This is a genomic window from Streptomyces sp. NPDC037290, assembly GCF_055603245.1.
Window position 1 is genome coordinate 438826 of the sequence record NZ_JBVJVZ010000004.1, and the last position, 115343, is coordinate 554168.

Sequence of the window (115343 nt, forward strand, 5' to 3'; positions counted from 1 at the left end):
ACCCTCCCCCCCCCCCCCCCCCCCCCCCCCCCCCCCCCCCCCCCCCACACCCCCCCCCCCCCCCCCCCCCCCGCCCCCCCCCCCCACCATGTGTCTTCTGGGGTCAGGGCCGGACCGGCAGCGGCCTGGTGAGATGCGGTGAGGGGACGGTTGCCGCGCCGTGGGTCGTGGAGCGTGCGCTGCCGCCGGTGACGGTGAGCGGGCCGGCGGTGTAGAGGGCCTCGTCGAAGGCTTGCCCGCCCGACGGGGCCTTGCCGACGGCGAAGACGGAGACCGCCTTACCGCCGACGACGGAGGTGGAGAGGTAGTCGCCGACCATGCTGCCCTGCGTGCTGTCGGCGATCTGGGACAGGGACATGGGGCCGGCGACGGTGGCCGGGGTGCTCCAGGTGCTACCGCCGTTTGCGGAGGAGATGTAGCCGACCTCCAGCTGGCAGGCGGATGTGGTGCAGTTGGCGTTCGGGTAGAAGTAGTAGTAGAGGCCGATCTTCGCCGTCGTGCCGGAGGTGGCGGGGTCGATGCCTATGCCGGGGATGAAGTGGTCGACGCCGCTGGTCGTGGCGTCGATGGGGACCCGGGTCACGGCCGACCAGGTGGTGCCGTTGGTGGAGGTGGCGTAGACGATGTCGTTGGCCGGGCAGCCGGAGCGGAAGCGGCAGTCCTGCCAGGCGACGTAGATCTTTCCGGAGCCGTCGATCTCGGCGGACGGCAGCCCCTCACCGTCACGCAGATTGCCGGCCACGCCGTGGCTGGAGGCGTTGGCGATCAGCGTGCTGGAAGACCAGCTGGAGCCGCCGTTGGTCGAGTTGAAGGCGCGTACCGCGCTGCCGTTGGCGGAGTAGGGGACCACGACCGTGCCGTTCGGCTGGACGAGGGGCTGTCCGCCCAGGCCGCTCGGGCTGCCGGAAGGTGCGACCGGCGCCGACCAGGTGGCGCCGCCGTCGGTGGAGCGGCTCATCACCACCGCGTTGCCGGATGACGTGACGTCGACCTCGACGTAGCAGGTGCCGAAGTAGGCGCTGGTGGCGGTGTTGTCGCAGACGATCCATTCCTTGTCGTAGCCCTGGCCGTCATTTCCGACCGCGATCACCGGGTTCTGCCAGCTCGTGCCGTTCGTGGAGCGGCTGACGCTGACACCGGCGCCGTTGACGTTGGAGTCGATGACCAGTCCGGCGACCATCCAGGTGCCGTGCTTGGCGTCGTAGGCGACGGCAGGGTCGGAGACGCGCGCCCAGGTGCCGCCCTGGTAGGTGGTGATGCCGGGCAGCATGCCGTGCTGCCAGGTGGTGCCGCCGTCGGTGGAGAGGTTCCAGCCGATGTCGGAGGCGCCGCCGTCGGTGAACCGGCCGACCTGCGAGGAGGCGACGATCGTGTTGCCGTACGCGAAGGTGTCCGGTTCGAGCTCGGTGGCGTGCTGGCTGGAGGAGTTGGTGAACGGGTCCGTGCTGACCTGGGTCAGGCCGGGCGGCGGGGTGGCGGTGGTGAAGGCCACGTCGTCGTAGAGGGTGTAGGTGGCGTCGCCCGCGTAGTTGTCGTCGTGGCTGACGAGTTTGAGGGTGTAGTTGTGCCCGGCGGTCACGGACGACGTGACCTGCTTCCATCCCTGGCCGTTGGTGCAGGTCTTGGCCAGTGCGGTTGTCGTGGTGCCGGTCGTGGTGTCGGTCAGGGTGGCAGTGGCCCAGTCGTAGGTGATCGTGTCCGGGCAGGTGACGCTGTACCAGAACGACAGCTGGGTGGCGCCGGCCGGCGCGGTGAAGGTCTGGGCGATGGAGGAGTCGCCGTTGGTGGGTGAGGTGCCGCCGACGCGGGCGGCGTAGGTACCCGTGTGGGCACCGGAGCCGACCACGGACGTGGTTCCGGTGGAGGTCCAGCCGGTCAGGCTGCCGGACTCGAATCCGCCGTTGGAGACGTCGGCCAGGGCCGGGTGAGATGCGAGAAGGAGGCCGCCTAACGACAGCAGGGCGGTGGTGGCGGTCGCCACGGATCTGCGGACAGCAGTGTGCGACATGAGGAGACCCCTCGTCGTCGATGGGGGTGTGCCCTCAAGCGAGGGCGTTCGAGGTGGGGCGGACCACCGGCGCGGGCCCGCTGGTCCACCACGGGCGCGACGTTTCAGGAACCGATCTCTGGCCCGACGCCGGTCAGGACGGGGTCACGTCGTCGTAGCGGGTGTAGGTGGCGTCGCCCGTGTAGTTGTCGTCGTGGCTGATGAGCGTGAGCGTGTAGCTGTGCCCGGCTGTGACCGAGGCGGTCTTCTGGATCCAGCCGGAGGAGGACACACAGGTCTTGGCCAGCACGGTGGTCGTGGTGCCGGTGGTGTTGTCCTTGAGTGTGGCCGTTGCCCAGTCGTAGGTGAGCGTGTCCGGGCAGGTCACGTTGTAGTAGAAGCCGAGCGTGCTGGTCCCGGACGGGGCCGTGAACGTCTGGGCGATGGAGGAGTCGCCGTTGGTCGGCGACGTGCTGCCGACCCGGGCGGCGTACGTGCCGCTGTGCGCCCCGGAGCTGACCACGGACGTGGTCCCGGCCGAGGTCCAGCCGGACAGGCTGCCCGTCTCGAAGCCTCCGTTGGTGATCCCGCCGCCTCCGCTGCCAGAGGTGACGGTCAGCGTGTAGGTCGCCGTGTGGGTGGCGGAGGCGCCCGTGCCGGTGACCGTGATGTTGTACGTCCCCGCCGGCGTTGACGAAGACGTGGCCACCGTCAGCGTCGACGAACCGCCCGCGGTCACCGAGGTCGGGTTGAAGCTGGCCGTCGCCCCGCTCGGCAGCCCGGATGCCGACAGGCTCACCGACTGCGCCGAACCGGAGGTGACGGCGGTCGAGACGGTGGTGTTCGCCGTTGAGCCGGCGGCGACAGTGGACGAGGCCGGGCTGACGCCGATGGAGAAGTCGTTGGTCGCGGTGGAGCCGCAGTTGGGCAGGGTGAACGAGGCCAGTCTGGTGTGCCAGTTGAAGTTGCCGTTGGCGGGGATGTACTCGTTCGTGTACCAGAACGTGCAGTCGTCCGTCGGGTCCACGGACATCGAGGTGTAGTCGCCCCAGCGGCTGTACGTGGTCTGGGACCCGCCACCAGTTATTGCGGTGACCTCGCCCTGCGTCATCGTGCCGAGTGTGTCGCCGGCCAGTCGGCCGGTGTAGCGGATCGACGGGTGTACCGAGGAGGAGGACTGGGAGTAGCCGAGGGCGATGTTGCCGGCCTTGTCCTCGGCGATCGAGCCCATCCAGCGGTAGGTGGAGTCGGGGGCGTACGTCCCCTGCTGGTACACGGTGGGGTTGCCGCCGGACAGGCGCAGTTCGTACCAGCGCGCGCCCACGGAACTTCCCGCCGTCACCGCGTGATTGACCACGAGCGACTCGTGATCGCCGAAGTTGCGGTAGGCCAGCCGGAACATCAGCCGGTCGGAGAGCGAGTCGAGCTGCTGGCTGGTCCCGGTCTGCGGAATGCAGGTGCCCGAACTGCCACAGGCGGTGGTGTACGACGCCACGGTCAGCGTCGACGGGCCGCTGAACGTCGAGTTGGAGGCCGTCGCCCAGTCGACGTGGAACTTCCAGTACGCCAGCGTCGTACTCGTCGTGCCCAGGCCCACCATCAGCTCCGGCTCACCGGACGGCGGCGCTGTCGAGCCGTCCAGGTCCGCGCCGAGGAGGCCGCCGTAGGAGGACGAGGTGGTGAAGCACTGCTGGGCGGCGCTCGCGCCGGTGAGCATGGCCGACCGGTTCATGGCGCACGCCTCGGCGTTCAGGAAGCTCCCGGAGGCGGTGAACATGTTGTACGTGACGTAGTACGCGTCCGGCCACACCGAAAGCTTCGGGTAGTCCGGGAAGTTCGAGTACTGGAACGAGTAGCGGTAGTAGCTGCCCGTCGCGTCCGAACTGCTGGAGACGGCCACGCACTCGTAGTACGGGCCCGAGGACGAGGACACGTTCGCGAACTGCGTCACCACCCAGCGACTGGCCAGGGTGTCCCAGCGGACCACCGCGTCACCGTCGTTGGTGGACTGACAGGATCCGCCGAAGCCGGACCAAAGGGTGCTGGTGTCGGTCGGGGCGAGGACGGTGGCACCGCTCTTGGAGTACACCGCGTAGGCGGTGTTCACGGTCTCGACGATCTGGCTGGAGCCGACGGCGGCGTTCGGGTCCGGCGGGACACCGGTGATCGAGTAGTTGCCGGCGCCGATGCCCTCGAAGTTCGTGCCCGTCGAAGGGGCGGACGGCCCGCCGGGGCTGGATTGCACGACCGGATCCGGGATGTGGGAGGCGGGCGGGTGCGGGAGGCGCGCCTCGCCGGGGTCGTCGTCCTGCTGCTTCTTGCCGTGGTGGCCGTGGTGGCCGTGGTGGGCGTGGGCGGCCATGGAGCGCAGGGTGGGGGAGGTGTCGTGCCGGACGGCGGGGCCGGTGTCGGCCGAATGGTGGGCCGCCGGAGTGTGGGGTGCGGGGTCGGCCTGGGCCGCGGGGGCGGCGAGCCAGAGAGCGGGGACTGCGGTCAGGATCGCGGTGAGCGCGGCTATCCGGCCGCGCCTGCGTCTGGATCGGGACACGGAACATCCTTTCGAACAGCCGGAGATCGCCCGGCATGTGGGGAGAAGAAGGACGTTCACGCCGATGGAGCGCGTGTTCGCAATCCGGGATGGTTGCACCGGACATGTCACGCAACAAGAGGGATGGAGCCTGCGTGGCGCAAAGCAACCGAGAATTTACAGACGTCAGTCAACTCACAGTAAAACCACAGGGTTTCCTCTGTATCGGCACAAGGGATTTCCCTGTATTGCCCGTAAGTGGGAGCGTGAGTCCGTGCCGGATCACGGAACGGATCCAGCCTCAGCCGCGTCCCACCGTCGGACTGTCCCGACTCCACCTGGGGGCATCGTGAGACACCGCCGCACCGGCGCCCGTTCACTCGCCGTGCTCGCCCTCATTGTTTCAGCCGCCGCCTGCGCATCCGGCACCGGGGCCACCGCGCCCGCCGAGAGCAGCCCGTCGGCCCCCGCCTCGACCCGGTCGTCCCACGGGACCTCGGCCCTTGCAGGCTCGTCGGCCTCCAGCTCCACCCGACCGTGCCTCAGCGGCACCGTGACAGTCCTGTACCCGCCGGCCGACAACCCCTTGCGCAGCGCCTGCCTGCAGGTCGGCACGACGATCCACCTCACCCTCAAGTCGCCGGCCAACTACGGCTGGGCACCGGTCAAGAGCTCCAACCCGAACACCGTCACGTTGCTCGACGACCACACCGCATCCGACGGCACTCGGTCCGCCATCGCGCGCGCCGCCTCTGCGGGGACCGCGACGCTCAGCTCGGCCGACACCTACACGCCCGACCCGCACGGTCCGCCCTCAAGAGCCTGGCAACTGACCCTCACCGTGGTCCCATGACAGTCGTGCGCTACGACGGTTCAACGTGCACCAGCAGCCGCCACAGCCGCGTCTGCGGCCCGAACCGATCTCCGCGAAACGACGACGTCGATCGCAGCTCCGCCTCACCGACACCCACAGCCCTGACCGTGGCCCGTACGGTTCCGTCTGTTGTTTCCGCCGCGATCACCGCCAAGGGCCCTGTGACCACGTCGACCGGCGTCCACCCATAGGTGGCTGATCCGTACAGGGTGATCGCGACCTCGTCGCCCACTTGTATATGCAGCGGCGGTGCCGGCGGATCCCCGGGACGGTGGACGACCTCCAGCTGCCTTGCCTCGTCGTGCGCCACGTCCGAAAGCTAGCGCATGCCACCCGAGAGGTCTTCAACCTGGTCAGGACGGTATCCAGCGCCCCCTGTTATAGGGGCGTCCTGTGAGAGCGCCGGTGATAGTGGAACAGCAGGCATGGCGCGGGCTGATCAACCTGACCGTGCAGCTCCAGGACGAGCACGGCATCTCCCTCGCCGACCACGAAGTGCTCGGCCGCCTCCATGGCGCCCCCGACCACAGCTGTGCGTCCGCGACCTTGGCGCCTCCCTCGCCTGGGAACAGAGCCGCCTGTCCCACCAGCTCTCCCGGATGCAGCGGCGGGGCCTGGTCGAACGGGAGGGGTGCGAAACCGACCGGCGCGGCTCCACGTTCCGTCTCACCCCCGTCGGCCGAACCGCCATCGTGCAGGCCGCTCCCAGCCTCGTAGAGGCAGTGCGCAGACTCGTCGTCGACGCCCTCTCGCCGGGCCATGTGACCCAGTGGGCCACGCTCGGCGCGTATGGTCCTCGTCCGCGCGGCAGGTGCGGGAGGCGACGAAACCGGACCCGAAGGACCTCGCGGCAAGGTGGCCAGGCCGGTTGGGGCCGGACGGCCAGTGGTCGGCGCGCGCCTATACCTCGATGTGTGAGCCCATGATGACCGTGCGGTCGCGGGGGAGGCCGAAGTACTCGGCGGCGTCGGCCGTGATGTAGGAGGTGGCGATGAACAGCCGCTTGCGCCAGGGCGCCATCGTCGGTGATTTGCCACGCCGGAGATCGATCTTCGACAGGAAGTAGGACGCCTGGTCGAGGTCCAATGGCCCTTCGGTCTGGGCCGGGGTGAGCAGGGCCAGGGTGCTGGGCACGTCCGGTGTTTCCATGTAGCCGAACCGGGCGGTGACGTGGATGATCCCGTCGTCGGCGTAGCCGAGGTCGTCGACGACGATTCGCTGGCCGGCCGGGACGCGGGGCACGGGCTCGGTCTCCAGCGAGAGGATCACTACCTGGTCGTGGCGTACGTGGTTGTGCTCGACGTTGGCCCGCATGGCCAGGGGCGCGGTCTGCTTGCCCCGGTTGAGGAACACGGCCGTGCCCGGGATCCGGAGCGTCGACACCTTCTCCGATCGGAGGTCTTCGATGAACTCCGGGAGCGGTCCCTCGAGTTGTCCCCGTTCGGCGGTGACGATCTCGCGGCCGCGTTGCCAGGTCGTCATGACGGTGAACGCGGTGATGCCGATCAGCAGCGGTAGCCACGCGCCGTGCACGAGCTTGGTCATGTTGGCCGCCACGAACAGCAGGTCCACGAAGAGCAGTACGGCGGCGCCGGTGGCGACCAGCCACCTGGGCATGCCCCATTTCGCGCGGGCGACGTAGAAGAACAGCAGGGTGGTGATGGTGATGGTCCCGGTGACCGCCATGCCGAACGCGAAGGCCAGCGCCGCGGAGCTGCGGAAGGCGAAGACCAGCGTGAGGACCGAGACCATCAGCAGCCAGTTGATCCAGGGGACGTAGATCTGGCCGATGGTGGACTCTGACGTGTGGGCGATCCGCAGCCGCGGCAGGTAACCGAGCTGGGCTGCCTGCGAGGTCACCGAGTACGCGCCGGTGATCACCGCCTGTGAGGCGATCACCGTCGCCGCCGTGGCCAGCACGACCATCGGCAGCCGTCCCCAGCCGGGCGTGAGCAGGAAGAACGGGCTGCTGATGTTTCGCGGGTCGGCGAGGATCAGGGCGCCCTGCCCGAGGTAGCTCAGGACGCAGGCGGGGAAGACGAGGAACAGCCAGGCGCGGGTGATCGCCCGACGGCCGAAGTGCCCCATGTCGGCATAGAGCGCCTCGGCGCCGGTGACCGCCAGCACGACCGCGGCCAGGGCGAAGAAGGCGGTGCCGAAGTGGCCGAAGAGGAAGCCCAGGGCGTAGGTCGGCGACAGCGCCCTGAGGATGTCCGGATGGTCGGCGATGCCGGCGACCCCGCAGGCGCCGATGGCCGTGAACCAGGCGATCATGACCGGTCCGAACACCCGGCCCACCGCCGCGGTTCCCCTGCGCTGCACCAGGAAGAGCAGCACGATGATCACCGCGGTGATGGGTACGACCGCGCTTTCCAGCGACGGCTGGACGACCTTGAGCCCTTCGATCGCGGACAGGACCGAGATCGCCGGGGTGATCATGCTGTCGCCGAAGAACAGCGACGCGCCGAAGATGCCCAGCGCGGCCAGTACGGCGGTGGTCCTTCCGGCCGGCCGCGAGGTCCATCGCCGTACGAGGGTGATCAGCGCCATGATGCCGCCCTCGCCGTCGTTGTCGGCGCGCATCGCCAGCAGCACATAGGTGACCAGGACGATGACCACCACCGACCAGAACACCAGCGACACCACGCCGTAGACGTTCTGTGTGGTGACGGGGACGGGGTGTGGGTCGCTCGGGTTGAACACGGTCTGGAGGGTGTAGATCGGGCTGGTGCCGATATCACCGAAGACCACACCGAGAGCACCGATGACCAGCGCCAGACGTGCCGTGTCGTGAGCGCTCGCATGATGAGCCTTGGGCGTCCGCGATGGGAATCCGTCATCCGGCGCGGTTCCCTGCCGACGATCGGCCATGGTGATCCTCCTCGTTGCGGACCCCTGCCTGCGGGCCCGGTGTATCGGGGCGGACAATACCGATCACCAGCGCGAATACCGGTAGGTGGGGCAGCTTCGTCTCAACGGCGTCTCTGCGCCGCCGGCCTGGACGGCTCGTGCGCCGGCATGTCCGCGGGGTGGGGGACGGCGGCGCTTCTCCGAGTCCGCCGATCCACTCCCGTCGTGGGCCACGCCGAAGGCACCCCGCCAAGCTCCATGCCGACACAGGCTACGACTACGACCACCTGCGACGATGGCTCCGCGCCCGCCACATCACCCCGCGTATCGCCCGCAAGATCGTCGGACCCTCTCACCGACCGGGACCCACCACTGGACCATCGAGCCCACCGTCTCCTGGCTCGCCGGATGCCGCCGGCTCCACCGCCGCTACGAGCGCAAGGCCGAGCACTTCCTTGCCTTCGCCGACCTCGCCGCGACGCTCATCTGCTCACGGCGCCTCTCGCGTCAGCTGTGAGGCAGCGGGCTTGCGCTACGGGACGTTCCAGGCGGAAATGAACGGCTGCCCGTCCTCGGTGGCCAGGAAGCTGAGGGTGCCCGGATGCGGGTGCCCGAGCATTCGACTCGCGGACGCGTCGAGGCCGAGCCAGCGCACGGTGAGCACGCGGGCGAGATGGCCGTGCGCGACGACGGCGACATCGCCATCGCTCAGCAGAGGACGGATGCGGTCCAGCACCGCGTCCGTGCGCGCAGCCACCTGCTGGAGCTGCTCGCCGGGATGATCGGCGTCGCCGGGAATGACGCCGTCCCGCCAAAGGTCCCAGCCCGGCCGCGACTCGCGGATCTGCTCGGCGGTCAGGCCCTCGTAGCCGCCGTAGTCCCATTCCAACAGGTCGGGATCGGGCTTGGCGCTGGTCAGGCCGGCCAGCTCGGCTGTTCGCATGGCGCGGCTCAACGGGCTGCTGAACACAGCGACCAGATGGCGGCGTGCCAGCCTCGGTGCCAGCGCCCTTGCCGCCGCCTCCCCCGCATTGGTCAGTCCCACGTCGGTCCGGCCGGCATGTTGGCCCGACAGGCTCCACTCGGTCTGGCCGTGCCTGATCACTACCAGTTCACCCATGGCTGCGCACGCTATCTGATCTTGTTGCACCCCAAGGCACATTGAGGAATTTGCATCGTGATTCGCGCATGTCACGGAACCTGACGTGACGTGTGTTCGGGTGTTCGCGCAGGTCGCGGAGAGCGGGTCCGCCGACGCGCTGGCAAGCTACTCGGCTCGCCAGGCGTCGTGCGGGCTTACGCCCGCTGGCTTGATGACCACAGGTGTTACTTCTCGTCCGTGCCGGGTTTCCCGCTGATGGACTCCTGATAGACATCCGCGTAGGTGCGCGAGTCCTTGACCAGGTCGTCGCAGAAGGCGGCGACGTCGTTGCCAATGAGTTCCAGGACTCCCTTGCCGGCCGCGACGCCCTCCTCGAAGCCGCGCTGCTGGTCTTCTCCGGCGGGGACACCAACACGCTGGTGCCGATGTTCGCGATCGGGGTCTTCGTCGGCTTCACGATCGCCCAGGTGGGGATGGTGCGGCACTGGCGCCTGGAGCGGGGCCGTGGCTGGCGCGGGAAGGCACTGCTGAATGGGCTGGATCCCCGAGCCCCCGCACCGCGACCGCTCCCTTGTGATCGTGCCGGTGTCCTCGCTGTCCTGGGCTGACCTCCGAGGCACTGACGGCCGCCGCCTCCCTCGGCGACGAGGTCCGCGCGGTGACCGTCGGCTACCCGGACCCGGAGGACCGCGCACAGCTGCACGCCCTGGAGCGAGCCTGGACCGCGTGGGACCCGGGCGTGCCCCTGGTGCGGCTGTCCTCCGAGCGGCGCAGCCTGGGCCGCCCGATCGCCGCGTACGTCCGTCAGGTGGCCGCCGCCGAGCCGGCCACGCGGTTCACGGTGCTGATCCCGGGGGCCGAGCCGGAGCGGCTGTGGCAGCGGCTGCTGCATAACCAGCGGGGCGCGGTCGTCGCACACGCCGTGCGTCGGGAGACGGACGCGGTGATCTGCCGGCTGCGGTTCCGGCTGCTCTGAAGAGAAACGCTCTGTGACTGGTCGGTAGGAATCGGCGGCCGTAAGAGTCCCGTCAAAGCCGTGGGCGAGGCCGTAAGAGGGCCGTCAACGAGTGTCCGGATCAGGCCAGGGAGGCGGTCTCCTCTAACAGTCCTGTTCCACCCCCGAACCTCTTCAGGAGTTCACGATGGCCGATCTGGCCTTCGTCGTCACCGTGCTCGCGGGCTTCGCGCTGGTGGCTCTCGTCGCCCGGGGGGTGACGAAGCTGTGACCGCCGAGAACGTCGTCGGCCTGGTCGTGGCCGTCGCCCTGCTGGGCTATCTCGTCCTCGCCCTGATCTTCCCGGAGAGGTTCTGAGCACAGACATGAGTCCAGAAGTCGCAGGCTTCCTCCAGCTGCTCGCCCTCACAGGCGCACTGGCGCTCGCCCACATCCCGCTTGGCAACCACATGGCCAGGGTCTACTCCTCGAAGAAGCACCTGCGGGTGGAGAAGTGGATCTACAAGGGCATCGGTGCCAACCCCGACACCGAGATGACCTGGCCCGCCTACCTGCGCGGTGTGCTGGCCTTCTCGGCCGCCGGCGTCCTCTTCCTCTACCTGCTGCAGCGGCTCCAGGGCGTCCTGCCCGGCTCGATGGGCTTCTCCTCGGTGAATCCGGCGCAGTCGTTCAACACGGCCGTGTCGTTCGTGACCAACACCAACTGGCAGTCGTACTACGGCGAGCAGACCATGGGTCACGTCGTGCAGACCGCCGGGCTGGCCGTGCAGAACTTCGTCTCGGCGGCCGTCGGCATCGCCGTCGCCGTGGCGCTGGTGCGCGGCTTCGCGCGCTCGCGCACCGGTGAACTGGGCAACTTCTGGTCGGACTTGGTGCGCGGCACGCTGCGCATCCTGGTGCCGGGCGCCGCAATCGCGGCGATCATCCTCGTGGCATGTGGGGCGATCCAGAACTTCTCCGGCATCCACGAGGTCGGTCAGTTCATGGGCGGCTCGCAGCAGTGGAACGGCGGTGCGGTCGCCTCTCAGGAGGCGATCAAGGAGATCGGGACGAACGGCGGCGGTTACTTCAACGCCAACTCGGCCCACCCCTTCGAGAACCCGACCCCGTTCACCAACCTCTTCGAGATCTTCCTGATCCTGGTGATCCCGTTCTCGCTGACCCGCACCTTCGGCGTGATGGCCGGCAACGTGAAGCAGGGGTACGCGATCCTCGCCACGATGGTCACCATCTGGCTGGGTTTCACCGTCCTGATGATGTGGACCGAGTTCGCCCACCACGGTCCGGCGCTCCAGGCGGCGGGCGGTGCGATGGAGGGCAAGGAGACGCGCTTCGGCGTCGGCTCGTCGTCGATCTTCGCGACCTCGACGACGCTCACCTCGACCGGTGCGGTGGACTCCTTCCACTCCTCCTTCACCGGCCTCGGCGGCGGCATCGCCATGCTCGGCATGATGCTGGGCGAGATCGCGCCCGGCGGCACCGGCTCCGGTCTCTACGGCATGCTGATCATGGCCGTGATCGCGGTGTTCATCGCCGGTCTGATGGTGGGCCGTACGCCGGAGTACCTGGGCAAGAAGATCGGTGGGCGGGAGATGAAACTCGCCGCCTGCTACATCCTGATCACCCCCGCCCTGGTGCTGGTCTTCACGGCGGCCTCCATGGCGCTGCCGACCCCGCCGCACTCGATGCTCAACTCCGGCGCGCACGGGTTCTCCGAGGTGCTGTACGCGTTCACCTCCGCGTCGAACAACAACGGCTCGGCCTTCGCCGGTCTGAACGCGAACACGGACTGGTTCAACACCATGACCGGGCTCGCGATGCTGCTGGGCCGCTTCCTGCCGATGGTGTTCGTGCTGGCCCTGGCGGGCTCGCTCGCCGAGCAGACGCCGGTCCCGGTGACCGCGGGCACCCTGCGCACCGAGAAGCCGCTGTTCACCGGCCTGCTGGTGGGCGCGATCCTGATCATCACCGGTCTCACGTACTTCCCGGCCCTCGCGCTGGGCCCACTCGCCGAAGGGCTGGCGTGATGACCACCCCTGTAGAGAAAACAGAGAAGTCAGAGGACTCGATGTCCACAGCCACACCCACCCGGGCGCCGCACAGCGACGTCCCCACCGGACACAAGCCTGCCGAGGGCCGTGTCGGAGCGGGCCTGTTCGACCCCAAGGCGCTGGTCAAGTCCCTGCCGGACGCCCTCCGCAAGCTCGACCCGCGGGTGATGGTCAAGTCGCCCGTGATGTTCGTGGTGTGGATCGGCTCGGTCCTGACCACCGTATTCTCCGCCAAGGACCCGGGCGACTGGTTCGGCTGGACGATCAGCGTCTGGCTGTGGCTGACGGTGATCTTCGCCAACCTGGCGGAGGCCGTCGCCGAGGGCCGTGGCAAGGCGCAGGCCGACACCCTGCGCAAGGCCAAGACCGACACAGTGGCCCGCCGGCTGCTGAAGGACGGCTCCGAGGAGCAGGTTCCCGGCACCGCGCTGACCATCGGTGACCTGGTGGTCTGCGAGGCCGGTGACGTCATCCCGGGTGACGGTGACGTCGTAGAGGGAGTTGCCAGCGTCGACGAGTCGGCCATCACGGGTGAGTCCGCCCCGGTGATCCGTGAGTCCGGTGGCGACCGCAGCGCCGTGACGGGCGGTACGAAGGTCCTGTCCGACCGCATCGTCATCAAGATCACGACGAAGCCGGGCGAGACCTTCATCGACCGGATGATCAACCTGGTCGAGGGCGCGGCCCGGCAGAAGACGCCGAACGAGATCGCGCTGAACATCCTGCTGGCGTCGCTGACCATCGTGTTCCTGCTGGCGGTGGCCACCCTGCCGCCGTTCGCCGACTACGCGGGCACGCACCTGACCATGGTCGTGCTGGTCGCCCTGCTGGTCTGTCTGATCCCGACCACCATCGGCGCCCTGCTGTCCGCGATCGGCATCGCGGGCATGGACCGACTCGTGCAGCGCAATGTGCTCGCCATGTCGGGGCGTGCGGTCGAGGCCGCCGGTGACGTCTCCACCCTGCTGCTGGACAAGACCGGCACCATCACCCTCGGCAACCGACATGCCGCCGAGTTCGTGCCGGTGAAGGGCACCACCGAGGCGGAGGTCGCCGACGCGGCCCAGCTGTCGTCGCTGGCCGACGAGACGCCCGAGGGCCGTTCCATCGTCGTCCTGGCGAAGGAGGAGTACGGGCTGCGCGAGCGCCACCAGGGCGAGCTGGCCGGCGCCGAGTGGATCGAGTTCACCGCCCAGACCCGCATGTCGGGTGTGGACGTCGACGGGCGGAAGATCCGCAAGGGCGCCACCGCCTCGGTCATCGCCTGGGTCGAGGAGCAGGGCGGCACCGTCGCCAAGGATGCGGACGCGACGGCCAACCGCATCTCCGAGGCCGGCGGCACCCCGCTGCTCGTCGCCGTGAACGACGACAAGGGCGCCCGGGTGCTGGGTGTTATCTACCTGAAGGACGTCGTCAAGGAGGGCATGCGGGAGCGGTTCGAGGAACTGCGCCGCATGGGCATCAAAACGGTCATGATCACGGGTGACAACCCGCTGACCGCGAAGGCGATCGCCGAGGAGGCCGGCGTCGACGACTTCCTCGCGGAGGCCACCCCCGAGGACAAGATGGCCCTCATCAAGCGGGAGCAGGCGGGCGGCAAGCTGGTCGCGATGACCGGTGACGGCACCAACGACGCGCCCGCGCTCGCGCAGGCGGACGTCGGCGTGGCGATGAACACCGGTACGTCGGCCGCCAAGGAGGCCGGCAACATGGTCGACCTCGACTCCAACCCGACCAAGCTCATCGAGATCGTCGAGATCGGCAAGCAACTCCTCATCACCCGGGGCGCGTTGACGACGTTCTCCATCGCCAACGACGTCGCGAAGTACTTCGCGATCATCCCGGCGCTGTTCGCGGCGGTCTACCCGGGCCTGGACAAGCTGAACATCATGCACCTGTCCTCGCCCAATTCCGCGATCCTGTCCGCGGTCATTTTCAACGCGCTGATCATCATCGCGCTGGTGCCGCTGTCCCTGAAGGGCGTGCGCTACCGGCCCATGAGCGCCGACAAGATGCTCCGGCGCAACCTCGGGATCTACGGCATCGGCGGCCTGATCGCGCCGTTCATCGGCATCAAGATCATCGACCTGCTCATCTCCCTCATCCCCGGGCTGTAATTTTTGAAAGGCGTGCTGATCGCCATGAACAACTCCGTTACGAACACCGCCCGGTTGCTCGGTGCGGGCTTGCGCGCCCTCCTCGTGCTGACCCTGGTGACGGGCGTCATCTACCCGCTGGTCGTGACCGGCATCGCCCAGGGGCTGTTCTCCAACAAGGCGAACGGTTCCGAGGTCGAGGCGGACGGCAAGGTCGTCGGCTCGTCCCTGATCGGGCAGTCGTACAACCTGCCGCTGAAGAAGGGCCAGGACACGCCGGACGCCGACCTGACGTGGTTCCAGGGCCGCCCGGCGAACGGCCTCGGCACGAACAGCGTCAACACGCGGTACAAGCTGATCCTGTCCGGTGCCACCAACCTGTCCGCCGACAGCAAGATGCTGATCAAGCAGGTGCAGGACGCCAAGGCCGCCGTCGTCAAGGACAACTCCGTTGCCGGCTACACGGTCAAGTCGTCGGAGGTGCCCGCGGACGCGGTGACCTCCTCCGGCTCGGGCCTGGACCCGGACATCTCCCCGGCCTACGCCGAACTCCAGGTCCACCGCGTAGCCGCGAAGAACAACCTGCCGCTCGCACAGGTGGAGAAGCTGGTCAAGGACCACACCGAGGGCCGCACCCTGGGCTTCATGGGCGAGCCCCGGGTGAACGTCCTGGAGCTCAACATCGCGCTCAAGGACCTTGTGGCGAAGCACTGATGGGATGACGCGACACACGCGGGAGTCGGCGGCCGGGAGGCATCCTGGTTCCGCCAACTCCCGTGGTCATGACGTCGGTTGCCTCGCGTCCGGCGCCCTTCGGCCCGGCGTACGAGAGGAAGGGCACACACCCATGACCCGGGTGCTCGTGGTGGAGGACGACCCGCAGCTCGTACGGGCCCTCGTCATCAACTTGCAGGCACGGCACTACGGCGTGGACGCCGCCCCCGACGGCGCCACGGCGCTCCGGCTCGCCGCGGCCCGTCAGCCCGATGTGGTGCTGCTGGACCTCGGCCTGCCCGACATGGACGGCGTCGACATCATCAAGGGCCTGAGGGGCTGGAGCCGCGTGCCGATCCTGGTCCTGTCCGCCCGCCAGGCGTCCGACGAGAAGGTGGCCGCACTCGACGCCGGCGCAGACGACTACGTCACCAAGCCGTTCAGCATGGACGAGCTGCTCGCCCGGCTGCGGGCCGCCGTCCGCCGCACCGAGGACACACCGCTGGTCCCCTCGGCGGAGCTGGTCGAGACGGAGCACTTCACCCTGGACCTGCTGGCCAAGAAGGCCGTACGGGACGGGCGGGACGTACGACTGACCCCGACCGAGTGGCATCTGCTGGAGATACTGGTGACCAGTCCCGGTCGGCTGATCACACAGAGGCAGCTGCTTCAGGAGGTGTGGGGCGTCTCGCAGAGCAACAAGTCCAACTACCTGCGGGTCTACATGGCGCAATTGCGCAGGAAGCTGGAGACGGACCCCTCCCACCCCCGCTATCTGATCACCGAGCCCGGCATGGGCTATCGCTTCGAAGGATGACATGGCACGCGGCAAGCTCCGGATCTACCTCGGCGCGGCACCCGGCGTCGGCAAGACCTACGCGATGCTGTCGGAGGCACACCGACGTGTCGAGCGGGGCATCGACTGCGTGGTCGCCTTCGTCGAACACCATCATCGGCCGCGTACCGAGGTGATGCTGCACGGCCTGGAGCAGGTGCCGCGCAGACAGCTGGAGTACTGAGGCGCCACGTTCGGCGAGATGGACGTCGACGCCGTCCTGCGGCGTGCTCCGGCCGTCGCACTGGTGGACGAACCGGCCCACTCGAACGTCCCCGGCTCGCGCAACACCAAGCGGTGGCAGGACGTCGAGGAACTGCTCGTTGCGGGGATCGACGTCGTCTCCACCGTCAACATCCAGCACCTGGAGTCGTTGGGCGACGTGGTCGAGTCGATCACCGGGGTGCGGCAGCGCGAGACCGTCCCCGACGAGGTCGTACGACGGGCCGACCAGATCGAGCTGGTCGACATGCCCCCCGAGGCCCTTCGCCGCCGTGTGGCACACGGGAACGTCTACAAACCGGACAAGGTCGACGCGGCCCTGTCCAACTACTTCCGGCCCGGAAACCTCACCGCCCTGCGCGAGCTGGCACTGCTGTGGGTGGCGGACCGGGTCGACGAGTATCTGAACGAGTACCGGTGCCGGAGGAGGCGGACGTCGACGTACCGGTCGGCGACCACATGGCCCTCTCCCCGCGCGGCCGCGTCCTGCCCGCTGCCGACCGCCGCGTGCTGGCCGCGTTCGCCGCGCAGGCCGCCGTCGTCCTGGACCGCCAGCGGCTGCAGCGCGAAGCCGATCGTGCCAAGGAACTGGCCGAGGGCAACCGCATCCGCACCGCTCTGCTGGCCGCCGTCAGCCACGACCTGCGCACCCCGCTCGCCGGCATCAAGGCCGCGGTGACCTCGCTCAGGTCGGACGACGTCGAGTGGTCCGAACAGGACCGGGGGGAGCTGCTGCAGGCCATCGAGGAGGGCGCCGACCGCCTCGACCACCTCGTCGGCAACCTGCTGGACATGTCCCGCCTGCAGACCGGCACCGTCACCCCCATCATCCGCGAGAGCGACCTCGACGAGGTCGTGCCCATGGCGCTCGGCGGGGTGCCCGGGGACAGCGTGGAACTGGACATCCCCGAGACCCTGCCCATGGTGTGGGTCGACCGGGGCCTGCTGGAGCGGGCCGTCGCCAACGTCGTCGAGAACGCCGTCAAATACAGTCCGCCGGGGGAGCGGGTGCTGGTGTCCGCGAGCGCCCTGGCCGACCAGGCCGAACTGCGGGTCGTGGACCGCGGGCCCGGCGTTCCGGACGAGGCCAAGGACCGCATCTTCGAGCCCTTCCAGCGGTGCGGCGACTCGCCGCGCGGTGTCGGCGTCGGCCTCGGACTCGCGGTCGCCCGCGGCTTCGCCGAGGCCGTAGGCGGCACCCTGCACGCCGAGGACACGCCCGGCGGCGGCCTCACCATGGTGCTCGCCGTACCGACGGCCCCGGCACGGCGTCCGGAGCAGCCGGACCTGCCGGCCACCGCTGCCCATTGAGGAGATCAGGCGCCGGGTGGCACGGTCTCGGACTCCCGCTGCAGGCGCCCCGTGTCCAGCGGCAGCCGCAAGGCGTTCCGCCGGTGCACGGCTGCCAGCGCTGCCTGCAGCGGTGACGGCGGAACCGCGAGAACGGAGCACGTGGCGCGGGCGAGACAGTAGCGGCTGACCGACGGCCACAGCGCACGGCGCAGTCGGCCACGACCGCCTGCGCCGACCACGAGGATGTCGCCCTCGCGGCCGGCTGTCCGTACCAGCGCCGGTCCGGGGGCGCCTCGTACGACGAGCGCCTGCCCGGGCACCCCGGTGTCCGTGCTGCCGAACACGTCGCACAGCGCCTTGAGCAACCGCTCCCGCGCGAGCCGGTCCCACTCCTCGACCATGACGGCCGCGGCCGGGAACCTCCGGGCGGCAGGATCTCCGCCGGGCGGCTCCCAGGCCAGCACCGGCCAGAGCTCCGCCCCTCGGCGCCGGGCCTCGTCGGCCGCCCGGCTCAAGGCGGTGAGACTGCCCGGCGAACCGCTCACTCCCACCACGACACGAGCTGCTGAGGACGGACGGGCTTCGGACATCGCTTTCACCGTTCTGCACGCGCCGGCAGCGGCTTCCGGGCCGGCGATTCTTCTCGGAACCGCTTCCATCTCACCTCTGCCCGAGGCTTTCGAACAGTCCGTACGCCAGTTCTTGGCACCCTTCTGACGTCCCTTTCCACGCCCTCTCGCCGGGGCGCCAGCGTCCCGTCAAGGTCGTCACAGCCGGAGGGGCCCGGCCAGACCGGGACGAAGCCTGGGTGCACGGCCGTCATCTCGTCGGCCGTCTGGTCGGCCAGGCCGTTGCATCTGGCGCCGAACTCCGGTCCGGCACCGCGGTCTGTGGCATCGGCACCGGCGCCGACGGGAGCATCCGGACAGTTGCTCTGTCCGATGGGAGCTGTCTCGACGTCGACGTCGTCGTGAACGCCGCGGGCCCCAGCGCCTCCCACGTCGCCGAGTTCGTCGAACGGCACTTGCCGATGCGCCGGGAACCCGGCGTCGTCACCCGGATCGGCTGTGCTCAGGTCCCGGTTCACCGGGCTATGCACGCGCCTCACATCGAGATCCGTCCTGACGGGGACGCCTCCTTGGTCCTCCACAGCCGCGAGATCGACGCACTCGCCGCGGAGATCCACAGCGGCGCGGCGATCCACGGACTGGACCCGTCGCGGCCGTACCGGGCCATCAGGGCCGTACCGAACGGCACCCTCGGTCCGGACGCGCTGGAACGCTCCCTGGAGTCCCACGGCCGCAGGAACGGCCGAGGCGCACTGCTCACCGTGCTCGACGAGGCTGTCGCCGGAGTCGTGGGGGCGAAGCCGGAGACCGGTGACCTGGCGGTGACGGCGGGGCTCGGCCCGGCGACGGACCTGGCCGCGGTCCACCGCTCCTTCCGCACCGCCGGCAGGATGCTTCAGGCCGCCCGCGCGTACGGTCTGCGCGGGGTGTACGCCCTGAGTGACCTGTCCGTCTGAAGCGGGGACGGCACATCCGCGAAGTCGCCCGCAGCGCGCCCGCTCCGGACACCGCGGTGGAACTCGACCGGGCCCTGGCGGCATGTGAGCCGGGGACACCCCCATAAGGCTGCTTACATGGCATCAGCAGGCCAGAGTGCACGGGGAGCGCCGAGCGACCGAGTACAAGGTGGTGTCCAGCGGTGGAGAAGCGGATGAAGGAGTTCAGCGAAAGCCACGACGATCCGTTCGCCCCGCACCTCGCCGCCCTGGCGGTGCTCGACGACCGGGGAGCCGTGGTCGGATGGAACCGGCGGGCCCAGGAACTGCTCGGCCATCCGGCGGAAGCCGTGATCGGTCGTCCGGCATCCGAGGTCCTGGTCGATCCTTGCGATCTGCCGGCTGCCAGGGAGGCCGTGGCGAGCTGCAGGAGAGCCGGCGGCTGGTTCGGGGTGCTGAACGTGCGGCACCGCGACGGGCGGCTCGTGGAGATGGGGCTCAGGGCCCATCCGCTCGCACGCGACGACCGGATCCGTGAGTGGCTCCTCGTCGGGGCACCCTCGGCTGACGTCCTGGAGTGGCAACGGGACCGCGCGGTGCTCGACGGGTTGTACCGCCGGTGTCCCATCGGCCTGGTTGTCCACGGCCCCGACCTGAGGCTTCTCAGGGTCAACCGGGCCATCGAGCGCTTCACCGGAGTCCCGGCAGCGGAGTTCCGGGGGCTGCCCACCGGCTGTTTCCTCCTCCCCGACGACGCACGCAGGGCCGTGGACCGTGTGCGTCAGGTGATGGAGACCAGACGGCCGACGGTCTACTCCGAGCAGTTCGTTCGCCTGAAGTGGGATCCGGCACGCGAGCGGGTCGCGATGGTCTCGTCCTTCCCGATGGAGGATCCCTCCGGCCGCGTCCTGGGGGTGGCCGAGATGATCGAGGACATCACCGAACGTCATCGGGCCCAGCGTCGGCTCGCGCTCCTCGACCAGGCCGGCAGCCGCATCGGAACCACCCTCGACGTTGCGGAGACCGCCCGGGAACTCGCCGAGGTGATGGTGCCGCACCTCGCCGACCACGCGTCGGTGGACCTGCTGCGGCCGGTGACGCTCGGCGAGGAACCGGCGCAGGCCGTGGCAGGTCCCGTGGTACGTGTGGGGGCCTGCAGCGTCGGTGTCCAGCAAGCCGGCCCGCCCCACCCCGAGGGCGAGCCGGTCCAGTTCGCGCATGACACACCCCAGGCCAGATGCCTCGCCGAAGGGCGGCCCGTCCTGGAACCGGTTCTCCCGCCCGACTGGTTCTCGACGGACGGCCGCCAGGGGACCCACGCTCCGGACCTGGGCGTCCACTCGCTGATCGTCGTACCCGTTGCCGCGCGTGGCCTCGTGCTGGGCGTGATGACCTTGTGGCGTTCGCGCCGCCCGGATCCGTTCGAGGCGGACGATCTCACTCTCGCCCAGGAACTCGCCTCGCGCGCCGCCGTGTCCATCGACAACGCCAGGCGCTTCACCCAGCAGCAACAGACCGCGTTCACCTTGCAGAGCAGCCTCCTGCCCCGGGCGGTTCCGGACCAGTCGGCCGTCGAGGTGGCCCTGCGGTACCTGCCGGCCAGCGCGGCCCCGGGACTGGGCGGCGACTGGTTCGACGTCATTCCGCTGTCCGGGGCGCGGGTCGCCCTCGTCGTCGGTGACGTGGTGGGACGCGGCATCCACGCAGCCGCCACCATGGGCCGGCTGCGTACCGCCGTACACACGCTCGCCAGCCTCGACCTGGAACCGGACGAAGTGCTCTCCCGTCTCGACGACCTGGTCAACCTCCTGGCGGCCGAACAGGAAGCGCTCCGCGAACGGCCCGTGGGCGAGCAGGTCGTCGGCGCCACCTGCCTGTACGCCGTGTACGACCCGGTCTCCGGGCGGTGTTCAGCGGCCCGGGCCGGCCACCCGCCGCCGGTGGTGACCGCTCCGGACGGACAGGTGGCTCCGCTCGACCTGCCTGCCGGCCCACCACTCGGCCTGGGCGGCCTGCCCTTCGAGGCCCGGGACGTCGAACTGGCCGAGGGCAGCCTGCTGTGCCTGTACACCAACGGACTCATCGGCGAACGGCACATCGATACCGACCTCGGCCTGGCCAGGCTGTGCGCAGCGCTCGCCCGCCCCGCGGACGCGCTGGAACGGACGTGCCAAGCGGTGGTCGACTCACTTGTGCCCGCCCGCCCCACCGACGACGTCGCGTTGCTGATCGCCCGCACCCGCATGCTGCCACCGGACGATGTCGCCTCCTGGAGTCTTCCCCTGGAGCCTGCCAGCGCCGCCCGGGCCCGGGCACTGACCTCCGCCAAGCTGAGCGAATGGGGTCTGGAACACCTGGCCTTCACGACCGAGTTGATCGCCAGCGAATTGGTCACCAACGTCTGCCGCTACGCCAGTGGCCCCGCGACCCTGCGGCTGGTCCGTGAACGGTGTCTGGTGTGCGAGGTCAGCGACTCCAGCCACACCGCGCCTCACCTGCGCCGCGCCCGTACCACCGACGAGGGCGGGCGCGGCCTGTTCCTGGTGGCCCAGATGACCACCCGCTGGGGCACCCGCTACACCCGCGAGGGCAAGACCGTGTGGACGGAACAGTCACTGACCGGCCCACTCGCCTGACCCAGGCCGTCCTGGGGACCCCGCCGCCGTGGTCATTCGGCCGCCGCGAGCAGCCGTGCCTCGCTCTCTTCGTACAGCCGCCGGTTCTCGAGGCCGGCGGCGGTGCGGCGCCGGTGGTCCAGCCGGCTGCCCAGCCAGCCCGCCAGATAGCCGAACGGGACGGACACCAGGCCGGTGGACTGCATGGGGAACAGGTCGAAGTGGGCGTTCGGGAAGACGGCGGACGGTGTGCCCGAAACGGCCCTGGAGAAGACCATCAGCAGCAGCGCGCAGGCCGCTCCGCCGTAGAGGGTGGCCAGCAGGCCGGTGCGCGTGAAGCCTCGCCAGAACAGGGAGTAGGTGAGCGCGGGTGCCACCGCCGATGCCCCGATGCAGATGGCCAGCGTGGTCAGCACGGCGACGTTCCAGTTCTGGACCTGGACGGAGAGCCCGATGGCTACGGTTCCCACGGCGACGCTCGTCCACGCCGCCACCGTCATCTCCGTACGCGGCTCGGCCTGTCCCCGCCGCGCCGCATGGGCGAACAGGTCGTGAGCGAGCGACGAGGCCGCGGCCAGGGTCATCCCCGCGACCGACGACAGCAGGGTGATGAAGACCATGCCCGCCACGGCCGAGTAGAGAATCGTCGTGCCCACGGAGCCGGGTGCCCCGCCGAGCACCTGCGACAGCATGAGCACCGACGTCCTGCCCTGTGGGTCGGCCGCGGTGATGTACCGCGATCCCACCAGCGCCGCCGCGCCGGTTCCCATGACGATCACGAGCAGACAGAACGTGGTGACCGTGCCCACCGCCCACGACATGGAGCGACGCACCGCCGGCACGTCCCGCGCGGAGTACAGGCGCATCGTGATGTGGGGCAGGCAGGCCACACCGAGGACCACGGTGATCTGGAGACCGATGAAGTCCAGCCGCTCAGCGGCCGAAGTGCCCAGCTGAAGGCCCTGCTGGAGGAAGGCGGGGCCCGCGCCGCTGCCGTGCTGGGCGGCCCTGAGCACGTCGCCGGGGTTCCAGCCGAAGCGGTTCAGGACCAGGGCGGCGACGACGGCGCTGGTGCCGATCAGCAGCACGATCTTGATCATCTGGATGAGCGCGGTGCCTCGCATGCCGCCGAGCGCCGCGTAGATGATCATCAGGCTGCCTACGATGACGATGCACACCGTCCTGGCACCGGCCACGTGCGGCAGGTTCAGGATGAAGGTGAGCAGGGACCCGGCCCCGGAGAGCTGGACGACGAGGAAGGGCAGGGTCGCCGCAAGCGTCACCACAGAGGCGGCGACACGCACCGCCCGCCCGGGCATGTTGCGGGCCAGGACGTCGCCCATGGTGAACTGGCCGGCGTTGCGCAGGGGTTCGGCCAGCAGGAACATCAGCAGCACCAGGGACAGGGCCGTGCTGACCGCGAGGACGTAGCCGTCGTATCCGGCGAGCGCGACGATGCCGGTGGTGCTCAGCACCGTGGCCGCCGAGATGTAGTCACCCGCGATGGCAAGCCCGTTCTTGAGCGGGGTGAGGGAGCGGTAGCCGGTGTAGAAGTTCGTCAGGTCGTCGCGCTCCGGTCCCGCCATCACACACATCAGCAGCGTGAGGGTGACCAGGGCGGTGAACAGGATGAGGACGGTGGCCTGCGTCCCGGAACCGAAGTTGTTCATCTCGCCACTCCCGCGTTCCGGCCGGTGGGGACCGCCCGTTCCCTGACGGCGCGGGCCAGCGGATCCACCGAGCGGCGTGCGCTGCGTCCGTACCAGAAGACCGCCGCGAAGGTGACCACGAGCTGGAGGACCCCCAGGGCCATTCCCAGGCTCAGTTCTCCGGCGATCTTGGACCCCATCAGGCCCGGCGCCCAGCAGGACAGCACGACGTACACCACGAAGGAGCCGAGCGCGGTCAGTGTGGAGATCCGGCGGAGCAGCCGGTAGGCCGAGCGGAGGGCGGTCAGGTCGTCGTGCTGAGGACGAGCCTGGTGCGCGTACGGCTCGTCCCAGCTGGCTTGCCCGTACCAGTCGTGTCCGGGGGCGTCGTGTCCGTACCACTGGGGCTCGGTGCGGGACCACGGCGATCCGGCCGGCCCTGATGGGGGGTACGGGTTCTCGTCGGCGTATGTCATGGCCTTGCCTTCCACCACGGCTCGGATCCGTGGAGGTGAACGGGGAGGAATGCCGCGCACCATACCGACTGGTCGGCATGAGTGTCAGTCTGCTGTGGGTCACGTTTCAGGGACGATGCGGTTCCGTCGAGCGGAGACCGGCCGACGGCGGAGGATCAGCGGGCGGGGTCGAGGAGGATCTTGCGGACACCGGCGGAGCGGCTGTTGAACAGTTCGTACGCCGCGGGGCCGTCCGAGAGGGCGAAGTGGTGGGAGACCACGGCCTCCGGCGTGATCCGGCCGGCCTGGGCGAGGGGGATCAGGGCAGGGAGTTCGTAATGGATCGAGCAGAGCCCGATGGCGAACTCCAGCTCCTTGATCTGGGCCAGTCCCATGTGAAAGGGAAAGGCCTTGCTCTGGCTGACGCCGATGACGCTGACCCGTCCTGCCTGCCGGACGGCTTTGAGGGCCAGCCCGATGGTGGCGTCCGAGCCCACGGCCTCCACCACGGCGTCCGGGCCGCGCCCGGCCGTCATCTCCCGTACGGCCGTTCGCGCGTCCTCACCCTCGACGGGCTCGACGCCCAGGGTCTCGGCGAAGGCCCGGCGCTCCGCGACCAGGTCCACGCCCAGCACGCGGGCCGCACCCATCATGAAGGCGGACTGCGCGGCCATGAGGCCGACCGGACCCAGGCCGATGACAAGAACCGTTTCGCCGGGCTGAATGCGGGCTCGGCGGCAGCCGTACCAGGCCGTGGGGGCGTTGTCCGTCAGGACGATCGCCGCCTCGTCCGAGATGCCTTCGGGCAGGTGCACCAGGTTGACATCGGCATGGGGCACCGCCAGGAACTGGGCCTGGCTTCCCGGAAGGCCCGGGCTCACTCCGTAACAGAGGTCCGTCGGCGCATGTGCTCGCTCGCACCTGGCGGTGAGTCCCTTCGCGCAGGTTCCGCACAGCGTGCAGCCGACCGAGGCGGGAACCAGGACGCGGTCGCCCGGCTTGAATCGGGTGACCCGGTCGCCGGTGTCGGCGACCACGCCGACGCACTCGTGTCCCGGGGTGTAACCGGTCTCCGGGGTGAACCCGTGTCCGCCGTAGATGTGCAGGTCGCTGCCGCAGATGCCGGCTGTGGTGACCTGGATGACCGCGTCGGTGGGGCTGGTGACGGCCGGGTCGGGGACATCCTCGAAGCGGATGTCGTGGGGGCCGTGGTAGGTCAGTGCCTTCACTGGATTGACTCCCGCAGCGCGCCAAGGCGCGTTTCTCAGTTATTAATGCACACGTATTACTTCGGCGGGGCGACGCTAGCATGGGCATTCGTGACAGCACATGAGACGCAGGCCACGTCGCCTCGGAGCCGGAGGGCGGGTGAGACGCGCGCCATCCTCATCCGGGCCGCGGAGCAGTTGTTCGCGGCGAAGGGTGTCGACGGTGCGTCGCTCAACGAGATCAAGCGGGCCGCGGGCCAGCGCAACGCCATGGCCCTGCAGTACCACTTCGGCGACCGGGCGGGTCTGCTGCGCGCCGTGCTCGACAAGCACCTCCCCGCGGTGGACGCCCGCCGGGAGGTACTGCTGCAGCAGTACGAGGACAGCGGCGCCGCGGATCTCCGGTCCCTGGCCGCCGCACTGGTGCTGCCGGCCGCCGCGAAACTCGCCGACCCCGACGGCGGCCGCGAGTTCCTGCAGATCGTGGCCGAACTGCTCAACCGCCCCGAACCCCTGGTCGAGGCCGTCGTGACGGAGGGGTCGAGCATCTATCCCTGGCGGCGCCTGGTGGAGCCGCTGCTGACTCCCGAGTCCACCGCGGTGTTCCACACCCGCTTCACCGCCATGCGGTTCTGCCACGCCGAACTCGCCGCCCGGGCCGCCGGACGTCCTCGCAGGGACGACCGGTTGTTCACCAGCCGACTGGTCGACCTGGTCACCGCGCTGCTGGCCGCGCCGGTGTCCGCGCAGACGGGGCGACTGTTGCAGGAGCGGGACCGCAAGGGCAGGGTCGAGCGGAAGGCCTCGACGCGCTGACCGGTCCGGCCCCGCGGCTGGGCTGGACAACGCCGGGGTGCGGCGCGCGGTGGACATCACACACCTCGGCATACTTACCGGCCTGCTTGCCGGTAAGTGCCCAATTCCGGGTGCCCTTGCGCGGGCGGCAGGTCTCGAAGGTGGCAGGTCTCGAACGTGGGAGCAGGCTCGGCGGGCCTGCCCGAGACGACCGGTTGTGGCGGTGCGGTTGCTGCCGCCCGTGGGACTCTCCTGGCCGAGCCTGCCACGCCGTCCCGGTCATCAACGTGGCTTCCAGCAGCGTTACATACCCCACTTTCCTGCCTGCGTGTGAGCACTCATCCGATGCGCCCCGTTGACCCCGGTAACCGGTGACCCGCCTGCAGACCGGTAAGTGAGGTTCGCGCATGTCAAAGATCGGTCCGAAACAAACCAAGTGGCGCCCTTCCAGCGCTGACTGCTGCCCGGGTTGGGTGCACCTTTGCTCCCGTCAACTCAAGGACTGAGACGGCCGCTTCATGGACTACTGCATCCCGTGCAGCCGCACGCTCAACGGCGCCGTAACCTGCCCGGAGTGTGGGGCATACGACCCCGGCGTGGCACAGCTGAGCGATCGGAGTGACGGCGCTCGGGCCGTCGACGCCGCGATGCCGGAGGTGTCGAGCGGGGGGCCGAGTTCCTCCGGGTCGCCCCTCCCCGGGGCACCGACTGCCTCGCAAGATCTGTCGGCTGCCCGGTACGACCGTCCGGCGCGGCTGAAGAAGTACGCCGTCCGGTCTCTCGCCGCAGCCGCCTTCACCCTCCTCGGAGGCCTGGCCACAGCATCGGTGTTTCCCCAGTCGACGGCTCCACGAGCAGCCTCGGTCCCGGATCAGCCATCCCCCCACGAGTCCGGGGTCCGCGTTCCTGATTCACAGGATTCACCGGAGCGTGTGACCACGCACCCGGCCCGAGAGGGCGTCCGGGACCGAAACGGTGAGGGGATCCGGCGTCCGCCGCCAACGGCGATTCGCAGCACGTCACCGGTCTCACGGTCTCCCACCACCAGTACGCCGCCCCCAGTGAAGGCGAAGCCGGCACCCCGAGCCTCCAGTGGCCGCCGCCCCGGCTCACCTTCGCCGACGGCAACCCCTCCCGCGAGGCCCTCCGCCAGTCCTTCGGCCAGTCCTTCGGCCAGTCCTTCCGGCAGCACCAGCGCCTCTCCTGCCGGTAAGAGCTCACCAAGCATCACGGAACGTGTGATCGCCCACAATTAGATTGTGCACAATTTAATTGCTGGCTAGCGTCTGGGGCAGTACACCGCGAGAGAGGCGGCGCAATGAATCCTGTCCGCTACGAGGACTACCGGCCCACTGAACGCCCTTCCTGCCAGCAGGAGATGGAAGCGGTCATCGACCAGGTGGCGCGCCGTACTCGCGCCTCGGTCGAGCGCGAGACCGTCGGCCGTGCTGTCCGCACGGCCCACGGCAAGACCTATGGCCTCCTCAAGGCCACGGTCACGGTTGGTGACAATCCTGGCTTCTATCGGCAGGGAGTCTTCGCCCGGCCGACCGCGTACGACGCCGTAGTCCGCTACTCGAACGGCTTGGGCCACGACCGCCCCGACCATCAGCTGGGCGCGGCGTGCGGAATGGGTATCAAGCTGTTCGGAGTTGCCGGCCCCTCGCTGCTGGACGACGAACGAGACAGCGGCACCTTCGATCTCAACCTGATCAACAACGATGTCTTCTTCGCGAACACGGCCTACGACTACATGGTGATCGAGGAGTTGTTCGCCGAATTGCCCGAGGCCCTCGTGGACCCGGCCCGCCGCAAGACCTGGATGGCGGAGTTCCTGACCCGCCGGCAGACGCTCACCGATCCCGGCAGCTGGCTGTGGGACGAACTGCTCGCCATGCTGACGTTCACCAGTGTCCCCCGCATGAACCTGCTGTCGTACAGCTACAACAGCATGGGTACCTTCCGGTACGGCGACCACATCGCCAAGATCCGTACCGTGCCGACCGCCGCGTCGCTGGCCTCCCTCACGCACCAGATAGTGGACGTGCACGCTGACAACGAGGCATTCCGCCGCACCCTGGTGGCGGAAGCCGCGGAGCGGGACCACTCCTTCGAGCTCCAGGTCCAGCTCAACACCGATCTGGCCCGTATGCCGGTGGACAACACGTCCGTCAAGTGGCCCGAGGACCTGTCCCCCTGGGTGACTATCGCCCGGGTGGATCTCCCGCGCCAGGATATCGGCGGCAACGACAACCTGGCGGCCGCCGACGCCACGTCGATCACGCCGTGGCGATCACGCGAGGAACACCGGCCCATCGGTGAGATTCAGCAGGTCCGGCAGGAGGTGTATCGGCGCTCGTCCATCGAACGGCACCGCATGAACGGACAAGAGCGGCGAGAACCGGCCGGCAGCGCTGAGTTGCTGGGCTGAGCCGCCTCGGTCGCGCCCCGCCGCGGTGGTCGAATTTCTCGCACGTCATCAATAAAATGACAGGAAAAAGAGTATGAGCCGTCCGCTCGCCCTCACTCGTGAGATGCTGGAGACAGTGTTTGCTCCGGCTGAATTGATTGTCGCGCCGGAAGAAAACCTACCCGCTATCTGCGAGCCCGACGCCAGGGCAGTCCTGGGAACGCTGGAAATTCCGGTCTGGGACAATCCGTGGTTCGATATGGACGCTGAGCTGGCAGAGCGGTTCGGGCGCGTCGAGGATTGGGATGGCGAACTCACCGACCGTTACTCCGTCGTCCCGACGGGAGCGGACAAGTGGATCAGTTTGGGCATGATCCCCTATGACGGTCTCGCCTTCGATCCTGGCACTGGCGCGGTCTACTGCCTGCCCGACGACTCCGAGATCTACCTGTGGAACAGCTCGCTCCGGTTTTTCGTGCACTTCCTGTACCTCCTTCAACTGGAACGCCCGCACTTCGACGCGCAATGGGAAAGCGCGATCGAGGTGCCTTACGACCCCGAGGCCGCACAGGTCCGAGTCCGGAGGGCCATGATGTCTGTGGATCCGGCAGCCCTGGAGAACCCCGATTCCCGCTGGCACGGGATCCTCACGTACATCGTGGATCCCGAACACCACTTCCTTTGACGACTACTTGTCTGCGACTCCGATTGGGCAGCGGCCGAAATGTCGGCCGAACGGAGCCAAGCCGATGAAGCGGCCGAAACGGCAGGCCGGGGCCAGTACCGGCGAGGGTGAAAGCGTGTGTGAGCCCAAACGCCATGTTGCTGGGGGACCGGCAGATCACACAGGACGGCGAGGTGAGGCGGCCGGGCTGCGAAGACGGCGGGGTGCTGCGGCGCAGGGGAGGGGACGGGTGCACCGGATCCGGCACCTGAAATGGCGGGAGAGCGGCGATGGGCGCCGTGTTCCGCTGCCGAGCGTGATCGCGGCCAAAGGCCGGCGAACACGTCCATATGCACGGCACTGTCCGCGTCGCAGACGGCCCGACGTCGTACCACTCGATGGTGGTGCCGATGTGACTGGCGACGATGCGGGGGAGGCCGGACGGGGCTGGTGGAGCCCGTGATCACCGCCTGGAAGGCTCGCACCCGTGGCCATCAGCATCGACCACGGGCCGACGGCTCCGGCAGGAGAACCGTCGCCGCGCCGGGGCGGCTCATGGTCGTTGACCGAATCACGGTCATCCGAGGTCACCGGCGTAGCCACGCTTCGCCGCGAGCCTTTGGTACAGGACGGTTCGCGACCGGCGGGTGCGTTGTACAAGCCCGGCGCGGTGGAGGATCTGCAGGTGGTAGGAAATGGTCGAGGGGCTCAGATGGAGGAGCCGGGCAAGCTCTCCGGTGGCACGGGGCTGGGCGAGTTCGGCCAGCAGCCTCGAACGCGTCGTGCCGATCAGCTCCTCACCGCCCGAGGGTGGGAGACAGTCGTTGGGCGCAGCTGGATAGACGATCAGCGGTGTGCGGGGAGCCGGTGCGCCTGGGGGTTCGGCGGCGCAGAAGATCGCCCGGCCCGCGAAGACGCTGGGTACGAGGATCGCGCCATCGGCGTCGAGGCTCAGGCGGTGGGAACTGGTGGAGAGAAGGTGGACGTTCAAAGCGCCATCATTCCAATCCAGGTTGGCCGCAAGGTGGTTGATGGTGTCCGCGATCCCCTGCCGGGCGATCGCAGAAGCCCGGGCGACAACATCGCCTTCCAGGCGGGCACGCATACCGGGCCAGTGCGGCGCGAGGACGGCATGCCAGAACCGCTCCAGCTCCACGGCCATACGCTGCGCCAGATACTCCTCGCCCCGGTTCATGGCCTCCAGAAGCATCCGGGGCGGTCGGTGGGCCACTGTCTGGTCCCATGCGTGACCGCCAAGGGCCGCCGTCATCTCGTAGCGGACCCGCTCTGGTGGTGTGGTGGCGACCTGATGCAGCGCGCTGTCCAGAGGAACCTGGAATCCGGCCGGTTCGGGCCGCAGGAAGTCGGGGGCGTAGCCGAGCGGGCCGCCGCCGGCGACTACGGCCAGCAACCCTAACCGATGGTCCGACAGAGCCTGCACGGCTTGGACTCGCCACGCCGCACCCAGCAGGCGTGGGGACCGGACGACGGCGAAGAGCAGATCTTTCGTCACGTCCAGGGGCGACATGGCGAACCTGACCTTGCCCAAACCGTGCGCTCCCAGGTTGATCCGGATCACCAGCAGCCCCCACGGTGCGATCGGCTTCGAAAATGATCGAATCATTCGACGGTCGGCATGTCATCCGATTCCCTGGACTCCGTGCCCGACCACAGCGCCTTCCGCGCCTGGCGGGCTCGGAAGCCGCCGCGTCGGCGCGGCAGTTCAAGCTCCTCCCTCCCGCGATTGGGGAATCCTCGTGCCCAGACCCAGGTTCGCCCGCCTCCTCGCCGTCGCAGGTGCCGTGGCGCTGATGCCACTTGCCGGTGCGTCCAGCGCGCACGCGGCCACCTACGTCGGCATCTACGCGCTCTACAACGACACCACGGGCAAATGCGCCGATCTGCCCGACTACGGCCCGACCCCGCTGAACACCCCCGTCACTCAGTACAAATGCACGCTCGGCACCACCGACAACCAGATGTGGGACCTGGAGTACACCCGCACCACCAACGGCGTCAGTCTGTACCAGTTCGTCAACGACAAGAGCGGCTACTGCCTTGACCTGCCCAACTACGGTTCCGATCCGGCAGGTACGAGGCTCTACACCTACCCCTGCGCCTCCAACCCGGTGAACGACAACCAGGAGTGGTACTTCAACGACGTGACCGGCAACCAGGACTACGAGATCGTCAACTACAAGGACGGCCTCTGCCTCGACGTCTCCGGCTGGGCCGGCGACGGAACGGACCTGGCCAACAACCTGCCCCTGACGGTGTACCCCTGCTACAACAGCTCGTGGACCGGCGGTGCCATCTCCGGCTACGACGACCACCTCTGGCGGCTCGCTTCCTGACCCGTCAGTCCGACGGTCAAACGGGACGCCGCCTGAGCACCCGGCACTGAACTGGTAGCCGGCTCGGTCGGTTCACCTGCTCAGCCTGAGTCTCCACAGACCGCGCCCGTGGGTCGCGGCGACCACCGTGTCACCCGAGGGGAGGAGGGTGACGTCGGCCGTGACCGAGCTGGGCAGGCCGTGGCCGAGCCGGGACCAGCGGGTCGGGGTACTGACGTCGGCGACGTAGACGAGGTGGTCGGTGGCGAGGATCAACAGTCCCTTCGCGATGACCATCGCGTCCGCCGGGACGTCGGGCAGGTTCCCGCTGATGTCCTTCCAGGTGACCCCGCCGTCCAGTGACTCGAAGACGTGGCCGACGCCGCCACCCGGAATCCACTTGCGTGAGTACGCGCCGTAAACGGCGTAGACGTGGGCGGGATGAGCCGGGTCGCTGACGATCCGGGTGACGTAGCGGTTCGGGAGGACAGGCGCGGTGACGGGGTGCCAGGTACCGCCGTGGTTGGTGGCGATGCCGCTCTTGAAGCCGCCTCCCTCCTCGTCCGAGGGCACGCACGGACCGCACCAGCCGACATAGTCGACGCCGTTGTCGGCTTCCACCGCGGTGGTCGAGGCGGTCTCGCCGAGGTCGTGGACGGACTGCCAGTCGCATGTCCCGGCGGTTTTCGCGCAGACTGTGCCGAAACCGTTGCGCGTCTCCCATACGTACCGGCCCGAGATCACCCAGCGGTTACCGTTCGCCCTGTCGGCGGCGAACGGGGCGATGAACTGCATGTTCGGATCACAGGCGGCGATCGGCGCACTGATCCGGCAGCTGGGGCTGATCTCGCGGAATGCCGGGGCCGTGCCGTCGGAGCGGCCCCCGACGGTGGTCACCGCGATGTCGCCGTAGGTGTATTCGACGGCTGCGCGGTCGGCGTTTTCCGGGTCCGCGATGACATCGCCGCCGTCACCGGCGAACGGCTGGATCACGTCGTGGGAGTTGCCCCGCACCAGGGTCGCGCCGTTGTCCTGCAGGCCGCCCCACAGTGCCGTTCCGCCCTGCGGGTCGTGACCTGCGCCGACGTAGAAGTACTGGAGCGTGTGCAGGCCGGCGTTGAGGTCGTGCCAGCCTCCCGTGGCGTGGTCGGTCGTCAGCCGGGTCCACACGCCGCCGTCACTGCCCGCGTACAGCCGGCCCTCGTCGTTGATCGCGATGGCGTGCTGGTCCGTGTGGACGGTGGGCGGGCAGCCCGTGGCGGTGCCGTAGCAGGGCAGTGTGTAGTTCCAGAAGGGTGCGATCGTCGTCCAGCTCGCGCCGCCGTCACGGGATTCGTAGATCTCCTCCAGGCCGACGTAGACGTGCAGCGGGTCGCGTGGGTCGACCTTGACGTACTGGTTGTACCAGGCGCCCACCCCTGGCTCGTAGGTGGACGGGAACGACTGGGCGGATCCGGATCTGCCCAGCGTCCCCGCGTCCGCGACGAGCGTCCACGGCCCGTTCGGATCGCCGTTCGCCGACTTGTACACGCCGTTGAGCGACGTCGACTGCATCGGCGAGGGCCGTTTGCCGGCGGTGTAGGCCGGTGACTGGATCACCGCGTACAGGGCGCTGCCGTCGGGGGCGTAGGCGAGGCTGGTGCGGCCGATGTCGGAGTCGTCGAGCCCGGCCGGCCGTATCCGCTGGAAGGTTCCCGGTGCGCCGCCCTTCGTGGACAGGTAGAACCCGTCGTACGGGGTCCCGTTGCGGAAGCCCAGTGCGGCCAGCACCGTGCCGCCGTGACCGCCCGGCCGGACGGTCACGCTGGAGATGATGGAAGTCCGCGCCGGGTCCTTGTCCGGGTCGGGGTCGGGGCTGAGCACGCGTTGCCACGGGGTGTCCAGCGAACCCGAGGGCCGACGCCGCCACAGACCGTGGCTCGTTGCCGCGAACACGTACGAGCCGTTCGTCGTCAGGGTGACGACCTGGGCGTTGAGGAGCTCCGAACCGCCGACCCGCTGGAAGGTTCGGCCGTGGTCGGCGGAGCGGTAGACGCCCTGGCCGGTGTAGTTGTCGGCGCTGGTGTTGGCCTCACCGGTGCCGGCCCACAGGGAGTGGTCGGCGGGATTCACCCACAGCGAGCCGATCGACTCGGTGGACGCGTGCTGGAACCCGGGTGTCCAGGTCCTGCCCGCGTCCTTGGACCGCCAGACGCCGCCGTCTGCGAACCCTGCGTACACCCACGGGCCGTCCGTGGCGAGCGCGGACGCCCTGCCGGTCACCAGGCCCCAGCCGGAGCCGGAGCCGGAGCCGGAGCCGTAGTCGGAGTAGGACGGGTCGGCATAGCCGGGGGTCTCGCTGTTGGCCGAACCGCTGGTCACCTCGGACCAGGTGCCGCCACGCACCGGAAGCCGGTCGCCGGCGGCCGCTCCCGCAGCGAGGGCGGCGCCGGACACCGTGGCGGACGGGGCCGTTCGTGCCGCGGCGGACTGGAGGGTTCCGGCGACGGGGTCGTCAGGATCACCGCCGTCGTCGTCGGCCGGATCCGTGCCGCCGGTGTTGCCCAGGCGGACCTGCCTGGCGAGCGCGGCAAACTGACGGTCGGCGGACGGATGGTGGGTCCGGGGGACGGCAACGCCGGGTGTGCCGCCGGTGAGAACCGCCGTGGCCACCATGGCGGCCACGAGCAAGCTGGGGCGAGGGAGCACCACATGCCTCCTGGGCATTGGGACGCGTGTTGTGTCGCGCGGTGCTCCCGCCACCACAGGACGCGGGTGAGCGTAAAGGGTCAGACCACGGCTCGCATAGCCTCAATTCGGTTTCATACGGCTGGGGTTGCCGTGGGGGCGTCACCCGGACGGCACTCGGGACGCGGGGTCACCGACCCGGCCCCGGTCGTGCCGGGAAGGCGTCCCGGATTCGCGCTTTCGACGCGCGGCTACCGGCGATGACCTGCGGGAACACGGCTCACGGCGGGGCTGCGTGGAGTCAGTCGACCATGCCGGAAGCTGCCGGACACCTGTCGTCGGTACCCGTCCGCCGCAGCCCTCGACACACCACCCATACCGCCGAGTTATGGATGTGTGACGTCTCCCCGGCGGCACACAAGCAGCCGCATACTTCTCCTCAGGCAGGCCGCCCATCACCAAGTGCGCGCCCTGCCGGCCCACGCTTCCCGTCCGGACGACCAGCTCCCGCCAGGCCGCCCGGACGGGAACGAGAGCCTGCCCGGGCGATCATGTAGACAATGCCGGTACTCGTCGACGGAAATGCGGATGCGGATCGTCGACTCGGGTGCCTACTATCCCGGAAATGCCAACCGGTCAAGGAGAGCAGCTGACTCCGCATTCCCTCGCGTTCTACGTGGACGTGGTCATGTCTGGAACGGTCCTCGGCGCCAAGCCGACGGACAGTCCCGACCAGGTCAGCGCGATCTTGGGTTCCGACTTCGCCGAGAACTCCATCGACGACCACAGCATGTGGCGTGACTACGGATTGGTCGAGTTCTTCTGGGGCCGGGAATCGCCCGATCACCCGTGGGAGGGACACCACTTCACCCTGCAGGTGCATCGGCTTTCCTACGGGGGCAGCAGCATCGTCAACAAGGCGATTCGCGAGCGGTACGGTCGCTTTGACCGTCATCTCCGCTTCGACAAACTGCAGCGGCTGCTGTCGAACCGCGGCGTCTGCCTGGAGGACGTGCCGGACGCCAACGCCCCGGCCGTCACCCTGCACTGGCAGCCCGCTTCCCAGGTGTCCGTCATGGTCTTCCGGGAACGCGACTGGGGGCGGCCTCGGCGGCGCGGCAACGACCTTGTCGGCGACGTGCACAAGATCTCGTCATCACTGACTGCAGAGCAAGTGATATGGAACAGGGCACGTTACGGCCGTCAGGACGCCTAGAGCTGTCCGGGCGGGCTTGCACGGCCTTGGCGATGAGTTCGTGGATGAGGTACTCGCCGGGACCTGTTCGCCCTGCTCGCCGGGTCGTCGTATCGCCGCCGGCCCTGCCCGCGAGCGCCAACAGGACGGTCCGGTACGACAGGCGGGCGCGTCGAGCCAGGACATCTCGGTGAGGCCGCAGGAACGGAGTCCTCCAGCCGCCCGTGACGTTCACCATCGCAGCGCCAGCCTGTCGCGCAGGAAGAGCAACGTCAGCGCGGAGAGGGCACCCATTGACGGCGGCCTGCGACGAACCGCAGGGTCCCGATGTGGAGCCGCCACGACATGGGGGGGGGCAGCTGGGCAGCGCGCGTCACCGAAACTCGCCCACACGTGCGCTCGCGGCGAGAGGGGCAGCAGGCGGGAGTGTCTGATCGGTGATCCCACCTGGTCGCTCGGATCAACTGCTCGTCCGCCCGCCGCCGCGGTGAACGCCAAGGCCCCCACATCCGTAGGCCATTGCGGCGGTACCGGCGTACGACTGCCGGTCGCCAGTTCTTCGATCGCTGCTCAACAAAGGGGTCCCATGAAACACCGCCGCCCGCGCCACCGTCGCAGAGTGATCGCCCGAGCGGTCGGTACGGCGGGTACGCTGGCCATCGCCCTGGGGGCGGGGATGACGCCGGCGATGGCTGCCGGGAAGACGCCCAACAAGCCCACGGCCACCGGGTTTTCACCCGACCAGGACGACACCCCCTGGGCGCCCCAGCACGACGCGGCGCCGCCGCAGCTCAAGGCCGCCCGTCCGCCGGCAGCCACGCCCCGCGCGGGCACGTCCGCTCTCCAGCTCAGTCTGCCCGCACCGACCGGGCGCCACGGCGTGGGTACGTTCAGCCTGCACCTCGTCGACGAGTCCCGCACGGACCCGTACGTGCCCGGCAACAAGCCGCGCGAGCTGATGGTGTCGTTCTGGTACCCGGCCTCCTCCACCCGCGGTCACTACCAGGCGCCGTGGATGCCGTCAGCCTCCGGCGCCCACTTCCTTGCCTCCCAGGGCCTGACACCACAACAAGTGACGTTGCCGCGGACCGCAGGCCATGTCCTCGCCCCGGTCGACACCAAGCTCGGCAAACTGCCGGTCCTGCTGTACTCCAGCGGGCTGCACTCGGACCGCGCGAGGGGCACCGTTCTCGCCGAGGACCTGGCCAGCCGCGGCTACCTCGTCGTCACCGTCGACCACACCCACGACGCCAACGAGGTGCAGTTCCCCGACGGACGGGTCGAGGTCAACACCATGCCGGCCGGCGCGCACTCCTCCGACACGCTCGACGTGCGCGCAGCCGACATCCACTTCGTCATCAACCAGCTCGCCACGATCGCCAAGGGCAGCAACCCGGACGTCGACCACGCCAGGCTCCCCACCGGTCTGTCGCACGCCGTGGACATGTCCCGCATCGGGATGTTCGGCGCTTCGCTGGGCGGCGCGGCGGTCGACACCTCCATGCAGCTCGACCACCGCATCGCCGCCGGCGTCAATCTGGACGGCCAGTTCTTCGGATCGGCGCCACACAAGGACCTGGACCGCCCCTTCATGCTCTTCAGTTCCGGCACCCACAACCGCAACAACGACGGGTCGTGGCGCACGCTGTGGTCACATCTGAAGGGACACCGGGTCGACATCCAGCTCCACGGCGCGGCGCACGTGTCGTTCGTCGACGACGAGGCGATGGCGCCCCAGGAGGCGAGCCTGCTCCGGCTCACCCCGGCCCAGCTCCAGCAGGTGTACGGAACGATCGACCCGAACCGTGCGATCGAGATCCAGCGCGTCTACCTCGCCGCCTTCTTCGACAAGGAACTGCGCCATCAGCACGGCACCCTGCTCGACGGCCCCGACAAGAAATACCCGGAGATCTCCTTCGTCCGCTGACCGGGCCCGTGGAAGGCCGCGCCCGGCCGCCGTGTTCAATGACAAAGGAGGCCGGGCGGCCCTCCCACGGGGGCCGCCCGGCCCGCCGTTCAGCGGATGGGCCAAGAACGTCGGGCTCCTCGGACCGTCTTGCCCCGGGATATTCGCGCTGTGTCCGGCCCCGGGTACCAGCCGTGTCGCGTCCGTGCCGTCGCACAGGATGCCGACAGCCTCGCGCAGCTCGTGCATCGCAGCCATGGACCCGTCCCGTAGCACCCCGACAGTCTCCGCCAGCCCGCGGGTCCGCCTCCGGTGCGCCCGCGTGCACGGCGATCAGCGCCGGCTGACGGCCGAGGCTGTAGTGCATGTTCTGGGTGATCCGCTGCCGCTCCCGGGCGGGTGCGGGTCGCGATGAGCTCGCGTTCCGGCAGCAGCCGGGTGTTGTGCCGTGCAGCGCGGACAGGAGCCTGCGACGCCGGGGGCGACAGCGGAGGCCGGCCCGGACACGACCGCGGCACATGCCTTCCCAGTCGCTGCGCCGATTGGCCGGCGCCGAGGCCGCTGTCGGAGATCGAAGGGACCGGTGCGGAGCACGTGGGACGGATCCCCGCTCACGGCCGAAACGGCCCTGCTCAGGGCGGATTAAGCATCCTGCACCTGCTCTCACCGGGACCGCTCTGCCGCCGCTGTTGCTCTGAGCTGCGGAATGTCCCTGTCCGCCCCCAGGTCCGGTGATGCTGGGCTTGTTCATCACGGAACGCCCAGAGCACGGGCCCTCCTGGCCGCGGGGCGAAGGACGGCCGCGCCCTCCCCGCTCCCAGGAACACCGATGTGACCCGTATGCGCAGCGCTCGCAGCCCGTACGACGCGCCAGAACTCGGCCGTACGGTGGCGGTGCTCGCGGATGACGCCCGCGATGGCGGCATCAGCGTCCCCATCGTCACCGCCGAGGTCGCCATGGACCACCGTGCCCTCGATTTCGACGCTGCCCGCCCCTGGAGCCATGGCTGGGACCCTGCGAAGCACCCGGTCCTTCAGCCGACGGGCCGCCGCACGACCCGCACCGCATACGCGGACCGACACGCTGCAATGCCCCGGCTCAACGGGCCCTCGCGTCGTGTCCACTGCCTACTCCCTGGTAACTTCGGGCCGTGATCATTTCGCTCCGCTTAGACCGTGCGGCGCGCCTTGCGCTGATATCCGCTCTGGCCCTCGCCGTACTGCCTGCCGCTCCGGCCACCGCGGCCCCGTCGACGACCCCCCACCTCGACGCCGTGGAACGCACCCTCCGCGAGGTCTCACCCGGCCTCGAAGGCGATGTATGGGAACGGACGGCCGGCAACCGGCTCGACGCCGCACCCGGCGATCCCACGGGCTGGCTGCTGCAGACCCCCGGGTGCTGGGGCGACGCGCAGTGCCGTGACCGCGCCGGGAGCAGGCATCTGCTGGCGAGGATGACCGAGAACATCGCCCGGGCAACCCGCACCGTGGACATCTCCAGCCTCGCGCCCTTCCCGGACGGCGCCTTCCAGGACGCGATCGTCGCCGGCCTGAAGTCCTCCGTGGATGCCGGGCACCACCTGAAGGTCCGAGTCCTCGTCGGCGCCGCACCCGTGTACCACCTCAATGTGCGCCCCTCGAAGTACCTGGACGACCTGCGCACCAAGCTCGGTCCCGCGGCGGACGCCCTCACCATCGACGTCGCCTCCATGACGACGTCGAAGACCGCCTTCTCGTGGAACCACTCCAAACTCCTGGTCGTCGACGGGGAGACCGCGATCACCGGCGGCATCAACGACTGGAAGGGCGACTACCTCGACACCGCGCACCCCGTGACGGACGTCGACCTGGCCCTGTCCGGCCCCGCGGCCGGCACGGCCGGCCGCTACCTGGACCAGTTGTGGGACTGGACCTGCCGCAACCGGACCAACGCCGCGATCGTCTGGTACGCCACCTCCGGCGGAGCGGACTGCCAAGCCGGCATGGAGCGGGACACCAACCCCCGTGTCGTTCCCGCCACCGGTGACGTCCCGGTCGTCGCCGTCGGCGGGCTCGGCGTGGGCGTCAAGGAGTCCGACCCCGACTCCGCCTGGCGCCCCTCCCTGCCGGACACCGCCGAGACCCGGTGCGTGGTCGGCCTGCATGACAACACCAACGGCGACCGCGACTACGACACGGTCAATCCCGAGGAGAGCGCCCTGCGTTCGCTGATCTCCAGCGCAACCGGGCACATCGAGATCTCCCAGCAGGACCTCAACGCCACCTGTCCGCCGCTGCCCCGCTACGACACCCGCGTCTACGACGCCCTGGCCGCGAAGCTCGCTGCCGGGGTCAAGGTGCGCATCGTCGTCAGCGACCCCGCCAACCGCGGGGCCGTCGGCAGCGGAGGCTACTCGCAGATCAAGTCGCTCTCCGAGATCAGCGACGTGCTGCGCAGCCGGCTCGCCCGGCTCACCGGGGACGAGCAGAGTGCCCGGGCTGCCCTGTGCGGCAACCTCCAGCTCGCCCCGTTCCGCGGCTCCGCGAGCGACAAGTGGTCCGACGGCCACCCCTACGCGCAGCACCACAAGCTGATCGCGGTCGACGGCTCGGCGTTCTACATCGGTTCGAAGAACCTCTACCCGGCGTGGCTCCAGGACTTCGGCTACATCGTGGAGAGCCCGGCCGCCGCCCGGCAGCTCGATGGCGCACTGCTCCAGCCGCAGTGGAACCACTCCCGGTCGTCGGCGACCGTCGACTACGAGCGGGGGATCTGCCGGATCTGACCGGGCCCCTCGTCCGTCACCGCCCGGCGCGTACGGAGCGGTCGAAGTGCTTGATCTCTGACACGAGGACATCCCGGCCGACGGGCGTGGTCCAGAAGGGTGGCGTGGAGATGGAGCCGATCCGCCAGCCCTGGCTCGAGTTCACGATGCGGATCATCCCCGCCTCCGCCTGCATCGAGTCGAGGTCGAAGTCCTCATGGCCGGCATCCGGACTCTGGAGCCAGAGCGCCAGGTGGTACCCAGCTCGGCAACGGGGAACTGCTCCTCGGACTGCACGGCCCGCCCCTGCTCCCAGAGGGACAGCTCAGCCAAGGTCGAAATCCTTCGCGTCGCGCCATGTTGCGGGAGGGGGTGGCGGCATCCCGCCGCGGTGCGGCCGCCCTCCGACTCGGCTCTTGCTGCACCTATCGAGATTCGATAGATTTCAATCGTAGGTCGATGGAGGGATGGGCCGTGGGAAAGCTGACAGTGCGGGCGCTGCGCGCCGTGCTCGTGGTGGTGCTCACCGGCTCCCTGTTCGTACAGGCGTTGATGGTGTGGACGTTGGTCAGCGGGAGCGACCCGGAGGGCGGGTCGCTCCCGCTGACCCCGCTGCGCTTGATCACGATCCTGGGCATCGGGACGGCCCAGGTCGTCCTGGTCTGTGTGTGGCGACTGGTGACGATGGTGCGACGCGGAACGGTGTTCTCCCACGGCGCCTTCCGGTACGTGGACGTCATCATCGGCGCGATCGTTGCGGCTGCTCTCCTGTGGTTCGCGGTCACGGCCCTGAATGCACCCGGCCAGCGGGACGACCCGGGCGTCACCCTCATCATGGGCGGGATTGGCGTGGCCATCCTCGGAGTCGCGCTCATCGTGCTCGTGCTGCGGATGCTGCTCGCCCAGGCCGTCACCCGCGACGCCGAAGCGTCGCAGATGCAGGCCGAGTTGGACCAGGTGATCTGATGCCGATCGCCGTCGACATCGACGTCATGCTGGCCAGGCGGAAGATGTCCGTGGGCGAACTCGCGGACCGCGTAGGGATCACGCCCGCCAACCTGGCGGTACTCAAGAACGGCCGCGCGAAAGCGGTGCGCTTCGCGACGCTCGCCGCGCTCTGCGAAGTGCTCGAGTGTCAGCCGGGCGACCTGCTGCGCTGGGAGGCCGAGGACACCGCGGGCGAATGAACCGTGCCCGCCGCCGCGCCATCGCCGATCCCTCTTGCCTTTGAGTGACTTTGCGTGTGCTCCGGGGCCGTACCCGGGGAGATCGCGGGCTGCTGGAGCGTCCGGCCGAGGTGCCCGACCCTCGCGGTCAGCGCGGCGTACGGCACGGCTCTGGTCGTCATGCTTGCGCTGACCGCATGCGCGGTTCTGGAGACCCGGCCGGGACGACGCGGACCAGCGGCGACGCCGGGTGACACAAAGGCAGAAGTCGACAGCGCCGCCCTGTACCCGTTGCGCGGCGGTCTCGGGGCCCCACACCCAGGTCCGTCGGTCAGGTGCGGTCAGCCCGACGGCGGCGAAGGACAGCGCCCGTCCCAACGCCCCCAGCGACGCCACGTGCTGCAGTCGATCCGTCGGGCGATGTGCCACGCCCACGGCATCGAAGACGTCCTGCCCGTGTGCCCAGGTTTCCATCAGGCGAAGGGGCACCATCGGGGCGCTGCGCCGCCGTCGAGGAAGCACGGTGGCCCCGTGGTGCCACGAGCCCCACCACCGAGTGGGCGGACTCCGGTGACATCGGAGTGCTTTCGCAGAGGCGAAGTCATGGCTGGACGCTGGTTTTGCCCCCGGCGGAGGGCGAGCCGGCACACCTCAGAATCGGTATGGGGGAGGCGTTGGGCCGGTCGAGGTCGCGCCGTAAGCTGCGTCGGGTTTTGATTCACGGGAGGCGTGGGTGGGGCGGGACATGGTCCTCGGTGGCCGGTACGAGTTGGTCGAGAAGCTCGGTCAAGGTGGCATGGGAACGGTCCATCGCGGGGTGGATCAGCGGCTGCGCCGCACTGTCGCGGTGAAGCTGCTCTCCTCGGTGCTGGCCCATGATCCGCAGTCGCGAGCCCGATTCCGGCGCGAGGCGCACGCGGCTGCCGCGCTGAACCATCCAGCGGTGGCCACCATCCACGACGTCGGCGAGGAGCCGCACCCGGATGGCCCACGCCCCTACCTGGTCATGGAGTACGTGCAGGGCACCACCCTCGCCGAGGTCCTGCGCGACGGCCCACTGCCGGTCGCCGAGGCCGTCAACGCGGCATGCGCGGTGCTGGACGCGCTGCGGCACAGCCACGAGTGCGGGATCGTGCACAGGGACATCAAGCCCTCGAACATCATGCTCACCGGACCCGCCACCGTGAAGGTCCTCGACTTCGGCATCGCCAAGGCTTTCACCGAGACCGCCACCCGCATCACGGGGAGCGGTGCGGCGATCGGGACTCCGGCCTACCTTTCCCCTGAGCAGATCAACGGGTCGGAGATCGACCATCGAGCCGATCTGTACGCGATGGGGTGTCTGCTGCACGAACTGCTGACCGGGCAGCCGCCGTTCCGTGGCGCATCGCCCTTCGCCATCATGCATCAGCACCTGTTCGCCGCACCCGAACCGGTCTCCCGGCTGAGGCCGCAGATACCACCGGCGGTGGAGGCGGTGATCCTGCGCGCCCTCGGCAAGGACCCGAAGGAACGGTTCGCCGATGCCGGGCAGATGCGCGCAGCCCTCGCCGACGCCCTGACACAGGCCTCCATGCCGACGGTCCAGGCCACCACGCCCCAGCCCCCGGCGACGCGATCCGGCGGCCGAACCGCTCGCCGGGACACGTTCCGTATCTCACTGCGCCCGTCCGCCGACAGCGCTCTGGCGCTGCTCGGATGCCTGCTTTCGCTGCTGTGCGCACGTGGCCGACTGGTGGACACCGCTCACTTCGGCTGGGTCGCCATCGCGGCCGGCGTGCTGGGACTGGTGGCGCTGCCGTGGTCGGCACGCCTGTCGTGCGTGGTGGGCTGGGGACCGGTGGCCGAGGCCGCGGCGGTCAACTCTGAACTGCGCCGCGCCTACGTCGGATGGGCCCACTCCTACGTCGCCCTCGCTGCTCTGCTCGCAGTGGCCGCCGCCTGCTGCCTCGTCAGCGCGGCACGCAGCCAGGAGCGCGGCGCCGGCTCACTGATCGCTTTCTGGTTCACTGCCACGGCGTCGATCTGGTACTTCCTCGACGACCTGCACAAGCTCTTCGTCTTCTACCTGCTGCTGGCGCTGCTGGCCATGGCCACCGTGTCGTGGGAGACCGTCGAACCAGTGCGTCGCTGGGCCTCGGACAGACGCGCAGCCCCGAAAGCCCCGTAGGAAGAGACCGCTGGCTTGTTCCGCCGTCGGCGGTGGGAGCGCATGGCTGGCCGGGCCGTCTGTGCCGTCCCGCCCGCGTGGGCGTCAGGCCGTGTGCTGGTAGGCCGGATAGGTGAGGTAGCCGGTGTCGCCGCCCTGGTAGTACGTGGCCTCGTCGACGGGGGCGATGGGCAGGCCGGTGCGGAGGCGTTCTACGAGGTCGGGGTTGGCCAGGAAGCCGCGGCCGAAGCTGATCAGCTCGGCGCCCAGGCCCAGCCAGTGGTCGGCTTCCGCGCGGCCGGCCTGCTTGGGGCCCATCGGGAGGACCGGATTGACGATCAGGGTGCCGGGCCAGGCGCGGCGCAGACCGACGAGCACCTCCTCGTCCGCGGTCACCTCCAGGTGGACGTAGGCGAGTTGGAGTCGGGCCAGCTCCGTCAGCAGCTCGGTGTTGAGGGCGAGCGCGTCGGTCTCCTCGACGCCCCAGAAGCCGCCGCCCGGGGAGAGGCGGATGCCCGTCCTGGCCGCGCCGATCGCGTCCACCGTCGCGGCCACGGCCTCCACGGCGAACCGGATCCGGCCCGTGATCGTGCCGCCGTAGCGGTCCGTGCGCCGGTTGGCGTTGGAGGAGAGGAACTGGGAGATCAAGTAGCCGTTGGCGCCGTGGAGTTCGACTCCGTCGAAGCCGGCGTCGATCGCGCGGCGGGCCGCCTCGGCGTACGCGTGGGCGTGCTGGGGCACCTCAGCGGTGTCCAGTGCGCGGGGCACGGGCGCGGGCTGCGGGCCGGTCGGGGTGAAGACGTCGCCCACCGCGGCGATCGCCGAGGGGCCGACGGGCTGGTGGCCGGTCGTGTCGGGGTGCGAGACCCGGCCGCCGTGCATGATCTGGGCGAAGATCCGTCCGCCGTTGATGTGCACGGCGTCGGTCACGGCACGCCATGAGGTGGCCTGCTCATCGGTGTGCAGTCCGGGCGTGCCCGGGTTGGACTGCCCGATGAGGCTGGGCTGGATGCCCTCGGACACGATCAGTCCGGCCGTCGCGCGCTGTGCGTAGTACGCCGCCATGGACGGTGTGGCGAGGCCGCCGGCCGCGGCCCGGACGCGGGTCATCGGGGCCATCACCATCCGGTTGGGCAGGGTCAGGTCGCCGAGTCGGTAGCTGCTGAACAACGTCGTCACGTGGGGCTCCTTCATCCGTAGCGCTGTGCCCGGACGCCGGGCACAGCGCTACGCTAAAATCTGACACGGATGTCAGAGTCAAGCGGTGTGGCGTGGTTCACCATGGGAGGCAGTCGTGCGGATCGGCGAGCTCGCGGCGCGTACCGGCGTCAGCGTCCGGTCGCTGCGCTACTACGAGGAGCAGGGGCTGCTGACCAGCAGTCGTAGCGCCGGTGGGCAGCGGCATTACACGGATGCCGAGGTCGAACGGGTGCGTTTCATCCAGCGCCTGTACGCGGCGGGCTTGTCCAGTCGTACGATCTCCGAGCTGCTGCCCTGCGTCGACACGCCCAGCGAGGGCAACTACGACGCCGCTCTCGAGCGGATGGCGCAGGAGCGCAACCGGCTTTCCGAGCACATCGACGAACTCGTGCGGACCCGGGCCGCGTTGGACGGTCTGATGGCCACGGCCCGGGCCCATCGGGAGAGGGACGCGGGCGCTCGAGGTGTCCGCTGTGGATCAGCTGAAGGGGCGAGCGTCCCACGCGTTCTGGAGGGCTGACTGCACGCTGTCCCCAAGCACCAGGTGTGTCATCCCGGCTGGAAGGGTGGGCAGCTCAGCCCAGTGAGTCACGGTCTCCTCACTGGTGAGGCCGTAAGGCAAACGGACAACCCCGTCGGAGTCGACGAAGCAGTCCCGGTGCTCCGCCCCGTCCTCGCTCCAGTGCAGAGTCGTGAAGACCATCGGCCTCACCAGCCAGAATTCCTCACCCGACGCCGCATCGGCCTCGGACGCATCGGCACTGCCGGCCGGATACCGGCCCGTGATCGCCGCCGCCACCGGTGTACCGCTCCGAGGCAGCCTCTCGCGTACGTCGACCCACGTCACCACGGTGTTCAGATCCGTCATCTCCACCCTCACTCGGGCACTCGGGTGCTCAGCACATCGTCGACCGGCGCGCGCGAGGGTTGCTTGGGCCAAAGCAAGCAGAGCCGACGGCGTCAGGTGTGTTCCGGCTCGTTCGTCTCCTCGGCGGCTGCGGTCCGGGCGCGACGGCGGCTCAGCAGGGCGCCTCCAGCGACCACCAGGCCGATGGTGATGAGCCTCGCGGCCTGGTAGTAGCCGGACGCCGGCTCCTCGGAGGTGCCGGGCAGCCGGAAGAAGACCCACGCTGCCGCGAGACCCCCGAAGACGATCAGTCCGACAGTCCCCCACGTCTCGAGGGCCGCCCACCAGGGCCCGGGGTCGTGACCCCGCTCGTCGGTCTGCTCAACGTCCTTGTCGGCCACGGTCTGTTCTCCTGGGGGTTTGGTGGCGGTCGCGCGGGAAGACGCGGGGCGGGCGCGGAAGGTTCACCGGCACACGCCGCACGGTCCAGTTCATGGGATCCATGTCTTCCGCCCGCCGGCCGGCGCCGTGACCGCGCACGCCGACGGGACGGCTTTTCAGGGCTTCGATGACACCGCGTCAGTGAGCGGAGAGCTCGAACCCGAGGGCGGTCAGGGCCTCTTCGGCGGCCTGGCGGCGGCAGGCGACTTCTAGCGTGTCAGTGGTCCGACACGATCCGGCGAGGCGCCACGGTCGAGCTTCTTTTCGCGGGTGTGCGCGCGGCCACCACGGCGGCGCGCACACGTTCGACCGCTGGATCCTGAGCCGGGTACGCCGAACCCAGCGGTTCGCTCTCCCTCGCCGAGCCCTGCCAGCGGGTTGCCCGGGCGGGCCAGGGCATCGTTCCCACCGTCAGCGGGCGGAAAGTGCCGAGCTTCCGTAGCGCGGACGTGACTCGCTGGTGCCGGTCGCACCGCACGGTCGTGGACCGGCCTCCGTGCCCCACCTGTCACGGCTCTGGTTACGACAGCGGTCCCAGGATGTCCTGGGACTCGATGAGCCCTTGTTCGCAGGGCGCCTTCCCGTCACCGAAGACGCGCTCGGCCTGTCGGGCCCGGAATTCGAGATGTGCTTCGGCCGGCTTCACGTAGCCGTGGCGGGCGCAGGCCTCGGCGGGGGTGAGGACTTCCGCGGTACGCGGAGGAACGCCGAGCTTGATCGGCGCGATCACCGCGACGGTGGAAGGGGAGAGCCTTTCCAGCAGGCGCAGTTCGACCCCGGCGTTGAGGTGGGCGACGGCGAAGGCCGCCTTCATGACGGGCACGATGAGCATGTCGAGCAGGCGTGACTGGCGGATCCCCGCCATCTCGCGCATCCAGCGGGGCAGGGTGGCGATCGTCGCGATCCGCTGCGCCTTCGCCGCCGCCAGGCTCGCCGGCTTCGCCCAGCGTGGTGCCGGCGGCAGGACGAGCTCGCTCCGTAGGAGGTGGTGCATGGCCTGACGGGCGATCGGGCTGGCGGACAGCTGCGGCCGCATGCGTTCGAAGTACGCGCGGACGCCTGCACGGTCGCGTGGGACGTCGTCGGGAGAACATGTCTGCAGTTCCGCGGCGACGGCGCATGCCTGCCAGTACTCCTGCTCCTCCTCGGCGGTGAGCTTCCCGGGGCCGTACTTCTCGTAGGCGTACAGGATCGAGTGCCAGCCGGTGAGCTGGATCCACAGCTGTGAGGCGGGGTCGTTGGCGTCGTAGGTGCCGCCGTCGTAGGGCAGGTGGCCGATGGCCTTGGAATGGACCTTCACCAGGACGTCCGCGGCCTTGCACACCTGTCGTGAACCGGCGAAGGCCACCATGGCGAAGTAGCGCAGTGTCCGGTCGTAGCGCGTGCGGGGGCGCTGGTAGATGCCCTGGGTGGCGTGGACCGCGGCCACCAGCGGCGGGTCCAGCTCCTCCACCACCACGGCCCGCTGGAAGCCCACCGTCGGCGCCGTCGGATAGCCCCAGACCTTCCACACCACCGAGCCCGGCCCGAAGAAGCCGTAGTCCTCGTGGGGTTCGACCTCGCTGCGCCTCAGCCTCGCCATGCAGCCGCTCCCTGTGCACCCGCGGCGAACGCCGCCCTGATTACGACACTGCTGTCGTAAATATAAGACACGTGTGTCGTAAGCTGGCAAGGTGTCAGCGTCCACCTCCTCGCCCGACAGGCCGCGCAAACGGCGCCCGTACGCCCCGCGCCTGCCGATCGCCGAGCGCCGTGAACAACTCCTCGACGCGGCCCTCGCCGTGATCGTGAGCGACGGCTACGACCGGGTCTCCATCGACGCCATCGCCAAAAGGGCCCAGGTCGCCCGGTCGGTGGTCTACGGCGCCTTCGGTGATCTCGAAGCCCTGCTGACCGCACTGCTGGACCGGCAGCAGGCGCGCGCCTTCGACCGGCTGCTCGGCACGATTCCCCACGCCCAGAGCCTGCGCGACCCTGCCGCGTTCGCCTCCGAAACGGTGCGCCGCATGGCCGTGATGCTCCACCAGGATCCGGACACCTGGCGGCTGATCCTGCTGACCCCGCACAACACGCCCAAGGTCGTCCGCGACCGCATCGAGGCGGACCGGGAGCGGTTCCGGCTCCGGGTCGAGAAGTGGATCTCCCTCGCGCTGGCCGACCGGAGCAACCCGCAACTGGATCCCCAGGTCCTCGCCCACGCTCTGGTGGCCTGCGCGGAACACTTCGGCCGCATGGCGCTCACCGATCCCGGCAAGTTCCCCGCGCCACGCCTCATCGGGCAGGTACAGGCGATCCTCAGAGTCATGTGGCCGACGCGCTGACGGTGTCGGCTCGAACTGACGGGGCGAGTGCCGGTGGTCCCACGTGGTGCATCGGCCTCCCGTCACGTTGCTGCCGCCGTCCAACAGGACCGTCTCCACGGTCGCGGTGAGGGAGAACAGCGGCCAGTGCCTGGACGACACCAACCTCAGCACCACCGACGGCACGCGGTACCGGCAGTACTGCTGCGAGGGCGGCCACCAGCAGATGCTTCGTCAACTGCCGTGCCATCGACCTGTATGTCATTGTGGATCTGGCGCAGTTGGGTGCGGGAATCCCAGTTGCCGCCGGACCAGGCGTAGGTCTGCCAGCCCCACCTGATCTTGGAACTGTTGAACAGTTGCTGGATCGCGTAGTACCCGCCGTACGCACCGGTGCAGTCACGGCCGATCACCGAGGCGATTCCGTCGAAGTACGCCTCGATCGCCGGCAGATCTCCGGACCGCACGTCCCAGTCAAGGCTGAAGTAGATCGGCCGGGCTGGCGGCATTCCGGCCGCAGTCGCCGCGCTCTGCGCCTTCTGGGCATCGCTGACGCCCTGGGAATAGCCGTTCAGCGGGGCGTACTGCGCCATTTCCCAGTTGCACACCACGTCGATCCCGGCGTCGATGAAGCCAGCGCGCTGCTGCGGCTCAGTGCGCCAGGGCCGGCGAGGTACTGGCAGACGAAGGTGTAGCCGGTTGCTCTGATCGTCGAGGGTCTCGGATGCGGATAGGTGTTGAAGTCCAGCCCCCGGCCTGGTGGCGGCCGAGGCGGCCGGCGGGTTGCCCAGGTCGAGTCCGAGTTTGACTCCTGTGCCGACGGTCACGGCCGCGATGGCCGCGAGCATGCGCCGGCGCGAGAGCGGCGAGGGAAGGTGCTTCATTTCGGTCAACTTCCACTCCTGGTCAGCGGTGCACGGGACGCGGGCCGGGATCACGACGACCATCAGGCCGATGGGCTGGTCCGGGGCCCGCCTCCGCCTTGGGCCACAGCAGCCGTCGTGGTCGCTGCCTGCTCAGGGCAGGACCGCGAACCGGGCCGGTGCTGGGCCCGGTGGGAAGCTGCCGTCCCACCGACCCATCGGCCCGCCATGGACCCGAGCCACTTACGCCGTGGTGACGGCGGCGACGGCCATCGTCGTGGCTGCCCCTGCTGCCTTGACCGAACGATTCATCGCTGTTCCTTTCGGTGCGCGGGAATGGCTCAGTGGCGCACGGTGACGTTATGGACACGGCTCCGTTGGCCGTCCTAGATTCGTCCTAGTGCCAGGTCGGCCAGGGGATCGGTGCTGTTTCTGAAGTACCGGGGGGAACATGAGATTTGGCGTGCTGGGGCCGTTACACGCCCAGATCACCGGGCGTGAGGTCCGGCTCGACGGACCGCGGCAGGCCAAGATGCTGGCCGCGCTTCTGGTCGACGCCAACAACGTCGTCGCCAAGGAACGGCTCGTCGCCGTGATGTGGGACGGGAAGGCTCCCGCCACCGCGGTCCGTCAGGTCCAGGACGCTCTGTCCGGGCTGCGCCGCAACCTTGCCGCGTGCGGAGCACCCGGCTCCTTGATCAGCACGCGGCGCGGCGGCTACCAGATCCACCTGGCTCCGGACCAGCTCGACCTGCTGGAGTTCGACCACGAGCGGTACCTCGCCGAACGGCACAAGGTCCCGCTCGAGGCAGCTGTCGCACTGCGGCGCGCGCTGGCCTGCTGGCGCGGTAACGCCCTGGTCGACATCTCCAGCCGGGTCCTGGAGTTGGATGCTGCGCGGCTGAACGAGAAGCGCGCGGCCACGCTCAAACTGTGTCTGGGCATCGAACTCGGTCTGGGGCGTCATCGTGAGGTCATCGAGGAGCTGACCGTCCTGCGACGCGAGCACCCCTACGACGAGCAAGTCGCCGAACACTTGATGGTCGCCCTGTACCGGTGCCGACGACAAGGCGAGGCTCTGCAGGTGTACGAGCGGCTGCGCAGGACGCTGGCGGGCGAACTCGGCGTCGACCCCACCCCGCCGATCCAGGCGCTGCATCGGCGCATCCTGGCCGCCGATCCCACCCTGGCGGCCCCTGTCCCGACGAGCGGCCCCCCTCAGATACGACCGGAAGGTCCTGGCGCGGCGGCCATCGAACCGGTCATGGCGATGCCGGTGCGCCAACTGCCGCTCGACGTCCCCGACTTCGTGGGCCGAGCGGACGTGCTGGCCGAGGTCGCCCGATTACTCGACGCCTCGGAGCCGGACCGGCCTGCGGTGGCCGTCATCGTGGGCGGTCCCGGAGTCGGCAAGTCCACTGTGGTGACGCACGCCGCGCGGCTGGCGAGCCCTGCCTTCCCCGACGGCCAGCTCTACCTCAACCTCGCCGCGACATCGACCGAGCCGCGGGACCCGGCGCTGATGCTGGCCGAGGCGCTGAGGGCACTCTCGATCGCCGGCAGCGCGATCCCGAGCGGACTGTCCGAGCGGGCCGCGCTCTACCGGTCGTTGCTGGTGGACCGCCGGATGCTGGTGGTGCTGGACGATGCCGGTCACGCCGATCAGGTGCTGCCGTTGCTGCCCGGGGCCGGCGGCTGTGCCGTGTTGATCACCAGCCGCACCCTGCTGACGCAGCTTCCCGGCGCCCGGCACATCGACCTGGACGTGCTGAGCCCCGCTGAGGCGCGGGAGTTGTTCACCGGCATCGTCGGGCGGCGGCGGGTGGAGCGGGAACCGGCGGAGGGCGACGCAATCCTCGACTGCTGCGGCAACCTGCCGCTGGCGATCCGGATCGCCGGCGCCAAGCTCACCGGCCGCCCGGCCTGGTCGCTGCGAGTGCTGCGGGAACGGATCGAGGACGAGTCCCGGCGGCTGGCCGAGCTGAGGATCGGGGACCTCAGCGTGCGCGCCAGCGTCGAACTGAGCTTACGGCTGCTGCCGGCCGACGCGGTGCGCGCGCTGAGCCTGCTGGGTCTGCTCGGCGCCTACACCCTGCCCGGCTGGGTGGTCGGCCCGCTGCTGGACCGCTCGGACGCCGAGGAGGTGCTGGACACCCTCGTCGACGCCAGCCTGGTGCGGCTCACCGCCACCGACGCCATCGGCCAGCCGCGCTATCGGCTGCACGACCTGATCAGGACCTGTGCAGTGGAGATCGCCGCCCAGCTGCCGGCGGCGGACAAGCGGGACGCTGTTGTCCGCGTGCTGTCCGCCTGGCTCGATCTGGTCCGGCGCGGCACCGATCTGCTGCCGGCCGGGCCGCTGGCCGCCGCGCCCGGTTCGGCGCCGCGCCTGTCGCTGCCCGACGCGGTCGTGGACCGGCTGATGGCCGACCCGGCCGGATGGTTCGACGCGGAACGCGACAACCTGCTCGGCGCGGTGAAACTGGCCGTGGACTGGGGACTGGACGAGCTGGCCTGGGAGTTGGCGGCCGGCCCGGCGACCTACTACGACCACCGGTGCCTGTACCAGGACTGGGAGCACGGGCACCGGCTCGCGCTGGAAGCGGCCGAGACCGCCGGCAACAAGCGCGGCGCGTCGGTGCTGCTGCGCGGCCTTGGCCAACTGCACATCTACCGGGACGAGTTCGGCGGGGCGACCCGGGCCCTGGAGTCCTCGCTCGCGCTGTGCCAGGACGGCCAGGACAAGCGCGGCGAGGCGTTGTCGATGGCGATGCTGAGCACGATCAGCCGGGTGCAGGGCCGTTACGACGAAGCCGCCGAGCGTGTCGAGCAGGCCCTGGCCATCGCGGTCGGTGAGGGCGACCGGCACCTCGAAGCGCAGCTGTCCTGTTCGATGGCCGTGATGCGGCTCATGCAGGGCGAACTCGACGAGGCGCAGTCCTGGTTCGACGAGGCACTGGGCCAGGCCAGGGCGCTCGACGACGGGCATCGGGTGGCGGTCGTGCTGCGGCGGTTCAGCCGGCTGCACGATCGGCGCGGTGATCCGGACGAGGCCCTGCGCTGCCTGCGGCAGGCGTTGGCCACCTTCGAGGAACTGACCGACGAGCGGTGCGCCGCGTACACGCTGCTGGAAGTCGGCCGTGTGTACGCCGGTCAGCACGACCGGGACCGGGCGAGCCCGGCGTTGGAACGCGCGGCGGACCTCTTCCACCGGCACGGCGACCGCCACGACGAGGCCGCGTGCTGGCAACTGATCGGCGACCTGGACGCCGCCGCCGGCGCCCACGTCCTGGCACGCCGCCACCACGAACGGGCGCAGCGGCTGTGGCAGACCATCGGCGACATGCACCAGACGAAAGCCCAGGAGCGACCGTCGTCGCCGTGACCTGGATGACCTTGTGGACTCGAGATCATGCCGACTGCGTCAACAGGACGGTGATCGGCCGCCGAGTGGCCTGGGAGGCGGCGGCGGGCCACGATGGGCGGCAGCCGGAGGTCGCCGTCGGCGTCGCCGGGCGTCCAGGCCCAGAGCGAGAAGGGGTTGCCGTCACAGTGATCGACACGGACGAGCTGGCCGGGCGGAACGCCGGGTTCGCGGACGGCGGATCGTTCGCCGGCCTCAAGCTCATGCCCAGGGGAAGTCTGACGGTCATCGGGTGCGTCGACCCTCGTGTCGACCCGTCCCAGGTGCTCGGGCTCAAGCTCGGCGAGGCAGCGGTGATCCGCAACGTCGGAGGGCGGGTCACGCCCGCGACACTCCGGACGCTGGAGATGCTCTCGAAGGTCCTCCAGGCCCGCACGGGTGGCCCTCGCCCGGGTGGCGTCCACTATGCGGTCCTGCACCACACCGACTGCGGGATCACGGACCTGGCCGCGTTCCCCGATCTGCTGGCCGACTACTTCGAGGTTCCGGCCGCGGACCTGGCCGCCAAGGCGGTCACGGACCCGGTCGCCGCCGTCCGCGTCGACGTCGGAACCCTCAAGCGGAAGCTTCCGGCCGGGGCCTTCGTCTCGGGGCTCGTGTACGAAGTGGCGACCGGGCTCATCGACGTCGTCGTTCCGCAGGACCGAGTGGAAGCATGACACCGCCCGGCGCCTGCGGCCGGTCCGGCCGGCGCGACCGCCGTGGGCCGTGTACCGGGATCTGCTTCCCGGGCCGGTCGTATCGGCGGGGAGGTGCTTTCTGACATGTGCGACGACCACGGGCGCTCGGCGGCCGAGGCGGCGTGGTCAGCGCCTCGCGCCGCGGAGGGAACGGCCGTCGACCCGGTGACGCTGCCCGAGGTCGACGAGGTCAGGGTCACGACGATGGTCGACAACAGCTTCGACGCCCTGCTGACATCCGCCGAAGGCGTCACCCGGGCGCCGGTGGGCGCCGGACGGACCGCCGCGCGGCACTTCGCCGGCGGCGAGGCCCTCGCGGGGCTGCGTGCCGAACACGGCTTCTCCGCCCTGGTCACCGTCCACAGCGGGAACGCGAGCAGCACGCTGCTGTTCGACACCGGCGCGTCGCCGGACGCGCTGGCGGTGAACGCCGAGCGTCTCGGCATCGATGTCGGCGGCTTGCAGGGCGTCGTCCTCAGCCACGGACACTTCGACCACGCGGGCGGTTTCGACGGCCTGGCCCGGCTGCGCGGGCGCTCCGGCCTGCCGCTGACCGTCCACCCCGCGGTCTGGACCCGCCGCCGCCTGGCACTGCCCGCCGGCCAGGGTCTGGAGATGCCCACGCTGTCCCGGGGAGCCCTGGAACGCGAGGGGTTCGAGGTGATCGAGCGGCGGCAGCCGTCGCTGCTGGCCGGCGGCATCCTGATCACCGGCGAGGTGGACCGCGTCACCGGGTTCGAGCACGGCATGCCGCAGGCACACCAGGCCTGGGACGGCAACGGCTGGCGACACGACCCCACCGTCATCGACGACCAGGCACTCGTCATCAACGTGCGCGGCCGGGGACTTGTCATCATCACTGGGTGCGGCCACGCCGGAGTGGTCAACATCATCCGGCACGCCATGAGACTGACCGGCGTCAGTAAACTGCTGGCCCTCATCGGCGGCTTCCACCTCAGCGGCCCCGCCTTCGAGCCGGTCATCGGCCCGACGGTGGCCGCGCTCACCGAACTCGCACCCCAGCTGATCGTCCCCGCTCACTGCACCGGCTGGCGCGCCCAGCACACCCTCGCCGCAGCCCTCCCGGACGCATGGGTGCAGACCAGCGTCGGAACCACCTACACGCTCAGCGCTGCGGTCAGTGCGGGTGGTCGTGGTGGTTGGGGTGGTCACGGTGGTCGTGGCCCGGGGGGCGCTGGGCCAGGGCCTGGGCGCGTGCGGTGATCTCGTCCGTGGACACGGCACACAAGCCGGTGAGCACATCCTCCAGGGCTGCCAGCCAGAGCCGGTAGTAGTTGTACGGTTCGCCCCGCTCCGCCGAGGATTCCCAGGCGGCGATCCGGGCGATCAGTGCGGCCTGGAATTGCGGCCAGGTGAACGCGCCCGCCTCGTACAGGGTGACGGCCATCCCGAAGGCACGGCTCTCCCACGGCTCGGCGAACACCAGCTCGCCGTTGGAGCGGGGCGGCGCGGCGGGGCCCTCGATGTCCAGGGGTGCGCTCATGGTGCCGCCACCTTGGCCACGCCGACCATCGCGTCCCTCGTCACCAGCGGCACGAGTTCTTCCTCGGTCAGGTGCTCGGTGCCGGCGGGACGCTCGGGCAGCACCAGCCAGCGCACCTCGCTGGTGGAGTCGTGGACGGTGATCCGTACATCGTCGGCCAGCTCGAGTCCCATCTCGGACAGCACCGCGCGCGGTTCCTTCACCACCCGGGCGCGGTAGGCGGGATCCTTGTACCAGCTCGGCGGCAGGCCGAGCACCGGCCAGGGGTAGCAGGAGCACAGTGTGCAGACCACCACGTGGTGCGTGGTGGGGGTGTTCTCCACCACGACGATGTGCTCGCCCTGGAACCCCCCGAAGCCCAGTTCCCTGATGGCGGACGTGCCGTCCTCGAGCAGTCGGCGACGGTACTCGGGATCCGTCCAGGCCCTCGCGACGACCTTCGCGCCGTTGAGCGTCCGATGGTGGTCTCGTAGGTGGTGATGAGCCCGTCCATCGCCTTCGGGTCGATCAGGCCCCGTTCCGTGAGCAACTGCTCGAGCGCCTCGGTGCGCAGGGCCGGTGGAAGGTGCTCGGCCGAGCCGGCGGTGGTGGTCATGAGGCGGTCTCCAGGTAGCTCTCGAACAGTTCGATGGAGAGTTCGAACGGCTCGGCGTCGGTGCCCCACAGGTCATGTGAGTCGAAGCGGACGGAGTAGACGTACTGCGGGTTCTCGCCCAGGAAGTGTGCGTTGGTGTCCGGCAGCACCCCGGCGGGCTGAATGATGTCGACGACGCCGGCATGCCCCCGCACATAGCGCGGGAGCCTGGTGTGTCCGGACGGGGACATGTCCTTGGCGCGCACGCGCTCGCCGACGGCGAAGGCGGGCGCGGTGTCGAGGGAGCGCAGCGTGCCCTCGGCGGTCGGCGCGTAGTCGGGCTTGGCCGGCTGCGGGGCCGGGGGCTCCTCCACGTGTTCGCCGCGGAGGTTGCGCGCGCGGGCGTCGATCGCACCCGGTGCCAGGACGGCGCTGTCGAGGAGCCGCAGCTCTCCGGCGTTGAGCCAGCGCCCGTAGTAGCCGTCGTCGATGTAGTGCGCTCGGTCCAGGCGCTCCAGCGCGTGCCGGAAGGAGTCCAGGTTTCCCCCGGACACCCGGTTCGAGAGGATCGCGAGCGCGAATGCCCGGCTCTCCCAGGGCTCTGCGAAAACAGGTTCATCGCGTCTCGGCGGATGCACGGAGCCCCAGCCCGGGGCTCCTCCCATGTCGGCGATACCATCCATGGTCGGACCTCTTTTGCCGGCAATAGCGGGCATGGTCAGACGAATTCTATTTGGGTGACATCTCCGGCGTCACGGTGTGAGCCGCGCTCCCATCCGGAGCAGCGTTCCCTGGGTGTCCGGGGATGGACGTCACCCCGGTTGCGCCCTGGTCGTGCGGACCGCAGGCTGCCCCCATGGACTACAGCCCGGAAACAGGCGTGCGGCCCATTCTGGTGACCGGTGCCGCGGGCAGCGTCGGGGCCGTCGGCAGGACCGTGGTCCAAGGTCTTCGGCGCCGGGGCCTACCGGTCCGTGCTCTGGTGCGCCGGGATGACGACCGTGCCGAGGCGCTGCGCGCGACGGGCGCCGAAGTCGTGGTCGGGGATCTGACGCGTGCCCGTGATGTCGCCGACGCCCTCGACGGCTGCGGACGGGTGTACTTCGGTATGGCCGTGTCGGCACAGTATCTGCTGGCCGCCGTGACCACAGCGGCGGTCGCGCGCGCCTACGGAGAGCTGGAGGCGTTCGTGAACATGTCGCAGCTGACCGTCTCCGAGATGGACGCCACCAGCACCTCCGAGTCGCATCAGCATCGCCAGCAGTGGCTGGCCGAGCAGGTCCTCGACTGGTCAGGCCTGCCCGTGGTCCAGGTCAGGCCCACCGTTTTCATGGAGAACCCGCTCTTCCAGACCGCGTTTTCCTCGATCGCCGAGGACGGCGCCATCAGGTGGCCCCTCGGCGGGGCGAAGACCTCCCCGATCGCGGCCGGTGACGTTGCCGCGGCCGTCGAGGAGATTCTGGCCGATCCGGCCCGGCACATCGGCCGGATCTATGAGCTGACCGGTCCCCGGTCACAGGACATCGCCGCTCTGACCGCGGAGATTTCCGATGCTCTGCACCGCACGGTCGGCTACACCGATGTCCCCTTGCAGGAATGGCTGGACGACGATCTCGGGGCGCTGGGACTGCCGGACCATGTCTTCCAGCACATCTCCACCATGGCTCGCCTGCACGTGGCCGGCCGTTTTGACCGCCAGGCGGACGGCATGGCCGAGGTCACCGGGCGGTCCGCTGCTGGAGTAGGCGATTTCGTCCGCAAGAACCCCGAGCTGTTCACGCGCTGAAGCCGCTTGCCGGACGATCCGCCGAGGCCGGCCGGGCAGGGCTGCGGCCGGGGCGGATCGGCCACTGGTCACTGCGATCCGTCGAGTGCGGCGACGAGTTGGTCCGTGGTGACGATGGCCCGGGCGTAGGTGGGGCCGTTGAGTTCGTGAGCTGCATGCATCATCTCGGGGCTGAGGGCCGCGGTGGCGTCGCTGACCAGTGTGACGTGGTAGCCGAGCTCCATGGCGAAACGAGCGGTGGCCTCCACACAGGTGTTGGCCAGCACCCCGATCAGAACCACGTGGGTGACACCGTGCTGCTTGAGCTGCATGTCCAGGTCCGTGTTGGCGAACCCGCTCGACCCCCAGTGTTCCTGGACGACGACCTCACCCGGCCGCGGCTGGAGGTCGGGGTGGAACTCCCCGCCCCAGGAACCCCGGGCGAAGTGGTGGAACTGCTGGATCATCCGCTGCGAGGGGGTCGGGTGGTCCCACGTCTCGTAGTCACCCGGCTCCCAGCGGCGGTGCGGCACGAACACCACGCGCACGCCGGTCGCACGGGCCGAGGCGATCACAGAGCGCAGATGGTCCAGCAGACCGACGCTGACGGCCACGGGCTCCAGGCGCGGCCAGACCTTACCGCCCTCCGAGAGGAAGTCGTTGTAGGGGTCGACCAGCAGAACGGCCGTGCGGCGAAGATCATAGGTCTCGGCCATGGTTCCTCCCTGCGCCGGCCCTACCGGGGCGGTTCGGCGCCGGTCTGCTCGCTGACCATGTACTGCGCGTGTGCTTCGCCAGCAGCTCACGCGGCGTGAAGCGGACAGAGAGCGCCATCCGACTCACAGCTGCCTCCCTCCTGCCACTTCCAGTCTCACCACACAGTCGGCGGCACGCGCGCCGACGGCGGCCTGGTCCGATTGCGGGGCGCCGGGCCGCGGCCGAGCATGAGGTTCGGCGAACGTGGGACCTGCACGCGTGCGCGTGCGGGGCATGGTGGCTGTCACGATTCGCCACTACGACGCCTGAGATGTTCCGCCGTCACTGCACGTCACTGAAGTGCGCTCGCCGGGATCGGACAGGGAGCCGTCGCCCCGCGCGGCATCGGCCTGACCGACAAGCCCAGGACCGGACAGGACACCCGCGCCCTGGCTCGCGACATGGTCACTCCGATGGACGTACTCGGCTACCGGCGGTTCGCCGTGGTCGGCCACGACACCGGAATGCCCGTCGCCTACGCGCTGGCCGCGGACCACCCGGAGCGAGTCGCCGACGTCAGAGCGCTATGCCCTCATTGCGTAGATATTCTGTGAGATGTGATCGAGTCTGGACGGCCGCGGGTCCGTGGTAGCCACGGCCGGGGGAGTTTCGTGCGGCTGTCGCCGGTCTTCCTGACCGTCGTCATCGCCAGCCTGGCGTACGCCACTCCACCGGAGATGGCCTTCAGTCGCCTCCTCCCCGCGGCGCCGGCCCTCGCCGCCGCCATGTGGCCGGTGCTCCCCACCGTCCTGCTGGGGACGGTCTGCCTCTTCCTGATGATCGGCCTCAGTCTCGTGTTTCCCGGTCTGGGGACGTGGTGGACCGCTGCGGGGATCATCGCGGTCACCGTGGCGGCCGCGTACGGAAGTCATGTCCGGCTCCAGCGGGAGCGGACCCTCTTTCAGGTGCGGCTCGTCGCCGACGCGGCACAGCAGGTGGTGCTGAGTCCTTTGCCGCGCCGGTTCGGGAGCATCGAGATCGAGTCCCTGTATCTCGCGGCAGCGGCGGAGGCCCGTATCGGCGGGGACTTCTACGAGGTGGTCGACACGCGATACGGGGTCAGGCTGCTCATCGGTGACGTGCGGGGCAAGGGCCTGCCGGCGGTGGGAGCGGCCGCGGCGATCGTCAACGCCTTCCGTGAGGCGGCCTACGGCGAGGCCGACATGGTAGGTGTCGCGCGCCGGCTGGACGCCAGCTGCACCCGTTACAACGCCGCGTTTCCCCCCGAGGGGCGGATGGAGCGCTTCGCCACCGCCCTGCTCGTCGAGATCCCGCACGGGGGCGGGCGTATCGAGATCCTCAACTGCGGCCACCCCCCGCCGCTGCTCCTGAACCGCGGGGAACTGCGTGCGCTCGAACCGACAACGCCCTCGCCGCTGCTCAATCTCGCGGAGCTGATCGGCGATCACTACAACATCGACACCTTCGACTTCGTCCCCGGTGACCTGCTGCTTCTCTATACCGACGGGGTTGCCGAGGCCCGCGCACACGACGGCGAGTTCTTCCCGCTGGCGGCCTGGATGCGCCGCCAGCCCCCGACGTCGCCCGACGAGCTCCTCACGGCCCTTCACCGCGACCTTCTCCACTACAGCAGAGGACTGCTCGACGACGACATCGCCGCCCTCGCCGTGCGTCTGCGTGAACCCTCGGAGTGAGCCCGGCCCGGGCCGCGGACGACGGTGCTGATGCCGAAGCGGACCGGGCCGTTCCAGCCATACTGCGCCGATCTCCTCCTCGCCGAGTGTCCGTCGGTGCCGTGGTGTAAGCGGGCGTGGACGTGATGGGCGCTTCGAGCTCGAAGAGGGTGACCCGGCGTCCGAAGGCATGGCACACCGCTACGGACGAGACGTCGGGTCGGCCGCGGCAAAAGGGGGAAGTCGTGTGTGAGCGCGGTTCGGGTCTGTGTCTGTGCGCTGCTGGTGAAGGCGGGGTGGGGGAGTTGTCGTATCTGGTCCACGCGCGTAGCGGATCCTGCCGAGACTGAGGTTGCCTCGTGTGTGTATCTCCAACCCCCCACGTTCTACGGAGACTTCATGCACCCCGCCGCTTTCGGACTGCCCTTCCACTCTCCTCCCGGGCGGAACCGGCGCCGCCGCAGGCCCTGACCGGGCCTCCCGCACCACCCTCCGGCATCCGGTGCCGAGGGACTGCCGAAGTCCAGCCAGGTCTTCCGGTGCGCGTACGCCCGGCGTGACGCGCGCGCCAAGCGAGTCCGGCGGCTGACGGCGCCGACCGGAGAGAGTCGGCCCGCACGCATGCGGCAGCCGTGCGGGCCGCAGTCGGCATGCCCTGAGCCCCGCCCCGGACCCCCTTCGCGGATTGGCGCCATGTCATCAACATCACCTTCCGCTGATGGCATGTTCATGTCATTCATGGCACCCTCTCTCCCACCGCCGCACGAGTACGACCACATCCACAACCGTCCCGGTCGGCCCCACACCGGCCGGACGTTCCCCCCACAAAAGGAGCTTGTGTGACCTCCCGCGACACACACCGCCGGCGCACCGCTTTGGCCGCGGCCACAGCCGTCGCCGCCACCACGGCACTTCTGAGCACCGCGCTCGCCACCACCACTGCCACCGCCCAGCCCACCACCGGTGCCGGGCGCCTCGCCGCAGCTCCGCTCGCGCTGTCGGCGGCCGCCCGAACGGGACTGATGCAGAAGGCGCAGGCCGACGCGGCCGCGACCGCCCGGCAGATCGGTCTCGGGGCCAAGGAGAAGCTGGTCGTCAAGGACGTCGTGAAGGACGCCGACGGCACCGTCCACACCCGCTACGAGCGCACCTACGCGGGCCTGCCGGTGCTCGGCGGCGACCTCGTCGTCCACACCGCCAAGTCGGGCAGGACCGAGGGCGTCACCAGAGCGACCAAGGCGACCATCAAGGTGGCCTCGCTCAAGCCGCAGCTCACCGCGGCCAGGGCCGAGAAGGCCGCGGTGTCCGCCGCCAGGACCCTCGGCTCCGCCAAGACCTCCGCGGACGGCGCCCGCAAGGTCATCTGGGCCGGCTCCGGCAAGCCCGTCCTCGCCTACGAGACGGTCGTCGGCGGTCTGCAGGACGACGGCACCCCGAACCAGCTGCACGTCATCACCGACGCCGCCACCGGCAAGAAGCTCTTCCAGTACCAGGGCATCGAGACCGGCGTCGGCAACACCCACTACAGCGGCAAGGTGGACCTGTCGACGGCGCAGTCAGGCTCGTCCTACACCCTCACCGACGCCTCGCGCGGTGGGCACAAGACCTACAACCTCGACCACGGAACCTCCGGCAACGGCACGCTGTTCTCGCAGTCCGGCGACACCTGGGGCGACGGCGCCAACTCCAACGCCGCCACCGCGGGCGCGGACGCCCACTACGGAGCCCAGGAGACCTGGGACTTCTACAAGAAGACCTTCGGCCGCAGCGGCATCAAGAACGACGGTGTCGGCGCCTACTCGCGCGTCCACTACGGCGACTCGTACGTGAACGCCTTCTGGGACGACGGCTGCTTCTGCATGACCTACGGCGACGGTGAGGGCAACAACGACCCGCTGACCGCGCTCGACGTGGCCGGGCACGAGATGAGCCACGGCGTCACCTCCAACACCGCCGGTCTGGAGTACAGCGGGGAGTCCGGCGGCCTGAACGAGGCGACCAGCGACATCATGGGCACCGGCGTGGAGTTCTACGCCAACAACAGCTCCGACCCCGGTGACTACCTCATCGGCGAGAAGATCAACATCAACGGCGACGGCAAGCCGCTGCGCTACATGGACAAGCCCAGCAAGGACGGCGGCTCCGCCGACTACTGGTCCTCCAGCGTGGGCGGCCTGGACGTGCACAACTCGTCCGGGGTCGCCAACCACTTCTTCTACCTGCTGTCCGAGGGCAGCGGCGCGAAGACGATCAACGGCGTGAACTACGACTCGCCCACCCAGAACGGCTCCACGGTCACCGGCATCGGCCGGGACAAGGCGCTGCAGATCTGGTACAAGGCGCTGACCACGTACTTCACCTCGACGACCGACTACAAGGGCGCCCGCGCCGGCACCTTGAAGGCGGCATCCGACCTCTACGGTGCCTCGAGCACCGAGTACAAGACGGTCGAGGCGGCCTGGTCCGCGGTCAACGTGAGCTGATCCCTCACGCCGGGGGCGGCAGCCGGGACACAACCCCGGGTGCCGCCCCCGGCACTCGACGTGGCTCAGGGGTGCGGGGCCACGCCCTCGTCGACAGGCAGCGCGACGGGCTCCTCCACCGGCTGTGCGACCGCCTCGGCGGAGACCGCGCCGGCACCGTGTGCTCCACGCGCCCCCCGCGCGGCCGACGCCGGACTCACGCGGCGCAGAGCCAGATGCAGCACGGGCATCAGCACGCAGGTGACCGCGGCGGACTGCCACAGAAGCGCGTCGAGCCGGCCCGCCGCCAGATACACACCCGCGGCCACCGCGGCCACCGCACACACACCGCGGTCCACGATGCTCTCCACCGACAGCAGCGTGGCACGCGGGGCCCCCTTCGGGATGGCGTCGTTGATGAGCTTGCGCTGCACCGGATAGCCGAACCCGGTGATCGCAGCGAACGCGCACAGCAGCCCGACCACGGCCCAGGGGCCGCCGGCAGTGGTACCGGCGAGTGCGGCGGCGAGCGCGACGCTCAGCAGGGATACCCAGGCCGCGGGCGACAACCGCCGGCTCAGCCACTGCGGCCGGGCGGAGGCCACCGCCTCGGCGACCGTCATCGCCGCGAGCACACTGCCGTGACCGCTCTCCGCGATGCCGTGTTCGAGCAGCACCGGCTGGAACAGATTGACCTGGCAGATCCGCGACAGCGTGAAGACCGCCACACCCTGCACCATGAGCAGGGCCAGCCACGGCGAGGACCGGAGGGCGCGCAGGGCGGCGCCCGTGTCCCGCAACAGGGTTCCCCTCCGCCTTCCCCGTGTGCTCGCCCCCGCGTCCGTGTCACCGGCGGCGATCCTCGGCAGGGCGAGGGCACAGCCGAGAGAGCCCGCCGCGCTCGCCGCGCTGAGCACATAAGGCGACTGGTGGGCCACGGACATCAGCGGTCCGACGAGTGGCCAGCAGACGACCTTGGCGGCGAGCCCGAGAGCACGCGCCGTGCCCTCCGCCCTGAGGTAGTGGGCGTCCGCTCCCTCGGCGCGCAAGCCGTCGTACAGGCAGGCGCTCGCCGCGCCGGAGGTCAGGGAGCGCCCGGCGGCGATGGCGAGGAAGTGCACGAGGAAGCCCGGGTACGTGGGCGCCAGCACCGGCACCAGGTTCGCCGCCGTCATGACCACCGCGCCCGCGCGCAGGCAGTTGCGGGCACCGAGGCGGTCGGCGACGACTCCCGTGGGTATCTCGAACAGGCAGAAGGCGACGTAGTAGATGCTCTGGATGCCGAAGATCTGCCCGTCCGACAGGCCCGCGGCGCGCTGGTAGGCGTAGAACACGGGCATCCACCACAACAGGTTGAACAACAGCTGGAACCCGTTGTTGAGGCGGATGATGCGGCGGGCGGCCGGGGTCATGGCCGGATCCGTGGAGCGGCGCCACACAGGGGTCATGGAGCGCCTCACCGCGCGTACGGGCGGACCTGGACCAGATGGAACGCCCCCTCAGCGGTCATGAGCCACTCGATGTCCAGCGCGTCGTCGGGGTCGTCCGCGCTGAAGTGGGACTGCAGCAGACGCCCCACCAGGGCGAGTTCGCCCAGTGACGTGCGCGTGTCCGACGGGAGGTCCTCACCCGACGAGCCGACGTCCACGGTGCGCCCGCCGCCCTCGACCGTGTTGTACAGGTACTGGTGGGGCAGGACCGTGCCGTCGACCACCCGCTCCGGGGAACCGGCGGTGCAGTTGACGTACACGTTGCGGAAGTCCTCCCGCCGGGTCGGATTGCAGGTGACCAGCACACCCCCGAGGTCGGCGGGCACATACCGCTGGATGATCACTCCCATGTAGGTGTCGTCCAGCACGATGCCGGCCTCGTGCCGCAGACGTACGCTCCGTGGCGACAGCAGCGACGTCCACACCTGCCGCACCGCGTCCAGCAACTGTTCCTCGCCGCGCACGGTGGTCACCGAGTCGTAGATCCCGGCCGCCGAGAAACCGGGCAGGTCCTCGGCGTTGGAGGACGAGCGCACCACGAGACGGCGTCCGTCGGCCAGCAGACCCGGCACCGCGCCGGTGACGGCGCGTGACACCTCGTCGGGGATCGGTGTGCTGTGCATCAGGCGCTGCAGGTCCAGACAGAGGGAGTCGATCACGTCGAGCGCTTCGAGTTCGAGCGCCATCTTCAGCTTGCCGATGCCCTGCTGCAGAGCGGCCGACGAGGTCAGGAAGAGATGGTGCAGGCGGAACGGGAGCGCCACCCCCTCGGGTGCCCGGATGGTGGCCGCCACGCGTTCGGCCGCCGCGGCCTGCAGCCGTTCCACGGGCGCTTCCGGCTCGCCGAGCCGCAGGGCCAGGTGGCTGAGCAGATCGGGCCGCGGCGGGCGCGGGCGCGCGTAGAACGCGGTCAGGTCCGCCGTGCGGCTGTCCAGGACATGGTGCAGTTCGCCGAGGTTGGCGGCCTTGGTGCCGTAGCTGTCGCGGTCGGCGCGCCGCAGCCGGTGCAGAGCCATGACCGGCGCCTCGTCCAGCAGGGGTGTGTCGATGCGGATGCGCTGCTGGTGCCAGACCGGCCTCTCCAGGTCCGGGGGGTCGGACAGCCGCTCCAGGGTGATGGCGTCCTCGGACACCCGGTAGCGGACCCATGCGCCGTCCAGGCCGTCTCGCCGCACCAGAGCGTCCAGGTCGCGGACGATGGCGTTCGGGATGCCCCAGCCCGACGCCAGGACGTTGGTGTGCGAAAGCGGTGTCGTGGGTTCGGTGTTGACGAACCCCGCCACCCGGGGCACGTCGTCGGGCAGGCAGGCCATCGCGACGATGTCCGCCCAGCCGAGCTGCGGGGCGGCTGCGCGGAACTCCGCCGGATGGCGGAACCAGCGCAGCCGGCCTTCGGCCACGCCTGGGTTGAGGCAGGTCCGGGTCCGGTTGCCGAACAGCTCCTGGCTGAGGATGCGCGGTACGCGTGCCTCGCTGACCGAGGCGAGTTCGTGCTCCTGCCCGTGGTTCGCCGGTTTCAGCAGCAGGGGGAGGCGTCCGTCCACCCTTGCGCGCACATACTCGTAGAGCTCCTCCAGCAGCGCGGCGTGCATGGTGTCCGCCTCGGTCGTCTCCAGGACCAGGAACGGCCGCTCGGAGCCCTCGGCGTCCTCGTCGCTGTGCAGGGACAGCACCCCGAGCAGGAAGCGGCGGTCGGGCGCCATGTACACGGATGCGTTGAACGCGTCCAGACCCGTGTCGAGTTCGTCCATCCTCATGCCGAGGACGCGCGTGGCGACGTAGTCGACGTGGAAGGGGTGCACCCGGGTGTCGAGCAGGTGCCACGTGTCCTCGGACCTGTCCACCACGATCTTCAGGTACGGGTGTCCGGCGAGCACGCCGGACAGCGCGCGGAACAACGGCAGCGTGAGGTTGGCGCCGACGACGGTACGATCGCCCGCCGTGTCGGGGACGTCGGCCTGGTGCGGTGCGTGGGTCATGGCCGGGCCTCCTCGGGGGCGGCCGTGGGCAGGATGCGCGGCAGCGCGTCGACCAGGGCGGTGAAGTCACGGACGACGGACTGCGGCCGGTCCGCCGACAACAGGCACAGGCCCGCCATGGTGTTGGCCCCGGCGGCAGGCTCGTACACCGGCACGGGGGCCCCGTCGGGCAGGGAGCTCTCGCGGACGACGGACAACGTGCTGCCGGCGCCGACCGGCGCCGACCGGACGACCGCCGAGGCGTCCCACCGATGGCGGCGGGGCCAGGGGGTGCCGTCACCCCGCACGGCGAGGACCACCAGCGACCCGGCCGCGCCCCGGGCGTCCTCGGGCGTCAGCGCCCGTGCGGGCCAGGCGGGTGAGCCGCCGAGCAGCTGGTCGGTGAACATACCGACCAGGTCCAGGCCGAAGACCTCCTCGATCTGCGGCACCGTCATCGCCCCGCCGAACCGCGCGGCCGTCTCGATGACCCACATACGGCCGTTTCTGCCCAGCTTGATCTCCGTGTGGGTGCCGCAGTTCTCCAGCCCCAGGGCATCCACGGCGTGCCGGGCGAGGTCCACGATGGTGTGCTGGGCCTCGCTTCCCACGGCGGCCGGGGTGATACCGGCGCGTTCGGTGAAGGGCGCCACCGTCGGCATCCGCCCGCTCAGGCAGACGGGGCGGAACTCTCCGTCGGCGACCACGCCCTCGACGCTGACGTAGTCACCCCAGCCGGGGCCGTCGAACCACTCCTCGGCACATCCGCTGACGATCTCCTCGACGATGAAGTCCTCCGAGGCGCCGGGAACGTGCAGTTCCGCGAATCCGAGCAGCGCGGAATCGGCCATCACCGCGCGCGACCGCTGCCAGGCGGCCGGCGCGTCCGCGGGCCGCTCGATGATCTGGTGTGCGGTCGAGCCGGCGCTCCAGGCCGCCTTTAAAAGAAGTGGGCATGACAACTCGGTGGTCGCGCGCTCCAGTTCGGCCGCGCCGGTGACGGCGCGGAACCGCGGCTGCGGTATGTCGCGGCGCCTCCACGCGGCGCGCATCAGGCGTTTGTCGCGTGCGAGGACGGCGGCGGGCCCGGCGCCCCTCAGCCCGAGTCGCCGGGACGCCTCGGCGACCGCGACCACCGCGTACTCCGAGAAGGTGAGAACGGCGTCCGCCCCCACCTCGCGGGCCCGGGCGGTGATGAGCTCGACCAGGTCGCCACCGTGGAGGTCGAGGGGTGTGACGACCGACGCGCACAGCCTCGCGGCGTCGTGGGCCACGGGTGCGGGCAGTTCACTGAGGGCCAGTAGGTGCACCGCGGACCTCGCGGCCACCCGCGTCAGGGCATGGCCCACCGGAGGGCCGCCCTTGGCATGCACGTACAGCACCTTGCTCACGGAACTCCAACTCCTTTGTGTCATCGACCACTGGTACGCCGTCTCCCTCAAGCGAACCAGCACCCGCCCGCGTGGGAGGCGCCGGGATTCCCGGAGCACTCAGGCAAATGCCTGACTGCTGCCGCCGATCCGCGCCGGATGGAGGTGCGGTCGTGCGCTAGCGCCGCCGGCACCACGGCACGCAGCGTCTGCCCCGCTCGCATGCCCCATCCCTTACGGGATACGCATGAGGTATCACCCAAAGTGATGTGGTGCAGGGTTGAAGGAGTTGGACGTGGACGAAGCTGATTTCAAGGCGTTGCTCGCGCCTCTCGCGGTGTCGTGGTGGGAAGCCGACAGCGGGCTGAGCGTGGTCGACAGCGGGGGCGCCGCGTTCGACGACCGGCGCGCCACCCGCCGGTTCCTCGAGGCCCTCCACGCGGACGGCGTCGGCCCGTCCAGCTGCGGCCCCTACCGCACGTGTTTCGAGGGCAGAACCTTCCACGTCCACTGGCCGGAACCCGGCGGCGGGCCGGGACGGCACGGCAGCAGGGGAGTGGCGATCGAGGTGGCCGACCGGCCGGACGACGACCCGTACGCCACGTTCGCCGACCTCGCCCCGGCCGCGGCGTTCGTGCGCGACGCCACGGGCCGATACCTGTGGGCCAACCACGCCTATGCCCATCTGTACGGCACCACGCGCGACGCCGTGATCGGCCGTCACCTCGCCGACGTCGACGAAGCCGGTGACATCACCCGGTTCCTCGCCCTCGACCAAGAGGTCCTGACGCGCGGCCGGCCGGTACGGCACACCCTCACCTACCGGCGCGTCGACGGTTTACCGGGCCGTGCGGCGGGCTACCGCTTCCCCGTCCGCTGGGGCGCGGCCCGCTGTGTCGCGGGCATCTACGTCGACGTCACCGACTACACCCGGGTGCTGGACCAACGACACCGGGCCGAGGCCGACTTACAGGCCCTGCGCGACCGCAGCGGACTGCTCTGCGTCCGCCTGACCCCGGACGGCCGGGTCAGCGAGGCCGGCACCGCGGTCGCCGATGTCCTGCGCATCCGGCTCTCCGACCTGCTGGGCCTGCCGGCCGACGCCTTGCTCGCCAGGACACCCGAACGAACCGCCCTGCACCGGATCTGGGACGACCTGATCAGCGGCCGGCGCCGAAGCGCCCGCGCCTGTGCCGTACTCGTCGACCGGGACGGCTGGCGGCGCCGGGCCCGAATCCATCTGAGCGCCGTGGGCGGTACGACACCCGGTGTGTCCGGTGTATGGGCCGTCGGCACTCACCTCGGCCTGCGCCATCAGGCCCGGCCGGACCTGACGGCCGCCCAGGTCCGCATACTCGCCCTGCTGGCGGCCGGGCACAGCAACGCGGACATCGCAGGGACACTGCGCCTGTCCCGGCAGACGCTGGACTACCACCTGAGCCGCCTGCGCGCCCTGCTCGACGCCGCCACCCGCCCGGCGCTGGTCGCCCGAGCCTACGTGCTCGGCATCCTCTCCTCACAGACCTGGCCGCCCCGCTCCTCGGCGGCGGCGAACCCCGCAAGCCCGGTCTGAACTCGGTGACCGCCGCGCGGACGAAGCGCTCGCGCCTCCCGCCTGCGCTCAACCGGGACATGGCAGGGGGCCGGTGATCAACGGCCGGCCTTGTCCGGGGCCGGGACTTCGGCCGGCGCGTTCTCCGGGCGCGGCCGACGCGGGATGCCCAGGCCGCACAGCGCGCCGCCCAGGACCACCGCGACGCCGACCCACACCGCGGGGTGCAGCCCGTCGATGAACTGCTGCGGGCCCTGCGTGCTGCCGTGCGCCACGAACACCGTGCTGAGTACGGCGATGCCGAGCGCGCCGCCGATCTCCCGGACCGTGGTGTTGGCGCCGGACGCCTTGCCGGCGTGCTCGCGGCTCACCGAGGCCAGGACGACCGCGGCGGTGGGAGCGAACACGAAACCCATCCCGATGCCGGCCACGATCATCGGGCCGACCAGGGCGGAGTACGGTGTGTCGGTGTCCGCGACCAGGTTGATCCAGCCGAGGCCCACGCCCTGCAGGAAGAGGCCGAGGGCCATGAGGCGGCCGCCGCCCACCTTGTCGGTGAGGACGCCCGCGACGGGGGCCACGAACATCGGCATCAGGGTCCAGGCCAGCGTGCGCACCCCGGCCTCCAGCGGCGTGCGCGGGGGCACGATCTGCAGGTACTGGGCCAGGAGGAACAGGGAGCCGAAGACCCCGAAGTGCATGGCCGCGGAGACGATGTTGGTGAGGGTGAAGGCACGGACGCGGTAGAAGGACAGCGGCAGCATCGGCTCGGAGACCCGGGACTCCCAGAGGACGAACGCGGCGAGGAGTATCGCGCCGCCGACGAACGCGCCCAGCACCTTCGACGACGTCCAGCCGTCCGTGTCGCCGTGCACGATGCCCCGGACGACCGCGCACAGCCCGGCGGCGGCCAGCAGCATGCCGACCAGGTCCAGACGGACGCCGGGCAGTGAACTCTCGCGCAACGTCAGGAGGATGAGCGGCAGCGCCACGACACCCACCGGCACGTTGATCCAGAAGATCCACCGCCAGTCCAGTCCGTCGACCACCGCACCGCCCACCACCGGGCCCATCGCGACGGCCAGTCCGCTGACTCCCGACCACAGGCCCAGGGCGAGCCCGCGCAGCCGGTCCGGCACCGCCTGGGCCAGCAGGGTCAGCGAGAGGGGCATCACGGCCGCGGCACCGAAGCCCTGGACCGTACGGAACATGATCAGCTGGGCGCTCGTGTCGGCCAGCCCGCAGCCCGCGGAGGCCAGCGTGAAGATCGCGATGCCGAGCAGGAACACACGGCGCCGGCCGAACCGGTCACCGAGCGCCGCGCCTGTCATCAGCAGGCAGGCGAAGCTCAGGACATAGGCGTTGACGAACCACTGCAACTGCTGCGTGGTCGCCTTGAGGTCCACGGCCAGGGTGTGCAGGGCCGTCGAGACGACGAGGTTGTCGAGCGCGACCATGAACATGGGCACGCTGCACGCGACGATGGCGAGCCACAGCGGCACCCGCCGGCCCGGCCCTGCCGGGGCGGGGGCGACCGGGTCGTCCAGGACCGGGTTTTCTTCGGACAGCGTCATGGCGGGGGAGTCTCCTCGGCGAAGTGCTGGGGGTGTCCAGGAAGAGCGGGTGCGCAGGTCAGGCGGCGCCCTGGTCGGCGTCCGCGCGCTCCTGCCCGGCGAGGCGGCGGCGGGCGTCCGACCAGTCGATCGGGAGGTGGGAGGCGGGCACCTGCCAGAACGTGAAGACCGAGTGGCTCATGGTGGACCGCAGGCCGTTCATGATCGCGCGGTGCGGTTCGGTGCGCGCGTAGGTGTACAGGGCCTGCCGGTCCTCCCATGCCGACAGGGTCCAGAACGTGCGCCCCAGCGGTTCGGCGACCAGTGAGGCGCCAAACGCGCCGGGCGCGCCGGTGACCTGCCTCCACGCGGTGAGCGAGCGCAGGAAGAAGCGCGGTACGTCGGTGAGGGAGCGGACCTCCAGGCGGGACGCCATGACGAACGCCTCGGCGCCCGGCGCGGGCTTGTTGACGGTGGTCCAACGCAGGGTGGGCATGGCTGCCGCCTTCTCGGGTCGGAGGCAGGGCGAGGGAGAGGGCCCCAAATTGGATACCTCTACTATCTATGTTAGACAGTAGGGGTATCCAGTTTCCAGAGCGGGGGCGAACCGATGCGCATCTCCGAACTGAGCCGCCGCAGTGGCGTCTCCGTCACGACGATCAAGTACTACCTCCGTGAGGGCCTGCTCCCGCCCGGGCGGCAGACGGCGGCGACCCAGGCCGAGTACGACGACCACCATCTGCGCCGGCTCCGCCTGATCCGCGCGCTGACCGGCGTCCGCGGGCTGTCCGTGAGCACCGCCCGGGAGCTGCTGGACGCCCTCGCCGAGCACACTGGCGACACCCACCGCACGCTGGGCCTCGCCCTGGGCGCCATCCGGCTCGCCGAGGAACCCGCCGCGCAGGCTCCGGAGGCCGCCGAAGTCGACTCGCTCGTCGAGGAGCTGGGCTGGGACGTGCACGAGAAGGCCCCCGCGCGCGCCACGCTCGCCGAGACCCTGGCCTCGCTGCGCGCGCTCGGAGTCCCGCTGGACCATCGCGCACTGCTGCCCTACGCACGGCTCGCGGAGCGCACCGCGGTCCTCGACCTCGACCAACTGGACGGTATCGACGACCCGTTGGAGCTGGCCGAGCGCGCGCTGCTGCTGACCGTGCTCCTCGAGCCCGCGCTGATGGCGCTGCGGCGCATGGCCCAGGAGAACGAGTCGGCACGGCGTCACGCGGGCGCCGACGGCTGACGCGCGCCGTCAGCCGTGCAGCTCTCGCAGCAGCTGCGCCGCGGCCTCCCGCCCCGAGGAGAACGCGGCCTCGTGGGAGCCGAATGTGCGGATGACCGAGTCCTCACGGATGTCCAGCGGACAGTCGAGCGTGACGAAGTAGTCGGTCTGCGACTCGAAGCCGTGGAGCTTGTTCATGTAGTACGCCACACACGTGCGCGGCCGCCCGTCCACCATCACCTTGCCGTAGTTCCACGCCTCCCCGCGGACCGCATCGAACCCTCAGCGGCCTCCTGGGCCGCAGGCGGTGAGCAGGGCGTGTACGGCGGTGCGCACCTGGGCGGCGACCGCATCGGGCGTGGACGCGTCGAGCTTCCCGTCGAGGTGCAGGAACGCCAGGCCGTGGACGAGGGCCCAGACGGCGGTCGCCAGGGCGTGGGGGCCGGTGGCGTCGGGGAAGGCGTTCCGGACCAGAGCGGTGACGTACTCGGTGACGGCGGCGGTGGCGTCGGCGCGGTCGTCGCTTTCGGGGTCGCAGGGTTCCGCGAACATCACCCGGAACAGTGCCGGGTGTTCGAGAGCGAACCTGACGTAGGCGAGGGCGACGACGGCGAGGTCGTCGGGCGCGGCGGGTGAGGGGTGCGCAGCGGTCAGGTGCCCGGCGAGTTCGCGGTAGCCCTCCGTGGCGACCGCCGAGACGAGCGCGTCCCGGTCGGCGTAGTGGCGGTAGGGAGCCGTGGGGGAGACACCGGCGCGTCGTGCCACCGCCCGGAGCGAGAGTCCACCACTGCCGCTCTCCTCCAGCAGCTCCCGCGCGGCGCGCAGGCACGCGGCCCGAAGGTCGCCGTGATGGTACGGGCCACTGGACTTGGGCATGGGGCACCTCGAAAGTTGACGCTGCTTACATTGTCGCCCTAATGTGAGCGGTGTACACATTGTATCGGTGGAAGGGAGGTCCCGGGGTGTCGACAGAGCTGTTCTCGCCGCTGTTGCTTCGGTCCGGGTCGGTGTTGGGCAACCGGATCGCGAAGGCGGCCATGGAGGAAGGTATGGCCGGGGCCGGTCAGGCGCCGGACGAGCGGCTGTGGTCCCTGTACCGGCGCTGGGGTTCGGGCGGAGCCGGCCTGCTGATCACCGGCAACGTCATGGTGCACGCCGAGGCGCTCACCGGCCCGGGAGGCATCGTCCTCGACGCCGCCGCACCGCTGGAGCCGTTCGTCGCATGGGCGAAGGCCGGCAAGGCCGGCGGCGCTGCGATGTGGATGCAGATCAACCACCCCGGCCGCCAGGTGCAGGCCGGCATGCCCGGCGTGGTGTGGGGGCCGTCCGCGGTCGGCGTGGATCTGGGCAGGCACAGCAGCCGGTTCGGCCGCCCGACCGCCATGACGCCGGAGCAGATCAAGGCCACCGTGGAGCGGTTCGCGGTGACCGCGGCGCGCGCCGAGGAGGCGGGCTTCGACGGGGTGGAGATCCACGCCGCACACGGCTACCTGCTGTCGCAGTTCCTGTCCCCGCTCGTCAACAGACGCACCGACGAGTGGGGCGGCTCCCTCGCGAACCGGGCCCGGATGCTGCTCGATGTCGTACGGGCGGTGCGCGCCGCGGTGTCCGCGTCGTTCGCGGTCGCGGTGAAGCTCAACTCCGCCGACTTCCAGCGCGGCGGGTTCGACGTCGACGACGCCCGGCAGGTGATCGCGATGCTCGAACCGCTCGGCGTCGACCTGGTCGAGCTGTCCGGCGGCAGCTACGAGAGCCTGGCGATGTCCGGCCGCCCCGCGGACACGCGCACCCAGGCCCGCGAGGCCTACTTCCTCGACATGGCGACGGAGCTGGTCGCCACCAGCCCGGTCCCGCTCATGCTGACCGGTGGCATCACACGGCGGGAGACCGCCGAGCGGGTGTTCGCGGGCGGGGTCGCGCTTGTCGGCATCGGCACGGCGCTGGCCGCCACGCCGGACCTTCCCGATCGCTGGCGGCAGGGCCGGGAGGCCGACGGACGGCTGCGACCGGTGACCTGGCCGGACAAGCTCCTCGCCTCGGCAGCCGGCATGGCGCTGGTCCGCCACCAGATGCGCCGGATGGCCCGCGGAGCGGAACCCGCGCTGGGCACCCGCCCGGTGGTCGCGCTGATCTCCGACCACCTGGTACGGCGGCGTGCGCTGCGCCGCTACCGCTCGTGGCTGCCCGCGTCCGTCCCGAGCTGACCGGTGAGGGCGGCGGATCAGCTGCTGCGCTTGCTCGCCACGGCTGCTCCGTGGTGCCGGCGCGGACCGAGCCCGGGTCAGACGGCCAGGCGGCGGACCGCGACCACGGCCGCGTCGTCGTTCAGATGGCCGTGGACGTGGGCCAGCAGGTCGTCCCGCAGAAGGCGCAGCAGCTCCTCGGGGTCTTCCTTGGCCCACTCGGGCACCCGTTCGGTGAAGGGGTAGAAGACACCCTCGGCATCGCGTGCCTCGATGACGCCGTCCGTGTAGAGGAGCAACAGGTCACCGACCTCGAACGGGAAGGTCTGCACGTCGTACCCGGCAACGCCCAGGAGCCCGCCGAATCCGATCGGAAGGTGGTTCGCCTCGGCCGCGAGCGTCGTGGTGGTGCGATTCCCGTGCAGCACGAGCGGTGGCGGGTGGCCACAGGTGATGAGGTGGACCACCGCGTCGTGGTCGGGGATGTCGAGCAGCGTGGCGGTGGCGAAGTCCTCGTTCGCATCCTGCTCCGCCTCCTCCCGCCACTGGTTCGTGTCCCAGCGGAACGCCGCGTCCAGGTGGACGGCGAGGCGCGGCAGCGTGGCCTGCCGATGGGCGGCCGCACGGAAGGCGCCCAGCAGCAGGGCCGCGTTGTTGATCGCGGCCAGGCCGTTGCCGCGTACGTCGCCGATGAGGAGCCGGGTGCTGTGGTGGGCGGTCCGCGCTGCCGCGTACAGGTCTCCGCCCAGGTCGGCCTCCTCCTCGGCCGGGAGGTACAGGCCGCCGATCCGCAGCGGGCCACTGCGTCCCGGCAGCGGCTGAAGCAGAACGCTCTGCGCGGCTTCGGCCACCGACCGCACCCGGTGCAACTGCCGCTCGCGCCGGCTCCGCACCACGCAGAAGGCGACACAGAGGATGGAGACGAGGACCAGGGCGGCGATCTGGGCCTCGACGTTGGCCGTGGACAGGACTCCCCGGAGCGCTCCGATCAGCACCTGCGCCGTGACCGCGAGAGCCCCCATCAGCGCCGTCGTGCGGGCGCCGGCGAGCGCTACCGTGATCGCCGGAGCCGCCACCAGCAGCGGACCCAGGTGGATGTGCGACGGGGACAGCACATCGGCCACACAGACCGCGACGATCAGCCCGAGCGGGATCACCATCAGCGCGGGCGCATGTCCCGGTCGCCAGGCAGGCCGGAACTCCATCCACGGTCGAAGGGCCATGCCACAAGCCTGCACCTACGCCCTGCTGAGGGCGCGCGAAGCTCCGGCACGCGGGCGTGGCCCGGGACGGCTACGACAGCGTGGCCGCATCGAGACCCCGGGCCGCACTCGGCGCGCTGATGTGGGGTAGCAGTCCGGGATGCCTCGGTCACTTTCGGTCGTCCTGGGCCCCCGGCCCTCGACCGCAGGCTGCGATACGCTGCGCTATGGGCGTCCGTGCCCGTCGGTCCCTCGCGGCCAACGGCGGCCAGGGTCCGTTCTCCCGGAGGCCGGTTTCTCATGGACCTCAACACCATCACCGAAGTGGTCCGCCAACCGTCCGAGCGGCCAGGCGTGGACTGGCACGAGGGCGACGCATGGCTCGCGGGCGGAACATGGCTCTATTCCACGGACCAGCCGGAGCTGCGACGGCTGATCGACCTGACGGCGCTGCGTTGGGAGCCCCTTGTCCCGACGGACGAGGGCCTGGAGATCGGCGCCACGTGCACCATTCGTGACCTGTACGCCTTCCCCTGGCCGGTGGCCTGGACCGCCGGGATCCTCCTGCGGAAAAGCTGTGAGGCATTCCTGTCCTCGTTCAAGGTCTGGAGCGCGGCGACCGTCGGCGGAAACATCTGCATGTCCCTGCCCGCCGGCCCGATGATCACATTGACGGTCGCGCTGGAGGCGCAGTACGAACTCTGGGCGTCCGACGGCTCCGTGCGCTTCGTCGACGCCCTCGACTTCGTCACGGGCGACCACCGCAACGTCCTCGCCCCCGGGGAGCTCCTTCGGCGCGTCACCATTCCGGAGCACGCGCTGCGCAAACGCACCGCGCACCGTCGCTTCGCGCTGACCCGGCTCGGTCGTTCGACGGTGTTCCTCGTCGGCACGCAACGGCTGGGGGCGAGTGACCTGTTGCTCACGGTCACCGCCGGCACCACGCGGCCGGTCCGCATCGCCTTCGACTGCGTGCCCGATGTGCGAACCCTGCGGCAGAGCCTCGACGCCGTCCCGGCCGGCGTCTGGTTCGCCGATCCCAACGGGACCCCCGATCACCGTCGGCATCTGACGCGGTACTTCGCCGAGGAGATCTGCCGCGAACTCACGGCCGGGGACCTGGCATGAGCTACGTCGTCAACGGCAGGGAATTCGACCGGGAACCAGCCCCCGGCCAGTGCCTGCGCACCTTCCTGCGCGAACTCGGCCACTTCGGCGTCAAGAAGGGGTGCGACGCGGGCGACTGCGGCGCCTGCACGGTGTGGCTGGACGGCACACCGGTACACAGCTGCATCACCCCCGCCTTCCGGGCGGACGGCCATGAGGTGACCACGATCGAGGGCCTTGGACGGCCAGGCGCCCTGCATCCCGTGCAGCGGCAGTTCGAGGACGCTCCGGGATTCCAGTGCGGTTTCTGCACCGCAGGGATGATCATGACGTCGTCGGCCTTCACCGAGGAGCAGAAGGCGGACCTGCCACGGGCGTTGAAGGGCAACCTCTGCCGCTGCACCGGATACCGGGCGATCGAGGACGCCGTGCAGGGCGTCAGCGCGGTGGAGACGGCGGCACCGGGCAGGGCCGTCGGAACGAGCGTGGGCGCGCCCGCGGGCCATGACGTGGTGACGGGGCACGCCGAGTTCACCATGGACACGCATATCGACGGCATGCTGCACCTCAAGGTGCTGCACTCTCCCCACGCACACGCCCGGATCCTCTCGATCGACAAGAGCGCCGCCCTCGCGGTGCCCGGCGTGCACCGGGTCTACACCTGGCAGGACGTACCCCGCAGGCGCTTCACCACGGCGATCCACACCGACCACCTGGTCGACCCGGACGACACCTACATCCTCGACGACACGGTCCGCTTCGCCGGCCAGCGCGTCGCCGCGGTCCTGGCCGACACGGCCGGGGCGGCCGAGGAGGGCTGCCGCCTGCTCGCGGTCGAGTACGAGGTGCTGCCGGCGGTGTTCGACCCCGAGGTGGCGATGGCCGACGGCGCACCCCAGCTGCACGGCTCCGGCGATCCGTTCGTCCGCGACCCCGCCCACAACATCCTGCTCGAACTCCACACGCACATCGGCGACGTCGACGCGGGATTCGCCGCGGCCGACGTGATCCACGAAGGCACGTACTTCTCACCGCGGGTGCAGCACGCGCATCTGGAGACTCACGGATCGATCGCCTGGATGGAGGCCGGCCGGCTGAACGTCCGCACCAGTTCGCAGTCACCGTCGATCGCGAAGGTCAAACTGGAGTACCTGTTCGCTCTGCGCCCGGACCAGGTGAGGGTGTTCTGCAAGCGTGTCGGCGGTGGATTCGGCGGCAAGCAGGAGGTGATCGCGGAGGACCTGGTCGCGCTCGCCACCCTGGACACCGGGCGGCCCACCTGTCTCGAGTACACCCGCGAGGAGGAGTTCACCACGGCCTCGCCGCGGCATCCGATGACCCTGACGGTCAAGCTCGGCGCGAAGGCCGACGGAACGCTCACCGCCTTCCAGGTGCGCAACGTGTCGAACACCGGCGCCTACGGCAACCACGGCGGCGAAACGCTGTACGCGGGCGGAGCCGCCGTGATGATCTACCGCTGCCCGCACAAGAAGTACGACGCGTACTCCGTCTACACCAACACCGTGCCGAGCGGGGCACTGCGCGGATACGGGATGACGCAGCCGGCGTTCGCCGTGGAGTCGGCGATGGACGAACTGGCCCGTGCCCTGGACATCGACCCGCTGGAACTGCGCCGGCGCAACATCGTGCGGCCGGGTGAGCCCCTGGTCGCGCTGCACGACGGCCCCGACGACGTGATCTTCACCGAGGACGGACTCGCCAGGTGCATCGACCTGGTGGGCGACGCCCTGGCCCGTACGGCCGACCAGCCGCCCCCCGGCCCCGAGTGGCTCGTCGGAGCCGGCGTGGCGAGTTCCCTGCACGAGACCGCGCCCCCGACGGAACACATCTCCGAGGCCTGGGTCACGCTGGGCGACGATCTCATCTACGAACTGGCCGTCGGGACGCCCGAGTTCGGGGAGGGAACCTCCACGGCCCATGTCCAGATCGCGGCCAACCAGCTGGGCACGACGCCGTCGCGGATCCGTCTGGTGCAGTCCGACACCGACCGCACGGGATTCGACACGGGCGCCTTCGCGAGCGCGGGCCTCTTCGTGGCGGGCAACGCGGTCCTGCGGGCGGCGGGCGCCGTGCGGGACCGCATCCTGCACTTCGCCGCCGCGCACACGGGCGTCCATGTCGTGATGTGCACGATGGACGACGACGGTGTCGTCTGCGGGGACCGGCGGGTGACGCTCGCCGAACTCGTCGCGCTGGCCCGGACGCGGGGAATCCGTTTCACCGCCGCACGCAAGGCCTACGGCTCGCCCCGGAGCGTCACCTCCAACACACAGGGGTTCCGGGTCGCCGTGCACCGCGTGACGGGGGAGATACGGATCCTGTACAGCGTGCAGGCGGCGGACGCCGGAGTGATCATCAACCCGGCGCAGGTCCGGGGACAGGTGGAGGGCGGTGTCGCCCAGGGAATCGGCTTCGCCCTGACCGAGAACCATCACGTCGACGACAACGGCGTGATGGTCAACCCGGACTTCCGGAACTACCGCATTCCCACCTACGCCGACATTCCCCGTACCGAGGTGCTCCTGGTGCGCTCGGCCGATTCGGTGGGGCCCATGCGGGCGAAGGGCATGGCCGAGTGCTGCATCAACCCGGTGGCCCCCGCGCTCGCGAACGCGCTGCACGACGCCACGGGCGTCCGCTACCGTTCGCTGCCGCTGACTCCGGAACGCATTTACGGCCGGCTCCCCGCGGAGCGGCCGGTGGCGGCAGGCTGAGCCACCATGAACACCGCAAAGAACGCAGCCGCCGCAGCGACGGCGATCATCGGCCAGAAGGTCCTGCCCGGGATGGAGCGCGAGTTCGAGTCGTGGCAGGAGGACCTCAACGCGGCGGCGGCCCACTACCCCGGTTTCCTCGGCGCCGAGATCTCCCCGCCGACACCGCTGCAACCGGACTGGGTCGTCGTGTACCGGTTCGACTCGGTGGCGCATCTGCAGGCATGGATCAACAGCGCGACCAGACAGACGTATCTCGACGCCGGTGCCAGGTACTTCGACGGTCCGGCGACCCAGCAGGTGGTCAGCAGCGACACCCAGGCACTGGATCCGCTGGTCACCGTGGTGGTCACGCACCGGGTCCTCCCGAACCAGGTCGACGACTTCCTCGCCTGGCAGCACCGCATGGTCCAGGAGGAGAGCAAGTTCGAGGGGTTTCGCGGGACCGAGCTCTTCCGCCCCGTCGAGGGGCTCCAGGAGGAATGGACCACGCTGTACCGCTACGACAGCGCCGAGCACCTCGACGCCTGGCTGACGTCGCCCCAGCGCCGGCGGATCCTGGCCGAGGGCGAGAGGTTCAGCGACTTCACACTGCACACGATCGACAACTCGTTCGGCAGCTGGTTCGCCTTCGAGGGCAACGGGAAGGAGGCACCGCAGCCGCCCTCCGGGACCAGGACCTCCCTCGCCGTCTGGGTCGGTCTGTACCCGACCGTCGTGCTGCTGACCCTCGCTCTGTCCCCGCTGCACATGCCGCTCTGGATCGGCCTGCTCGTGGGCAACCTGCTGTCGAGTTTCATCATGAGCTTCCTGACCATGCCCTACTACGTGAACCCGCTGCTCGGCCGGTGGCTGCGGCCGTCGCCGGACCGAGCGCGAGGGGCCGATCTCCGTGGCCTCGGTGTCGTCGCGGTGGCGATGGCCTTCTGGGCCGTCGTGTTCTACCTCGTCACGGTCCGGTTGTGGACACTGCCCTGACCGGCGACCGCCGCCGTGTACGGGTCCGCGGCACGGGAAGGTCATCTTGGCGCAAGTGGTGGATCCGGTGATGTGGTCGTAGCGTCGAAAGAGTCCGGATTCGGTAGGGCAACCAGGAGCCGGCATGAGGAAGCACACGTTCAACGCCGTGGGGATCATCTGTGCCGCAGCTGGGCTCGTCGCGTCGATGGGAACCGCCTCTGCGGCCCCCTCGACGCCGTCGGTGACGGCCTCGGCCCCGGACACGGTGCGCCGTCAGGTCGCAGGCCCTGTGCTCGTCGACTGCTTCGGCCACGCACAGGTACGCCCCGGGGACTTCATTCTTGCCTGCGGTGACGGCAACAGTCGCCTTCTGGGACTCCGCTGGACGCAGTGGGGCACCAACTCGGCGACCGCAGAGGGGATCAACGCGGTCAACGACTGCAAGCCCTACTGCGCAGTGGGCCGGTTCCGCCAATACCCGGTCGTCGTACGGCTCGACCGTCCCGGGTCGTGGACGAAACATCCCCAACTGCAACGCTACTCAAGGATCACCCTCACGTACCAGGGCAGTCGGCCACGCGGATTCCCTCTCGTCGTGACCTATCCGCTGTGGGCCGGACCTCAGGTGGGGGAGACCGCATAGCTGCCGGGTCGGCGTGCAGACCCCCGCGACGAGTGTCCCGCCTCGGGGTCTTGGACGTCGGATGGGACCTGAGCAGCGGCGCCGGGGCAACCGACGGTGAAGGCGTGAAGGTACTGGCGAGCGCGAGCGCGGTAGTCGCCAGAAACAGCATCATTTGTTTCGCGGCTTTCATGCTTCCCTCCGTCTGGCCGGTGCGCGGGTGCGCCGGCCCCAGGTCTAGCCGACGGGGGTTGTCCGGCGCCGGGACGCGGACGCCGGACATCAACAGAGGGTTTCCCATGACTCCGGACTCGTCCGGTGCCCTTTCGTCACCGAGGCGGAACGGGGCTGAATCCCTTCGACCGCGCCGGTTCGGCATCAGTGGTGGCCGGTGACCGGGCGGCGGTCGTAGCACACGGAGTCAGGGTCCGCGCTCGCGGCCTGCCGGCCCTTGATCTCCACTCGCGCGCCGGGCTCGATGGCGTCGTACACCCATTTCCCGGCCTCGGGCGCCAGGGCGATGGAGCCGGGGCCGGCGTCGTCGCCGATGCTGTTGAGACCGGCGGAGGGGTCCAGGGCCCACACCAGCAGCCGCTCGTGGTGACGGCGGTCGGTGAAGGTGACGGCCCACCGCCTGACGTCCACATGCTTGCTCAACTTGCTGTACAAGCTGGGGGGCATGGTCAGGGTGGGGTACTTGGCGGTGACCGTGACCGCCGTCTCGCCGATCGGGCAGTTGTCCTGCACCCCGCTGATGGGGAACCTCCTGCCCTTCATGGTCAGAGTGTGGGCGTCCAGGTCGACCGTCACCCGCTGGACGGTCGCCGGGGCCCGGGCCGGTGCGGGAGTGTGGGGCAACGACGCCGCAGGGGGTGCGGCCGACCCGGCGTCGGAGCCGAAGCCGCCGGAGGTGACAGCGGTGAGGACCGCCGCCGCCAGCGCGCCGGTGGAGAGCACCACGCGCCGGCCGCGGCGGCGTTGCGCCCGGCTCCTCGCCTGGGCTCCCGTGGCCGGTGCCGTGCCCTGCGCGGCCAGGCCACGGAGCCGGGCCGACAGATCCGCCTCGGTCAGCGGATGCGGTGGCAGCTGGTCAGACACAGGCTTCCTCCGTGGAGTGGACTTCCTCGCTCGCCAGGTGAGCGGCGAGCGCCGAACGGCCGCGTGACAGGCGGGCCTTGATGGTGCCGACGGCCGCACCGGTCTCGGCGGCTATCTGCTCCACGCTCAGATCGCACAGGTGATGCAGCACGATCGCGGTCCGCTGGGCCTCCGGCAGGCGCCGCAGAGCGGCCACCAACGCCACATGGTCCGGACTCGGTTCGGGCGCCGGCCGCGGCACGGACTCGCGCCGGACCAGCTCCCACCAGCGGCGCGCCCGCCGCCAGCGGCTCATCGCCAGACGGTGTGCCACCGTGCGGATCCACGCCTCGGGACCCCGGTCGCCGCTCAGGACGGACGAACGCCGCTCCCAGGCCCGCGCGAACGCCTCCTGGACCACGTCCTGGGCTTCGGCGTAGTCACCCGTCAGGGCGTACAGCTGGCCGACCAACCGCGGGCAGGCAGCCGCGTAGAAGAGGTCGAACTCGTCCTCGGTCACCTTGTCGTGCTCTCTTCTTACGGCGCGTGGCGCGTGGCGCGGGCTCGTGCGGGCTACCGCCGGTGCGATGGGGGTCATGCGGTCGTGGTGGCGCCGGCCTCGCTGTGCGCGAGCCACTGCTTCCACGTGAGGTTCCAGTCGCCGTAGCCGTTGCCGGCGGCGACGGTGTCCTTGTCCGCCCCGGTGACCGTGACGACGTCGCCGACCCGTACCTGGTCGTAGAAGCGCTGGGCGGTGCCGTCGGAGGCAAGGCCGACGCACCCGTGGGTGACGTTGCGGTGTCCGGCCTCGGTGTCGGCCCGCGGGTTCTGGTGCACGTACGTCCCCGACGCCGTCAGGTGCACGGCCCAGAAGTAGTCGCCGCGGTACTTGTTCCCGAGGCCCACGGTGCGGGAGTCCATGAGCACCTTGTGCTGCTTGTCCATGACGACCATGGTCCCGTTCCAGGTGTCCGTCCCCGGTGCCCCGGTGGTGACCGGGATGCGCTGCGCCGTACCGCCGGTGCGGACGGTCATCGTGTGCGTCTTCGCGTCGACCGTGGCGACCAGCGACCGGCCGATGGTGAGGTGCCGGGCACCGTGCGAGCCGAGACGGAGAGTGACTCGGGTGCCGGACTGCCAGTAGGTGGTACTGGGGCGGAAGTCGACACGCTGCCCGTCCAGGAGGCTGGTGTCCTTCACCCAGCTCCACGCCCCCGTCGTGCCCGACGAGGTCTGTACGCGCAGCCAGTTCTCCACTCCCTTGCGCTCGGCAGCGGGAACCGGCCGGGAGAAGGTGACGGATATCGGCATGCCCACACCCACCGTCTGCCCGTCGGATATGTTCACCCGGGCCTCGCCCAGCACCGCGGGCTCCGGCCCCGACGGAACCGGGCGTGCGCCGGACGTCCTGCCCGCGCCGTCCTTGCCCTTGCCCGGTGCCTTGTGGTCCGCCGCGGCGGAGGCCCGGGCGTCAGCGGTCACCCGGGCGCCGGTGCCCGCGTCCGCCGAACAACCGACGGCCGAGAACAGGGCCGTACAGGCCACGACAACAGCGCCGAAACGGCCGGCGGTCCAACCGGCCGAACGGTCCACGAACATGTAATCCCCCTGCGTGAGGTGCGGTATCGCCTCCCATACGCACGGGCTCACAGGCGGGTTGCATCGGGGTGAAACCTTTTTGCCGGGCAGGTCAGACTCGGACCCCGAACATGAACGGGCCGCCGATGGTGTCCATCGACTCGTACCGTACGACCGTGCCGGTGCGAGGGGCGTGGAGGATCTGGCCGTTGCCCGCGTAGAGGCCGACGTGGTGCAGGTCGTTGAAGAAGAAGACCAGATCGCCGACCTGGAGCTGGCTCCGGTTGAGGCGGGTGCCGGTGTTCGCCTGGGCCTCGGAGGTGCGCGGGATGGAGACGCCGGCCTGGGCGTAGGCCCAGGAGGTCATGCCCGAGCAGTCGAAGGAGGACGGGCCGGTGGCGCCGTAGACGTAGGGCTTGCCGAGCTGGCTCTGGGCGGCCGAGAACGCGGCGCCGGCCCGGCCGGAGGCGGAGGTGTCGTCGCCGAGGTCCACGCGCTGGGTGGAGGAGCGGTCGGCGCGCTGCTGCTCGGCGGCGAGTGCGGCCTTCTCCTTGGCGGTCAGGGTGTTGAGCAGCTTCTGCGCCTCGGCGAGCTTGCCCTGGACTTCCTTCTTCTTGTTGCCCAGCTCGGTACGGGTGGAGGCGAGGTCCTCGAGCTTCTCGGTGGCCTCGGCGCGCTCCTGAGCGAGTTCGCGCTGTTTGTACTGAATCTTCTTCAGCGCGTCGACCTGCTGCCGGCTCAACTGGTCGAGCGTGGAGGCCTTGTCGAGGAAGTCGTCCGGGTCGGAGGACAGGAAGAGCTGGACCGAGGCATCCATGCCGCCGGAGCGGTACTGGGCGGTCGCCAGCGAACCCAGGCCGTCGCGCAGCTTGTTCAGCTCCTGCTGACCGCGGGCAACGCTGTCCTGGATGGCGGAGATCTCCTTCTGGAGCTTCTGCTGCTTCTCCTTCGCCCCGTTGTACTTCTCGGTGGCCTGCTCCGCCTCCTCGTAGAGCTTGTCCACCTTGGCCTTGACCTCGTCCTTGCCGGGCTTCTCGCTCGGCGCGGCGCTCGCGGCGTTCGCGCTCAGGGCGACAGCAGCGGCGGCTGCGGTGGTCAGCACGGTCACGCGCGTGCGGCTCGGCTGTTTGGGCCGACGATGGGACGCCACAGGGGCGGGCTCCTTGATCCTCCGGCCGCCTGCCGACACGTCGGCGGGCGGTCCCACCACCGCCACTCCCGCTGAGTGATCACCTGAGGGGGTGGAGCAAGACCTTAATGACTTTCCCACAGCCAGATCAAATGTTTGCATGGAAAACCTCGTGTGCTGTGCGCCGCCTTGCCCGGTGTTCGCTGCCTGCTTGACCCCGCCGAGATCACTCTTATGGGGTATCTACCGGTCATATCGCCATAGTTGAACATGGACGGCACTACGATCCGTAGTGCTGAGCACGTGGTGGCGGATACCCGCACGAGGCAGGCCAGAGGGGGTGCCGGTGGCCGGCGACAGCACCGACGACCGTCGTCATGAAGCGGAAGTCGTCGTCATCGGGGCCGGTCTCTCCGGCGTCGCCGCCGTGATCGCGCTGCGCCGAGCCGGTTTCGACGACGTGGTGGTGCTGGAGAAGTCCGGCCGCCTCGGCGGGACTTGGCGCGACAACACCTACCCCGGATGCGGCTGCGACGTACCGTCGGTCCTGTACGAGTACTCCTTCGCACCCCACGCGTGGAGCCGGGGCTTCGCCGACCGGTCCGAGATCCTCGACTACCTCGACACCACCGCGGCAACACACGGCGCGGACAAGGCGATCCGCTACGACACCGAGGTGCTGAGCGCACGCTGGGACGCGGAAGCGCACCGCTGGAACCTGCACACGGCGTCGGGCACGTCGTACACCGCCCGCGCCGTGATCGTCGCCACCGGGCCCTGGCACCGGCCCCGCCGTCCCGACATCCCCGGTCTCACCACCTTCCCCGGTACGGCCTTCCACTCCGCGCGCTGGAACCACGAAGCCGACCTGACCGGAAAGCGCGTCGCCGTGGTGGGCACCGGTGCGTCCACCGTCCAGTTCCTGCCCGAGATCCAGCCCAGGGCGGCTCATGTCGACGTCTTCCAGAGCACACCGCAGTGGGTGCTTCCGAAGCCTGACTACGCCCTCCGTCCGGGTCTCCACCGCTACTTCGAGCGCCACCCGGCAGCACGCCGCGCCCTACGCGGCCTGCACCACTGGACCCAGGAAGCCATCGGCGTACCCCTGCGGCACCCCCACCTGCTACGGCCCTTGGAAGCCCTGGCCCGCTTCCATCTGCACACCTCGGTACGGGACCGCGCGCTGCGCCGGGCCCTCACTCCTGACTACCGCTTCGGCGGCCGCCGTCTGATCACCTCCAGCACCTACTACGCCGCCCTCACCCGGCCCAACGTGCGCCTGCACCCCACCCGCGTGACCGCCGTGGAGGGCTCCGACGTCATCGGCGCCGACGGCACCCGCACCCGCGCCGACATCATCGTCCTCGCGACCGGATACCACATCGGCGACATCCCGCTGGCCCCCCGCCTCCATGGCACCGACGGCACACTGGCCCAGGCCTGGGCCGACAACCGCCGTGCCTACCTCGGCACCAGCGTCAGCGGATACCCCAACCTCTTCCTGCTCATCGGACCGAATCTGCTCACCGGCACCACCGCCGTCCCCACCGTCCTCGAAGCCCAGCTCCGCTACGTCACCGCCGCCCTCGACCACCTGCGCACCAGCGGGGCATCCGCACTGGACGTCAAGCCCGAGGCCGAGGCAGCCCACCAACGGACCCTGCACGAGGCGCTGAGCAACACCGTCTACAACGCCACCCGCGGCACGGGCTACTACTTCGGCCTCCCGGGCATCAACACCTTCTGCTGGCCCTGGTCGACCACGAGGCTCGTCAAGCGCCTGCACGCCTTCGACCCGGAGCTCTACACCTGGTCACTGCCACTGCCGGCCCAAGCCGGCGCCGCGCGGGAAGGACTGCGATCAGCGGAGGCCGCCAGGGCGGCCCCGAGGGCGCCTTGAGGCCGGTGAAGCGCGCCGGTGACCGATCAGGGTCTCCCCTCGCACGCCTTCGCGCGAACGTCGAGACCGGATTCCGCCACCTCCCACCACCTCACCGCGCCGTGCGCCGGAGTCCGCCCTTGCCCAGAACGTGGCGCGGTGTGCCCGTCGTGGCGTCCCGTCGGCCCCGGAGACGGCGCGGCGCCGCACCAGTACCACATGAGTGTGGCCGAATCGGCCATCTGGCGTCCGTTCGGACACGGCCATACTCAGGGCTGGGCAATCCGCCCCATTCCTACGTCCGGAGGCCACCCATGCCCCAGACCCGTGTGTCCCACACCGCCGTGATCGAAGCCTGGCTGTCGGGCGCCGAGAGTGCGTACGGCCAGTCCAACCCGGCCGGGCCGCTGTACGTCGGCGGCACGGCCGCCGAGGCCGCACTCACCGACCCGAGCGACTCCCTCTACGGCTTCTGTTCCAGCCCGAGCGGTTCGCACGGCAGTTGGTGCTGCTGACACGTCCGCCTCGCCCTTTGACGAGGTTCTACGAGCAGGAGCGCGGGGAACGCGCGAGGCGGCCGCCCCGCCCGGGCTGGTGAATCGATTCCCCGCGCTCCGTCCGGGCGCCTTCGAGGGCGCGACGCGGTGGACGGGAGAGGTGGACGGTGAGCGGTTCGGGGCTGGAGACGCGGGACCAGGCGGAATGGTTCACCCAACCCGTACGGGGCATCGCACGGCCCTGGCAGGACGACCTGGCCCGGCGACTGGCCGACGTGGACGCACTCGGCCGGGACGAACGGAACGTGGTGCTGGAGGCCGGGCACACCGCCCTGCTCAGGTCCCTGCACGCCAAGCTCTCCCGGCTGTTCCTGATCGAGTTGCACGCGCTGCGCCTGACGGCGAGTGGGGTGGGAACAGGGGGTGGCGGGGACGACGCCGACACCGACAGGGAGACGTGGTCCGCCTTCATCGAGCTGGCCGGCGAGCCGGGTTACCTCGACCGGCTGGCCGGCCGGTACCCGAGCCTCGGCCGGCGGATCGCCACCGTGGCTGGGCTGTCGGTGGCGGCGACGGCGGCGTTCGCGGCCCGGCTCGCCGCGGACCGTTCGTCGCTGGCGCCGCTGCTGGGCCGACCGCCGGGGAAGCTGCGCGCCGTCAGCTTCGGTGCGGGTGACAGCCACCGGGGCGGACTGACCGTCAGCCGGGTCGACCTCGCGGGCGGAAGCGTCATGTACAAGCCCCGGCCGTCCGGCATCGACGTGGCACTGGGCGCCCTGCTGGAGGAGCTGTTCGCGGACCTCCCCGCTGCCCCGGCGGCGCACGAGCGCATCCGTGTGCCGCGAACACTGGCGCGCGAGGGCTACGGCTGGGCCGAGTTCGTCCCCCACCGGTACTGCGTGGACGACACCGAACTCGCCGCGTTCTACCGGGGAGTCGGACACTGGCTGGCCGTCCTCCGGTTCACCGGCGGCACCGACATGCACGCGGAGAACATGATCGCCGCCGGTCCCGTCCCGGTGATCGTGGACGCCGAGACACTCTTCGACGCCCCGGCGCCGTTCCCGCCCAGCGACCGGGGCGACGCGGTGGACGTGGCCGCGGCGGCGATCCGCCGTACGGTGCTGCGGACCGGACTGCTGCCCGTACGCGGCACCGGCTTCGCACTCGGCGGCGTGGACATCTCAGGGGTCGGGGCGCTGCCCGGTCAGCAGCCGCTCATCCCGAACCCGGTGATCGCGGACGGCGGCACCGCGGCGGCCCGCTTCCAGGTGGACCTGGTGGCCATGCCCGCCACCGGCAACCACCCCAGCCCCACACCGGTCCTGAGCACGTACTGGGACCGGATCCTGGCCGGCTTCCGCGAGATGACCGCGCATCTGCACCGGCCCGGCCGGGACCCGTACCGGCTGCTGCACCGCTTCGAGGACACCCGGGCGCGACGCATCCGGCGGCCCACGCAGGCGTACGTCGACATCGGGCGGATGCTGTGGCACCCGGCGTCGTTGCACGACGAGGCGGCAGCCGTCGAGCGGGCCCGGGACATCCTGCGGCGCAACGCCGAGGTGCTGCCCGGCGCGCCCACCGACCGCGCGACCATCGACAGCGAGATCGCGGACCTGCTGGCCGGCGACGTACCGATGTTCGCCTTCGCCGTGGACGCGACCGCCGTACGCGACACGGTCGAGGACTGGCGCACCGCCGACCTCGCACTGGAGGAGGCGGTGATCCAGGACGCCCTGGTGGGTGCCTATCTCAACGAGCGTTCGCTGCCCGCCCGGGTGCAGGCCGCCGCCCGCGACCCGCACGCCCGTGACCGGGAACGGCGCCGACGGGACCTGGCCGCGCAGATGGTACGGCGGCTGTGCGACGGTGCGGTGCGCGGCGCGGACGGTACGGCCACCTGGATCAGCCCCGTCTTCACACCCGCCGGATGGTCCATCAGGGTGCTGCCCGCCGACCTCTACACCGGGCAGGGCGGGGTCGCGCTGACGCTCGCGGAGTACCTGACCGAGGTACGGGCCGGCCGGGCCGACGACGTGCCGGGCGCGGCCGAGACGTTCGAGGGCGCCCTGCGTGTGCTGCTCGCCACAGAGGACCGTACGCCGACGCCGTCGGCCGGGGCGTTCAGCGGTGCCGCCTCCCAGGTGTGGACGTGGCTGGCCCTGCACCGGGTGCTCGGTGAGGACCGGTTCCTGGAGCGGGCCGCCGAGCGCGCCCAGTTGCTCGCCGAGGGCGCTCCGCTGGTCGAGGAGGACATCGAGGTGGACCTCCTCAACGGGGCCGCCGGCGCGATCGTCCCCCTGCTCGGCCTGGCCACCGCGACGGGGCAGGACCGGTGGCTCGGCGCCGCCGCGCACATCGGACGCCGGCTGACCGGGCTGGCCACCCTCGACGCGAGCGGCGCCCGCTGGACGACCCGGCTCAACCCCGAGGGCATCGGCGGCTTCGCCCACGGCGCCACCGGCATCGGCTGGTCGCTGGCCCGGCTCGCCCTCAGCGACGCCGGATCCGAGGCCGAACGCCGCGGCTGGAGGCGCCTGGCTCAGCAGGCCTTCGCCTTCCAGGAGTCCCTCTGGCAGTCCGAGCAGGGCAACTGGCTCGACGTCCGGATCGGCGCCGAGGAGGACTTCTTCACCAGCTGGTGCCACGGCAGCGCGGGGATCGGCATCGGCATGCTCGACCTGCACCGGCGCACGGGCGACCCCCTGCACCTCGACATGGCCCACCGCGCCGCACGCGCCTGCGCCGCCGAGGGCTTCGGCTGGAGCCACACCCTCTGCCACGGCGACCTCGGCCTCTGGGAGTTCCTCACCTGCCTGGGCTTCGGCGACCCGCTGGACCTCGACGCGGAGATCCTCACCGGTCTCGAGCAGCGCGGCCCCGTCGGCGGCCTGGCCCGGGAGGCGTTCTCGCCCAGTCTCATGTCCGGCCTCGCCGGGGTCCTGCACACGCTCCTGCGCATGCATCCTGCGGCGGACCTGCCCAATCCCTTGCTCCTGGACTGAGGCCGGAACAGGAGTCGGGGAGCCCGTGCGGCGCACTGTGGCCCAGAGCCCAAAGGCCTGTGGGTGCCTGCCGGTTCGGAAGGTCACGGTCCGGTTCCGGAGTGGGGCGTGAGTTGCCGCCGGGGTCAGGGGGGTCGATACCGTGGCACAGCGATCATCCGGTGCGCGCCGCACAGGACGGTCGCCGAAAGCACACGAGAAACGGGGAAACCTTGCCATGGCTCACCGGGCCCGCCCTGCTCACACAGTCCGTGCCATGCGCATCGGCGTGCTCGTCGGGGCCGTGTTCTGCGTCGCGGCTTCCTTGACCGGCTGCTCCTCCGCCGACAGCGCTTCAGCGCGCGGGGGCGCCACGCCGGCCGAGAGGCCGTTGCTCACCAAGGCCGAGGCGAACAAGGCGGTGGACGCCTATCAGAAGGTCAACAACGAGGCCAACTCCCAGCGTTCCGCCTCACTCATGGCGAGGGCGGAGGGTGGCGCCGTCCTTGCGATGGACCAGGCGTACCTGACGCAGATCCCCGCCCTCGACAAGAAGGACGTCGCGGACAATCTCGCCCCGTTCGTGTACGTCAACCGCACCTTCTACATCCCGCCCGCCTCCTCGAAGGCCGACTGGTTCCTGGTGCGCACCCAAGGCGCGCAACTCACCCACGGCAAGCCGGGCAAGCTGTGGTCGAAGGACATCAGGTTCCTCGTCTTCAAGCGCTCAGGCGACGGCTGGCGGATGGTCGTCGCCCGCGACTTCGCGGGGGCCGAGTTGGCCAAGGTGCCGCACATCGCCCTCGACAGCGGCGGGCTGATGAAGGTCGCCGACCCCGACGCCAGGATCGGTGGGACGGCGCCCTCGCGGTTGCCGGAACTGGTCACCGATCTGTGGGTGACAGGCGGCAGCGACACCCCGCTCGCCGACACCGCGGCCCGACGCATCGGCAGGTCCTGGCACACCGAGCGGACCGACAACCTGGGCGGGCACGCCTGGGTCGACTTCAAGAGGACCGCCCCCCACCCCGGGGACGTCTTCGCCGCCAAGACCGCTGACGGTGGCGCACTCGTGTTGTCCGACAGCGCCGTCGACGAGACCTTCCTCGCCAAGGACCTGCAGTCCTACATCAACCTCGGCGACACGGACAAGCCGTTCGTCAAGCGCGACCCGGACGCACACATGGACAAGGTCGTCCGCCACTACGCCCAGACGGAGATCGGAGTCATCTCCGCGGGCGGCAAACCAGCCGTCTACTCCATCGGCACCCAGCTGACCAAGGTGGATGCCACTCCGGCAGCCGATGTCTGAGGGACGCCGAGCGGCCTCACAGGGCCATGTCGTCGAACAGCGCGGACATGTCCGGGGCCGAGGTGCGGTCAAGATTCTGTTCGGCCCAGATCACCTTTCCCTGCGCGGCGTAGCGCGTACCCCAGCCGTCCGCGAACTGGGAGACGAGGAACAGGCCGCGTCCTCCCTCGTCGGTGGTGGCCGCCCGCCGAAGCCGAGGCGAGGTGTTGCTGCCGTCCGACACCTCGCACACGAGGGTGCGGCCCAGCAGCATCCTCACGCGCACGGGCGGGGCGCCGTAGCGGACCGCGTTGGTCAGGAGTTCGCTGATGATCAGTTCCGTGGCGAACGCCTGGTCGTCCAGCCCCCAGTCCGCGAGTCGCCGGCCCACCTCGCCGCGGACCGGTGACACGGCCGTCACGTCGAACGGCACGTCCCACGCCGCGACGCAGGACGGGTCGAGCAGCCGCGTCCCGGCCACCAGCAACGCCACGTCGTCGCTGGGCCTCTCGGTCAGCATGGTTTCCACGAGGGTGCCGCAGATCTCCTCAGGTGTCTCGCCCGCTCGGGTGATGGCGGAGCGGAGCATCTCCATGCCCTCGTCGATGTCCCGCGTGCGGTTCTCGACCAGGCCGTCGGTGAACAGCACGAGGCGGCTGTCCTCGGCGAGGTCCAGTTCGCCGGCCTCGAAAGGATGCCCGCCCACCCCCAGGGGTGGAGACAGCGGCAGGTCGGGAAAGGTCACGCCGCCCTCCGGAGACACCACCGCGGGTGCGACGTGCCCGGCGCGGGCGAAGGTGCAGTGCCCCCCGACGGGGTCGTAGACGGCGCAGAGGCAGGTGGCGCCGGTGAGCGGCACACGGTCGCCGTCGGCTTGCTCCGTCTGGGCGTCCAGCCGGGTCACCATCTCGTCGAGGTGCCCGAGCAGTTCGTCCGGGGCCAGGTCCAACGAGGAGAAGTTCAGCACGGCGGTACGCAGCCGTCCCATGGTCACCGCGGCCTGCAGTCCGTGCCCCACGATGTCACCGACGACCAGGGCGACGCGGAAGCCGGGCAGGGGAATGACGTCGAACCAGTCGCCGCCGACGCCGGACTCCGCCGCCAGATAGCGCGTGGCGATCTCCAGCGCGTCCTGCTCCGGAAGGTCCCGGGGCAGCAGGCTGCTCCGCAGTGTCATGGCCATCGCGTGCTCGCGGGCGTACCGGCGCGCGTTGTCGATGGCGACGGCGGCACGCGCCACCAGCTCTTCGGCCACGGCGACGTCCTCCTCCTCGAACCGGGGGGTGTCCGCGGCCCGCCAGAAGTTGGCGATGCCGAGGACCACCCCGCGTGCCCGTACCGGCACGGTGACGAGGGAATGGATGCCGTAGTCCAGCGCCTGCCGAGCGCCCTGAGGGTCCTGGGCCCGCCAGTCCTGGGCGGTGTGCAGGTCCGGCACCAGGACGGCCTTGCCGCGACGGAGTGCCGCCACCATCGGGGTGTCGGCCATCACGAACCGGATCACGTCCCCCACCGGCTGCAGCGGGTGTCCGGTCCGCGCTTCGCTCAGCGCGGTGCGGAGCATACGGTGCACGGCTCCGGTGGGCTCGTCGCCGCGGAGGACGGATTCGAGGAGTTCCACGGTGACGAAGTCGGCCAGGCGGGGGACCGCGACGTCGGAGAGCTCCTTCGCCGTACGGCGCACATCGAGTGTGGTACCGATCCGCATGCCGGCCTCGTACAGGAAGGACAGGCGTCCACGGGCGACCTCGGCCTGGCCGGACAGGGCGGTCAGCTCCGTGGTGTCGCGGAAGGTGGCGACCAGACCGGGCCCCTCGCCGACCGGGGCGGTGAGCCGGGTGTTCACGGCCAGGAGCCGGTCGCCCGCCGGGATCACCGCGTCGGAGGCGGGTTCCCCCGACACCAGCAGCCGCTTCAGTGCGGGTGCCAGGGCCAGGCCCGTCACCGGGCGCTGTTCGGCACCGTCGGGAATGCCCAGCAGCCGGCGTGCCTCGTCGTTGGCGAGCAGGAGCCGCCCGTCGCCGCTGACGATCAGGACTCCCTCGCGCACCGCGTGCAGCACGGCGTCGTGGTGTTCGTACATCCGGGTCATCTCGGCCGGACCGAGTCCACGGGTCTGTCTGCGCAGGCGGCGGCTGACCAGCGCGGTGCCGACGGTCGCCAGCGCGAGCGCAGCGGCTGCCGCCCCGAGCAGCATGGGCAGCTGCTGGTTCAGCACGTGGCCCAGGGTGGCGTACTCGATACCGGCGCTGACCATCCCCACCACACGCCCGCTCGGAACCCTCACGGGTACGACCGCGCGCACGGCGTCGGACGGACGGCCGTGGAACGTCTCGGTGAACGTCTCTCCCGCCGCGGCCCGGCCGACGCCCTGTGCCTTCTTGCCGATCAGGGTGGGATCGGGGTCGGTGAGCCGGATCCCGTTCCTGTCCAGGACGGTGACGAAGTCGACGCCGGAACCCGTTCTCGCCTGCTCCGCCGCCGCCTGGAGCCGTGCCGTCGGATCCGGTGACATGAGTGCCGGTGCGGTGCCGGGCGCGTGTGCGAAGGCTTCCGCCGCGGCCAGCGACCGGTTCTTCGCGTCGCGCTCACCGTCGTACCGCCCCTGCACGACCAGGGCTGCCGCAGCCACCGCGACCAGCACGAGCACCACCAGCGCCTGGAGCAGGAAGACCTGCGCGGCAAGGGTACGTACGCTCATGGAGGACGACATGCGGTGCCTGTCGGGCGGAGCGGACCCCGGCCGACGGTAAGCGCCCCATGACCACCGGGTTCCGGGTGGCGGCGCCGCTCTGGCCCATGGCCTGCGGAAACGTCCGCTCATGTCCCTTTTCTAGCACCGGGCCTGCAAGGTCGGCGACTGCTGCCTTCCCCCAGGGCCGTCAGCGGGGTGAGTCGTGTCGCATCCGGGCGGGCGAGGGTTGCTATGCAACGAGTTGCATAGCAGGATCGGCGTCATGGCGCTCGAACACGCGATCTTGGTGTCGCTCTTGGAGAAGCCGGGGTCCGGCTATGAGCTGGCCCGGCGCTTCGAGCGGTCCATCGGCTACTTCTGGACCGCGACGCACCAGCAGATCTATCGCGTGCTCAAGCGCATGGAGAACGACGGTTGGGTCGACGTCCGGGACGTCCCCCAGCAGGGCCGGCCGGACAAGAAGGAGTACAGCGTCGCCGACCTCGGCCGGGCCGCGCTGTCCTCCTGGCTGCACGACCCGATCGAGCCGGAGAGCGTCCGCCACGACCTGGCCGTGAAGATCCGGGGCGCCGCCTTCGACGACCCGGCCGCCCTGATCCGCGAGGTGGAGCGGCACCGGCAGGCGCACCGGGACCGGCTGGCGCACTATCGCGCGGGACAGGCGCGGGACTTCACCGGGCCCGAGGCGAGCGCGGCCGCTGAACAGGCGCCGCTCGACGCGGAGCGGGAGCTCCAGCACGTCGTCCTGCGCGGCGGCATCGCGTACGAGCGGATGATGATCGACTGGCTGGACGACGTGCTCGCCACCCTGGCCCGGTTCGGCCCGGGCCGCTGACCGCCGCCGCACCCACCGCCGCTCCTTGCGAGCCGGCCGGACCAACCGTCACACCTCCCTCCCGAATCCCCCCGTCCACCAGCCGAAAGGCGTTCTCACCATGGCTGACCAGCTGCTTTTCAACCCCCGCGGTTACGACCCCGCACACTTCGACCCCGAGACGCGCCGCTTGCTGCGTGCCACCGTCGACTGGTTCGAGGAGCGCGGGAAGAGGCGGCTGATCGAGGACTACCGCACCCGCGCATGGCTCGGCGACTTCCTCGCCTTCGCGGCGAAGGAGAACCTGTTCGCCACCTTCCTGACGCCGTCGTCCGCTGCGGGGGAGGGGGAACCGGACAAGCGGTGGGACACCGCCCGGATAGCCGCGCTCAACGAGATCCTGGGCTTCTACGGCCTGGACTACTGGTACGCCTGGCAGGTCACGATCCTCGGCCTCGGTCCCGTCTGGCAGAGCGACAACGCCGCCGCCCGCGCCCGCGCCGCGGAACTCCTCGCCCAGGGAGAGGTGTTCGCGTTCGGCCTGTCCGAGAAGGCCCACGGCGCCGACATCTACTCCACCGACATGCTGCTGGAGCCCGACGGCGACGGTGGCTTCCGGGCCACCGGCTCCAAGTACTACATCGGCAACGGCAACGCCGCAGGACTCGTCTCCGTCTTCGGCCGCCGCACCGACGTCGAGGGCCCCGACGGCTACGTGTTCTTCGCCGCCGACAGCCGCCACCCGGCCTACCACCTGGTCAAGAACGTCGTCGACTCCTCCAAGTTCGTCAGCGAGTTCCGCCTGGAGGACTATCCCGTAGCGGCCGAGGACGTCCTGCACACCGGCCGCGCCGCCTTCGACGCCGCCCTCAACACCGTCAACGTCGGCAAGTTCAACCTGTGCACCGCCTCGATCGGCATCTGCGAGCACGCCATGTACGAGGCCGTCACCCACGCCCACAACCGCGTCCTCTACGGCCGCCCCGTCACCGCCTTCCCGCACGTGCGGCGTGAGTTGACCGACGCGTACGTCAGGCTCGTCGGCATGAAGTCCTTCAGCGACCGCGCTGTCGACTACTTCCGCTCCGCCGGCCCGGACGACCGCCGCTATCTTCTCTTCAACCCGATGACGAAGATGAAGGTGACCACGGAGGGCGAGAAGGTCATCGACCTGATGTGGGACGTCATCGCGGCCAAGGGCTTCGAGAAGGACAACTACTTCGGACAGGCGGCCGTCGAGATCCGCGGTCTGCCGAAGCTCGAGGGCACGGTCCACGTCAACCTGGCGCTGATTCTGAAGTTCATGCGCAGCCACCTCCTCGACCCGGTCCAGTACCCGGTCGTGCCGACCCGCCTCGACGCGGCCGACGACGACTTCCTGTTCCGGCAGGGACCGGCCCGCGGCCTCGGCTCGGTGCGCTTCCACGACTGGCGGCCCGCCTTCGACGCGTACGCGCACCTGCCCAACGTGACCCGCCTGCGCGAACAGGCGGACGCGCTCTGCGCGTTCGTCGCCACGGCCGCTCCCGACGCGGAGCAGAGCCGCGACCTCGATCTCGTCCTCGCGGTCGGGCAGCTCTTCGCCCTCGTCGTGCACGGTCAGCTCGTCCTGGAGCAGGCCGCCCTGACCGGACTCGACGAGGACGTGCTCGACGAACTCTTCGCCGTCCTCGTGCGGGACTTCTCCGCGCACGCCGTCGAACTGCACGGCAAGGACTCGGCGACCGAACAGCAGCAGGAGTGGGCGCTGGCTGCGGTCCGGCGACCGGTCGTCGACGAGGCACGCACGGAGCGGGTCTGGCAGCGGGTCGAGGCGCTGTCCGGTGCGTACGAGATGGCCCCGTAACCCCCCCTCTGCCCAACCGGCCGCAGGCCCGTGTCGCAGTGTGCCGTCAAGCCAGTCGTAGACACGGGCCAGGGCCAGTCGCTGAGCGCCCGCCTGGCAGTGCGCGTCGGCGCCCTCCGTCGCCGTGAACTGCCTCGCAGACCAGCGTGGGGCAGGTGATCCGTTCGGCGAGGCCGTCGCGGAGGTGGCAGAGCGCGTACCTGGTCCCGCAGGGCCTGCCCCGTGAAGCCCCGCACGACGATCTTCCGCTTGGCGGTGTGCTCGGCGCCGGTCATCCGGGCGAGGACCGGCCCGCGCATCACCGGCTCGGCGCGCACCTGCAGCGTTTCGGTGGTGAACGTCTCATGGTCGGTCAGCACCCGCCGCACGTCCCGGTGGCGGGACAGGAGGTGACTGTCGATCGCCGGCTCGTGGTGCACCGGTGCCTGCTCCCGCAGCCGTGCGAAGCAGCGGTACGGATCGGTGGCGAAGTCCTCGGACAGGACGCTGAACCGGGGATTGGCCATGGGCACGCGGAAAGCCTCTCAGGGTGCGAAGAAGGAGCGGAAGCCGGGCCCGCGGGGATCATCGGCGGCCTTGACCGCCGCCCCACGGCGCTGCGGCCCGCGCGCCGAGTTTTGGCACACCCTTTACACGGCGCACGCAACTGTTACCCACACCCTCACTGTCTGACAGGGAGTCGAGCCCGTCAGGGCTGAGGAGCGAGAGAGCGGGGCAGGACGTGGGGCGGCGCAAGAGCGGCATAGGGATCGCACTCGTCACGGGTGCGATGCTGGTGGGCGCGAGTGCATGCGGTGGTGGCAGTGACAAGGCGAGCGGCGACGACGCGAAGGCGTCGGGCAAGCCGGGTGCGAGCGCCTCGCCCTCTCCGACGAAGCCCGCGGGCCCGCCGATGCTGCTGGACACGATCACCCCGCAGACGGGAACCACGGTCGGTGTGGCGATGCCGATCTCGGTGGTCTTCACCAACCCGGTGGCGATGAAGGCCCGGGCCGCGGTGGAGAAGCACATGAAGGTGAGCGCCTCGCAGCCGGTGGTCGGCGCCTGGCACTGGTTCGCCGACGGCAAGCGCGTCGACTGGCGACCGCAGACGTACTGGCCCTCCGGTACGAAGGTGAAGATCGACGCTGACATGAACGGGGTCAGCAACGGCAACGGACGCTACGGCGTGCGCAACTACACGCACAGCTTCACGGTCGGCGACGACGTGCGCGCGGATGTGTCGGTGACCGGTCACACCATGAAGGTGACCCGCAACGGCACGCTGCTGCGCACCCTGTCGATCAATGCGGGCAGCGCCCAGTTTCCGACGTGGAACGGCACGATGGCCGTCATCGACAAGCAGGAGAAGGTCCACATGAACTCCTGCACCGTGGGCATCAGCTGTGACAAGGGCAGCCCCAACTACTACGACCTGACGCTGCCCTGGGACATCCACCTGACCCAGAGCGGCACGTACGTGCACTACTCGACCGGCGACCCCAATCCGGGCAGCGGCAGCGCCCGCGGCTCGCACGGCTGCGTCCACCTGTCCCTGTCGGACGCCAAGTGGTTCTACGGCCAGGTCAAGCAGGGCGACCCCGTCACCATCACCGGCTCCACCCGTGCCAAGGCCCCGGCCGACAACGGCTACGCCGACTTCAACCTGGGATGGGACGAATGGCTCGCCGGCAGCGCGTCCGGGAAGGGGACGACCGCGACCCTGTGATCCGCCGCGGTGGCCGCGCGGTCAGCACATCGATGATGCTGACCGGCGCGGCCACCGTCGTACGCGCCCGCAGGATTGGCCTCCACCGGCGCCCGCCGGCACACGTCCCAAGCGGGGCTCGGTACCCCGTCCGAGTGACTGCGGGGCTTTCCGACCCGGCCTCATCCGCTGTACGCGAGTCTCGTCCCTGCCGGGATTCCTCCTGGCCGGGCGAGGAGGAGCAGTGCTTCGAGCGGGGAGCTTCCGCCGGCAGGCGACCGTGGTCCGGCCCGGCACTTCACTCGCCGGGCCGGACCACCGATCAGAAGTCCCAGCTCTGGCTCGCCGCTCCGTTACAGCTCCAGCTCACCAGGAGCTGGCCGTTCTCAGGCCGGCCGCCCTGGATGTCGAGGCACTTTCCGTTCATCCGGCTACGGATCTCGTTGCCGTTGCGGAACCACCTCTGGTTGATGCCGCCGTCGCAGTCCCACATGCTGACCGAGCCCAGATCACCCTGAGCGAACGCGTAGATCTCCAGGCACTTTCCGTTCATGTTGGAGCGGATCTGCTCCCCGTCCCAGAACCACTGCTGGTTGGTGTTACCGGTGCAGTCCCACGTCACGGTGGTGGCGCCGTTCTCCTGGTGGAACCCGAAGATGTCGGCGCACCGTCCGTTCAGGTTGGACCTGAGCAGCGGTGCCGCGGCGAACGCCGGCGGACTCGTCCAGGTACCGACGACCGCCAGCCCGATGGCCGCCAGCAACGGCACCAGTCGCTTCACAGCTTTCATGCTTTCCCTCCGTACAGCCGGTGTGCGGTTGCGCTGGCACCTGTCTAGCCGCCGGGAGTTGGCCGGTGCCGGGACACGGACGCCGGACATCAACAGCCGGACACTCCACCACGCATCGCGGCTGCTGAAAGGCCGCGGAAAGGAAGGCCATGCCACGTGCCGAACGCCCGCTCGGCCCGGACACCGGTCCGCTGACGCGGTTCGCGGCCGACCTGCGGAAGCTGCGCGAGGCGGCGGGCCGGCCGCCCTACCGGGAACTGGCCAGGAGGGCACACTATTCGTCGACGACGCTGTCGGACGCCGCGGGCGGCCGCACCTTTCCGAGCCTGAGTGTCACGCTGGCGTACGTAGAGGCGTGCAAGGGCGACCGTCGTGCCTGGGAAGCCCGCTGGCACACCGTCGCCGCCGAGATCGCCGTCGGCGCACCAGGCGACGAGCCCGGGGAGACCGGCCTGCAAGGCGCGCAGGGCGCACCGTACGCCGGGCTGTCCGCCTTCCAGCCGGAAGACGCCGGCCGCTTCTTCGGGCGCGAGCGGCTGACCGGCGAGGTGCTGGCCAAGGTGCGTGAACGCCGGTTCGTGGCCGTCTTCGGACCGTCCGGATCGGGGAAGTCCTCGCTGCTACGGGCCGGGCTCGTCGCTCACGCGCAGACATCGGGGTGGCCGGTGATGCTCTTCACGCCGGGCCCCCACCCCGTGGAGGAGTGCGCGATCCGCCTGGCCGCGACGACGGGGGAGGCACCCGGTGCGCTGATGACCGAGCTGCGCGACGATCCCGCGACGCTGCACCTGCGGATCCGCCAAGCCCTGATCGACCGTACGCCGGACATCGACACACTGATCGTGGCCGACCAGTTCGAGGAGGTCTTCACCCACTGCCGGGACCGGGACGAACGGGAGGCGTTCATCGCCCTGCTGATCGCGGCCACCACGGCGGCGACCAGCCGGACCCGGGTGGTGCTCGGCGTGCGCGCCGATTTCTACGGCCACTGCGTCCAGGAACCCCTGCTGGTCGAGGCGATGCGCGACGCGCAGATCGCGGTCGGTCCGATGAGCAGCCAGGAGCTGCGGGAGGCCATCACCCGGCCGGCCGGGATCGCCGGCTGCACGGTGACCGGCCCGCTGCTGGCGGCCGTGGTCGCGGACGCGACCGGTCAGCCAGGTGCGTTGCCACTCGTGTCCCACGTGATGATGGAGACCTGGCGCCGCCGCAGCGGCAGCCGGCTGACCCTGGACGGGTACCTGGCGGCCGGCGGAATCCAGCACGCGCTCGCGCGGACCGCCGAGATCGCCTACCGGGCGTTGTCGCCGGTGCAGCAGGACCTCGCCAGGTCGCTCTTCCTCCGGCTGACCGCGCTGGGTGTCGGTACCGAGGACACCAGGCGCCGGATCACCAGGGCCGAGCTGGACCCGGGCCCCGACACGGCCTTCGTGCTCGAATCCCTCGCCCGGCAACGGCTGGTGACGCTGGACGAGGAGTGCGTCGAGATCACCCACGAGGCGATCATCCGGTGCTGGCCGAGGCTGCGTGGCTGGCTGACCGAGGACCGGGACCGGCTGCTGCTGCACCGGCAGCTCACCGACGCCACCGCAGACTGGGAGGCGCAGGGCCGCGACCCGCACGCCCTGTACCGGGGTGCCCGCCTCGCCGCGGCACTGGACCTGGCCGCAGCGGACGCCGGCCGGCTGACGTCCAGGGAACGGTGCTTCCTCGACGCGAGCAGGGACGCGCAGGCCAGCGACATGGCGGCGGTCAGGCGGCGGACGGTACGCCTGCGGCAGCTGGTCGCGCTCCTCACCGTACTGGTGGTCACCGCGGCCACCGCGGGCGTCCTGGCCATCGGCTCGCGCAGCTCGGCCATCCGGCAGCGCAACGTGGCCCTCGCGCGGAAGGCCGCCGCGGACGCGGCCGAGGTGCGGCAGCAGAACCCCTCGCTCGCCGCGCAGTTGAACCTGGCCGCGTACCGGCTGGCAGCCACCGACGACGTCCGCGATCAGCTGATGAGCACGTTCGCGACGCCGTACATCAGCCGGCTCACCGGCCACACCTCAGACGTGGTCTCGATCTCCTTCGCCCCGCGGAGCACGGTCCTGGCCACCGCCGACTGGGATCGCACGGTCCGGCTGTGGGACGTGGGGAACGCTCACCGCCCCGTGCAGCTGGCGGTCCTGGAGCAGCCCTGGCGGCTGCTGGCGGTCGCGTTCGGGCAGGGCGGCCGCGTCCTGGCGGCCGCGAGCGAACGATCGGTGCGGCTGTGGGACGTGGCGGACCGGCGAGCGCCCGTCCGGCTGAGCACCCTGCCGGACCAGCCGGCCGCGCCGACGTGGGTGGCGTTCCGGCCCGGCGGCGACCTCGTCGCCACCGGCCACACCGACGGGATGACGCGGCTGTGGAACGTGCACGATCCCCGCCACCCGTCGCTGCTGGCCGCCCTCCCCGGCCACACCGGCGTGGTCACCTCGGTGGCGTTCAGCCCGGACGGCCACACACTGGCGACCACCGGTGACACCAGCGCCAGGCTCTGGGACGTCACCGACCCCGTGCGTCCGCGCCCCCTCGACGTGTTGCGCGGCCACACCGACACGGTGACCTCGGTGGCGTTCAGCCCGGACGGCCGGACCGTGGCGACCGGCAGCTGGGATCACACCGCACGGATCTGGGAGATCGGCAGCGGTCCGCGGACGCGGCCACCGGCCGTCCTGCAAGGCCATCCCGCGATCGTCTGGTCGGTGGCGTTCAGCTCTGACGGCCGGACACTCGTCTCGGTCGGCGGGTCCACCCTGTTCTGGGACCTCACCGACCGGGCACACCCCAGGCGCGTCAGCGCGATTCCAGGTGGGGCCTACCAGGCCGCGTTCAGTCCGGACGGTCGCGTGCTCGCCGACTCGGACCGGCTGCTGGACCTGCGGGACCTGTCGCTCGGGACCCACGACGACGTGGTCACCTCGCTGGCGTTCGCCCCCGGCGGCCACCTCCTGGCCAGCGCCAGCTGGGACGGCACCGCCCGGCTGTGGCAGGTCGGCGGCGGCCGGGCCCTGTGGTCGCTCGCGGTCCTGCGCGGGCACACCAAGTTCGTCCGGTCCGTGGCGTTCGGCCCGGACGGGCGCACCCTCGTGACCGCCAGCGAGGACACCACCGTCCGCGTCTGGGACGTGACCGACCCGCGCAGACCGCGGCTCATGTCGGTCGTCGAACCCCACGCCGGCGAAGTCGGCGGGGCCGGCTTCGGCCCGGGCGGTCACCTGCTGGCCGTGTGGACGCAGCACGCGGTGGGACTGTGGGACCTGACCGATCCCGCCCGTCCCCGGCCGCTGAGCCGGATCGCCGAGGGCGGGCCGGTCGTCACGACGGCGTCGTTCCGGCCACACGGCCACACGTTGGTGACGAGCACGGGCGAGTCCGGCTCGCTGCGGTTGTGGGACATCAGCGATCCGCGCAGCCCCCGGGAACTGCCGGCCCCGTTCCGGTCCGACCCGCTGACCGACGGCATCTTCAGCCCCGACAACCGGATCCTCGCAGCCGTCCACCGGACGGACAGGACGGTGTGGCTGATCGATGCCCGCGACAGCGGCCGCCGGGCGAAGGTGACCCGGCTACGGACCGCCGGCTCGTGGGTCTACGGGCTGGCCTTCTCCCCGGACGGCCGCAGGCTGGCAGCCGGCGCCGGGGACGGCAGGATCCTGCTGTGGGACGTGCACGGCTCGGCCGCTCCCACCGTCCTCACCGGCCACACGAACCCCGTACCGGGCGTGGCGTTCGGCCCGCACGGCAGCACCCTGGCCACCGGCGGCAACGACTTCACGGTCCGGCTGTGGGACACCGGTCCGGACAGGGTCGTCACCCGCATCTGCGACAGCGCGTACCCGCGGATCACCAGAGCCGAATGGGCACGGTACTTCCCGGCGGTCGACTTCACCCCACCCTGCCCCATCACATGACACCACGTCACGGCCCGGCCGACTACGCTGCGCGGTACACGCTTTGCCCAGGGAACGCGGCCGGTACCCGGCCCTTCGCGGTCGGGTGGTGAGGGACGACGCATGGACTACTACGATCTCGGCACGTACAGCCGCCCCGTGACGACCTCCTCACCCGAGGCACAGCTCTGGTTCGACCGCGGGCTGGTCTGGACGTACGCCTTCAACCACGAGGAAGCCGTCTCCTGCTTCGAAGCCGCCGCGGCCGCCGACCCCGACTGTGCCATGGCGTACTGGGGCATCGCGTACGCACTCGGCCCCAACTACAACAAACCGTGGGAGTTCTTCGACGAACTGGACCTCGCACGCACCGTCGAACGCACCCACGCCGCCGTGGAACTCGCCCACGAGAAGGCGGAAGCAGGCGCCACGCCCGTCGAACGAGCCCTGATCGGCGCGTTGCGTGCCCGCTGTCCGCAGCCGCAGGCCGTCGACGACTGCTCCGTGTGGAACGCGCCGTACGCCGACAGCATGCGCGCCGTCCACGAACTCGCGCGCGACGACCTCGACATCACCACCCTGTACGCCGACGCGCTGATGAACCTCACCCCATGGCGGCTGTGGAACCTGCGGACCGGTGAGCCGGCCGAGGGCGCCCGCACGCGGGAGGCGAAGGCCGTACTGGACCGGGCGCTCGCGACGGATGCGGGGGCGGGACACCTCGGCGTCCTGCACATGTACATCCACCTGATGGAGATGTCCCCGACACCCGAGGTCGCCCTGCCCGTCGCCGACCGGCTGCGCGGCCTGGTGCCCGACGCCGGCCACCTGCTGCACATGCCGTCACACATCGAGGTGCTCTGCGGCGACTACCGGCGAGTGGTGTCGGACAACGACGCCGCGATCGTTGCCGACGAGAAGTTCCACGCGCGGGCCGGAGCCATGAACTTCTACACGCTGTACCGGTCGCACAACCACCATTTCAAGATCTACGGCGCGATGTTCCTCGGCCGGTTCCGGACCGCACTTAAGGCCGCGGCCCAGCTGGAGGCGTCGATCCCCGAGGAACTGCTGCGCGTGCAGAGCCCGCCCATGGCCGACTGGCTGGAGGGCTTCCTGGCCATGCGGGTCCATGTACTGATCCGCTTCGGCCGCTGGAGCGACATCCTGCGGGTGCCGATGCCCGCCGACCCGGACCTCTACAGCGTGAGCACGGCGATGCTGCACTACGCCCGCGGTGTCGCGTTCTCGGCCACCGGCCGTATCGCCGAGGCCGAGGCCGAACGCCGCCTGTTCGGCGAGGCGTTCGCCCGGGTGCCGGAGACACGCATGCTGTTCAACAACACCTGTGCCGACATCCTCGCGATCGCGTCGGCGATGCTCGACGGTGAACTCGCGTACCGCAAGGGCGACCATGACGCCGCGTTCGCCGCACTCAAGCGGTCGATCGAGTTGGATGACAACCTTCCCTACGACGAGCCCTGGGGATGGATGCAGCCCACCCGGCACGCGTACGGCGCCCTGCTGCTGGAACGGGGACGCGTCGCGGAGGCCGAGGCGGTCTACCGGGCCGACCTGGGACTGGACGACACCCTCCCACGCGCCGTGCAGCACCCTGACAATGTCTGGGCGCTGCACGGGCTGCACGAGTGTCTGGTCCGGCTGGGCAAGGCGGGAGAGGCGCAGATCGTGGCTCAGAAGCTGAGGATCGCCATGGCGATGGCGGACGTGCCGGTCGAGGCGTCCTGTTTCTGCCGCCTCGACGCGGTCTCGGAGACCGCCGACGGGGGCGGTTGCTGCACTCGTCGGCGGGCGACGCCTGAGTGAACGCTTCGGACGCCCGGGTCGGTCGGCTCAGCCGCCGTGGGAGGCCCGCCAGAGTGTGTGTTCCCGGGAGATCGCCTCCTCGGCGTCGGCCACGAAGCCCGCCCAGGACTCCTCTGACGGCGCGGGAGGCACACGGACAGCGATCGCGGACAGTTCATGCCCCGTCACCGCGTATGCGGTCGCCAGGTTCTGGTGCTGCTTGGCCTGCACCCAGGCGGTGCCGGCCGCCGCCAACGCCGCAGCGAACCCCATCAGGTCCACGTCGACCATGCCTGCGGCCCTGGCGATGCCCGCGGCCAGCCCGAGCAGTTCGAGTACGGCCAGGGTGACGGACCAGCGGACGGCGACGCGTGCGTTCCAGCGTGCCTTGCGCCCGTACCAGTCGAGCTGATCCTTGATCCGGTGCTCCAGGTAGAAGACGCGTCGCTCGTCGAGCGGCAGCTCACGAACGCGTGCCATCACAGGAGTGATCTGTTCCGGAGTGCCCCCGTCGGGGATGAGCCACAGTCCCCGGACGTCGGCCTCGATCTGGGCGAAGCGTTCGAGGAGCAGCGCGTCGGCGCTGGTGCTGTCGGAGGCGTCGACCCGAAGCGGCGCGCCGCCGACCATGTAACGCCAGGTGAGCGTCTTGGTGGACTCGGCCACCGCGCGTCCGGTGTACCACTGCCTGTCCGGCCGCTCCTTCAGCAGGTAGACCTCGCTGACCATGGCGGACGCGAAGGCCACCGCCGCCAGGACGGCGGCCAGGTCCGTCCGGCCCACTCGCCATCCGAAGATGCCGAACAGGGCGGCGGCGACCAGGGAACCGAGCTGCAGCCGGGTCGTCCGCAGGTATCTCCGCTGTCCGTTCAGGGAGTTGGAGTCAGCGGCACGGTACAGGGCTGGGAAATCGCCGTGCTTGATGTCCAACGTCGGCGTTCCCCCGGTCACGACCCGTCCCTCCGGGCGGTGACCCGCCCTGCAACGTCCCAGCCCTGCCTCAACGCCTGTTCATTCAATCAGGTCGACCGGGTGGATGACAGCGAGTTGGGGAGGAAGGCGCCGCCCGAACTCCCGTGCGTCACTGGATGGTCCAGCCCACGCTGCCGACGCCCGTGCTGTAGAAGGCGCAGTTGCCGGTGGACTCGCCGTACTGCCCCGGGTTCAGCGTCACCCAGTTGCCGGAGACGTCCGGGGCCCAGCCGCAGACGATCTCGGCGCGGAACGTGACGGAGTGGTCGGTGTTGTTCTGGCAGCCCGCGATGCCGACATCAGGGTCGTTGTTGTGCACCCAGCCCTCGCAGTCGACGGTCCCCTGGGCAGCGGCCTGCGCCGGAACGGCCGCACCGGCGACGGTCAGGGCCACGGCGGAGGCCGCGGCGGCCAGCCCGGCCGCGAGGACGCGCTTCTTGTTGTGCATGTGTACCCCCGTGAGCTCGAGTTGCTGTCTTTCTGTGATCAGTGAAGAGCACCGGAGCCCGGGTGTGAACCTGAGACATCCGAGGGTGCATCCGCACCGACCGGCCCAGGACCACCCGTCACCGCTGCGGACGCCATTCGAAGAGCAGGATGGTCAGGTCGTCCCGCAGTTGGTTGCGCTGGTAGTCGAGGATGGCGTGGATGAGCAGCCGCAGCACCTCGGCCGGGCGCTGTCCGGCGGCGGAGGAACGGATGATGAAGTCGGTGAACCGGTCGAGGCCGAACTCCGCACCGTCCGCGTCGCGAGCCTCCACGACTCCGTCGGTGTAGAGCAGGACGCTGTCGCCCGGTTCCAGGTTCGTCTCGTGGACCTGCCGGGCTGCCGGGGCGAGCAGGCCCGCCAGACCGATCGGCGGCTGCGGGGGACTGTCCAGCGCCCCGGCGAGCACCTCCTCGGCGCGGATCAGCAGCGGCGGGGGATGACCGCAGTTCACCCAGCGCAGCACCCCGGTCACGGCGTCGAGCCGGCACAGCACGCCGGTGCAGAAGTGCTCGGGCAGCCACTCGGCGAGCGCCTGGTCGACGGAGCCGACGACGTCACCCACGGCGCCACCGCCACGGCGGGCGTTGCGCGCCGCCGCCATGGCCACCGACGTGGTCAGGCCGGCGGTCAGGTCGTGCCCCATGCCGTCGAGGATCATGGTGTGCAGCACGTTCTTGACCACCGAGTGGTCGAAGGCGTCGCCGGCGATGTCGTACGCCGGTTCCAGGACCGCGGTCGAGACGCACCTTCTGCTGCCGATGGTGCGGGGTGGCAGGAAGGCCCGCAGCATCTCGGCGGGCAACCCCATGGCCGCGGTGCGGGTGCGGGCGGCGAGCCAGTCGCTGTAGGCGCGCTTGGAGGTGATCAGCATGGCGAACAGATGGGCCAGCATCCGGCTGCGGCGCAGGAGCACCTCGTCAAGAGAGCCGGTCCGTACCGCCAGCAGGCCCAGCCGCTCCGCACCGTCGACCAGGGGCATCCAGATGATCCATCCGTTGCCGGCCTCGGCCACCCGTGGGGAGACCGTGCGGTACGCCCTCCCGGCCGGCGAGCCGTCCACCAGCAGCGGCTCCATGGTCTCGTCGAGGGGGATGAGCAGCCGCTGTTGCAGGTCGGCGAGGTAGATCAGCGCGGTGTCCAGGCCGAGCGACGAGGCGCACCGGTTCGCCAGGGCGGGCAGTTCGACGGGCAGGGCGGTCTGGGCCTCGATGATCAGCTCTTCCAGCCGCTCCTCGCCGACGGCGGTGTCGGGACCGGCGGACGCGTGCGGTGGGTCCGACACGGGGATCACCCCCTTGCGTGCCCAGTCTCACACCGATTCCGTCCGCTCTCACATCAGGAAGGTTTGGTTGAGAAATCTACCGTCTCTGCGGTGAGGGCGCGTGTCCGCCATGTGGCGCACGCCATAGAACGAGGCCGGAACTCGGCCTCCGCTTCGTCCGACTCCTGTAGCGGTACGGCTGCCACGGTGCTTGGCCGTACGACGGTTCGACGCGACCAGGAAGGCCGAGCATGGCCGAGTCCCGACACTCGTCCCGCATCGCGGGCTTGATCCCCCGCGGGCTGACGCCCCCACCCGCTCTCTGTGGCTTCTTGTTGCTGCTGGTGCTGATCTTCTCGGTGTCGTACGCCGTGGGATCGGCCGCCGGCCCGGTGGCGCCCGGTATGCACGGCACCGGGACACCGACCGGTGGCGGGACAGGCGGCGGGGGCGACGGTGACGGTGGGGGCATGTCCGGGATGCACGGGGGCGGTGCGTGATGGAGACCGGGCCGACGGCGCCTCTGGTGGTCACGGATCTGACGGTGGGCGGCATGACGTGCGCCGCTTGCGTGCGGCGGGTGGAGAAGAAACTCGCCGCGTTCGACGGGGTCACGGCGACCGTCAATCTGGCGACCGGGCTCGCCCGTGTCCGTCATCCCGCCGGCATCCTGCCGGACGACCTCGTGACGGCCGTGGAACAGGCGGGATACCAGGCGGCGCTGCCCGGGCCCGCCGAGCCCGCCGAGCCGGAAGGGCGGGCCGGGACGGAAGGCGGCGGAGACGGCGCCGGGGCGGCTGCCCGGCTGGAACGCGAGCGGCTCGTCGTCACCGCGCTGCTCGCCGTGCCGGTTCTGGTGCTGTCCATGGTGCCGGCCCTGCAGTTCCGCAACTGGCAGTGGCTGTGCTTCGTGCTCGCGGCCCCGGTCGCGGTGTGGAGCGCCTGGCCCTTCCACACGCGGGCGCTGCGCGGGCTTCGGCACTCCACGGCCACCATGGACACGCTCGTCTCGCTCGGCGTCCTGGCCTCCTTCGCCTGGTCGGCCTACGCGCTGTTCCTCGGCGGAGCGGGCGAACCGGGCATGCGCATGCCGTTCAGTCTGCTGCCGTCCGCGTCGGACGGGCCCGCGCACGTGTACCTGGAAGCCGCGGTCGGAGTCCCGCTGTTCGTGCTGACCGGGCGTCACCTGGAGGCGCGGGCCAGGCGAGGGACCGGGGCGGCTCTACGGTCCCTGGCCCAGCTCGCGGCCAAGGACGTGTCCGTACGTGATGAACAGGGCGAACGTTCCGTTCCCCTCGCGCGGTTGCGGGTGGGGCAGGTCTTCGTCGTGCGGCCCGGGGAGCGTGTCGCCACGGACGGCTGTGTGGTGGAGGGCAGCTCCGCGGTGGACCTCTCGCTGGTCACCGGCGAGAGCGAGCCCGTCGAGGTCGGGCCCGGGTCCGCACTGGTCGGCGGAGCCGTCAACGCCGGTGGTCTGCTGCTGGTCCGCGCCACCGACGTCGGGGCCGACACACAGCTGGCTCGCATCACCCGTCTGGTGACGGAGGCCCAGGCGGGCAAGGCCCGGGCGCAGCGGCTCGCCGACGCCGTCGCCGGGGTGTTCGTGCCCGTCGTACTGACCATCGCCGTGACCGTGCTCGGCTTCTGGCTCGGCGCCGGGGCGGACCCGCAGGCGGCGATCACCGCATGCGTGGCCGTGCTCGTCGTGGCCTGTCCCTGCGCGCTCGGCCTGGCCACGCCCACCGCCCTGATGGCCGCCACCGGCCGCGGCGCCCAGCTCGGCGTGCTGGTCAGCGGTCCGCGGACGCTCGAGGCACTCCAGCACATCGACACCGTCGTCCTCGACAAGACGGGCACCCTGACGACCGGCCACATGACTGTCGCGCGGGTCACCACCGCACCGGAGGGTCCGGGGCGGGAAGCGGTGCTCCGCCTGGCCGCCGCCGTGGAGCAGGGCTCGGAGCATCCGCTGGGGCGGGCCGTCACCGCCTGCGCGCGGCGCTCGGCGGCGGAGGAGCCGCTGCCGGCGGTACACGACTTCGCGGCCATGCCGGGGCGGGGAGTCCGTGGCCGGGTGGACGGTCGTACGGTGGAAGTGCTGGCCCCGGACGGCGAGTTGCCGGATGTCCTGGCGGACGCGCTGGCGGCGGCGGAGGACGCCGCGCACACACCGGTGCTGGTACGGGTGGACGGGGTGGCCGAGGCGTTGATCGCGGTCGGAGACGTCGTCCGTCCCGGCAGTTACCACGCCGTGGACCGGCTGCGCAGGCTGGGGGTCCGCCCGGTGCTCGCCACCGGTGACCGCGAGGCACCCGCCAGGGCGGTGGCCGACGCACTCGGCATCGACGAGGTGCACGCCCGTTGCACACCGGAGGACAAGGCCGCCCTGGTACGGCGGTTGCAGGACGAGGGCGGCCGGATCGCGGTCGTGGGCGACGGCGTGAACGACGCCGCCGCGCTCGCCGCCGCCGATCTGGGCATCGCCATGGGCAGCGGTACGGACGTGGCCATCGGGGCGGCCGACCTGACGCTCGTGCGCGGTGACATCGAAGCCCTCGGTGACGCCGTCCGGCTGGCGCGGCGCACGCTCGCCACCATCCGGGCGAACCTGGTGTGGGCCTTCGGCTACAACGTCGTCACCGTGCCGCTCGCCATGGTCGGCCTGCTCAGTCCGATGGTGGCCGCGGCGGCCATGTCGGCCAGTTCCGTGCTGGTGGTGGGCAACAGCCTGCGTCTGCGTGCCTGGCAGCCGTCGGCGGCCCCGGCGCGCGGGCGTCGGCAGGGGAGTGCCGGTCACCGGTGAACGGATTCCTCACCCGCCACGCGGCTCGGCTCACCGAACGGCGCCGGCTGACCGACACCCTGCTCGCGACGCTCGTGCCGGTCGCCGCGTCCAGCCTTGCGCTGGCGGGTCTGACCACCTGGGTGGGCACGGGCAACGCGGGCACTCCGCCTCGCATCAGCGTCACCGAGGGACGTGTCCTGCTGCCTACCGCCGGCTCCGGCGTGACGGCGGCGTTCTTCCGCATCACCAACGAGGGTGATGCGGCCGACCGCCTGGTCGGCGTCACCTCACCCGACGCTCCCGGCGGAGTGAGCCTGGCCCGCCACCACATGGGGAGCAGCGCCACGGCATACCGCGCCCCGATCGACTCGGTCGAGATACGGGCGGGGCAGGACCTCGCCATGTCGCCGTACGGGGTGGACCTGACGGTGGCGGCCCCTGCGGGCAAGTGGCGGGCGGGCGACCTGGTCTCGTTCACACTGACGTTCAGCCGCAGCGGCCGGGTCGAGCTTCCCGCTGTCGTGGCTCGACCTGGAATGATCACTTTCAGTCAGTAGTCGGTTTCACGTCGTCAGGCCTCGCTCGTGAGTGGTCCCGTACGGGAAGTCGCTGCCGACGCCCGTGGAGTTCCCGGCTCTTCGGTGTGGTGTGTGTCACCCTGCTCTGGATGAGTCCGGGGGCCCGTGTCCGTACGTACCCCCTGACGACGACCGGACCACGGGTGCGAAGATGGGCGCGTCATGACTGTCAGTGGGTGGTGCCGCACGCTACGGGCCGGGGTGTTCGCCGCGGCCTGTGTGCTGCTTGCCGCCCTCGGACACGTGATGATGTCAGGCGCCTCGGTCCCCTGGTGGGCCATGGCGGCGGGAGCCGCCGGCACGGGAGGCACCGGCTGGTGCCTCGCCGGCCGTGAGCGGGGACGCGCGCTGATCGTCGGCGTCGTGGTCGCCGCCCAGGCGGTGCTGCACGAGACCTTCACCCTGGCGCAGTCGCACGCGCCCGGCCCGCAGGCGGGTGCCTCGGGCGCGACAACCGGCATGGGCTCCATGCACATGGGCCCGACGCACATGCACGCGATGGACATGGCGGGCATGGGGCACATGGGTGCCGGTTCCATGACGCACAGCGGGCCCGGTATGCAGGGCGCGCACCACATGGTGGGCACCGCCGCGTTCGGCATGTTCGGCATGTTCGCGGCGCACCTGCTCGCCGCCGTCCTGTGCGGCCTGTGGCTCGCGTACGGCGAGCGCGCGGTCTTCCGCATCCTGCGGGCCACCGCCGCACGCCTCGTGGCGCCGCTGCGGATGCTGCTCGCCCTGCCGGTGCCGCCCTGCCGTCCTTCCGTGCGGCGGCGGGACCACGACCTCGGCCGCCGGACCCTGGCGCGACTCCTTCTCTGCTACGCGATCATCTCGCGCGGGCCGCCCGTGGGTGCCGCTGTCGCCTGAGACAGCCGGATCCACCGGGGCTCTTTTCGCTTCCTCCTTGGGCAGGTACCACCTGTCAGGGATGTCTTCATCAGCCAGAGCGGTGTGAGCGGTTCCTGAGGAACCCGCGCCGACCGCGGCATGCTCACCAGCCTGCGCGAGCCCCGGGCCCCGCCGTACCCCCGGTACGGCCGCAGCCCACTTACCCGGAGACGGTGCGCCCTCAGCACGGGCCCTACGAGCCGTACTCCGGATGACTGAGAAGGACACCTCGTGATCACTTCAGTCCTGCATGCCTCGCGTTCCCAGAAGACCGCGGCCGACGCGTCGGCGACCGCCTGGGCCCTGGCCGCCCGAAGCGGCGACACGGACGCGGCCGAACGATTCGTCCGGGCCCTGCACGCCGATGTGCTCCGCTACGTCGCCCATCTGGGCGCGGATCCGCAGAACATCGACGACCTGGCCCAGGACACGTTCGTGCGCGCTCTCGGCAGCCTGCACCGGTTCGAGGGGCGTGCCTCGGCGCGCACCTGGCTGTTGTCCATCGCGCGCTGCGCGGTCATCGACAGCTTCCGCCGCGCCGCCGTCCGCCCCCGGACGGCGGACACCCGCGACTGGCAGTGGGACGTCGAGTGCGCCCAGCCGCACGGGCTTCCGGGCTTCGACGACGGGATCGCACTTCTCGACCTGCTGAACGCGCTCCCCGACGAACGTCGTGAGGCGTTCCTCCTCACCCAGGTCGTGGGCCTGTCCTACGAAGAGGCGGCCCGGCTCGGCGGCTGCCCGGTCGGCACGATCCGCTCCCGCGTGGCCCGTGCCCGGATGACCCTGATGAGCATGCTCGTGGACGTCGACTAGCGGAACCGGGTGGTGGGCGACCGTGGTTCCGGACGCAGCCCGCCCGGGACGTCGGCCGAAAGTCGTGGGAACCGGCGCGGTCCGCGGTCCGACTACTGATGCGACGGCGCGGCACGACGCACGGCCGCGGCATCAGCCAGGAGGGCCTCATGACACCCGAGATAGAGAGAGCGTTCGCGGCGATCAGAAGCGATCACGGCGCGGACTGTCTCAGCAGGGTCGAGCGGATGCTGGAGCCCGGAGGGGGTGGGCCCCGGCATCCGCTGCAGAAGGGGGCCAAGTGGATCCTGCCGGGGCTGTCGCCCACCCCGTGGCATGATCCCTACGCCCATCCGGAGCTGGTCCCCGTCGTCGAGGCGCTGGAATCCGCTCATCCGCCCATCAAGGACGAGCTGGACTCGGTCTGGGCGGCAGAGCGAGAGAAATTCTCCGACTATGAGCACTACCTGACCCGGCAGCACGACTGGCAAGCTCTCCATCTTTATCGCGGCGGGGCGCTGGTGGAGGAATCGGCGGTGACCGCGCCCACCGCCTACAAGGTGCTCCAGGAGTTCGCCGTCGACACGGAGACGATATGTCCTCTTCTGGAGTGCCACTTCTCCACCCTGCTCCCCGGGGCGTCCATAGCCCCGCATTGTGATCTGTGGAACTTCAGCATCAACCTGCATCTCGCCGTGACCATCCCCGAGGGGTGCAGCATCACCGTCGCCGGTACGACCCGCTCCTGGCAGGAGGGGCGCTGCCTGCTCTTCGACTACTCCTTCGAGCATGCGGCGCGCAACGACGGCGACCGTCCGCGCACCTGTCTCCTCATGGACCTCTGGCACCCGGAAACCACCGTTCCGGAACGGCGGGCGCTGGTGGCACTCATCTCGGAAATCAGGCGAATGATGGGAGACGGCTGACCGTCCGAGGCTCACGAAAAGGAACCGGCAGTATTCCACTGTCGGTTTTCGGCGCTGCCCAAAAATGGGGAACATCCGTGCCGATAGCGGTTTGCGGAGCGGTCATTCCCGAGCTATCTTCTGGGTGTTACGGTGACCGAAAATGATCGACGGATTTCATATTCGTCGCCGTTTCACATTTATCTTTCGTTGGTGAGGGGGACTGGACGATGCCGGCACGAATACGCCTTCTCGTCCTGTCGCTGGCTCAGCTCGTCATCGCCCTCGACTACAACATCGTCTACGTGGCCCTCCCCGGCATAGGGACCGGTCTCGGCTTCTCACGGCACGACCTGCAGTGGGTGGTGAGCGCGTACGTCGTCACGACGGGCGGCTTCCTCCTGCTGGGCGGACGGGCCGCGGATCTGCTCGGCAGACGCCGGGCGTTCGTCACCGCGGCACTGGTCTACGCGGGTTCCTCGTTGCTAGGAGGGTTCGCGCAGACCCCCGGAGCGCTGGTCGCCGTGCGGGCGGCGCAGGGCATCGGCGGATCCCTGCTGTTCCCGGCCACGCTGGCCCTGATCAACACGATCTTCGCCGAAGGACCCGACCGGAACCGGGCGTTGGCGGTGTGGGGAGCGGTGGGGGCCGGCGGCCTGTGCTTCGGCTCCCTGCTCGGCGGGGTCCTGGTGGAGGCGTTCGGCTGGCGGTCGGTGTTCTTCGTCAACGTCCCCGTGGCGGTGGCGATCGCATGGGCGGGCCGGGTGCTGTTCCCCGCGGACGTGGCACGGGCCGGTGCGCGCAGGTTCGACATGACGGGCGCGCTGACCGGGACCGGAGGCATCACCTTCCTGGTCCTGCTGCTGGTCCACGGGCCCGAGGCGGGCTGGAGCAGTCCGTCCGTCCTGGTGAGCGGGGCGCTTGCGGGGACGCTGCTGGCGCTCTTCGCGCTCGTCGAGACGCGTTCCCGTGAACCGCTGGTGCCCACCCGGTTGTTCAGGCATCGCGGGCTCGTCGCCGCGATGGCGGTGACCGCCGTGTACAGCGCCACCTTCAGTTCCCTGCCGTACTTCCTGACCCTCTACTTCCAGACCGTCCGGGGCTACGACGCGTTCGCCACCGGCCTCGCCTTCCTCGTCCCGGCGGTGGTGGTCGCGGCCGGAACACAGGTGGGGGAGCGGGCCGTCGCAGCCGTCGGTGTACCCCGCATGCTGCTCGGCGGCATGGTTCTCGGCGCCGCCGGGGCGGCCGCCCTCGGCCTGGCCCTCACCGAGCACGGCTCGTACCCCTCGCTGCTGCCGGGCATCGTGCTGGTGGGCCTGGGACAGGGAGCCGCCTGGACCGGCATGTGGATCGCCGCCGGCGCCGGGGTTCCTCCCGACGACCAGGGCGTGGCATCCGGGCTGGCCTCCACCAGCCTCCAGATCGGCGGCGCGGTGGGTCTCGCGGTGCTGGTGGCGCTGGCCGGTGCTGCCGGTGCGCACCCGGCGGACGGCACCGGACTGGCCGGCATCAGGGCCGCCGTGTTCGCCGCAGCGGCCGGCATCGCGTGCGGCGTGCCCCTGACCCTCGCCGTGCGCAGAACGGCCACGAGCCCTTAGCCCCCTCCCGCCGCCACCCCCGTCCGAAGTCCCCGGAACGCCCACACCTGGAGACCAGCCGTGCCCCGTAACGCTCCCAGCCCACCCGCCGCCGTGCTGTGCGGACTGGCCGGATGGGTGCCGCCCCGCGTGGTCACCAACGAGGAACTCGCCGAGCGGCTCGACACCGACGACGCCTGGATCCGCACCCGGACCGGGATCCTGCGCCGCCATGTCATCGAGCCGGGCCAGGCGACCTCGGACCTGGCCGTCGAGGCGGGGCGCCGCGCCCTGCGCCATGCCGGAGCCGACTCCGTCGACGTGGTGATCGTCACGACGACCACGCCGGACCACCCCTGTCCGGCCACCGCCCCCGCCGTGGCCGCGAGGCTGGGCCTGGCCGGGGTCGCGGCCTTCGACGTGGGAGCGGTGTGCACGGGCTTCGTGTACGGCCTCGCCAGCGCCGCCGGCCTGATCACGTCCGGCGTCGCCCGCCGGGTCCTGCTCATCGGGGCGGACACCTACTCCACGATCGTGGACCCGCTCGACCGCGCCAACGCGATCATCTTCGGCGATGGCGCCGGGGCCGTCGTCCTGCGCGCCGGACACGTCGGCGAGCCCGGCGCGGTGGGCCACTTCGACCTCGGCAGCGACGGCGCCCACGAGGACCTGATCACGGTCGCCGCCGGCGGCTCCCGTCAGCGCTCGGCCGCAGGCGAAGTGCAGCCCCGTGACCGGCACTTCGCGATGCGCGGCAACGAGGTCTACCGGCACGCCGTCCTCCGCATGGCCGAATCCGCGCGTGCCGCCCTGGACGCGGCGGACTGGAAGACCGACGACGTGGACCACTTCGTCCCCCACCAGGCCAACCTGCGCATCCTGCACTCCGTCGCCGACGACCTCGGCCTGCCCAGGCACCGCTGCGTCGCCAACGTCGACGCCGTCGGCAACACCGGTGCCGCCTCCATCCCGCTCGCCCTCGCCGACGCGGCCGCCCGGCAGACGATCCGCCCGGGCGACCGGCTCCTGCTCACCGCCTTCGGCGGCGGCCTCACCTGGGGCTCCTGCCTGCTGACCTGGCCCGATCTACCGGCCACGCCCACCGACCCGTACGACCGAGGAGACGAGACCGCCTCATGACCACCACCTACGACCAACTGGCCGGGATCCTCGCGACGTTGCACGACGCTCCGGCCGACCGCCTCACCCCCGAGGCCACCTTCGCCGAACTGGACGTCGACTCGCTGACGATGGTCGAGATCAGCATCCGCCTCGAACGCGACCTCGGCGTGACGGTGCACGACAGCGAGCTGCGGCCCACCCTCACCCTCGCCGGCACCGCGGCACTGATCGACGCCAAGAAGGCCGGCTGACCCCACCCGAAGGAAGAAGACGTCCATGAAGATCACCGAACGGCTCGGTTCGGCCCTCGGCGCCACGGTCGAGGACTTCGACCACACCCGGGCCTCCGCCGCGGACATCGAGACGCTCAAGCAGACCGTCTACACGAAGAAGATCGCTGTCCTGAAGGGACAGGACCTGACCCCCCGGCAGTTCCTGGACCTCGCGAGACTCCTCGGCCGCCCCGAGACCTACTACGAGCCGATGTACCACCACCCCGAGATCAAGGAGATCTTCGTCTCCTCCAACGTGCCGGAGAACGGCAGGCAGATCGGGGTGCCGAAGACCGGCAAGTTCTGGCACGCCGACTACCAGTTCATGCCCGACC

General features: G+C 70.3%; 93 protein-coding genes and 3 pseudogenes (1 of these 96 running past the window's edge). 57 read left to right on the forward strand and 39 right to left on the reverse strand.

The window, feature by feature from the left end; genetic code table 11:
• Positions 1–103: 103 nt before the first annotated feature.
• Both ACZ7HQ_RS17000 and ACZ7HQ_RS17005 read right to left on the reverse strand, forming a co-directional pair.
• A complete protein-coding gene (locus tag ACZ7HQ_RS17000; RefSeq protein WP_470990106.1) occupies positions 104–2008 on the reverse strand; it encodes a sialidase family protein in 1905 nt (634 codons plus the stop codon).
• 133 nt (positions 2009–2141) lie between these two features.
• Complete coding sequence (locus ACZ7HQ_RS17005; protein ID WP_470990109.1) at positions 2142–4535, reverse strand: COG1470 family protein; 2394 nt, start codon at positions 4533–4535, stop codon at positions 2142–2144.
• 532 nt (positions 4536–5067) lie between these two features.
• Between ACZ7HQ_RS17005 and ACZ7HQ_RS17010 the strand changes: the two genes are divergently transcribed.
• Positions 5068–5367: a hypothetical protein gene (locus ACZ7HQ_RS17010; protein WP_470990112.1), complete on the forward strand. Its 300-nt coding sequence runs from the start codon at positions 5068–5070 to the stop codon at positions 5365–5367.
• 10 nt (positions 5368–5377) lie between these two features.
• Here the strand turns inward: ACZ7HQ_RS17010 and ACZ7HQ_RS17015 are convergent, their stop codons facing one another.
• A complete protein-coding gene (locus tag ACZ7HQ_RS17015; RefSeq protein WP_470990115.1) occupies positions 5378–5698 on the reverse strand; it encodes a hypothetical protein in 321 nt (106 codons plus the stop codon).
• A gap of 289 nt (positions 5699–5987) precedes the next feature.
• Between ACZ7HQ_RS17015 and ACZ7HQ_RS17020 the strand changes: the two genes are divergently transcribed.
• On the forward strand, positions 5988–6314 hold the full coding sequence (locus ACZ7HQ_RS17020; RefSeq protein WP_470990118.1) for a hypothetical protein: 327 nt from the start codon (positions 5988–5990) through the stop codon (positions 6312–6314).
• Here ACZ7HQ_RS17020 and ACZ7HQ_RS17025 read toward each other — a convergent pair.
• Entirely contained in the window at positions 6289–8259 is a 1971-nt protein-coding gene (locus ACZ7HQ_RS17025) for a potassium transporter Kup (RefSeq protein ID WP_470990121.1), read from the reverse strand. The genes ACZ7HQ_RS17020 and ACZ7HQ_RS17025 overlap by 26 nt on opposite strands.
• Before the next feature lie 185 nt (positions 8260–8444).
• Here ACZ7HQ_RS17025 and ACZ7HQ_RS17030 point away from each other — a divergent pair.
• Positions 8445–8755 (forward strand): annotated as a pseudogene (locus ACZ7HQ_RS17030) (transposase); the annotation flags it as partial.
• A gap of 15 nt (positions 8756–8770) precedes the next feature.
• Here ACZ7HQ_RS17030 and ACZ7HQ_RS17035 read toward each other — a convergent pair.
• Together ACZ7HQ_RS17035 and ACZ7HQ_RS17040 are read right to left on the reverse strand one after the other, a co-directional pair.
• Positions 8771–9358, reverse strand: a complete 588-nt coding sequence (locus tag ACZ7HQ_RS17035) for a histidine phosphatase family protein (protein WP_470990124.1) — start codon at positions 9356–9358, stop codon at positions 8771–8773.
• A gap of 206 nt (positions 9359–9564) precedes the next feature.
• Positions 9565–9825: a DUF1048 domain-containing protein gene (locus tag ACZ7HQ_RS17040; protein ID WP_470990696.1), complete on the reverse strand. Its 261-nt coding sequence runs from the start codon at positions 9823–9825 to the stop codon at positions 9565–9567.
• On the opposite strand from ACZ7HQ_RS17040, the pseudogene ACZ7HQ_RS17045 reads away from it, so the two are divergent.
• The 7 genes and pseudogenes from ACZ7HQ_RS17045 to ACZ7HQ_RS17075 all read left to right on the forward strand — a co-directional run.
• Positions 9706–10316: pseudogene (locus ACZ7HQ_RS17045) on the forward strand (amino acid permease); the annotation flags it as partial. The gene ACZ7HQ_RS17040 and the pseudogene ACZ7HQ_RS17045 overlap by 120 nt on opposite strands.
• A 246-nt stretch (positions 10317–10562) precedes the next feature.
• Positions 10563–10652: a K(+)-transporting ATPase subunit F gene (gene kdpF / locus ACZ7HQ_RS17050; RefSeq protein WP_009326374.1), complete on the forward strand. Its 90-nt coding sequence runs from the start codon at positions 10563–10565 to the stop codon at positions 10650–10652.
• A gap of 8 nt (positions 10653–10660) precedes the next feature.
• Positions 10661–12322: a potassium-transporting ATPase subunit KdpA gene (gene kdpA, locus ACZ7HQ_RS17055; protein WP_470990127.1), complete on the forward strand. Its 1662-nt coding sequence runs from the start codon at positions 10661–10663 to the stop codon at positions 12320–12322.
• 41 nt (positions 12323–12363) lie between these two features.
• A complete protein-coding gene (gene kdpB, locus ACZ7HQ_RS17060) occupies positions 12364–14463 on the forward strand; it encodes a potassium-transporting ATPase subunit KdpB (RefSeq protein WP_470990130.1) in 2100 nt (699 codons plus the stop codon).
• 24 nt (positions 14464–14487) lie between these two features.
• Positions 14488–15156: a potassium-transporting ATPase subunit C gene (locus ACZ7HQ_RS17065; RefSeq protein WP_470990133.1), complete on the forward strand. Its 669-nt coding sequence runs from the start codon at positions 14488–14490 to the stop codon at positions 15154–15156.
• Between the two features lie 133 nt (positions 15157–15289).
• Positions 15290–15973 carry a response regulator gene (locus ACZ7HQ_RS17070; RefSeq protein ID WP_470990136.1) on the forward strand — a complete coding sequence of 228 codons (684 nt, stop codon included), beginning with the start codon at positions 15290–15292 and terminating at the stop codon, positions 15971–15973.
• Position 15974: 1 nt separating this feature from the next.
• Positions 15975–17524: pseudogene (locus tag ACZ7HQ_RS17075) on the forward strand (ATP-binding protein).
• A gap of 5 nt (positions 17525–17529) precedes the next feature.
• Here the strand turns inward: ACZ7HQ_RS17075 and ACZ7HQ_RS17080 are convergent.
• A complete protein-coding gene (locus ACZ7HQ_RS17080) occupies positions 17530–18096 on the reverse strand; it encodes a universal stress protein (RefSeq protein WP_470990139.1) in 567 nt (188 codons plus the stop codon).
• Here ACZ7HQ_RS17080 and ACZ7HQ_RS17085 point away from each other — a divergent pair.
• Positions 18072–19031 carry an FAD-dependent oxidoreductase gene (locus ACZ7HQ_RS17085; protein ID WP_470990698.1) on the forward strand — a complete coding sequence of 320 codons (960 nt, stop codon included), beginning with the start codon at positions 18072–18074 and terminating at the stop codon, positions 19029–19031. The two genes, ACZ7HQ_RS17080 and ACZ7HQ_RS17085, sit on opposite strands and share 25 nt — an antisense overlap.
• Positions 19032–19225: 194 nt before the next feature.
• Positions 19226–21646, forward strand: a complete 2421-nt coding sequence (locus ACZ7HQ_RS17090) for a SpoIIE family protein phosphatase (RefSeq protein WP_470990699.1) — start codon at positions 19226–19228, stop codon at positions 21644–21646.
• 32 nt (positions 21647–21678) lie between these two features.
• On the opposite strand, the gene ACZ7HQ_RS17095 is transcribed toward ACZ7HQ_RS17090, so the two are convergent.
• The 3 genes from ACZ7HQ_RS17095 to ACZ7HQ_RS17105 form a co-directional block, all read right to left on the reverse strand.
• Positions 21679–23295 (reverse strand): sodium/solute symporter, encoded by a 1617-nt coding sequence (locus ACZ7HQ_RS17095; RefSeq protein WP_470990142.1) that lies wholly within the window; start codon positions 23293–23295, stop codon positions 21679–21681.
• Positions 23292–23750, reverse strand: coding sequence for a DUF485 domain-containing protein (locus tag ACZ7HQ_RS17100; RefSeq protein WP_470990145.1), 459 nt, complete (start codon positions 23748–23750; stop codon positions 23292–23294). Before ACZ7HQ_RS17100 ends, ACZ7HQ_RS17095 begins: the two co-directional genes overlap by 4 nt.
• A gap of 155 nt (positions 23751–23905) precedes the next feature.
• The gene (locus tag ACZ7HQ_RS17105; RefSeq protein ID WP_470990148.1) at positions 23906–24958 is read right to left on the reverse strand and encodes an alcohol dehydrogenase catalytic domain-containing protein; all 1053 of its coding nucleotides are present in this window, start codon (positions 24956–24958) and stop codon (positions 23906–23908) included.
• Positions 24959–25048: 90 nt separating this feature from the next.
• Here ACZ7HQ_RS17105 and ACZ7HQ_RS17110 point away from each other — a divergent pair, with 90 nt between their 5' ends.
• The 3 genes from ACZ7HQ_RS17110 (at position 25049) to ACZ7HQ_RS17120 (ending at position 28827) form a co-directional block, all read left to right on the forward strand.
• Entirely contained in the window at positions 25049–25753 is a 705-nt protein-coding gene (locus tag ACZ7HQ_RS17110) for a TetR/AcrR family transcriptional regulator (protein ID WP_470990151.1), read from the forward strand.
• A gap of 1357 nt (positions 25754–27110) precedes the next feature.
• Positions 27111–28163, forward strand: a complete 1053-nt coding sequence (locus tag ACZ7HQ_RS17115; protein ID WP_470990154.1) for a catalase family protein — start codon at positions 27111–27113, stop codon at positions 28161–28163.
• A gap of 73 nt (positions 28164–28236) precedes the next feature.
• Complete coding sequence (locus ACZ7HQ_RS17120) at positions 28237–28827, forward strand: SUKH-4 family immunity protein (protein WP_470990157.1); 591 nt, start codon at positions 28237–28239, stop codon at positions 28825–28827.
• A 556-nt stretch (positions 28828–29383) separates the two neighbouring features.
• Here the strand turns inward: ACZ7HQ_RS17120 and ACZ7HQ_RS17125 are convergent.
• Positions 29384–30385 (reverse strand): ArsR/SmtB family transcription factor, encoded by a 1002-nt coding sequence (locus ACZ7HQ_RS17125; protein ID WP_470990160.1) that lies wholly within the window; start codon positions 30383–30385, stop codon positions 29384–29386.
• 178 nt (positions 30386–30563) lie between these two features.
• Between ACZ7HQ_RS17125 and ACZ7HQ_RS17130 the strand changes: the two genes are divergently transcribed.
• Positions 30564–31160: an RICIN domain-containing protein gene (locus ACZ7HQ_RS17130; RefSeq protein WP_470990162.1), complete on the forward strand. Its 597-nt coding sequence runs from the start codon at positions 30564–30566 to the stop codon at positions 31158–31160.
• 72 nt (positions 31161–31232) lie between these two features.
• On the opposite strand, the gene ACZ7HQ_RS17135 is transcribed toward ACZ7HQ_RS17130, so the two are convergent.
• Complete coding sequence (locus tag ACZ7HQ_RS17135; RefSeq protein WP_470990164.1) at positions 31233–33827, reverse strand: glycosyl hydrolase; 2595 nt, start codon at positions 33825–33827, stop codon at positions 31233–31235.
• Positions 33828–34431: 604 nt separating this feature from the next.
• Here ACZ7HQ_RS17135 and ACZ7HQ_RS17140 point away from each other — a divergent pair.
• From ACZ7HQ_RS17140 to ACZ7HQ_RS17150, 3 genes are all read left to right on the forward strand, one after another.
• The gene (locus tag ACZ7HQ_RS17140; protein ID WP_470990166.1) at positions 34432–35022 is read left to right on the forward strand and encodes a hypothetical protein; all 591 of its coding nucleotides are present in this window, start codon (positions 34432–34434) and stop codon (positions 35020–35022) included.
• A 598-nt stretch (positions 35023–35620) separates the two neighbouring features.
• Complete coding sequence (locus ACZ7HQ_RS17145) at positions 35621–36928, forward strand: alpha/beta hydrolase family protein (protein ID WP_470990168.1); 1308 nt, start codon at positions 35621–35623, stop codon at positions 36926–36928.
• A 1130-nt stretch (positions 36929–38058) separates the two neighbouring features.
• Positions 38059–39672 carry a phospholipase D-like domain-containing protein gene (locus ACZ7HQ_RS17150; protein WP_470990170.1) on the forward strand — a complete coding sequence of 538 codons (1614 nt, stop codon included), beginning with the start codon at positions 38059–38061 and terminating at the stop codon, positions 39670–39672.
• Between the two features lie 16 nt (positions 39673–39688).
• Here ACZ7HQ_RS17150 and ACZ7HQ_RS17155 read toward each other — a convergent pair whose 3' ends face one another.
• Positions 39689–39817, reverse strand: coding sequence for a hypothetical protein (locus ACZ7HQ_RS17155; protein ID WP_470990172.1), 129 nt, complete (start codon positions 39815–39817; stop codon positions 39689–39691).
• Positions 39818–40125: 308 nt separating this feature from the next.
• Here ACZ7HQ_RS17155 and ACZ7HQ_RS17160 point away from each other — a divergent pair, with 308 nt between their 5' ends.
• The 3 genes from ACZ7HQ_RS17160 (at position 40126) to ACZ7HQ_RS17170 (ending at position 42987) form a co-directional block, all read left to right on the forward strand.
• The gene (locus ACZ7HQ_RS17160) at positions 40126–40617 is read left to right on the forward strand and encodes a DUF2975 domain-containing protein (RefSeq protein ID WP_470990174.1); all 492 of its coding nucleotides are present in this window, start codon (positions 40126–40128) and stop codon (positions 40615–40617) included.
• Complete coding sequence (locus ACZ7HQ_RS17165; RefSeq protein WP_133024831.1) at positions 40617–40838, forward strand: helix-turn-helix domain-containing protein; 222 nt, start codon at positions 40617–40619, stop codon at positions 40836–40838. Before ACZ7HQ_RS17160 ends, ACZ7HQ_RS17165 begins: the two co-directional genes overlap by 1 nt.
• 724 nt (positions 40839–41562) lie before the next feature.
• The gene (locus ACZ7HQ_RS17170; protein ID WP_470990701.1) at positions 41563–42987 is read left to right on the forward strand and encodes a protein kinase domain-containing protein; all 1425 of its coding nucleotides are present in this window, start codon (positions 41563–41565) and stop codon (positions 42985–42987) included.
• An 84-nt stretch (positions 42988–43071) separates the two neighbouring features.
• On the opposite strand, the gene ACZ7HQ_RS17175 is transcribed toward ACZ7HQ_RS17170, so the two are convergent.
• A complete protein-coding gene (locus ACZ7HQ_RS17175; protein WP_470990176.1) occupies positions 43072–44145 on the reverse strand; it encodes an alkene reductase in 1074 nt (357 codons plus the stop codon).
• A gap of 115 nt (positions 44146–44260) precedes the next feature.
• On the opposite strand from ACZ7HQ_RS17175, the gene ACZ7HQ_RS17180 reads away from it, so the two are divergent.
• Positions 44261–44686, forward strand: coding sequence for a MerR family transcriptional regulator (locus ACZ7HQ_RS17180; protein WP_470990178.1), 426 nt, complete (start codon positions 44261–44263; stop codon positions 44684–44686).
• Here ACZ7HQ_RS17180 and ACZ7HQ_RS17185 read toward each other — a convergent pair.
• The 3 genes from ACZ7HQ_RS17185 to ACZ7HQ_RS17195 all read right to left on the reverse strand — a co-directional run bounded on the left by ACZ7HQ_RS17185 (position 44645) and on the right by ACZ7HQ_RS17195 (position 47036).
• Positions 44645–45034 carry an AQJ64_40280 family protein gene (locus tag ACZ7HQ_RS17185; protein WP_470990180.1) on the reverse strand — a complete coding sequence of 130 codons (390 nt, stop codon included), beginning with the start codon at positions 45032–45034 and terminating at the stop codon, positions 44645–44647. The genes ACZ7HQ_RS17180 and ACZ7HQ_RS17185 overlap by 42 nt on opposite strands.
• A 92-nt stretch (positions 45035–45126) precedes the next feature.
• A complete protein-coding gene (locus tag ACZ7HQ_RS17190; protein ID WP_470990182.1) occupies positions 45127–45414 on the reverse strand; it encodes a hypothetical protein in 288 nt (95 codons plus the stop codon).
• A 560-nt stretch (positions 45415–45974) separates the two neighbouring features.
• Entirely contained in the window at positions 45975–47036 is a 1062-nt protein-coding gene (locus ACZ7HQ_RS17195; RefSeq protein ID WP_470990184.1) for an oxygenase MpaB family protein, read from the reverse strand.
• A 91-nt stretch (positions 47037–47127) separates the two neighbouring features.
• Here ACZ7HQ_RS17195 and ACZ7HQ_RS17200 point away from each other — a divergent pair, with 91 nt between their 5' ends.
• A complete protein-coding gene (locus ACZ7HQ_RS17200) occupies positions 47128–47775 on the forward strand; it encodes a TetR/AcrR family transcriptional regulator (RefSeq protein ID WP_470990186.1) in 648 nt (215 codons plus the stop codon).
• A 146-nt stretch (positions 47776–47921) separates the two neighbouring features.
• Here ACZ7HQ_RS17200 and ACZ7HQ_RS17205 read toward each other — a convergent pair whose 3' ends face one another.
• Complete coding sequence (locus tag ACZ7HQ_RS17205; protein WP_470990188.1) at positions 47922–48701, reverse strand: glycoside hydrolase domain-containing protein; 780 nt, start codon at positions 48699–48701, stop codon at positions 47922–47924.
• Between the two features lie 379 nt (positions 48702–49080).
• Between ACZ7HQ_RS17205 and ACZ7HQ_RS17210 the strand changes: the two genes are divergently transcribed.
• The 3 genes from ACZ7HQ_RS17210 to ACZ7HQ_RS17220 all read left to right on the forward strand — a co-directional run bounded on the left by ACZ7HQ_RS17210 (position 49081) and on the right by ACZ7HQ_RS17220 (position 53945).
• Positions 49081–52002 carry an AfsR/SARP family transcriptional regulator gene (locus ACZ7HQ_RS17210; protein WP_470990190.1) on the forward strand — a complete coding sequence of 974 codons (2922 nt, stop codon included), beginning with the start codon at positions 49081–49083 and terminating at the stop codon, positions 52000–52002.
• 167 nt (positions 52003–52169) lie between these two features.
• Complete coding sequence (locus ACZ7HQ_RS17215) at positions 52170–52700, forward strand: carbonic anhydrase (protein ID WP_470990192.1); 531 nt, start codon at positions 52170–52172, stop codon at positions 52698–52700.
• A 105-nt stretch (positions 52701–52805) separates the two neighbouring features.
• Positions 52806–53945 (forward strand): MBL fold metallo-hydrolase, encoded by a 1140-nt coding sequence (locus ACZ7HQ_RS17220; protein ID WP_470990194.1) that lies wholly within the window; start codon positions 52806–52808, stop codon positions 53943–53945.
• Here ACZ7HQ_RS17220 and ACZ7HQ_RS17225 read toward each other — a convergent pair.
• The 3 genes from ACZ7HQ_RS17225 to nthB are packed head-to-tail and all read right to left on the reverse strand — an operon-like array spanning position 53860 to position 55515.
• Positions 53860–54225, reverse strand: a complete 366-nt coding sequence (locus tag ACZ7HQ_RS17225; protein WP_470990196.1) for a nitrile hydratase accessory protein — start codon at positions 54223–54225, stop codon at positions 53860–53862. The genes ACZ7HQ_RS17220 and ACZ7HQ_RS17225 overlap by 86 nt on opposite strands.
• Positions 54222–54896, reverse strand: coding sequence for a nitrile hydratase subunit alpha (nthA, locus tag ACZ7HQ_RS17230; protein ID WP_470990198.1), 675 nt, complete (start codon positions 54894–54896; stop codon positions 54222–54224). The genes ACZ7HQ_RS17225 and nthA overlap by 4 nt, the downstream gene beginning before the upstream one ends.
• Positions 54817–55515, reverse strand: a complete 699-nt coding sequence (gene nthB / locus ACZ7HQ_RS17235) for a nitrile hydratase subunit beta (RefSeq protein WP_470990200.1) — start codon at positions 55513–55515, stop codon at positions 54817–54819. Before nthB ends, nthA begins: the two co-directional genes overlap by 80 nt.
• 140 nt (positions 55516–55655) lie before the next feature.
• Between nthB and ACZ7HQ_RS17240 the strand changes: the two genes are divergently transcribed.
• Positions 55656–56585, forward strand: a complete 930-nt coding sequence (locus ACZ7HQ_RS17240) for an NAD(P)H-binding protein (RefSeq protein WP_470990202.1) — start codon at positions 55656–55658, stop codon at positions 56583–56585.
• 68 nt (positions 56586–56653) lie between these two features.
• Here ACZ7HQ_RS17240 and ACZ7HQ_RS17245 read toward each other — a convergent pair whose 3' ends face one another.
• Positions 56654–57280: a cysteine hydrolase family protein gene (locus tag ACZ7HQ_RS17245; protein WP_470990204.1), complete on the reverse strand. Its 627-nt coding sequence runs from the start codon at positions 57278–57280 to the stop codon at positions 56654–56656.
• Between the two features lie 384 nt (positions 57281–57664).
• Between ACZ7HQ_RS17245 and ACZ7HQ_RS17250 the strand changes: the two genes are divergently transcribed.
• The 3 genes from ACZ7HQ_RS17250 (at position 57665) to ACZ7HQ_RS17260 (ending at position 61437) form a co-directional block, all read left to right on the forward strand.
• Positions 57665–57874: an alpha/beta fold hydrolase gene (locus tag ACZ7HQ_RS17250; protein ID WP_470990703.1), complete on the forward strand. Its 210-nt coding sequence runs from the start codon at positions 57665–57667 to the stop codon at positions 57872–57874.
• Positions 57875–57931: 57 nt separating this feature from the next.
• On the forward strand, positions 57932–58975 hold the full coding sequence (locus ACZ7HQ_RS17255; RefSeq protein ID WP_470990206.1) for a PP2C family protein-serine/threonine phosphatase: 1044 nt from the start codon (positions 57932–57934) through the stop codon (positions 58973–58975).
• 818 nt (positions 58976–59793) lie between these two features.
• Complete coding sequence (locus ACZ7HQ_RS17260) at positions 59794–61437, forward strand: M4 family metallopeptidase (RefSeq protein WP_470990208.1); 1644 nt, start codon at positions 59794–59796, stop codon at positions 61435–61437.
• A gap of 65 nt (positions 61438–61502) precedes the next feature.
• Here ACZ7HQ_RS17260 and ACZ7HQ_RS17265 read toward each other — a convergent pair whose 3' ends face one another.
• The 3 genes from ACZ7HQ_RS17265 to ACZ7HQ_RS17275 are packed head-to-tail and all read right to left on the reverse strand — an operon-like array spanning position 61503 to position 66255.
• Positions 61503–62864 carry an MFS transporter gene (locus ACZ7HQ_RS17265; RefSeq protein WP_470990210.1) on the reverse strand — a complete coding sequence of 454 codons (1362 nt, stop codon included), beginning with the start codon at positions 62862–62864 and terminating at the stop codon, positions 61503–61505.
• Positions 62865–62872: 8 nt separating this feature from the next.
• Positions 62873–64885 (reverse strand): PEP/pyruvate-binding domain-containing protein, encoded by a 2013-nt coding sequence (locus ACZ7HQ_RS17270; protein WP_470990212.1) that lies wholly within the window; start codon positions 64883–64885, stop codon positions 62873–62875.
• Positions 64882–66255: an ATP-grasp domain-containing protein gene (locus tag ACZ7HQ_RS17275; RefSeq protein ID WP_470990214.1), complete on the reverse strand. Its 1374-nt coding sequence runs from the start codon at positions 66253–66255 to the stop codon at positions 64882–64884. Before ACZ7HQ_RS17275 ends, ACZ7HQ_RS17270 begins: the two co-directional genes overlap by 4 nt.
• Positions 66256–66529: 274 nt before the next feature.
• Here ACZ7HQ_RS17275 and ACZ7HQ_RS17280 point away from each other — a divergent pair, with 274 nt between their 5' ends.
• The gene (locus ACZ7HQ_RS17280) at positions 66530–67807 is read left to right on the forward strand and encodes a PAS domain-containing protein (protein WP_470990216.1); all 1278 of its coding nucleotides are present in this window, start codon (positions 66530–66532) and stop codon (positions 67805–67807) included.
• 77 nt (positions 67808–67884) lie between these two features.
• Here ACZ7HQ_RS17280 and ACZ7HQ_RS17285 read toward each other — a convergent pair whose 3' ends face one another.
• Together ACZ7HQ_RS17285 and ACZ7HQ_RS17290 are read right to left on the reverse strand one after the other, a co-directional pair.
• Positions 67885–69360: an MFS transporter gene (locus ACZ7HQ_RS17285; RefSeq protein WP_470990218.1), complete on the reverse strand. Its 1476-nt coding sequence runs from the start codon at positions 69358–69360 to the stop codon at positions 67885–67887.
• Positions 69361–69418: 58 nt separating this feature from the next.
• Positions 69419–69835 (reverse strand): DUF3291 domain-containing protein, encoded by a 417-nt coding sequence (locus ACZ7HQ_RS17290; RefSeq protein ID WP_470990220.1) that lies wholly within the window; start codon positions 69833–69835, stop codon positions 69419–69421.
• Positions 69836–69949: 114 nt separating this feature from the next.
• Between ACZ7HQ_RS17290 and ACZ7HQ_RS17295 the strand changes: the two genes are divergently transcribed.
• A complete protein-coding gene (locus ACZ7HQ_RS17295; RefSeq protein ID WP_470990222.1) occupies positions 69950–70576 on the forward strand; it encodes a MerR family transcriptional regulator in 627 nt (208 codons plus the stop codon).
• 9 nt (positions 70577–70585) lie between these two features.
• Here ACZ7HQ_RS17295 and ACZ7HQ_RS17300 read toward each other — a convergent pair whose 3' ends face one another.
• Entirely contained in the window at positions 70586–70792 is a 207-nt protein-coding gene (locus tag ACZ7HQ_RS17300; protein ID WP_470990224.1) for a hypothetical protein, read from the reverse strand.
• A gap of 45 nt (positions 70793–70837) precedes the next feature.
• A complete protein-coding gene (locus ACZ7HQ_RS17305; protein ID WP_470990226.1) occupies positions 70838–71431 on the reverse strand; it encodes a TetR/AcrR family transcriptional regulator in 594 nt (197 codons plus the stop codon).
• Between the two features lie 86 nt (positions 71432–71517).
• On the opposite strand from ACZ7HQ_RS17305, the gene ACZ7HQ_RS17310 reads away from it, so the two are divergent.
• Complete coding sequence (locus ACZ7HQ_RS17310; protein WP_470990228.1) at positions 71518–72759, forward strand: NADH:flavin oxidoreductase/NADH oxidase family protein; 1242 nt, start codon at positions 71518–71520, stop codon at positions 72757–72759.
• Positions 72760–72836: 77 nt separating this feature from the next.
• On the opposite strand, the gene ACZ7HQ_RS17315 is transcribed toward ACZ7HQ_RS17310, so the two are convergent.
• A complete protein-coding gene (locus ACZ7HQ_RS17315; RefSeq protein ID WP_470990230.1) occupies positions 72837–73961 on the reverse strand; it encodes a PP2C family protein-serine/threonine phosphatase in 1125 nt (374 codons plus the stop codon).
• A 279-nt stretch (positions 73962–74240) separates the two neighbouring features.
• Between ACZ7HQ_RS17315 and ACZ7HQ_RS17320 the strand changes: the two genes are divergently transcribed.
• The 4 genes from ACZ7HQ_RS17320 (at position 74241) to ACZ7HQ_RS17335 (ending at position 79385) form a co-directional block, all read left to right on the forward strand.
• Positions 74241–75068: an FAD binding domain-containing protein gene (locus ACZ7HQ_RS17320; protein WP_470990232.1), complete on the forward strand. Its 828-nt coding sequence runs from the start codon at positions 74241–74243 to the stop codon at positions 75066–75068.
• Entirely contained in the window at positions 75065–77782 is a 2718-nt protein-coding gene (locus tag ACZ7HQ_RS17325) for a molybdopterin-dependent oxidoreductase (protein ID WP_470990234.1), read from the forward strand. The genes ACZ7HQ_RS17320 and ACZ7HQ_RS17325 overlap by 4 nt, the downstream gene beginning before the upstream one ends.
• Before the next feature lie 6 nt (positions 77783–77788).
• Positions 77789–78760, forward strand: coding sequence for an antibiotic biosynthesis monooxygenase (locus tag ACZ7HQ_RS17330; protein WP_470990236.1), 972 nt, complete (start codon positions 77789–77791; stop codon positions 78758–78760).
• Positions 78761–78884: 124 nt separating this feature from the next.
• Positions 78885–79385, forward strand: a complete 501-nt coding sequence (locus ACZ7HQ_RS17335; protein ID WP_470990238.1) for a hypothetical protein — start codon at positions 78885–78887, stop codon at positions 79383–79385.
• 357 nt (positions 79386–79742) lie between these two features.
• On the opposite strand, the gene ACZ7HQ_RS17340 is transcribed toward ACZ7HQ_RS17335, so the two are convergent.
• The 4 genes from ACZ7HQ_RS17340 to ACZ7HQ_RS17355 form a co-directional block, all read right to left on the reverse strand.
• Complete coding sequence (locus ACZ7HQ_RS17340) at positions 79743–80462, reverse strand: L,D-transpeptidase (protein ID WP_470990240.1); 720 nt, start codon at positions 80460–80462, stop codon at positions 79743–79745.
• Positions 80455–80961 (reverse strand): SigE family RNA polymerase sigma factor, encoded by a 507-nt coding sequence (locus ACZ7HQ_RS17345; RefSeq protein ID WP_470990705.1) that lies wholly within the window; start codon positions 80959–80961, stop codon positions 80455–80457. Before ACZ7HQ_RS17345 ends, ACZ7HQ_RS17340 begins: the two co-directional genes overlap by 8 nt.
• 74 nt (positions 80962–81035) lie before the next feature.
• Complete coding sequence (locus ACZ7HQ_RS17350) at positions 81036–82040, reverse strand: L,D-transpeptidase (protein ID WP_470990242.1); 1005 nt, start codon at positions 82038–82040, stop codon at positions 81036–81038.
• A 91-nt stretch (positions 82041–82131) separates the two neighbouring features.
• Positions 82132–83169: a C40 family peptidase gene (locus tag ACZ7HQ_RS17355; protein ID WP_470990244.1), complete on the reverse strand. Its 1038-nt coding sequence runs from the start codon at positions 83167–83169 to the stop codon at positions 82132–82134.
• Positions 83170–83494: 325 nt separating this feature from the next.
• Between ACZ7HQ_RS17355 and ACZ7HQ_RS17360 the strand changes: the two genes are divergently transcribed.
• The 4 genes from ACZ7HQ_RS17360 to ACZ7HQ_RS17375 all read left to right on the forward strand — a co-directional run bounded on the left by ACZ7HQ_RS17360 (position 83495) and on the right by ACZ7HQ_RS17375 (position 89823).
• Entirely contained in the window at positions 83495–85048 is a 1554-nt protein-coding gene (locus ACZ7HQ_RS17360) for a flavin-containing monooxygenase (RefSeq protein ID WP_470990246.1), read from the forward strand.
• A gap of 293 nt (positions 85049–85341) precedes the next feature.
• Positions 85342–85542 (forward strand): DUF6229 family protein, encoded by a 201-nt coding sequence (locus ACZ7HQ_RS17365; protein ID WP_031163102.1) that lies wholly within the window; start codon positions 85342–85344, stop codon positions 85540–85542.
• A 149-nt stretch (positions 85543–85691) separates the two neighbouring features.
• The gene (locus tag ACZ7HQ_RS17370) at positions 85692–88532 is read left to right on the forward strand and encodes a type 2 lanthipeptide synthetase LanM family protein (RefSeq protein WP_470990248.1); all 2841 of its coding nucleotides are present in this window, start codon (positions 85692–85694) and stop codon (positions 88530–88532) included.
• Between the two features lie 256 nt (positions 88533–88788).
• Entirely contained in the window at positions 88789–89823 is a 1035-nt protein-coding gene (locus ACZ7HQ_RS17375) for a DUF8094 domain-containing protein (RefSeq protein ID WP_470990250.1), read from the forward strand.
• A gap of 16 nt (positions 89824–89839) precedes the next feature.
• Here the strand turns inward: ACZ7HQ_RS17375 and ACZ7HQ_RS17380 are convergent, their stop codons facing one another.
• Positions 89840–92503, reverse strand: a complete 2664-nt coding sequence (locus tag ACZ7HQ_RS17380) for a SpoIIE family protein phosphatase (protein WP_470990252.1) — start codon at positions 92501–92503, stop codon at positions 89840–89842.
• A 256-nt stretch (positions 92504–92759) separates the two neighbouring features.
• Here ACZ7HQ_RS17380 and ACZ7HQ_RS17385 point away from each other — a divergent pair, with 256 nt between their 5' ends.
• The 3 genes from ACZ7HQ_RS17385 (at position 92760) to ACZ7HQ_RS17395 (ending at position 96865) form a co-directional block, all read left to right on the forward strand.
• Positions 92760–93332 (forward strand): PadR family transcriptional regulator, encoded by a 573-nt coding sequence (locus ACZ7HQ_RS17385; RefSeq protein WP_470990254.1) that lies wholly within the window; start codon positions 92760–92762, stop codon positions 93330–93332.
• 100 nt (positions 93333–93432) lie between these two features.
• A complete protein-coding gene (locus ACZ7HQ_RS17390; RefSeq protein WP_470990261.1) occupies positions 93433–95157 on the forward strand; it encodes an acyl-CoA dehydrogenase family protein in 1725 nt (574 codons plus the stop codon).
• Positions 95158–95878: 721 nt separating this feature from the next.
• Positions 95879–96865: a L,D-transpeptidase gene (locus ACZ7HQ_RS17395; protein ID WP_470990263.1), complete on the forward strand. Its 987-nt coding sequence runs from the start codon at positions 95879–95881 to the stop codon at positions 96863–96865.
• Positions 96866–97166: 301 nt separating this feature from the next.
• On the opposite strand, the gene ACZ7HQ_RS17400 is transcribed toward ACZ7HQ_RS17395, so the two are convergent.
• Positions 97167–97634 carry an RICIN domain-containing protein gene (locus ACZ7HQ_RS17400; protein ID WP_470990265.1) on the reverse strand — a complete coding sequence of 156 codons (468 nt, stop codon included), beginning with the start codon at positions 97632–97634 and terminating at the stop codon, positions 97167–97169.
• Between the two features lie 149 nt (positions 97635–97783).
• Between ACZ7HQ_RS17400 and ACZ7HQ_RS17405 the strand changes: the two genes are divergently transcribed.
• Both ACZ7HQ_RS17405 and ACZ7HQ_RS17410 read left to right on the forward strand, forming a co-directional pair.
• Positions 97784–101572 (forward strand): nSTAND1 domain-containing NTPase, encoded by a 3789-nt coding sequence (locus tag ACZ7HQ_RS17405; protein ID WP_470990267.1) that lies wholly within the window; start codon positions 97784–97786, stop codon positions 101570–101572.
• A 102-nt stretch (positions 101573–101674) separates the two neighbouring features.
• A complete protein-coding gene (locus tag ACZ7HQ_RS17410) occupies positions 101675–103378 on the forward strand; it encodes a tetratricopeptide repeat protein (protein ID WP_470990269.1) in 1704 nt (567 codons plus the stop codon).
• 27 nt (positions 103379–103405) lie between these two features.
• On the opposite strand, the gene ACZ7HQ_RS17415 is transcribed toward ACZ7HQ_RS17410, so the two are convergent.
• The 3 genes from ACZ7HQ_RS17415 to ACZ7HQ_RS17425 all read right to left on the reverse strand — a co-directional run bounded on the left by ACZ7HQ_RS17415 (position 103406) and on the right by ACZ7HQ_RS17425 (position 106110).
• A complete protein-coding gene (locus tag ACZ7HQ_RS17415) occupies positions 103406–104308 on the reverse strand; it encodes a DUF4231 domain-containing protein (protein WP_470990271.1) in 903 nt (300 codons plus the stop codon).
• A gap of 130 nt (positions 104309–104438) precedes the next feature.
• Complete coding sequence (locus ACZ7HQ_RS17420) at positions 104439–104777, reverse strand: hypothetical protein (protein ID WP_470990273.1); 339 nt, start codon at positions 104775–104777, stop codon at positions 104439–104441.
• 118 nt (positions 104778–104895) lie between these two features.
• Positions 104896–106110, reverse strand: coding sequence for a PP2C family protein-serine/threonine phosphatase (locus ACZ7HQ_RS17425; protein ID WP_470990275.1), 1215 nt, complete (start codon positions 106108–106110; stop codon positions 104896–104898).
• Between the two features lie 221 nt (positions 106111–106331).
• Between ACZ7HQ_RS17425 and ACZ7HQ_RS17430 the strand changes: the two genes are divergently transcribed.
• The 10 genes from ACZ7HQ_RS17430 to scoE all read left to right on the forward strand — a co-directional run.
• Positions 106332–106580 (forward strand): hypothetical protein, encoded by a 249-nt coding sequence (locus ACZ7HQ_RS17430; RefSeq protein ID WP_470990277.1) that lies wholly within the window; start codon positions 106332–106334, stop codon positions 106578–106580.
• Positions 106581–106633: 53 nt separating this feature from the next.
• Positions 106634–108883 (forward strand): heavy metal translocating P-type ATPase, encoded by a 2250-nt coding sequence (locus tag ACZ7HQ_RS17435; protein ID WP_470990279.1) that lies wholly within the window; start codon positions 106634–106636, stop codon positions 108881–108883.
• Positions 108880–109422 (forward strand): copper chaperone PCu(A)C, encoded by a 543-nt coding sequence (locus ACZ7HQ_RS17440; RefSeq protein ID WP_470990281.1) that lies wholly within the window; start codon positions 108880–108882, stop codon positions 109420–109422. Before ACZ7HQ_RS17435 ends, ACZ7HQ_RS17440 begins: the two co-directional genes overlap by 4 nt.
• 183 nt (positions 109423–109605) lie before the next feature.
• The gene (locus ACZ7HQ_RS17445) at positions 109606–110313 is read left to right on the forward strand and encodes a hypothetical protein (RefSeq protein ID WP_470990283.1); all 708 of its coding nucleotides are present in this window, start codon (positions 109606–109608) and stop codon (positions 110311–110313) included.
• Positions 110314–110565: 252 nt separating this feature from the next.
• Positions 110566–111150 (forward strand): sigma-70 family RNA polymerase sigma factor, encoded by a 585-nt coding sequence (locus ACZ7HQ_RS17450; RefSeq protein WP_470990285.1) that lies wholly within the window; start codon positions 110566–110568, stop codon positions 111148–111150.
• A gap of 149 nt (positions 111151–111299) precedes the next feature.
• Positions 111300–112055 (forward strand): aspartyl/asparaginyl beta-hydroxylase domain-containing protein, encoded by a 756-nt coding sequence (locus ACZ7HQ_RS17455; RefSeq protein ID WP_470990287.1) that lies wholly within the window; start codon positions 111300–111302, stop codon positions 112053–112055.
• 209 nt (positions 112056–112264) lie between these two features.
• Positions 112265–113635, forward strand: coding sequence for an MFS transporter (locus tag ACZ7HQ_RS17460; protein ID WP_470990289.1), 1371 nt, complete (start codon positions 112265–112267; stop codon positions 113633–113635).
• 60 nt (positions 113636–113695) lie between these two features.
• Complete coding sequence (locus ACZ7HQ_RS17465) at positions 113696–114754, forward strand: beta-ketoacyl-ACP synthase III (protein ID WP_470990291.1); 1059 nt, start codon at positions 113696–113698, stop codon at positions 114752–114754.
• Entirely contained in the window at positions 114751–114987 is a 237-nt protein-coding gene (locus ACZ7HQ_RS17470; RefSeq protein ID WP_470990293.1) for an acyl carrier protein, read from the forward strand. The genes ACZ7HQ_RS17465 and ACZ7HQ_RS17470 overlap by 4 nt, the downstream gene beginning before the upstream one ends.
• A 25-nt stretch (positions 114988–115012) precedes the next feature.
• On the forward strand, positions 115013–115343 hold the beginning of the coding sequence (scoE, locus tag ACZ7HQ_RS17475) for a (3R)-3-[(carboxymethyl)amino]fatty acid oxygenase/decarboxylase (protein ID WP_470990295.1). It continues 560 nt past the right edge of the window; the window shows 331 of its 891 coding nt (coding positions 1–331); it begins with the start codon at positions 115013–115015; its stop codon lies off the right edge, out of view.

Coding starts and splice junctions, on each gene's coding strand:
- ACZ7HQ_RS17000 (WP_470990106.1), bottom strand. CDS start 2,008: ATGTCGCACACTGCTGTCCGCAGATCCGTGGCGACCGCCACCACCGCC.
- ACZ7HQ_RS17020 (WP_470990118.1), top strand. CDS start 5,988: ATGCAGCGGCGGGGCCTGGTCGAACGGGAGGGGTGCGAAACCGACCGG.
- ACZ7HQ_RS17025 (WP_470990121.1), bottom strand. CDS start 8,259: ATGGCCGATCGTCGGCAGGGAACCGCGCCGGATGACGGATTCCCATCG.
- ACZ7HQ_RS17035 (WP_470990124.1), bottom strand. CDS start 9,358: ATGGGTGAACTGGTAGTGATCAGGCACGGCCAGACCGAGTGGAGCCTG.
- kdpA (WP_470990127.1), top strand. CDS start 10,661: ATGAGTCCAGAAGTCGCAGGCTTCCTCCAGCTGCTCGCCCTCACAGGC.
- kdpB (WP_470990130.1), top strand. CDS start 12,364: ATGTCCACAGCCACACCCACCCGGGCGCCGCACAGCGACGTCCCCACC.
- ACZ7HQ_RS17065 (WP_470990133.1), top strand. CDS start 14,488: ATGAACAACTCCGTTACGAACACCGCCCGGTTGCTCGGTGCGGGCTTG.
- ACZ7HQ_RS17070 (WP_470990136.1), top strand. CDS start 15,290: ATGACCCGGGTGCTCGTGGTGGAGGACGACCCGCAGCTCGTACGGGCC.
- ACZ7HQ_RS17080 (WP_470990139.1), bottom strand. CDS start 18,096: ATGTCCGAAGCCCGTCCGTCCTCAGCAGCTCGTGTCGTGGTGGGAGTG.
- ACZ7HQ_RS17090 (WP_470990699.1), top strand. CDS start 19,226: ATGAAGGAGTTCAGCGAAAGCCACGACGATCCGTTCGCCCCGCACCTC.
- ACZ7HQ_RS17095 (WP_470990142.1), bottom strand. CDS start 23,295: ATGAACAACTTCGGTTCCGGGACGCAGGCCACCGTCCTCATCCTGTTC.
- ACZ7HQ_RS17100 (WP_470990145.1), bottom strand. CDS start 23,750: ATGACATACGCCGACGAGAACCCGTACCCCCCATCAGGGCCGGCCGGA.
- ACZ7HQ_RS17115 (WP_470990154.1), top strand. CDS start 27,111: ATGGAAGCGGTCATCGACCAGGTGGCGCGCCGTACTCGCGCCTCGGTC.
- ACZ7HQ_RS17120 (WP_470990157.1), top strand. CDS start 28,237: ATGAGCCGTCCGCTCGCCCTCACTCGTGAGATGCTGGAGACAGTGTTT.
- ACZ7HQ_RS17140 (WP_470990166.1), top strand. CDS start 34,432: ATGCCAACCGGTCAAGGAGAGCAGCTGACTCCGCATTCCCTCGCGTTC.
- ACZ7HQ_RS17165 (WP_133024831.1), top strand. CDS start 40,617: ATGCCGATCGCCGTCGACATCGACGTCATGCTGGCCAGGCGGAAGATG.
- ACZ7HQ_RS17170 (WP_470990701.1), top strand. CDS start 41,563: ATGGTCCTCGGTGGCCGGTACGAGTTGGTCGAGAAGCTCGGTCAAGGT.
- ACZ7HQ_RS17185 (WP_470990180.1), bottom strand. CDS start 45,034: ATGACGGATCTGAACACCGTGGTGACGTGGGTCGACGTACGCGAGAGG.
- ACZ7HQ_RS17195 (WP_470990184.1), bottom strand. CDS start 47,036: ATGGCGAGGCTGAGGCGCAGCGAGGTCGAACCCCACGAGGACTACGGC.
- ACZ7HQ_RS17205 (WP_470990188.1), bottom strand. CDS start 48,701: ATGGTCGTCGTGATCCCGGCCCGCGTCCCGTGCACCGCTGACCAGGAG.
- ACZ7HQ_RS17220 (WP_470990194.1), top strand. CDS start 52,806: ATGTGCGACGACCACGGGCGCTCGGCGGCCGAGGCGGCGTGGTCAGCG.
- ACZ7HQ_RS17225 (WP_470990196.1), bottom strand. CDS start 54,225: ATGAGCGCACCCCTGGACATCGAGGGCCCCGCCGCGCCGCCCCGCTCC.
- nthA (WP_470990198.1), bottom strand. CDS start 54,896: ATGACCTGTGGGGCACCGACGCCGAGCCGTTCGAACTCTCCATCGAAC.
- nthB (WP_470990200.1), bottom strand. CDS start 55,515: ATGCCCGCTATTGCCGGCAAAAGAGGTCCGACCATGGATGGTATCGCC.
- ACZ7HQ_RS17240 (WP_470990202.1), top strand. CDS start 55,656: ATGGACTACAGCCCGGAAACAGGCGTGCGGCCCATTCTGGTGACCGGT.
- ACZ7HQ_RS17245 (WP_470990204.1), bottom strand. CDS start 57,280: ATGGCCGAGACCTATGATCTTCGCCGCACGGCCGTTCTGCTGGTCGAC.
- ACZ7HQ_RS17265 (WP_470990210.1), bottom strand. CDS start 62,864: ATGACCCCTGTGTGGCGCCGCTCCACGGATCCGGCCATGACCCCGGCC.
- ACZ7HQ_RS17270 (WP_470990212.1), bottom strand. CDS start 64,885: ATGACCCACGCACCGCACCAGGCCGACGTCCCCGACACGGCGGGCGAT.
- ACZ7HQ_RS17285 (WP_470990218.1), bottom strand. CDS start 69,360: ATGACGCTGTCCGAAGAAAACCCGGTCCTGGACGACCCGGTCGCCCCC.
- ACZ7HQ_RS17290 (WP_470990220.1), bottom strand. CDS start 69,835: ATGCCCACCCTGCGTTGGACCACCGTCAACAAGCCCGCGCCGGGCGCC.
- ACZ7HQ_RS17295 (WP_470990222.1), top strand. CDS start 69,950: ATGCGCATCTCCGAACTGAGCCGCCGCAGTGGCGTCTCCGTCACGACG.
- ACZ7HQ_RS17300 (WP_470990224.1), bottom strand. CDS start 70,792: ATGGTGGACGGGCGGCCGCGCACGTGTGTGGCGTACTACATGAACAAG.
- ACZ7HQ_RS17305 (WP_470990226.1), bottom strand. CDS start 71,431: ATGCCCAAGTCCAGTGGCCCGTACCATCACGGCGACCTTCGGGCCGCG.
- ACZ7HQ_RS17315 (WP_470990230.1), bottom strand. CDS start 73,961: ATGGCCCTTCGACCGTGGATGGAGTTCCGGCCTGCCTGGCGACCGGGA.
- ACZ7HQ_RS17320 (WP_470990232.1), top strand. CDS start 74,241: ATGGACCTCAACACCATCACCGAAGTGGTCCGCCAACCGTCCGAGCGG.
- ACZ7HQ_RS17325 (WP_470990234.1), top strand. CDS start 75,065: ATGAGCTACGTCGTCAACGGCAGGGAATTCGACCGGGAACCAGCCCCC.
- ACZ7HQ_RS17330 (WP_470990236.1), top strand. CDS start 77,789: ATGAACACCGCAAAGAACGCAGCCGCCGCAGCGACGGCGATCATCGGC.
- ACZ7HQ_RS17335 (WP_470990238.1), top strand. CDS start 78,885: ATGAGGAAGCACACGTTCAACGCCGTGGGGATCATCTGTGCCGCAGCT.
- ACZ7HQ_RS17350 (WP_470990242.1), bottom strand. CDS start 82,040: ATGTTCGTGGACCGTTCGGCCGGTTGGACCGCCGGCCGTTTCGGCGCT.
- ACZ7HQ_RS17365 (WP_031163102.1), top strand. CDS start 85,342: ATGCCCCAGACCCGTGTGTCCCACACCGCCGTGATCGAAGCCTGGCTG.
- ACZ7HQ_RS17375 (WP_470990250.1), top strand. CDS start 88,789: ATGCGCATCGGCGTGCTCGTCGGGGCCGTGTTCTGCGTCGCGGCTTCC.
- ACZ7HQ_RS17380 (WP_470990252.1), bottom strand. CDS start 92,503: ATGAGCGTACGTACCCTTGCCGCGCAGGTCTTCCTGCTCCAGGCGCTG.
- ACZ7HQ_RS17385 (WP_470990254.1), top strand. CDS start 92,760: ATGGCGCTCGAACACGCGATCTTGGTGTCGCTCTTGGAGAAGCCGGGG.
- ACZ7HQ_RS17390 (WP_470990261.1), top strand. CDS start 93,433: ATGGCTGACCAGCTGCTTTTCAACCCCCGCGGTTACGACCCCGCACAC.
- ACZ7HQ_RS17400 (WP_470990265.1), bottom strand. CDS start 97,634: ATGAAAGCTGTGAAGCGACTGGTGCCGTTGCTGGCGGCCATCGGGCTG.
- ACZ7HQ_RS17405 (WP_470990267.1), top strand. CDS start 97,784: ATGCCACGTGCCGAACGCCCGCTCGGCCCGGACACCGGTCCGCTGACG.
- ACZ7HQ_RS17410 (WP_470990269.1), top strand. CDS start 101,675: ATGGACTACTACGATCTCGGCACGTACAGCCGCCCCGTGACGACCTCC.
- ACZ7HQ_RS17420 (WP_470990273.1), bottom strand. CDS start 104,777: ATGCACAACAAGAAGCGCGTCCTCGCGGCCGGGCTGGCCGCCGCGGCC.
- ACZ7HQ_RS17430 (WP_470990277.1), top strand. CDS start 106,332: ATGGCCGAGTCCCGACACTCGTCCCGCATCGCGGGCTTGATCCCCCGC.
- ACZ7HQ_RS17435 (WP_470990279.1), top strand. CDS start 106,634: ATGACGTGCGCCGCTTGCGTGCGGCGGGTGGAGAAGAAACTCGCCGCG.
- ACZ7HQ_RS17445 (WP_470990283.1), top strand. CDS start 109,606: ATGACTGTCAGTGGGTGGTGCCGCACGCTACGGGCCGGGGTGTTCGCC.
- ACZ7HQ_RS17455 (WP_470990287.1), top strand. CDS start 111,300: ATGACACCCGAGATAGAGAGAGCGTTCGCGGCGATCAGAAGCGATCAC.
- ACZ7HQ_RS17460 (WP_470990289.1), top strand. CDS start 112,265: ATGCCGGCACGAATACGCCTTCTCGTCCTGTCGCTGGCTCAGCTCGTC.
- ACZ7HQ_RS17470 (WP_470990293.1), top strand. CDS start 114,751: ATGACCACCACCTACGACCAACTGGCCGGGATCCTCGCGACGTTGCAC.